This window comes from Vibrio scophthalmi LMG 19158 (assembly GCF_000222585.1).
GTDB classification, from domain to species: Bacteria; Pseudomonadota; Gammaproteobacteria; order Enterobacterales; family Vibrionaceae; genus Vibrio; species Vibrio scophthalmi.
On record NZ_AFWE01000218.1, the window covers coordinates 1 to 104,305 of the forward strand.

Sequence of the window (104,305 nt, forward strand, 5' to 3'; positions counted from 1 at the left end):
ATCACCAAACGTCGCAAGTTTAATCTGACCAATCAGTTCAGGGTGAACAAGTAATACATCCAAAACGCCTTCCAGCAAGGTATAAGACGTTGTAATAAGCGCTTGGGGCACATTCCCCTCATTTACCCACTGCTGAAATATTACTTGTGCCTGTTCACGATTAAAATGCTCGCCATAACCTAACTGTAATTCTATGCCTTGTTCTTTGGTGACAGAACGAATGCCGAGTTCACGTTCACGGGAAATATTGAGTTCTGGCAACGCACCAATCACTCCAATTTTAGTGACGCCGTCACTAAGTATTGACATAGCTAACTCATGTGCCGCACCAAAGTCTTCACTGATCACACAACAAAAATGCTCATCATCCAGTGGACGGTCAATGGCAACAACCGGTGTCCCCTTGCTCTGTAGTGTCAGGTAGAACTCGCTCGCATCAGTAATACAACTCGCAACAAATAACGCATCGACTTTGCGACTGACTAAAGCATCCACCACGCTCTTTTCTGTTTGTGGGTCATCATCAGAGCACGCTATCAGTATTTGGTAACCCGCTTTGCGCGAATTCTGTTCAAGTAATTTCGCTAATTTTGCATAACTGGTGTTTTCTAGATCTGGGATCACCAAACCAAACGAGCGACTGCTTCCAACTCGAAGTGAGCTTGCTGCAACATCAGGTCGATAATTATGTTGTTCGACTACCGCCATCACTTTTTGCTGTGTCTTCTCGCTGATTCGGTAAGTCTTAGCCTTACCATTGATCACATAACTGGCTGTCGTTTTCGATACGCCGGCCAATTTCGCTATTTCATCCAGTGTCATATTCTAATCTACGTTCTGTGGATTAGATCAAAGTTTATAAACAATGATCTCAACAATGTTTGCATTATACGCTGAATGGATTCAGCATTAAAGCTGAAAGGATTCAGCAAACAACCAATTTGTCGTGTATATCTCAAATATCATGATTATTACCTAGCGGTTTGCTGAATTTTTTTACCTAGTTGCTGAACCGATTCAGCGATATTGTAAGTACAACGAATAACACCCTACGAGGCCTCCATGCTAAAGCTTTCCACACAAGACGTATCACTCAATCAGGAGTTTGCGGACAAGCACGCTGCCATTCATTCTCTCGCTCAGCAACTGGTCGAAAAAGGCTTAGTAGAGCAAGGTTATCACCAAGGTATGGCGGCGCGTGAAGCGCAAAATTCGACCTATCTCGGCAACGGTATTGCTATCCCACACGGTACTGTCGACACTCGTGACTTAGTTAAACAGACTGGTGTCACTATCTCCCATTTTCCTCAAGGCATTGATTGGGGTGACGGCAACCTGGTTTACCTTGCCATCGGCATCGCGGCAAAAAGTGATGAACACTTAGGTATCTTAAAGCAGCTAACCAATGTTTTAGCTGATGACAACGTTGAAACCGCGCTGAAAACTGCCAACAACGCGGAACAAATCATTGCGCTGCTAAACGGTGAAACACAATTTAATATCGACTTTGATGCCAGCCACATCCAGCTTGGTTTTCCGGCCAGCGATATGATTCAGATGGCGGCAGTTTCAGCTGGCTTACTTAAAAACAGTGGCAGCGTTAACAACGAATTTGTCGCTGATGTGGTCGCAAAAGCCCCAACCCACCTTGGTGATGGCGTTTGGCTACTAGGTTCGAACAAAGGTGTTAATCAAACCGGTATGGCATTTGTTTCAACTGCCAATCAGTGCCACTACGAAGGCAAAAACGTCACATCACTGATCACTTTTTCCGCTTGTAATGGCGCGCATCAAGCTCAGCTTAATGTCATTCAGACGTTGATTGCTAACCACACCATTGGAAGTTTAAACGATAAGACCGCTGAAGAGCTGATCACACTATTTAATCCATTGGTCGATATTAGTGCCAACGAAGCTCAAACCGCTGATGGCAATAGTGCGGTTTTCCACATCCGCAACGCTCATGGGTTGCACGCCCGCCCGGGCGCGATGTTAGTTGCAAGTGCTAAAAAATTCGATGCCACTATTACTGTGCGTAACATTGATTCCGACAGCGCGTTTGTTAACGCAAAAAGCTTAATGAAGGTTATCGCGCTTGGTGTTAAACACGGCCACCAGTTGGAATTTGTTGCTCAGGGCGACGATGCAAAACAAGCGTTGGCAGCAATTGGACAAGCGATCGAATCTGGTCTAGGTGAGGCATAACCCGATGAATATCAAAGCTACAAACAAAATCAATAAAGTCGTGACCATTACCCTAAATCCAGCATTGGATCTAACGGGTAGTTTGCAGGCCTTAGTCCAAGGTGGTGTCAGCCTAGTTGAACGAAGTGATTTTCATGCGGCAGGTAAAGGTGTCAATGTCGCACGAGTGTTGAGCGACTTAGGTGCAGACGTCACCGTGACAGGGTTTCTTGGCCAAGATAATCAAGAGCTATTTTGTCAGTTATTTGAAGAGATGGGCGCCACGGATCGATTCATTCGCGTAGAGGGGTCAACAAGGATCAACGTCAAGCTAGTCGAAAGCAATGGCGCCGTTAGCGACATCAATTTTCCCGGCGTAACGGTTAACCAGCACGCGATTGACCTGTTTGAACAAACCCTCGATGAGCTTTGCTGCGACCATGACTTCTTCGTGCTTGCGGGTAGCTTACCCAACGGCGTGACACCAGAAATGTGTGCCAACTGGGTGCGTAAACTCAAAAATAAAGGCAAAAAGGTCCTGTTTGATTCGAGCCGCGCTGCGCTTGAAGCTGGTATCGAAGCTGCACCGTGGCTAATTAAACCCAATGACGAAGAGCTGGCTGATTTTGCCCAACAACCCGTTGCAAGCGAAAAAGACGTGATCGCTATCGCTGAACAACTCAGTACGAAAGGGATCGACAATATCGTCGTTTCACTTGGAGCAAAAGGCGTTATGTGGCTAAACCAAGACCAATGGCTAGCGGCAAAACCACCAAAAATGACGGTCGTTAGCACGGTGGGCGCCGGGGATACCCTTGTCGCCGGACTATGCTGGGGACACATGCAAAAAATGGAAAAACATCAATTACTCACCTTCGCCACAGCACTCTCTGCCCTTGCGGTTTCACAAGTGGGTGTTGGTGTCGCCGAGGTTGCAGAAGTTATCGCATTACAACAACAAGTAGAAATCAATCCAATTTCGTCTGAATTCAAATAACAAAAGGTCGATGTTATGAATCTAACTATTATTACCGCTTGTCCAAGCGGCGTTGCTAACAGCATTATTGCTGCGGGGCTTTTGGAAAAAGCGGCTCAAGCACTAAACTGGACAGCCAATATAGAATGCCAATCGAATGTGATCCCTTACACTGAGATTGGCGAAGCAACCATCGCCGCAAGTGATATTGTGATTATCGCTGCGAACCGTGAAGTTGATGACCGACGTTTTGTGGGTAAAAAAGTGTACCGTGTTGATGTTGAAGAAGTCATTCACAACGCACAACAGGTTTTGAAAGACGCCGACACTCAGGCAGTCTTACTTGAATCTGCTTCCCAATTTAAGCCGGTTTGTACTGATTCTCAGCAGCAAAAACGCATTGTTGCCATTACCGCATGTCCAACAGGCGTAGCACATACCTTTATGGCGGCGGAAGCGTTAGAGAAACAAGCGCAGGTGATGGGCCACCAGATCAAAGTGGAAACCCGTGGCTCTGTGGGCGCGAAAAACCAATTGAGTGCTCAAGAGATCGCTGATGCGGATTTGGTGATTATTGCCGCTGACATTGAAGTCCCTCTAGAGCGCTTTAATGGCAAGAAATTATATAAAACCAGTACGGGACTTGCTCTCAAGAAAACCGAGCAAGAAATCACAACCGCTTTTGCTAACGCGACCCCTTTCACTGCGAGCGCTGGCGCAACAAATTCAGCAACAGACGAAAAGAAAGGTGTCTATAAGCACCTAATGACTGGCGTATCTCATATGCTTCCAGTCGTTGTGGCGGGCGGCCTAATCATCGCCCTATCCTTTGTCTTTGGTATTAATGCATTTGAAAAAGAAGGCACACTGGCTGCCGCACTAATGACCATCGGTGGTGGCTCTGCATTTGCGCTGATGATCCCTGTCTTAGCGGGCTTTATTGCTTTCTCTATTGCAGATCGTCCGGGCCTTGCGCCAGGTTTGGTTGGTGGTATGTTAGCCAGTTCAACTGGTGCTGGCTTCCTAGGCGGTATTGCCGCAGGTTTCATCGCCGGTTACGCGGCTAAATTTATTGCCGACAAACTGCAGTTACCTCAATCGATGCAGGCGCTTAAGCCAATCCTGATTATTCCATTTGTTGCGACCTTATTTACCGGTTTAGTCATGATCTATATTGTCGGTGGCCCTGTTGCTGGCATTATGACTGCGCTGACGGATTTCCTTAACAATATGGGCTCAGACAGTGCGGTAATGCTTGGTATTGTCCTTGGCGCCATGATGTGTTTTGACCTTGGTGGTCCGGTGAACAAAGCGGCTTACGCTTTTGGTGTTGGCTTATTGGCCTCACAAACTTACGCGCCAATGGCAGCAATTATGGCAGCCGGTATGGTTCCAGCTCTCGGTATGGGGCTCGCGACGTTCCTTGCAAAAAGTAAATTTGAGCAAAGTGAACGCGAAGCGGGTAAAGCATCATTCGTTCTTGGTCTGTGTTTTATTTCTGAAGGTGCGATCCCATTTGCTGCAAAAGATCCTATTCGCGTTATCCCATCATGTATGGCGGGCGGCGCGTTAACGGGGGCACTTTCAATGTTGTTCGGAGCAAAACTGATGGCACCACATGGCGGCTTGTTTGTCCTGTTGATCCCAAATGCAGTTTCACCGGTGTTGATGTACTTAGTCGCAATTGCAGCAGGTACGGCAGTAACGGGCTTTACTTATGCATTCCTCAAGAGTCGTGATAAGAAAGTGGCCGTGACCGCTTAGTCGTTTTCATGCTTCACTCCTGAATCCCCCCCTTATGTAAGCGCCTTATTTTTATAAGGCGTTTTTATATACTCGCGACTCAACGCGACTTCCTTTATCTGGTTATTTTTCCAATCCCCAATGGAGTGCAAAGCAACACAACGTTGCACCCTAATGAGACGTAGTTCGCCAACTCAAACAGTAAATATTCAGAAAAACCAATACTTTGCATCATGGCCTATTTCTTGTACTAACCTCAATAAGGTAAGCAACTTATTTGTTTGCAGGCAACGTCAGAAACCGGAGAGTCACCATGCAAGACACATTAACCATCATCCTCGCTGGAGGTGTCGGTTCACGCTTAAGTCCGTTAACCGATGATCGGGCGAAACCCGCCGTTCCCTTTGGCGGAAAATACCGGATTATCGATTTTACATTAAGCAATTGCCTTCATTCAGGGCTACGACGAGTACTGGTGCTCACACAATACAAATCGCATTCGTTGCAGAAACATCTTCGTGATGGCTGGTCATTACTTAATCCAGAATTGGGGGAATTTATTTCTGTTGTTCCCCCACAAATGCGTGGCGGCGGTAAATGGTATGAAGGCACGGCAGATGCGATTTACCACAATCTATGGCTTTTAGAGCGCAGTGATGCCAAGTATGTGGTGGTCCTCTCGGGTGATCATATCTATCGTATGGACTATGCTGCGTTGATTGCCGAACATAAAAAGAATGGCGCAAAACTGACCATCGCTTGTATGGGCGTCAACAAGGAAGAAGCTCATCAATTTGGTGTAGTGAGAACCAGAGCCGACTCGGTTATTACCGAGTTTATTGAAAAACCGAGTGCTCCCCCTACTAACCCCTATGACCCCAATATTGCCGATGTTTCGATGGGTATTTACGTCTTCAATGCCGATGTGTTACGCGAACAACTTGAATTAGATGCCAAAAAAATCGATTCTAGCCATGATTTTGGTAACGACATCATTCCTAAGCTGATTGAAAGCCAACAAGTCTATGCCTATCAGTTTTGTAATCCTTTGGGCCGTGTGGCGATGGATTGTTATTGGCGTGATGTGGGCACGATTGACTCTTTTTTCCAAGCCAATATGGATTTGTTGGAGCCGATTCCACCCATGAATCTCTATCAGTACGATTGGCCAATTCGAACTTATGAAAGGCAATATCCACCAGCTCGCACCGTTTCTTCTGCTACTGGAAATGAAGGCATTTTCATTAACTCGATGATCTCAAATGGCGTCATTAATTCTGGCGGTTCCGTGCAAAACTCGATTGTTTCACCCAACGTACGTATCTTGGATGGCGCGACCGTTGTTGACAGTATTTTATTTGACGATGTCGAAGTTGGCGAAGGTTGCCAACTAGTAAATTGTATTATCGATAAACACGTCAAGATCCCACCAAGAACACAAATTGGCTTAAATCGTATTGATGATGCACGACGCTTTACTATTTCCCCCAACGGCGTCGTGGTTGTCCCAGAAAGCTACCGTTTTGAGGGCAATAATCTTGATAGCAATCAGTATGAGCACGAGCTGGTGAAAAACGGTCATGCCATCTAACTGTCGACGAGCTAAACGACGGGAGTAAGGTATTGACGGTAAAAAAAAACACCCTCTTGACTGAGGGTGTTTGAGAAGATTGACTAGATCTCCTATAGGGGAATTGAGTATCGCTTAAACACTGCCAGTAAAAAACAGCAAATTTGTAAATGATTCTTTCCCCGTTTTTGTTCGTATAATCAACAATGTGCTCAATTAATATGGCTTTACGTATTTTTGCTACGTGAAAGAGGTACGACACAACATTATCAAACAACAACTGATTAAAGCGCTATTCGCTCATTAACGAGATTCAACGATCATTGAGTTGCAATCGAGTTTGACAGTCCCCATTAAGTAATAAATAAATCAATAATATTGGTTCTACAAACCAATCCCTACGAGGTGTGCCATGTCTATGCAATTCACTTATCTAAATCCGACAAAAATATTCTTCGGCCAAGGACAAATTGCCGCTATCGCGAGTTCTATTCCTACTACAACTAAAGTACTTGTGGTTTATGGCGGTGGTTCAATTAAAGCTAACGGTGTGTATCAGCAAGTTGCAGCTGCACTGGAGAATCATCAATGGTGTGAGTTTTCGGGTGTTGAAGCGAATCCAACCAAAGAAACGCTCGATAAAGCGGTGGCGATTGTCAAAGAGCAGGCGATTGAGATGATCCTTGCCGTCGGTGGTGGTTCGGTTATTGATGGCTGTAAGTACATCGCTGCGGCATCTCATTACGATGGCGACGGCTGGGATATTTTAACAGGCCAACATCAAGTAAGTTCAGCAACACTTCTGGGTGCAGTTCTTACCCTGCCGGCAACGGGGTCTGAATCGAATTCTGGAGCGGTTATCACAAAAGCAGCAACGCAAGATAAACTGGCATTTCTTTCCCCTTTTGTTCAACCACAATTCGCGGTTATGGATCCGGATGTAATGAAATCCTTGCCTGAGCGTCAACTTATCAATGGCTTAGTCGACGCATGGGTTCATACTTGCGAGCAGTATCTGACCTACAATCACGGCCATATGGTACAAGATGGCTATGCTGAAGTGTTATTGCGTAATCTTTTAACGCTCGCTAGCCAATATGACCAACGTGATAATGACCAATGGCGAGAAAACCTAATGTGGACGGCAAACCAAGCGCTCAATGGCTTGATTGGTTCCGGCGTACCACACGATTGGGCGACTCATATGATTGGCCATGAATTAACGGCCCTTTGGCATGTTGATCACGCGCGATCTTTAGCGATCGTACAACCCTCTCTATTGCGTAATCAGATTGAACTTAAACGCGGCAAACTTGAACAGATGGGCCGTGAGGTGTTCCGTTTAGACTCCGGTGAGCAGCTTGCTGAGCGCACTATCGACGCGATTGAAGGCTTCTATCACAGCCTTAATGTACCGACTAAACTAACCGAACATAACGGCGATAAAGCAGCAGCAATCAATTTAGTTCTTGAGCAACTTGAAAAGCATGGCATGGTTGCGTTAGGTGAAACACAAGCAATTGATTTGACGCAAAGCCGCGTCATCCTAGAAAACGCGATTGCTTAACTTTCCGCTTTTAGTTCTAGGCTTAGCATGACAAGTGCTAAGCCTAAATCTCGTTATTAACGCCCTTGTCGATCGCGTTTCAAATCAACGAAGAAAGATTATTGGCTAGAATGTAATCCGATAATATTGCCTTCCGTATCGCTTACTAATGAGATCCGCCCATGCTCGCCGATCGACATTTTGGGCTGAATGACCTTACCTCCAGCTGCGACAACTTTCTGTTCTTCGTTTAAACAATCCTCGCAAGAAAAATAAACGATGACGCTATTCCCTCCAGCCGCCATACCCGGCATTCTAACAATTGTGCCCGTCGCACCATAAGATTCCATATCCGAACCAAAAGCCCACATTTCAATATTTGATCCATCCGGTGTTTCAATGCGTTCAAGAACAGCGTTAAAGACATCTTGATAAAATGCTTTCGCTCGTTCAACGTCATCTACATAGATTTCAAACCAACAAACAGGATTAATCATACCCTTGACCTCTGTACATATAGGTCTGATAAGAATAGTGGCTAGCAGACAAAATTGACCACTTTCACATTCAAATTGCTCTTTATGACTACCACATTCAATAAATCCAAACTTTTCCATTAGACGACGGGTAAAAGCTTAATAATTTTCAACATCATATAGAAATTTTGAGTAACAACCGCTAAGGTTACGGGGATCAATACAGATGGTTTATATCTAAAGGAAAAATATGTGGTTTGCTATTGTTTCACTTTGCTTAGTGCATATTTACACGATTAGCCATGGGCCGCGTTGGCTATTCTACCTTAGCAAGCCTCTCCCTGCGGTATTACTTGCGTTGCTGGTGGTTGGCAGTCCAAGTCACAACAACGACTACAATAATCTCATTGCTTTAGGGCTATCTTTGTCGGTATTAGGCGATGCACTTCTGATGTCGCCAAAGGATCATTTTCGCGCTGGTTTGTGGTGTTTTTTAACGGTACAGATCTGCTACGGATTCGCTTTCTCGCTCATTATTCCGAGTTACACGAATCTGTTGTTGCCTATCTTATTAGCGTTTATTGGCGTGGTGATCTTTCTCTTGTTGGCGCCAAATATGAAAAAGGTTCGCTGGCATGTAGGCTGTTATATAGCTGCTATTTTGTTTATGGCTTGGAATGCGATTCAAGCGTGGCAAACCTCTCCAGAACACATCGGTGTGTTAGCGGGTATTGGAGCGATCATTTTTATTATGTCGGATTTGGTTTTAGCCATTGACCGATTTAGAGCAAGTTCCGATTTTTCTCGCCATGTCGTAATGTTCACTTACTACACCGCACAATCGTTAATTGCCCTATCGGCCATTTGGATGATCTAATCTTGTTACTCTTTACTAATCCGTTATTGAACAACTAAAAGTTATCACTATTTTGCTGACTATATTTAGGCGACTATCGCTAATAATGCCAACTTGGACTCTTGTAAAACGTCGACCAGTTTAGTTTTCGAAATTTGGTAGGTCTGCCTCGGGTTGCTGGCACTCTCAATATCGGCACACACTTGGTGGAGAGCCATTAAGCCTAAACTTCCCGCTGAACCTTTCAATTTATGCGCCAACTGCTTCACTTGAACGTTGTCATTCGCCTGTTCTGCATCAGTCAGTAAGGCTAATATCTCATCACTGCCATTGAGGAACAATTCCACAATGTGCTGCATTTTTTCTTTACCAAGCACGTTGAGATCATCAAGGATCACCGCTTCATTAATGACGCTTAGGTGGTTGGTGCAAGGTTGAGGCAAATTAGCCTGATCGAGTAACAAAGTCTTTCCTTCCAGATGATTCTGAATAAGTTCACATAACGCTTCTTTATCTAGCGGCTTCGGTAAGTAACCATCAAAACCTGCCGCAAGATAACTCTCAACTTCTTCGTTATACACATGCGCTGATACGGCAACAAAAGGCGTTAGATCTGCCGCTGGTATTTGGGCATCTTGCTCCATTTGACGAAGCTGTTCCAACAGATCGCGGCCATCACAATCAGGTAGGTTAATATCCAACAAGGCAATATCGAACTTGTCTTCGGCAAACAATAGCTTAGCCTCTTCACCGGTTTCGGCAATCACGACTTGGTGGCCTAAATTTGTCAGGAATCCTTCTGCAACCAGGCAGTTAACTGGATTATCTTCCACCAACAACACCTTGGCACTCAGAACGCATTGATTCTGACTCTCCTTCTTCGCGACTTCTTGCCCCAATTCAAGTGGAACGGTAAACCAGAATCGGCTCCCCTGACCGACCTCGGATTCCACGTTTAGCGTACCGCCCATCGCCTCTACGATACGCTTACTGATCGCTAAACCAAGTCCAGTACCACCTTTAACACCTAACCCACCCGACGCTTGTGTAAAGGCATCAAACAGTGTTTCCATTTCTTGTGGCGAAATACCAATACCCGAATCTGATACTTCGAACATCACCTGATTTTCATCTTCTAATGAAACGTAGATATCAACATGTCCATCATCAGTAAACTTGATGGCGTTACCAACTAGGTTAGTCAGTACTTGGCTAATACGCGTAACATCGCCATACCAAAATGGCGCGATATCACTTTCGATGATGGTGTTCAGTTCAAGGTGTTTCTCTTTCGCTCGGCCGGTTAACAGTTGATGAACATCTTCAACCATATAGTGAAGATTGAAATCAACCGGGCGAATTTCTAAGTGACCCGCTTCAATTTTCGAGTAATCAAGCACATCGTTGAGGATCGCAAGCAAGGTTTTGCCACTGCGGTTAATGATGTCAACATAGTAAGTCTGTTGAGCATTTAGCCCGGCATCTTTAAGTAGACGAGCCGTACCTAACACACCATTCATTGGCGTACGAATTTCATGGCTCATGGTCGCAAGGAATGCAGACTTTGCACGGCTCGCCTGCTCTGCTTCTTGGCGAGCTAATGTATGGTTAACCACTTCAAGGTTAAGACGCTTGTTCGCTTCTTGTAACTGATGTGTACGCTCAGTGACCAACTCCTCTAATTGCCCTTTATGTTCTTCAAGCTCGCGCTTAGCGGTGCGTTCACTCTCCGCCACCACTTTCAGTGCATGTGCGGTATTTCGCGCAGTGATGATCGCTTGTCCCATATGCGCCAATTCATCGTTACCTTTTACCGTAATATCGACCTTCAATTGACCTTGAGCAATCGATAGCAACGCAGAAGAATACTCCGCTAATCGCTTTAATACCGACACGTAAACCACTTTCCATACGATGAGTACCACGATTATCATCCCTAACACGGTTATGATAGTAAGGGTCAATTGGGCAAAATTAAGGGTGGTTTTTAACTCGTCTACCGCTTCCGTTGTCGCTTGGTTGGAATCATCCACCAACTTATTAACGGTCGTATTCAGTGCTGTGAATTGATTGAGCGTATCGAGCATCAACTGATGTGATTCTTGTTCGTTATCGTGACGTTGTAACACAACGTCAAATACGACACCACGCTTATCAAGTTGGGTGAGAAGTTCAGACATTTGTACTGAGCGTGTCGGATCTTCCACTGCCGTTACGCGGCGCTTCATGATTGACAAGTTATTATTGAACTGCTCGCGAATACTGCTTAATCGCTTAGTATCGTTAATCGTGCGAATTTCTTCGATTTGATTTAGCATTTGGAACGCTAATAGGTGCAGTTCATGCAAGCGCTCAGAGAGATCCAAATCAACTTCGACTAGAGCATCGAGTGCTTGGTAGGCTTTCTCTGTTTGCTTTTTTGCCAGCAAATCATAAATGTGCGTGACGTTCGCCACCGCAATAGTGCTGGTATTTGCGACTTGCGTGCGAGTAAGTTGCTCCAATTCTTGGGCAAGAGTACGCATATCTTCCGTGCGTACAATTAAATCGTGCTCAAGAAACAGCTTCTTCTCGACGACGATGCCGAGCTTGCCCAACGTGTTGATGATCTGCTGTACATTCGTTTCAAGAGATTTAAGTAACTGAGAATCAAAAGAATCTGAGCCTAATTGTTTGATATGAGTCAGTAAGGCTTCCAATTGATCAAACAGCTCCTTACCCGATTGTTTACGTTGCGCTTCGGTTCGCGCATTGGTTAGGTTTTGCACCGACGAGATAATGCGTGAGCTAAGCTCTGCTACTTGACGAGCCTCTATCATCGAAGGGATCGCGGAATTAACTACATTTCGTTCGGTTTTCGCCACAAACGAAAAACCAAAAACGCCGATAACGGACGACATAAGAACCAACAGTGCCATCGCCAAAAAAGCAAACAACAACTTACGGCCAATGCTGGCTTTAGCAAGTAACATGGGAATTCATCACTTCTTAACTCTCTCAGAATGCGCTATATTCTGCAGTGTTTACACTATTTAATCCAACGAAAACCGTCATGCCATTTGTTTCTGTGCCCAATAGCTTTATCAAAATTTCACTTCTTCTTTCATGCTTATTGTTTAGCGTTCATTCTGTCGCCAAAGAGCCGTTACGAATTTGTGCCATTTACCCTCACCTCAAAGATTCCTACTGGTTATCTGTTAACTATGGCATGGTGGACGAAGCACGTAAAAACAACGTTCAACTACGAGTACTCGAAGCCGGTGGCTACCCAAACCACGAAAAACAAAAAGAACAGCTTGCGCTGTGTACAAACTGGAATGCCGACGCAATTATTCTAGGTACTGTAGCACCTGATATCTACTTCTCTGATCTGAAAAGCTATGTTGGTAATACCCCCATTTTCGCCACTGTGAATAAACTGATTGTCGATAAAGAGACAGAAAGCCTCCTCAAAGGTGAAGTAGGCGTTGATTGGTACTGGATGGGTTACTACACCGGCGAATACCTCAAGCGTAAACATCCACTAGGCAGTGGCATCACTAATGTCGCCTTGTTACCTGGACCAAAATCAAGCGGTGGAACGAAACCCGTTATTCACGGTCTACTAGCCGCTATTAAAGACAGCGATGTCCGCATCACGGAAACGTATTGGGCTGATAATGATAAAGAGCTACAACGCAATCTAGTGCAAAAGGCGATTGAAGGTGATCAAATCGACTACATCGTGGGTAGCGCTGTGGCAATTGAAGCGGCAATCAGTGAATTGCGTTCTGCAGGAAAAACTGGACAAATCGGTCTCATCTCCACTTACCTTAGTCATGGCGTGTATCGCGGTTTGCTACGAAATCGTGTCGAATTTGCCCCAACCGACAAAATGGTTAAGCAAGGACGTCTCTCGATTCAACAGGCGATTCATTACCTGAATGGGATGCAATATGAAAAAATTGAAGCTCCTATCATAGAAGCTTTGACACCGAATAGTCTCAACCCTAAAGTGATCGCCGAGTCTCTGTCTCCTTCAGAGTATCGCCCTACGTTTTATATCAATAATTAGGAATATTAGATGCAAAAAACAACGCGTACTATGCCAGCACATAAACATGTCGCGCTGGTCGCTCACGATAACTGCAAGCCAGAGCTGTTGCGTTGGGTAAAAGAGAACAAAGAGAAACTTCAACGACACTTTCTTTACGCAACGGGCACAACTGGCCATATGCTAAGTAAAGAAACTGGCCTTGCAATTAAGAGCATGATCAGTGGCCCGATGGGCGGCGACCAACAGTTAGGTGCGTTGATTTCTGAAGGTAAAATTGATGTGATGATTTTCTTCTGGGATCCCCTCAATGCCGTTCCACACGATCCAGATGTAAAAGCCCTTCTACGTATCGCGAGTGTATGGAACATTCCGGTTGCCACGAACCGTGCCACCGCTAAATTTCTCTTTAGCTCAGATCTTATCGAGCAAGAAGTAGACATCGAAATTCCAGATTACGACGCATACATTGCCGAGCGTATTTAATTCTTGCTATCAATGTTTAACGGCAAGTGCTGATTTCAGTCTGAGATAAGAAAAAACCGAAGCATTGGCTTCGGTTTTTTATACAACGTTTAACACTGACTTAATGCAAACTATGCTTGGTTCACTGGATAATCATCGTTAAGTAGCTCTTTGACAAAAGTAGAACCACTGCCTTTATACGCCACCCATACTTTTTTCTTCGCACGGGTTAATGCCACATAAAATAGACGTCGCTCTTCTGCATAAGCGAAATCATCGTTCGATTGCGTTAACGCACCATTGAGGTGAATCGCTTTCACTCGCGCAGGAAACTGGCCTTCATCGACATTGACAATCACTACGTAGTCCGCCTCTTTACCCTTACTACCGTGACAGGTCATGAACTCAATATCGAGTTGATTAAACTGTTTCTGCCAATCGGTAAACAACTCTGGCTTGTGGTAGTGATTGCGGCCTAAAATTAATACCGTTTGCTTTGTCTTCGCTTTACGATCTAATTGATCGAGTACCTTCTCAACATTCGCCATTGGCAACAAGGTAACTGCTTTGCCTTTTTGCTCTTTGTGGCTCTTGAGTTCTTTTTCCAACTGGTTAGGGTTTTGCTGAATAAAGGCATTGGCAACGTTACCCAATTGGTTATTAAAGCGATACGTCGTATCGAGATAGTGTAACGTAGAGTTAGGGAAACGTTCAGCAAAGCCAGTGGTCAAGTCGACATCTGCACCCGCAAACTGGTAGATTGACTGCCAATCATCCCCTACGGCAAATAGCACGCAGTCTTGGTGTTTGCTTTGGTTACACAGTGCTTCCACTAATGCCAATCGCTGCGGCGAAATATCTTGGTATTCATCAATCATGATGTATTTCCAAGGTGAGGTAAATTTACCTTTTTGCACGTAACTGGTTGCACGGCTTATCATGCTGTTAAAATCGATTTCATTTTGTTCTTTCAGCATTTCTAGCCACGCTTGATAACATGGCCACACTAGTGCTAACTCGCTGTTAAGCCGTGTATATTCACGATGTTCAACCAGCTGTTGCTGGATCTGCTTTTTGCTGCATTCCATCGCCGCTAGTTGGCTCAACTGAGTATCTAACCAAGCGATTAATTTCGGGTTTTCTACATGACTGCCTAACTCTTCGTCACCGGCAATATAGGCAATTGGCCATTGCGATAGATGTTTTTGCCAGCGTTTGTAGCTAGTGGGGGTCATCCAATGGCGTTTTAACCAATCAGTACACCAGGCTTGACGTAAATTGTCATTGGTCGCTACTTGAGAAATCGAAACTTGATCCCCTTCCACATGGCGCAAGATCTGCAAACCAAGCTGATGGAATGTGTTCACTTTCACCGGCTCAGAACCTGAACCAATCTTACTGCTTAGTCGCTGGCTCATTTCTTGGGCCGCTTCTCGACCAAACGCAAGCATTAATATTTCTGAGGCTTGCGCTAAATGGCTTTGCAACAAGTAGGCCACACGTGCGGTAAGCACACTGGTTTTACCTGAGCCAGCGCCGGCTAAGACAAGGTTATTGTTATCGTTTAGCAATACCGCTTTTTGCTGCGATAGATTGAGAGGTGACGATTCAATTTGCGAGAATAGTACTTTCCAATTGTCCAGTTCATTGAGCATCCAGTCATGGTTACGCTGTTCAAGCTGTTGCTCGGAATCGGTGATCCATGGGGCTATTTTGCTCATCCGCTTGGGAATACGCAACGCCGCATCTTCTAGCGACATCGACATGGCACTAAAATCTTGATTTACCGTATCAAGCCATTGTGAAACTTGAGCATGAGTGACAAAGCTTTGCGCACGATGAAATACACTGACCTGCTCTTCCCACTGCGGTAAATGTTCCACTAACTGACGACATTGCTCGTTATGCCAATGCTGATAATGATTGATTGCGTAGCGAGCAAATTGGCGGCATTTTTCCCACGGCAAACCTTGCACAAGCCAACTTTGTTGACGTTTATCTTGAGGATGTGCGAAGAACTGCAACCCGCCCCAGATTAACCCACGCTTGAGTTCAACGCGACCGTTCCAGATATTAAAGGGAATGCGCTCTTCACAGCTTTCTGAGCTCAATACGATAAAATCGTTATCGAGGCTAACATGATGATATTCGTTTTGGATGAAGAACTTTGCAGTCTTGTTTGCAGTTAGCTGCATTGTAATAAGCCTATGGATTCTGTTGCTTTTATCATATCGTATCCTTGTTCCGATTTGAAAAAGGAATTGAAAATTCGTTGTCAATAATCGCAACGCTTAATTTATCAACAACTAAACTTATTTCTTTATCTGTATCAGAAGTTTACCATAGAGACTCTGCTATGATTCGCTCTCAGTTACGGTAAAATTTGGAATTACAGTGCATTTTTTGAGTCAACTCCGCCTCTATTGGGCTAATAAGACGTTTAATTACAGTCTGTTAATACTGACCACCCTGCTAGGTGTTGTCATTCCAACTTGGTATTACCAACTTAACTCGTTGGTCATCCCGTTGATCCTTGGGGTGATCGCTGCTGCATTAGCCGAAAGTGAGGATAGCTTTACTGGTCGTCTCAAATCTCTCACGATCACTTTTATTTGCTTCGCTGTTGCCTCCGTTTCGATTGAAGTACTTTTCAAATATCCACCACTGTTCGCCATTGGTCTGTTTGTCTCTACCTTCGGTTTTATTATGCTGGGGGCAATTGGTCCTCGATATGCCAGTATTGCCTTTGGTTCGTTATTGATCGCTATCTATGCCATGTTAGGGGCTCACGAAAGCACCAACCTTTGGTTTCAGCCATTAATGTTACTCAGTGGTGCCGCTTGGTACTATTTGATGTCGATGATTTGGCATGCGTTTTGGCCAACCCAACCGGTACAGCAAAGTCTATCCAAAGTTTTTTATGAGCTAGGCAATTATCTCGATGCGAAAAGTGAACTCTTTCACCCTGTTGCCGACCTTCATCCCCAGCCTTATCGAATTAAAGAGGCAAACCTCAACGCATTGACCGTTACCGCGCTAAATCAATGTAAGGCCACATTACTGAGTCGCTCCAAGCGTGGCCATATCGATGGTGCCAGTGACCGTTTTCTCAATATCTATTTTATCGCCCAAGATATTCACGAACGTGCTAGTTCGAGCCATTATCGCTATCAAGAGCTTGCATCGCATTTTGATCGTTCTGACGTACTCTTTCGTTTTAAACACTTATTGCAAGTTCAGGCCAAAGCATGCCGAGAAATCGCGACGGCAATCCGTTTAGGTAAGGACTTTCAATATACCGACTCCATCTTGGCACTCGATGAATTACAGGCCTCTCTTACCTACTTGCAGCAGCAGAACAAACCCGAATGGCGTTCGTTACTCTCGCAACTCGGTTATCTGTTTAATAACCTAGCCACGGTCGATAGACAGCTGAGCAACGTTAACAACCCAGATGTCAGCCGTTTAGAAGAAGGGGTTCTTGACGATACTGATGCACACACGCCAAAGATCATGTGGCAGCGCATTCGTTCTAATCTCAACAAAGATTCGATGCTGTTTCGTCATGCGATTCGGATGTCGATCGCCTTAACCCTCGGTTATGGCATTATTCAGTTGTTTGATATTGAACGTGGCTACTGGATCTTGCTAACCACCCTATTCGTCTGCCAACCTAACTACAGTGCGACAAAACAAAAATTGGTGGCGCGAGTATTAGGCACTCTGGTGGGGTTACTTGTGGGAGCGCCACTGCTGGCTATATTCCCGTCCCAAGAGAGCCAATTGGTGTTTATCGTCATTTCTGGTGTGGCATTCTTTGCTTTTCGTATCGCCAATTATGGTTATGCGACCGGATTTATTACTCTGTTAGTGTTGTTCTGTTTTAATCAGCTTGGCGAAGGTTATGCTGTCGTGTTACCGCGATTAGCCGATACATTGATTGGCTGCGCGCTTGCCGTTGCGGCCGTCACCTTCATCTTGCCAGATTGGCAATCGAAGCGTTTACATAAAGTGATGGCTGAAGGTATTCGCTCCAATAAGGATTACCTCGCACAGATTATTGGCCAGTATCGTATTGGTAAAAATGATAGCCTCGCCTACCGTATCGCACGTCGTAATGCCCACAACCAAGATGCCAATTTAACGTCAGCGATCAGTGCGATGTTGGTGGAACCGGGTAAATATCTCTCAGCCGTGGATGAAAGTTTCCGTCTGTTAACGCTCAATCATGCCCTACTAAGCTATATTTCGGCCTTAGGCGCTCATCGAACGCGAATCGACAATGATTGTACTCATCAGCTTGTTTTGCAATCGCACCGTGTGATTCACCATCACCTTGAATCTCTCTACTGCCAATTAAACGATCAATCTGCAGAATGTACGACGTCAAATATTGATGATCCTGCGCTGGAAGCTCGCCTTGCAGAATGGCGCGATGAAGATGACAGTTCGGCAAGAATGGTGCTACAGCAGCTCTATTTGATTTATCGCATGCTGCCAGAACTGCACTCACTGGCGAGCAAATTCTCGGTACGAGTTAACCACTCGTCTGAAACAGAGCAAAGCACTCAGTAACAAGTGGTCTAGTGCAATAACAGCGCTATTTATCAATGCGTCACTGTGGGTAATTCTGAGTTATAGATTACACACAGTGGCTGCAGAAGTAGCCTAAAACGAATGTCAGTTTCACCGAGTTCTCGCCTTTAGCTGACACAATTCGGACATTATTTCCCCTCAGTTATCTATTCTAAATGCCTCTAAGCACGCACTGATGCGACGACCAAAATAAAACGATTACCATAAGGATGTGGCGCGGCTTAGTTTTGCTTTCAAAACAAGGGGATTCTAATGGCAACTGTCCACAACGCCAGAACAACGACCTATCTTCAGCGCTCATACCATGATTCAAAAAGACTTGAGTTACTCAAAGCGAGCTTGCATCAACTCACGCCAAGCCAGTTACGGGAGTTACGTGGTGTCATCAATACCAAATTGGATGATAGCGCCCGATTTAAAGTTACTGATGAAGAGCAACGCTTGATCAACAGCCTGTTTTAATGTTGTTTGTTGGTTATTAGACAATTTTCACATTCCGTTATTAGCGGTTGTCTATAATTACCACTATTAGCCCTGATATCAGGAACTTATAGTGAGTAAAGGCAAGTCGATAAAGTCGATAATAAACCAAGATTCCACGCTCGATGTCATCATTGTTGGCGGAGGCATTAACGGCGCGGGTATTGCTGCAGAAGCGACCAATCGTGGACTACGTGTCGGATTGTTCGAAGCAAAGGACTTTGCCTGTGCAACTTCTTCAGCCAGTTCAAAACTCGTCCACGGCGGATTACGCTATCTTGAATATGGCGAATTTCGTTTAGTCAAAGAAGCGCTTAATGAACGAGAGATTTTGCTCACTAAAGCCGCTCATCTCATTAAACCCTTGCGCTTTCGTCTGCCACACTTGTCCCATCTACGGCCAAAATGGCAAATCAAAGCCGGACTATTTTTATACGATCATCTTGCCAGGCGCTGCATTCTTAAGCCTTCCCGACAAATGAAAGTCGACCCAGCCGATGGTTTAGAAAAAAACATAACCACCGCGTTTGAGTATTCTGATTGCTGGATTGACGACGCCCGTTTGGTAATAGCTAACTTGCAGCAAGCCCGTTTAGCAGGCGCTGAAGTGCGTAATTATTGCCAAGTGATTAAGAGTGAATACGAGCGTGGGTTATGGAAGGTAACTATTTTTGATCAGCGAACAAATCTGAAATCCATTCGCTATAGCCGCGTATTAATTAACGCAACGGGCCCTTGGGCTGCTTCTTTCATCGAGCAATACACGCCAGAAACAAGCCCACATAGTATGCGTTTAGTGAAAGGATCGCACCTCATCGTGCCTAAGCTCTATCAAGGAGAACACGCCTACGTTTTGCAAAATAAGGATAAAAGAATCGTCTTTGTTATTCCTTACCTTGACCGTTTTTCAATGATTGGTACTACCGATATCCCATTTGAAGGTGATGCTTATAGCGCGACGACAAGTGAAGAGGAAACCGCCTATTTGCTTTCGCTCACTAACCAATTTTTCACCCGTCAACTTGATACGAGTGATGTCATTGATAACTTTAGCGGTGTTCGCCCTTTATTCGAGGACATGGCGAAGGATACTAGTAATAATGAGCAAAAGCCGGTGTCGGCGCAAGCGCTCAGCCGCGACTATGATCTGACAATACAGTCAGTGCATAATGCTCCACCTCTCCTCACAGTTTTCGGCGGTAAATTAACCACTTACCGTAAGCTTTCCGTAAAGGTTATCAAAGCGTTAGAACCTTTTCTTGCCTTATCACCGCCACATTCAGAACCGACAGCCCCCCTTCCCGGCTCTATTGGCCTGCAAAGAACGGTACTACTGAATCAAGTCACTACCGCACATCCCTCGCTTGCAGCAACAACCGTTGCAAGACTCGTGGCTCAGTATGGTACTGCTGTGTGGGATGTTGTGAAAAATGCCGAGACTCATAACGAAATCATCATTGCTGACTTACACCGCTTTGAATTAGATTATTTGGTCGAAAATGAGTGGGCCTTCACCGCGGATGACATTGTGAGACGTAGAACCAAGCTGCATTTTGATTGCGATGCACAAGAACTGCGACGGCTTGAAAATGAACTCTCCATCAGACGAAGATCCCAAAATGATCTTCACCTAAAGTGATACGGTTCAACTTATTGTTATTCAACGTTATAGTAGGCGATATGTATTCCACGTACGCTCATGACTATGCCGCAAAATAACGTTGATCAGCTCATCCCATTATTGACCGCTGGCCTCAAGCTATCGATCAATCTTGAGTTTGGCCCCAATGACACACACTCATACAATGCCGATTACATAGGGTGTAAGCTTGGCCAATATCTCATCGTTGAGTTGCCAAAAAAATCGCAAGAAATGTTGGTCATGCGCCAACTGAACAACGTTTCTGTTGTCGTTCGAGCGGTAACACAGTCGAAACTTGGCCATATCATTGCGTTCAAGAGCTCTGTACTCGCCTGCATCAGCGCACCAACTGGGTTATTGTTGATCCGTATGCCACAACATTTTGCATCGAAACCGATTCGCAATTATGAGCGCTACTCGATCAACATCCCAGCCCAAGTTACCGCCAACACCGTCACCTACGAAGCGACCATGACCGATTTTTCGATCACAGGCTGTGCTTTGTCTATTGCGGGTGAAAACAACTTAGAAAAAGAGCATGTACTAGAGATTGACTGTGAACTTTCAAATGCACTGCCGCAAGAATTAACTTATTTCGTCGTAAGCATTGAGAAAACCCAACACGGCCATAAAATCGGTGTCAAATTTGATCACACCATCGAGCTAACCCAGACACTAAAACAAACGCTGCTTGAAAAATCCTTCCAAGCCAAGCCACTCTAAAGCACTCTGGGTAAGCAGTCATCCCGACTCACTGAGCGTTACTTATCTACGTTGCTAACATGGCTAGTTTGGAAAAAAGTATCTCGATAATGAATCAGAGCTTTGTTAAGTGCGCTCTCTTTGATCGGTTTAACGATGACATAATTTGCTCCCGCATCGATAAAAGCACGTTTGGTATCATGCATACCATCCGCCGTACAAGCATAGACTGGCACCGATGAATGCAATTCTTGACGGATAATTTTGGTCGCTTCTATTCCACCCAAACTCGGCAACTGATTGTCCATTAAAACCAAATCGAGAGCCGGATTGTGTTTTAAATGCTCTATGGCGTTGTAGCCATCTTGCACCCAAGTCACTTTCATTCCATATTTTTCACAAAATGCACGGGCGATGTAGGCATTCGTGTGGTTATCTTCAACCAACAATACCTCTAATGGACGATCAAATAGTGTTTCGGGTTTCACGAGCAACTGGTTGTCTTCAGGGCATGCTTCATTGTCAAGCAATTGAATCGGCAGCGTAATATTGAAGCGTGTCCCCTCGCCAATGACGCTTTCAACCCAAATAGAACCTTCGAGTAATTCAACTAAACTATGAACAATCGCTAAACCTAGACCACTCCCCCCGTACTCACGGGTTGTTGTCGTTTCTGCCTGTACAAAAGGCTCAAAAATATGCTGAAGGCGTGAATTATCAATACCAATGCCCGAATCTTCCACTACAACATCTAGTGTCGTATCGCCGCCATAAGCCTTGAGGTTAAGACTGACATTAATTGAACCAAAATGAGTAAATTTAACCGCGTTACTGACCAAATTAAACATGATCTGATTTAAGCGAATTTGGTCGCTGCAAACCCATTGCCCTGCATCGATATTACTTTGCATCGTAAACTGTACATTGTTTTCATCACACAGCGGTCGATAAGTTTTCTCTATCGTATTGACGATCTCATACAATCTGAAATCTCGGCTTTGGATATGAAATTTACCCTGTTCAATTTTTGAAAAATCGAGAATATCGTTCAGTACCGCTAATAGATGTTCGCCACTATTGACCAAAACATCCATATGCTCGATGTCATTTTCTTTAGTCAAATTGGTTTTGAGCAACTGAGAAACACCCAAGATGCCATTTAGCGGTGTGCGCAATTCATGGCTCATTCTGGCCAAAAAGTCCGCTCGAATCCGCGCTAACTCTTCGGCTTCTTCACGCGCCATTTTACTTTGATGCTCTGCTTCGACAAAGCTAGTGACATCTTGTCCTTGCGCCATAATGTGTCGGGTTTGGTTATCTATAATGATGGGCGAGAAGTTCCAACGGTAGGTGTTATCGCTGATGGCAATATTAATTCCCGTCAATGACGCCCCATTTGCCGCCATTCGAATCTGTGGGATAAGCTTGTCTAATAATAATTGATAGAGTTCATCACTTTTACAGAATGTGCGTTCCGCTGCTGGATTCATTCGCAGTAATTGGCCTGATGTATCCCATAAGGTCATTGGCGACAGTGAGTAGTTAAACAAGTCGGTAAATTGCTTTTCTTGTTCGCGTAATCTTTTAAACGAACGCTGAAACGACTGGCCGATAGTATTAAATTCCGCGATTTCAGAGCCTTCAAACCGTTGTTCTTGCTTAGCTTCTATGCTCTGCTCGGTGTAGACCATTAAGTTATTCAACTCTTTCGACACTCTCAACCGGAGCCAAAACCGGCTGTACAACGCAATTAACACTATCACCAATAGTGCAGCACCAACCCAGAGGTAGTGACCTTGCATCAATAAAGCGATATGAGAGTTATCTTGAATGGTGTAAACCGTAATAAAAGTAGCGACATCGTTGATGGTTAAATCAACCCTCGAAACCATGAAATCATTGGCATTGAGCTCTGGCGAATACTCTTCAAGCCATCGAATGTGACGAGCATTCGTTTTAAGGCTACTCGCGATGATTTCACTGCCGACCGTCAACACAACCTCATCGACATTACTGCCATCCAGCAATGCACGAATAAGAGAAAAATTATTGTTTAGTACAATGCCCACATAAAGATCACCGACCACCTCACCATTACTCATTGCTATTAACGAGGTACGGCGAATCATCAGATAACGCATCCCCATAGCAGAAGGTGTTTGTGAGATATACCAATCACTGCCAGTGACAAGATCATGGCTAATGTGCATCAACTGCTGATCATCAATGCCATAAAAACGGTGATTTTCATCGTTCCACGTCATCTGCTCGCCTTTGGTGATAAAGCGAAAATCAGGCGAAAGATCGGGATCAATTTGGTCAATGCCATTGAAGAATAAGCTGATGTTTTCTTCACTGTCACCGCGTAAAGAATCGACCAGCGATAAGCTTCGACTGTAGCTATCTTGCTGGATTTCGATTGATTCGAGCCTGAATGTAAATATTTCTTGTATCAGACTCGATGTTTGTAGCTTTGAACGAGCAACTTCCTGTGTGACCACTTGGCGGTTTACTTGGTAGTTTTGTAGCACGACCACTAAGGTAAGCACACCAATTGTCACAAAGATTGAATGCGTTAATAGCGTTGCAAGTTGGTGTTTGCCCGTTCGCCTTTTCCACAGTTTCATTATTGGTCTGAGTACCTAAATGCACGACGCTTTAAGCGTTCGATTTTTTCACCGCTGTCGGCACTCGTTACCACTTCAAAGTCGCCCGAATAAACATGTGGAACTTGCTTACCTTCTAAGTCCCACTTAATGGCCTCAGCCATCGCTATGCCGGTGTCATCGTTCATACGCATCACCGTCACATCAATATCACCTTGTTCAATCGCCTCTAACTCAGCAGTGCCTCCCCCCCAGCCGTTAACCAAAATATCGCCACGTTTAAGCTGTTTTAGCGCATCGACGGCACCCAGTGCAACATCGGTTGAACAAGCATAAATAAATGAAATATCCGGATCCTTCTCCACCGCATTCATGGCTGCGTTGAAACCCGATTCTCTGGTCGCTTTGGTGTAGAATGAAGAACTTAACTTATAGCCGTCATGATGGCTCATCTCTTCAATGAAGGTATCTCCACGCGCATCACTAATGTAGCCTTCTGAAAAGTACAACACGGAATACTTACTGCCGGTTGCGGCTTTTTCTTTGTAGTAGTTTTCGATGTGCTGTGTGCCAAGCTGGTGGTCAAAACCAACATACATAAATGGCTGATGATCATCCCAAGCGCGCACTGGCGTGGTAATATTCTGCAAAATGAGTTTAGTGTCGGTCGAGCTAATCACGTGTTCGATGAATTTTCGATGGCGAGTGGTATCTAGTGTAAAAATGAGGTAATCAGAATTATTCTGAATTGCTTCAAGCAGTGACAAGCTTTGCTGTCGTACATCGACATTCGGTCGAGTAAACACCTGATTAATCTCATACTTAATACCTAACTTATCTAAGCGAGCTTCAAACGCTTTGATATTTCGAATCCAGTAGTCTGAGATTTGCTGTCCTGGATAGACCACCGAGATTGAGATTGGTCTATCTTGCACTTCATTGATAGCTGCAGGATGCTCTCTCACCGCTTGCGCGAGCTTACCCGTTAAGGCCTTTTGACTTGGATGAGACGACAAATATTCATCGTATTCCCAATAGCCGTTTAACACTTGAGTTGAATGCGCTAACGCGACGGACGAGAAGACAGACAGTAGCGTAGCTAGAGCCGTTTTATACATACAATTTCTCTTATTTACCTAGCAATTTTAGTAGTTCAGTACAATGCTGAACCATCAGAATTTTATTTGAATTTTTTGTGTTTTATTAAGCGTAATACATTTTTACTTAGCTGACCTATCTGCACATAATAATCTGCGCATAATCGCCACCATTAAGCACCGAACTAAGTTCTATTTCACCGCAGATCAAAGCCTCTTTCTGCGGCTTGCCGAGTTGTTTTAATTGATATTCCACTTTGGACGCAATACTACGGTTATCGCCAGCAGGATGATGCCAAGCCAATGTCAGTGGCCCTTGGCCTTTCAATGCCTTTGCCCCGGTACCAGCACAATGCATCTTAAAACGACGCTCAACATCGGTTGTGATACCACAGTAGAGTCGATTGGCGCGAGTACGAACAAAATACACGCGCCAATAAGTAACAATTTTGCTATCCATTCAAGTGTTCAATGGTCGCTCGTAATTCGAGTACTTCCGCTTTTAATGCCGTAACTTCCGCTTCCAACTCAACAATGCGAGCATTCGCCGATTGACCTGTTGATGACGGTGCTAAGGCTGCTAACGCTTCAATATCTACTTCGCCGCTAAACAGATGCTGGTAACGTGATTCTCGTTTACCCGCTTCACGTGGCAACTTAACGACGAGAGCGCCCGTTTCTGCATTGGCCATTTTTTCTAGTAACGCCTCGACTTCCTTTACGTCAGAAAATTCAGCAAGGCGATTGGTGCGAGTGCGAATTTCACCCGGCGTTTGAGCGCCACGAAGTAGCAAACAGCAAACAATACCTTTTTCCTGCTTACTCAGCTTCAGATCGCCAAATTCCGTGTTACAAAAACGATGCTGGAACTTGTTTGCACGGCTATTAAAGCTACTCTCATCACTGACTAAACGGCGGGAGAGCAAACTATCAACGGCGGCTTGCACATCAGAATCACTCAGTTGCAAAACAGGTTCGCGGTTACTTTTTTGGTTACAAGCGGCGGTTAAACTATTGAGCGTTAGGGGATAGTAATCAGGTGTTGTGACTTCTTTTTCGATAAGACAACCAATCACTCGTGCTTCAATCGGGGATAGCTCAATATTCATAATACTTCCTTATTATTTTAACTTTGATATGAATCAGTGTTCTGCCAAGAGTGGCACTCGCTTCAAGTTGCCATTTTCATCAATAATGACAATTTTAGCGCGGTTTAGCTCGACTTCGGTGATTTCTTGCTGTGTTCTCTCAAATATGTACGCTTTGACAAGTTTTTCACTGCGCGTTTCATCTGAGGACGCTTCAGGCTTTGGTAAGATAATGTCGGAACTTCGCATAATTCAACACGTTATCATTCAAGTGACTTTACAAAATAATATATCGTTCCAGCGATAGGCTCAATCTATCTTGAAACGAATTGCTGATAAAAGCACCAAGTTGGCGAAATGATTGATCTTAGTACTGTAAACCCCCGCTCTGTTATGATTTAATCATTGTCAGTTAACGTTAAAACTAGGAATGGAACCTATGAGTGGTGTATTTGAAATCGTATCTCAGGCGCGTCGTAAGAATAAGTTAAAACGTGAGCTTATCGATAACGAGAAAAAAGTTCGTGATAACCGTAAACGTGTAGACCTTTTAGAAAACTTGATGGATTACATCGTTGCAGACATGTCTCATGATGAAATCGTTGCAATCATCAAAAACATGAAAGCGGATTACGAAGACCGTGTTGATGACCACATCATCAAAAGCGCTGAAATCTCAAAAGAACGTCGTGACATCAGCCGTCGCATTCGTGAACTAACCGAAGCTGACAAACAAGTTCAAAAAGGCGTAAAGAAATAACTTATCGCCGTAAAAGCTGATTTTTCAGTCTGAATAGAGTTGAGCTCACATGCCTATATGTGGGCTTTTTTTTGCTTTTTAGTTAACACTTCGTTGCATAACCTTCCATTCCCCAACCGTTTGCGTAATCGCTAACCTTCAATCTTCTGCATTTCGAGGGTTTAATCACAGTTTTGTCGCTGCTATGCTTTTGTTAAACACAATAAGCATCTGTCAATGCAATGCTAAATATAACAACACATGCCATGCATTCAGAATGACTTTTGGTACAGACTTTGAGTTCAACGCAGCGTAATCAATTCCTATCTCCTAGAACTCATAGGGGAAGGACGCATACCAAGCTAACCGCTCCGCTAAAACACAAAGTAGTACCAATACATCGCAATAAAATGAGGGTTAACAATGGACTTTAACGGAGTCGAACTATTAGGCTACGCTGCATCCATCATGGTCGCACTATCACTGACTATGAAAGATATCATCAAGTTACGTATCATCAACTTTTTTGGCTGTGCGCTTTTTACCGCTTACGGCTTAATGATTGATTCCTGGCCAGTGGTTCTGACTAATGGTTTCATCGCGTGCGTTAATGTTTACTTCCTGGTCAAAATGCACCAAGACAAACACAAACAAGTCTAACGTTTTATTTCGATCGTCTAGGTAGTAGAAGAGTAAGCAGAGTAAGCCTGCTATGCAGCGCTTACTCAAAGTTTAACGAAGTAAACAAGCCTGAATCAGTTAAATAAGACAATTCAGTCTATCTATTACTCATCGTCTAATGTTGCCCATAACTGGGCGCACTTCACCGCGCGCTTCCAACCTTTATAGCGTTGAGCTTGTTTGTGGTTATCTTGGCAAGGCGTGAATATATCATTTATCGCGTTGGCACTGGCCGTTTGCTCACTATGAGGCCATGTTTTGCATCCCAACGCCGCCAGATAAGCTGCGCCAAGAGCGGTAAGCTCACCAACTTGAGGCCGAACAACGGGGGTTGCCAATACATCGGCTTGAAATTGCATTAGGAAGTTATTTTTAACCGCACCACCATCTACATTGAGATGTTCCAATGTCATGCCGGAATCGGCTTGCATGGCCGCCAATACGTCCTTTGATTGATACGCAATGCTTTCTAAGGTGGCTCTGACAATATGATTGGCATTAACACCTCGGGTTAACCCCACAATTGTACCTCTGGCATGCGCATCCCAATAAGGGGCGCCCAACCCTGTAAAAGCAGGAACCACATAAACACCATTGGTGGAGTTTACTTGTGTCGCCATCTCTTCCGATTGCTGAGCAGAGTTCAGTAATTTCAACTCATCACGTAGCCACTGAACGGATGCGCCGCCCATGAAAACAGAGCCTTCAAGGGCATAACACGGCTGACCTTGTGCATCACAAGCGAGTGTCGTTAATAGTCCATGAGTTGAATTAACACGTTGCTGCCCGGTATTCATCAATAAGAAACAGCCCGTACCATAGGTATTTTTGGCTTGACCTGCTTGGGTGCATTTTTGACCAAACAGCGCTGCTTGTTGATCGCCGGCGACACCGCAGATAGGAATGTTATGGCCTGCGATGTTTGCATCACCAAAATACGATGAAGAAGATTGCACCTGTGGCAACATCGATTTTGGAATCGTAAACAATTGCAGTAATTCATCATCCCACGCCTTATCGTCAATATTAAACAGCATGGTACGTGAAGCATTGGTGTAGTCTGTTGCGTGAACGTTTCCTTGCGTCATTTTCCAAATAAGCCAACTGTCCACCGTGCCAAATAACAATTCGCCCCGCTCGGCTTGTTCCCGAGCACCATCAACGTTGTCTAAGATCCATTGTATCTTGGTTGCCGAAAAGTATGGGTCAAGTACCAAGCCTGTTTTCGTCTTTATGCACGCTTCTAAACCACGTGCAACTAATTCATCACAGTTCGGCGTTGTACGACGACATTGCCATACAATTGCGTTGTGCACGGGCTTACCCGTTAATTTATTCCACACCACGGTGGTTTCACGTTGATTCGTAATCCCTATCGCTGCGATTTCGTCGCCACGAATCCCGGCCTTTGCTAAGGCTTCGGTTAACGTTGCACTTTGGCTTGCATAGATATCAAGCGGGTCATGCTCAACCCAGCCGGCTTGAGGATAAATCTGTTTGAATTCACGCTGCGCATTGGCGACCACACTGCCTTGATGATCAAACACGATCGTTCGGGAGCTTGTTGTGCCCTGATCCAGCGCAACGATATATTTGGGTTGTTCAGCCACGTAATTTTCCTATTGGCACGTCTTGAGAGTAATTATAGGCAGATACAAAAACGAGAATAGCGCCAGTGTCGCTATTCTCGTGCTAATTCGTCTAGATGGGTACGGTTTGCTTAATAATCCGCCGATAAGATGAACAGGACTTCTGCACGTCGATTACAGGCTTTACCTTTTGCAGTAGCATTATTACAAGCAGGCTCAGCTTCGCCATAGCCACGTGTAAATATTGAACGCTGATCAACGCTATTGTTGACTAAAGACTGCTTGACCGCGTCGGCACGTTTGACCGATAGCTTGTCATTGAACTTCGCGGCGCCAGTATTGTCAGCATGGCCATCAATCACTACATCAATACCTGGCTGGGACGCAACGTAGCGGGCGATAACGTCGAGCCAGTAAGCAGACTGACGAGACACTTGCGATGATCCCGTATTGAACTTGATCGTATCGACCAGTTTGACCATCTTGTAATCACCCGGTAGCACTTCATAATTTAAATTGTGCTTTGCTAGAAAACTTTCTAGTGAGTGTGGTTGGTACGCATTCTTTTCGCCATAGGGACCTTGCACGCCGGATTTTGGTTTCACTGTTGCTTTGCCCCAATCTGGGTGCATTACGTCTTGTTCACCTTGCGGCGCTATGGTCAACATGTTGTCGTTAAGGATATCATCCGGTAACGAACCACATCCCGGTAGGGCCAACAACATACTTAAGGCTATTAATGCTCTCATCTGACTACCATCTAAATCGATTGCTTACAGACGTTATATCGCCCTATTAGTCGATTTCTTTAGACCGATTGAACAAAAAGTTATTTGCTTGCTCATTTTTATCGCAAACACTCACGTTTCTCGTTCATAACTACAAACATATGACGATAAGTTGTTAGAAATTGCTACTCTGAAGTTATAACCGTTTGTTAAATCCTGACTTAACGGTAAAATCAAACCACTTTAAATGCGCCTTTGCCGCGCACGTAACGAGAAACTTTTATGAAAAAAATGATCACACTATTTTTGCTAGGTGCTTCGGCTTTATTAGCGGGTTGTTCTGACAACACCGTACCAGTTGAAGGTGAGCAATATTCAAAACTGCCCGCGAACCTATCTACCTTCCGTATTCCGCAAGTAACAGAAGTGTTTTCGTTGAACTGTGGTCACTGCGGCAAAATGGAAGCGGAAATTCCTAAACTGGAAAGTTTAATCGATCAAAGCATTGGTAAGATCCACGTGACCTTTAACGAAAGTGCACAAATTGGTGCGATGATTTACTACGCAGCAGAAATGCAACTTGGCCATAAACCTGATCACCAAATGATGCTTGAGCTTTTTTCTGCGGTACAAATGGGTGACGGTTCGACCATTGCACAACGTAAAGCGGCCATCGATAACGCATTTCAAAGCCGAAACCTGATCTCGCCATACAACCTAAACGAAGAACAGCAGGCTCAGCTATTCCAAGCAATACAACTGGCAGATGACATTACTACGCAAGGTCAGATCAGCTCAGTACCAACTTTCATTGTTAACGGTAAATACCAAGTGATTACTTCTGGTCACCAGAATGTCGATAGTATTGCTGACACCATTAACTACCTAATCAAAAAATAAATTAACGGAAAGGATTCATGTCTAAATTTGTATTTCCAATCATCATTTTTGTGCTTGCCGGTTTTTTCATTTACCGTACTTGGACTAACCACAAAGCAGCTGATGAAAACTTCCAACTTGGCCAAGCTTTCTTGCTAGAAAATGGGACTAAAGAAGGTGTGGTTACCACCGAAAGTGGTCTTCAGTATGAAGTTCTGACTAAAGGTGAAGGAAGCGTTTATCCAACAACGGCAAATCGCGTTAAAGTTCATTACCACGGTACGCTCATTGACGGTACAGTCTTTGATAGTTCGGTTGAGCGTGGAGAGCCAATTACATTTGGTCTTGGCCAAGTCATTAAAGGCTGGCAGGAAGGTTTAACTTACATGGTAGAAGGCGACAAGTTCCGTCTCTACATTCCAAGCACACTGGCTTATGGAAAAGGCGGTACAGGCCCTATTCCACCTGCAGCGACGCTTATTTTTGATGTAGAGCTTATTGAAATTCAATAACGCTAACTCAGAAATTTATAAAAAAACCGCTCATTGAGCGGTTTTTTGTTTTTCCCCGTAATTGGGATATGAAAAACAGGTTACTTATGCTTGTCTTGAATATACTTCTTACTCACATCGACTAAAGCCACATCTTTAAAGAAGCTTCGCCCCAGCAATACTGGAAAAGTAAGATGCGTTCTATCCGCTAGGGTAAACTCTGTTTTCTCTTTTAAATCACCAATCTGAATCCACGCTTGAACCACAGCCCTACGCTGAGTGCCTTCTGCACTCGATTGACGGATCTTAACCCATCGATCAACCGGAAGAGCGATTTCTTTACTCTTGATGCCATCGTGTTCAATTTTAAATTTAACCCAATCATTACCATCACGTTCAAATGATACGATGTCAACGGCACTGATTGATGATGTGGTCGCACCAGTATCAATACGCGCTTTAAACGACTGCTCTAAACCGGGAATATACACCCACTCTTTTTCGCCTAAAATCAAACGGCCATCAGCAGTTTGTTGCGCCTCAATGACTGGTGGTTTGGGCTTTTCGACAGGCTTGATTTCAGGCTCTGGCTTCGGTTTGACTTCCGGCTGTTGAGTGACTTTATCATCGGGCGTCACCGCGGGCTTAGTTTCTGGTGAGGTTTCCGGTTGTTCAACTTTTGGCGGTGTTTGAGGTTTGCTGTCCTTGTCGACGGCTTGCTCATTTGTATTCGCACAAGCAACTAAGCCACCGCACAATAATAATGGAACTAACGCCTTCCACGATTTTTTCATTCATTCCCCCAAATTTCATTTATTTCTTGAAGACTCCGAAGAGTCTTTTTACAACCGTCTTAAGAGACTTTAATTATTGCTTCGGCCACATATGGGATGTCTTTTTCAGTTAGACCAGCAATATTAATACGCCCGTCACCCACGCCATAAATGCCATATTCTTCACGCAGTTGCGACATTTGACTTTGGCTAAAGCCTAGCACAGTAAACATCCCTTTGTGAGATTCGATGAAATCAAATTGTGAAGTATTGTGGGCATTTCGCAACTCATCACATAAACTTTTGCGTAGGCTTAACAAACGCTGTTGCATTTCACTTAACTCTTGCTTCCAAACCTCAGTTAACTCTTGATTTTGAAGAATAGTTTTCACTAATGCTGCACCATGATCAGGTGGCATGGTATAAGTTGAACGCGCCAATGTTAGGAGTTTTCCTTTGGCATTGTTCGCATCAACCGTTGATTGACCAAGTACGATGGCTGCGCCGGTGCGCTCACGGTATAAACCAAAATTTTTCGAACATGAAGTCGTGATCAGCATTTCATCAACGTTGTCGGCCATATAGCGCAAACCTTTGGCATCCGCATCAAGCCCATCACCAAACCCTTGGTAAGCAACATCGACGAAAGGTGTGAAACCATTTTTCTGCGCAAGAGCCGTGATTTGCTGCCATGCATCAAAATCGATATCCGCACCCGTCGGGTTATGGCAGCAGCCATGCAAAAGCACCACATCATTTTTGCCCGCTTTCGCTAAGTCTTCCAACATCATTCCTTTGTCGACTTGTTTGGTTTGTGGGCTGAAATAGCGGTAGTAACTTACTTTTAATCCGGCCGCTTCCATGACGGGTTTGTGGTTAACGTAGCTTGGATTAGAAATCCACACTGTGGTATTAGGCTGAGCAACCTTTATTAAGTCGCCAAGCATACGCAGCGCACCGCTCGCACCCGGTGTTTGTACCGCACTCACTCGATCTAATACTGACGTGCCACCCAAAACTAGATTGACCATGGATTGGTTGAACTCTTCACAGCCCGCAAGGCCTACATAAGACTTTGTCTGTTGCGTGGCGACCACGATATCTTGAGCTTGGGAAATTGCGCGCATGATCGGTGTTTCACCGGCGCTGTTTTTATACACACCAATACCGAGATCGACTTTTTCACTGCGTGGATCATTTTTATAAGCAACGGAGAGCGAAAGAATGGGATCTAATTGAGGTGTCGGTAAATGAGTAAACATGAAAGTCACAACCCTTTGAAATTCAACGTTAGTAATATGAGTTTCAAGTTATCACTACTTTTTTTAAATTACGACTACTAAACCAAGCTCCAACTAAAATTTTTCCTCGATGTTGGTTGGTATTAGAAGCAGTCCAAGTTAATCACGCGCACAAAAAAGCGGGGCACTACCCCGCTTCGTCATTCTATATCTTCTCGTATCACGAGACCTCGTCGCTCATCGGATGCTTCATCCATACATTGGGTTCACGATAGATACCGCAATCATTCGCTTTATCGATTTCAAGTGTCGATAATGCTCCGGGCACAATGTACTGGCCTGAATGTGGGAAAATCATATCGGTCCATTGCGACCACTGGGCAATCGAACCTTTAACGGTCAACGTACAGTTGGCGATATGAATCGCTTTCGCTCCCAGTTTTTGGTGAACACGCAACCAAGGATCGTAATAAAGACCATCATCACGTAACCAACTAGCATAACTTTGGATCGATTGAATTGGGTATTTGGATTTATAAGTTGGGCGTACTGGAACCACTAAAGAGGTTAAACCCAGACGTTTTGCGAGCGCTTTCATTTCTAACAAGATGCTCGCGCTTAGTCCTTCTCCCTGAACACTTGGGTCAACTAAAGCGGCAATCGGGATCAACGTATTCGCTGGTAACTTGGAATTCTGTATAGCTAAACCACGTTCAAGAACATCATCGATCGTTTCAGGTAAGCTCGTTACGCCGCCACCCCACTTAATTGGGATCGTAAAACCCGCCCCAATCACTTGATCACTGGAAAGTAAAATTAACACGGTTTCACTAAAGGCCTCATACAGATGATGCCAATTGTCTGCATCACCGTGCTGTAAAAATACGGGCCATGAACGATTGTCTAGGTTCGCTACTTGGTCAATTAAATCCGGTCTTTCACTTAGCGTCGTTACTTCATAATCCATACAGCTCAATTCCATCTAATGACGAAAATTACTGCATCAACACGTTGATGACAGGTTCACGTCTTAACTCAATGCCAGTTAAAACTAGCACGCGTAAATGACTGATGAAATTGAATTTTCTAATAAATGCGACATTGCTAGATACAAAAAAGGCAGCGAATTCGCTGCCTTTTCTAAATTTTGAACCGATGTATCACTTGGTTTGAGCTGCCTCGCCATTCCAAGTTAAGATCTTTCTTCTCTTGCACGAACTTTCCATCCACCAGTACATCAAGAAGATCGACCACTGCTCGTTGCTCATCACTCAATTCCGCAAGCGTATAACCACTCCAAAGCCAGATGTCTTTCCCTGGACATTCGTTGCGTACACGTTTTACCAGTTTTAGTACCGAAGCTACATTAGCCGGATGAAGCGGATCACCTCCTGAAAGAGACAAACCTTTGCGCTTGATGCGCGTGTCATTCAAATCGGCAATGATTTGGTCTTCTAGCGCTTGGGTGAACTCATGACCACTATCAAGTCGCAATGTTGACTGGTTATAACACCCTTTGCATTGATGAACACAGCCCGAAACGAATAAAGTACAACGAGTGCCTGGACCGTTAATGACATCGATTGGATAGTATTGGTGATAATTCATAGTTCTTCTGCAAAAAAAACAGCTCGCCTAAACGAGCTGGTTACCATTCAGTGTGTTAGCAACGATTAAAGGTGCTTAACGCGACGTTTAACTTCTTCTTGTTTACCAAAGTTAAACGGGCGAGCATCTGGGCTACCAAGATAGCCACACACACGGCGGGTTACTGACACTTTGCTAGAGTCGTGGTTGCCGCAGCTCGGACAAGTAAAACCTTTACTCGTACACTCAAATTCACCGGTGTAGCCACACTCATAACACTCATCGATTGGTGTATTGGTACCGTAATACGGTACGCGGCTATAACTGTAATCCCACACGTTTTCTAACGCTTCAATATTGCGTTGCATGTTCGGGAATTCACCATAACAGATGAAGCCACCCGTTGAGATATGCGGGTAAGGCATTTCAAAATCGATCTTATCGTATGGGTTTACTTTCTTTTCTACATCTAAGTGGAAACTGTTTGTGTAATAACCTTTGTTCGTTACACCTTCTACCACACCAAATTCTTTGGTGTCGATACGACAGAAACGACTACACAAGTTTTCACTCGGTGTACCGTATAGGCTAAATGCATAACCCGTTTCTTCTGCCCACTGCTCAACGTTTTTCTTCAAGTAACTCACAAGATCCAACGCTTTTTGGCGCAATTCTTCACTGTCGTAAACGTGTGTCTCTGTACCAAATAGTGCATTAACCGTTTCATGGATACCGATGTAGCCAAGCGAGATAGATGCACGACCGTTTTTAAAGATATCGGCAATTGAATCATCCGCTTTCAAACGAACACCACATGCTCCTTCCATATACAGGATTGGCGCAACGCGTGCTTTGACGTTTTCCAAACGAGAAATACGCGTTTCAAGTGCGCGACGAGCGATATCTAATTTCTCATCAAGTAGCTGGTAGAACGTTTTTTCATCACCGTTTGAACGCAATGCGATACGTGGCAAGTTCAAGCTCACAACACCAAGGTTATTACGACCTTCGTGGATTAGTTCACCATTTTCTTCATATGGGTTTAAGAAGCTACGGCAACCCATTGGGGTTTTGAATGAGCCGGTCACTTCGACAATTTTGTCGTAGTTAAGGATATCTGGGTACATGCGTTTTGAAGCACACTCAAGCGCAAGCTGTTTGATATCGTAGCTTGGATCTTCAGCTTTATGGTTTAGGCCATCTTTGATTGCAAAAACCAATTTAGGGAATACCGCTGTTTTGCTGTTTTTGCCCAAACCTGCGATACGGTTCTTCAGAATCGATTGTTGGATCAGGCGTGATTCCCAGCTAGTGCCTAGACCAAAACCAAACGTTACAAACGGGGTTTGGCCATTGGCGGTATGTAGTGTGTTTACTTCATACTCCAATGATTGAAATGCGTCATAACATTCTTTTTCGGTACGTGAAATAGCAAACGCTTCCGGCGTGTGAATATCCCACTCTTTCGCTGTTAGTAGGTGTTTTTCGTAGCTGGCCGAGACATAAGGAGCCAATACTTCATCGATGCGGTTGATCGTGGTGCCACCGTAAATATGGCTCGCCACTTGCGCGATGATCTGCGCTGTCACTGCAGTCGCCGTTGAAATTGATTTTGGCGTATCAATCTCAGCATTACCCATTTTAAAACCATGCGTTAACATGCCCTTAAGATCGATAAGCATACAGTTAAACATTGGGAAAAACGGTGCGTAATCGAGATCGTGGTAGTGGATATCGCCTTCTTCATGCGCTTGTACAATATCGCGAGGCAAAATGTGGGTCTTTGCGTAGTGCTTCGCCACAATACCAGCAAGTAAATCACGTTGCGTTGGGATCACTTTACCATCTTTATTAGCGTTCTCGTTGATGAGATCAACGTTGCTTTCTTCGATTAAGCCTTCGATTTCACGCGTTAATGTGCTTTGCTTTTCACGTGCGATATCGCGGTCGTGGCGATATTCGATGTATGAACGAGCAAGAGACTTGAATGGTCCTTGCATCAATTCGTTTTCAACTAGGGTTTGGATTTCAGTGATATGAACTTCATCGTGATCTTTTAGCTGTAGCTCAACCGCTAATGCTACATTTAAAGCATGAATGGCGATTTCGTTGTCTACTTGATCAGCTGCAGCTTCCACTGCTGCTTGGATACGATCTCGGCTAAATGGCGCTCTTGAGCCATCGCGCTTGATTACGATTGGTTTCACTTTATCTCCTTACCCAGCATACTCACAGAGTTATCCACAAATACACTATATAGGGCTAATTATTGTTCGGCTGACACTATATGTTGTGCCGTATTAAACTCAAACCACGAGTCAAAAGTATTGATTTAGATCAATAAATATAAGTTAGAGAGCAATAACAAATCGATCTTAATGGCATAGATCTCAGATACAAAGAAAAGCGTGAAAATTGCATTTTTTTCGCTTTTAAACTTGATTTTTTGCGAGGGCTTGTCGGATATGGCTTGGCTAAAATTTTATGAGAAATCTTTAATGAATTGTGCTGTGAAATGTCACATTTTGCTATATGTAGTGGTTTTATACGCACAACCAACACTAGCGCAACAAGAGATTAAAATTTCGACATGGAACATGGAGTGGCTAGATATCAAGGGAAATAAGCGTTTCAAACCATCATTGCGATCAAACGCTGATTTTAGCAAAATGTCTTACTATTTCCGTCAGATCGACACTCCAATCCTTGCATTTCAAGAGGTTTCGAGTAAAGCAGCAATCCAGCGCGTCGTGGGAGAGAACTATACGATCTATTTGTCGGATCGAAGCGATGCTAAGAACCAGCACTTACAGTTTAACGATATCAACCAATACACTGGATTTGCGGTAAAGAATGGACTTTCGGTTTCCGATCCGAGTGACTTTTCTCTGTTGGGTGACAAGCGTCGAGATAAGCTTAGATTCGCCAGTTACATCGTTCTACACGATCGCTTCAAGCAACCCGTTCATCTGCTAAGTCTTCATCTAAAAGCACGGTGCAGCGGTCAGTATAAGTCAAACGACAACTGCAAGACGCTGAAACAACAGGGCGTAGAGTTAAACCGTTGGATTCTGCAACGTGAACAAAGAAAGCAGCCCTATATTATCAGTGGCGATTTCAACCATAATCTCGCCTACCCTAACGATTGGTTATGGAAAGAGATAGCTCGGTATTCCCAAGCACACCTTTCTACGCGCAACGTCAATGCAGATTGTATTGTTCGCAGTCGCAACAAGCCGAGTCGTACCCATCAATTCCGCTCGCTTATCGATCACATCGTGGTTAGCCACCACTTTGTCATTGATAGTGCTAAGCAGGATTTATTTGCTCGCGATGACATTTTGCGATATCAACTTAGCGATCATTGCCCATTATCAATAACATTGAGCGCAGTGAATAGTCACTAGGCTATTCACTGCGCTCAGCAGCAAGGGGTTAACCACTATGTGTAGATTTAACGAAATAACGTTTGGCTAACTGAGAACCAACGAACATCGATATCAAAAACAGTGGGATCGCAGCATTGCCGTAGAATAGACTGGCAACAGCAGGCCCAGGACAGATGCCGGCAATCCCCCAGCCAAGACCAAAAATCGCAGCGCCTGTAAGCAGTTTCCAATCAATATCTTTATTGACAGGTAAACAGTATAAGTCACCACTTAAACTTTCTTTTCGTGGTTTGATCAACAGAAAGTAACTCGGTAAAAACACCAAGAGAGCTCCACCCATAACAAAAGCTAAGCTTGGATCCCACTGACCAGTAATATCAAGGAATGCAATCACTTTTGCCGGGTCAATCATGCCAGACAATGCCATACCCAAACCAAAGAGTAAGCCACTTAACAATGGAGCGGTCATCGCAACTGATCTATTCATCATTACCTCATCACAATACATGCAGACGAACATAGACCGTCAAAGCCGCAACGATCATAAAAACGCTAGTAGCAACAATCGAACGCTTCGATAAACGGCCAATTCCACAAATACCGTGACCGCTGGTGCAACCATTTCCGACGAAGGTCCCAATACCAACCAACAAGCCCGCGATGGCATAAAGCCATAGTCCGGTATTTGCTAATGCGGGTCTAGCGACACCAAGCCAGTTCAGCGCAACAACTCCACCAATCATCATGCCGGCTAAGAAGAGGATACGCCATGCACGCTCTCCTGCATTTGGACTCACAACACCATTGAGAATGCCGCTAATACCCGCGACTTTGCCATTAATTAACAACAGCAACACTGCAGATATACCCAATAGCATGCCTCCGAATAACGATAACCAAGGTACTTCGTACATCACAGTCAATCCTTTGCTTAATTTTTAAACTGATACATTAGATAATACTTATATAAGATGTTAAGTCAAACCAAAATAAGCAATTGCTAATATAAATATACTACGGGGAGAACTGGCGATTTGTCATGTCTTTTCCGTAATGACTACCGTATCGTGACTGAAGCATAATGACCGCTATACAACTCACGTAACATAACTAACGGCACAGATATAAAGCACGATCAGGAAGAACGACAACGATGAACTGAGTGAAAATAAGATTAACACTTCTAATGAAGCGTATTTGACATGAATATAGAAGGCATACAAGACGAACCGAAGATAACGAATCTAACTAAGGCATCATGCTGCGTTTAAGCGTAAGATAAGCGTGAGAAACCAACGATTTTCCCTCCATACGAACAAATACATCCGGGGCTAATCCAGAGTTATCAATTGGCCCATACTGATACCACACTCGCTTCTGACTCGGGATCAAAACTTGATACCCGTCCCCCACTCCTATCGGATAAGTTACCGCCTCTCCATAATCAAGCGCACCTTTAGTATGAGTGCCCATCACTGTGACGTGAGAGTTTGAACGGGCGGCAATCACGAACTCTTCTGCGGCATTCGCCACTTCATCATCAATTAACAAATAGATGGTGTGTAAATTCGGTAGGATGAGGTCACTGTTTACCGTTGGCCATAAATACTCTATCCATGTATTTGGATATGCGTCCATTTGATTGAGCAGCTTAGTATACATCGCATTGACCTTAGGTAACTGCACGGAGTCTACTTGTTCTAAGCGTTGTTGATAATGTGTTTTGTTAGCAGGTGATGCCAAAACATGCCAGCGCGAGAGGTATTCTTCGGAACCAATTAACGCCAACCATTGACGCATCGCAATAAAACTCTCACCTTGATTACCACGAACATCAATGATCATCCCTTCCGCCGCGTGCAACTGCTGCCGATTTCGGTGGATAAATTCAGATAGGCTCTGCTGGGCGGAATCGTCAAACATCGGTAAACGGACATGTGCGACGTCAGAGGACAACCAATCAATACTCGCTTGAGCGGCCTTTATTTCTGTCATCGCGATTTTTTTGTCTCGGTGTTGCTCAGCAGATTCAATGGGTAGAATTTCTAAGTGTGGATCAGCAAAAATAGTCAGCCAATTGGACAGTTCAGCAAAACAATCTATCGCCGGGTTATATTGAATTCTTTCTCGTGTTCTTTCCTGTGCTAGCTCGACATCTTGACGAGCGACGTCGGCATAACCTGCATAATTCTCTTCAACTAATCGAGTTAACTCGCGGAACTCATGCTGACATGCAACTTGGGCCGAAATAGTATGACTAAAGGCCACACTAAGAGTGGATAATAACGTCAAGCCGAATATCTGCCGCATTGGTTCCTCATGACTTTCGTTGATTGGTAAAATACATCGGATAAAGAGCAGCTTGAGTCATGCATCTCATTCAATTGAATACGCTAGTATTCTATAGCTATGCTTTTACTGATTATGCTTTTATTGATTAAACACATAACTCATCAGCACTCTCCGGCCTGATGACTCCACTTATTGTGTTACTTATTGATCTTGTTTTACAAAAATTAACTCGTCTGTATCAAAGCCCAATGCGTGTGCTTTATGACGGAATTGATTCTTTAACTCTTCACTAACCGTTGGCGTTCGAGAGAGCAGCCAAAGATAGTCATAACTTGGGCCTGAAACAAACGCATACTGATAGCCATCTTTATCCAGTTCAAAAATGACGTAAGAGCTATAAAAAGGCCCAAAGAAGGAAACTTGTAAGTAGCCTTGATCATCTTGATTAACAAAAAATGCCTGACCGCTAGCTTCGACCCATTCGCGCTCATCAGGATCATAACCACGATTTCTTACCGATATTCCGCCATTGGGTAGCTTAAGATAGTCTGCTGAAACCTGCTCAAGCCCTTCTTCAAAGGAATGATCAAGACGTGCGATCTCATACCAAGTCCCTAAATAGCGATTGAGATCAAAGTCATCAACCGGCTTAACCGTATCTGGCATACCCAAACATCCATTAAGTAATGACAGACTGACCAGAGCAAGAATCCACTTTATTGATTTTTCACAGTAACTAAATAGCCTAGATGATACTTCATTAAACAAGACCAAGTGAAATAACTCCCTATACCACACTAAGTCGTCATCGTAATTGCGACGATGATGCCGACTAAACGATGAACTAAACAACTAACCGTCCTACACGTATTGGTTACTATCAAGCGTTAAGCAAATGAAAGCCATTGTTAAGTTTGGAATTTGCCGCCCAACAGCGCAAAATGAGAGATGGCTTAAATTATCGTCCACGACTATTGGTTATTTGGTGACTAATTTTGCTTCTAAGTCGATTTATTAAATATCGCTCTTCTCCTTCAAAAGAGAGTTAATTTGAAGTACAAGTTACCGAAAACGAAAGAATTCCAATAAGAAAAGGGGCACGAAGCCCCTTTAAGATCAAACATAGATGTTGACGATCGTTTATCAACAACCGTGCCGATTAGGCCATTTCTTCCTGCTCAATCGGCAACACTTGTTTTACATACTGGCCCGGGGCTTTTTCTATCGCCGGGAATTGTTCATTCCCTTGCGGATAAGGCTCTACCTGTTCGTCAGGATTAAAACCTAATAGCCATTCATGCCAATGATTCCACCAAGAACCTTCATGATGATCGGCATTAGCCAGCCACTCTTCTGCGTTCTCATCAAGGCTATCATTCGTCCAGTAACCATACTTGTTTTTGGCCGGATGGTTGACGATTCCTGCAATGTGTCCAGACTCACCAAGAACGAAAGTTTTGTTACCGCCCACATTGAGCGCACCACGGTATGTCCCTTGCCAAAGAGCAATATGATCTTCTTTTGCTGAAATAAAATAGCTTGGGATTTTGATCTTATCCAAATCAATCCACACACCACCAATCTTGACCCCTTTGTCTTGAACCAGCTTGTTTTCAAGATAAAGTTCACGCAACATAAAGTTGTGTGTTGGCGCGGCAACATTGGTGCTATCGCTATTCCAGTACAACAAATCAAAATCTACCGGACTGACCCCTTTTAGATAGTTGTCAACGTAGTAATTCCAGTACAGACTGTTCTCACGAAGTAAGCTGAACGTTACGCTCAATGAACGTCCATCCATATAGCCTTTCGCGTTATTCTGAACTTCAATTGCGTTAATTACTGACTCATTAATGTATGCGCCAACTTCTCCAGGCTGAGCAAAATCAAGTAACGTAGTAAAGAAGCTGGCACTCTTAATACGTTTTTTCATTCGCTTCGCGGCGTAGTAAGCAATGGTCGACGCGAGTACCGTGCCACCAATACAATAACCAGCTGCGTTAATTTGCGATTGCCCCGTAATATCCTCGATCGCTGATACGGCTTTAGCGACCCCTTCTGTTACGTAATCACCAAACTCAACTTTATGTTGTGCTTGCCCTGGGTTACGCCACGAGATCATAAATACACTATGCCCCTGCTCTAAGAGCCAACGAACCATTGAGTTCTTTTCACGGAGATCTAGGATGTAGTATTTATTCACGAAAGGAGGAACGATGAGGAGCGGTGTCGCATGCACTTGTTTAGTCAGTGGACGGTACTGGATTAGCTCAAAAAGATCATTTCGATAAACGACATCCCCTTGAGTGTTGGCTACATCATCACCAAGACGGAAAGCGTTATTGTTGGTCATACGGACCTTCAATATGTCTGCACTCGAGTCTAAGTCATGCTTAAATTGATCCAAGCCAGCAAGCAGATTTTCGCCGTTTTGTTCAATTGTCAGTTTAAGTAGGTCAGGATTGGTCGCGATGAAATTGCTCGGTGACATTGCATTGAGGGCTTGTCTGGAAAAGAACGTTAGACGTTCTTTGGCTTTTTCATCCACGCCTTCGACGCTATCGATGGTTTCTAAATATGTTTTGCTGAACAGTAGATATGACTGTTTAATGAAGTTGAAAACCAACTCATTTTGCCAACTTTCACTACTGAAGCGCTTGTCGCCTTTCTCTGCCGCCACGATAGATTCCGTGTTGCCAGTCAACGCCACACTTTGCCAGATTTCAAGCTGCTGCTTCCACCATTTCGCTTGAATTTCGAGCAAAACCGTCGGTTGATTTGCAGCATTTTCTAACAATTTTGCCGTGTCTTCGAAGTTAACTTCTTGCATGGCTTTATTAAGCGGCGTATTTGCGGACGCCCTGTTTAGTTCGAGATCTTTCCACCACTGTTGATTGGATTCCTGGAGCTTCACAAGGTAGTCCGAAAAGAAGTGTTGAAACATAATGCAACTCCTATGATCGGAAAAAGCCGCCTTAATCGATAAGGCGGCAAAGTCAGTGGTTATGCTGGAGTCACTGTCTTAAGGTTTTCCGAAGTGAGTTGCTCAACATCATCTTTAAACTCTTGAGCAATTGATTGAAGCTTAGTGCTGTCATTAGTCATTTGCTGAGAGAGCTTAGATAATACATTAAGCTGCTGGCTATTGAATGCCGTTAGAGACGTCACATCTCTTACTTCACCCGCTGCTTTCATCTGCGTTAGGCCCATTTCGCTGTAAGTGCGAATAGCATTCAGTTGAAGCTCCGTAAGAACTTCCACATTCTTAGTGACAAGCTTATTGAATTTTACGTACGGCTCTAGGGTTTTTTCAGTTTGATCGCTAAAGTTTTTGAAAAAGTCTGTATACATGACTAACACTCCTAAGTGATTGATATTAATTCCATTTGATTGATTTAACGATGACAGCGGTACCCATACCTCCGCCAACACATAGAGATGCAACGCCATACTGGCCGTTACTTCGATTTAATTCATGAATCAGTGATACTAAAATTCGATTGCCCGATGCCCCCAAAGGATGACCAAGCGCAATAGCGCCACCATTAGGATTTGCTTTGTCAAGGATGCTGTTGACCGGGACGTTATGCTCTTCGGCAAGGCGATGAATAACCCCCAACGCTTGCGCAGCAAAGGCTTCGTTCAATTCATAGCAATCAATGTCATCTGTCGCTAACTCTGCTTTGGTAAGAGCTTTTGTGACTGCCGGAACAGGGCCTAAGCCCATAATTTTCGGATCTAAGCCAGCTTGAGCATAGCTCACGACTTCTGCAAGAGGCTTTAGGTTGTGTTGCTTAACAGCACTTTCACTCGCAAGAATCACTGCACTCGCACCATCATTAAGACCCGACGCATTGCCTGCCGTAACCGAACCTTCTTTATCAAAAGCAGGTCTGAGTTTTTGTAAACTCTCTAGCGTCGCGTTTGCTTTCGGATATTCATCAGTATCGAATACTAGCGTCTCACGACGAACCTTGACTTCAACCGGTGCGATCTCTGCTTTAAAGTTCCCACCTTCAATCGCCGCAACCGCCTTCATCTGACTGGCCAAGGCATATTGATCTTGCTGCTCACGCGTAATACCGACTTCTTTGGCGACATTTTCTGCCGTCACACCCATATGGTATTGATTAAACACATCCGTGAGGCCATCGTTAATAAGCAAATCCGTCAGAGCCATATTTCCCATCTTATGACCATCTCGGATTTGGCTTGGCACGATGAATGGGATTTGAGACATCACTTCAACTCCAGCGGCGACGATGATGTCACCATCCCCAGAGCGAATATGGCTGATCGCATCCATCACGGTTTTCATGCCACTCCCACACACCATGTTTAGGGTGTATGCAGGTGTCGTTTCAGGAATGCCTGCAAACATAGCGGCTTGGCGACCAACACTCATGCCCTGGCCTGCACCAATAACGTTACCGACGATAACTTCATCGATGAATTCATTATTAATCTGGCTCTGTTCCAGTGCTGCTTTAATCGCTACTGCTGCAAGATTTCCCGCATCTGTGTTTTTTAGCGCCCCACCGAAAGAGCCAATTGCGGTACGTTTTGCCGCAACGATATAGACTTTTTCCATTATCAATACTCCTTGTTATTGCATATGCAAGCCGCCATTTACCGACAAGGTTTCCCCTGTGATATAGGCACCTGCGTCACTAACAAGGAAGCTAACGGCTTGAGCAATCTCCTCAGGCTCAGCCAAACGACTCATTGGGATTTGGTTCTTGATAAACTCCAGCGCCTCAGGCTTCATCATTTCAACCATAGGTGTCATCGTGTAACCAGGTGCGACAACATTAACCGTCACGCCACTACGAGCACCTTCGGCAGCAAGCGCTTTACTGAAACCGATCATGCCGGCCTTCGCTGCACTGTAGTTAGTTTGGCCGAACTGACCTTTGATTCCGTTAACCGAAGAGATATTCACAACACGCCCACCACCCTTTTCACACATTGCGGCAAACAGAGGTTGAGTAACATTGAAAACACTATTTAGGTTAGTCTCGATAACTTCTTTCCAAGCATCCGCGGTCATTTTTTTAAACACGCCATCGCGTGTAATGCCTGCGTTATTGATCACGACGTCAATCGTTCCCTCTTCAGTCAGCAACGTCGCAAGACGGTCGGCACACTCTGCAGTATTGGTCACGTCTAGTTCAAACAGACGTACCTGATCTTCTGTAAAGTGTTTTTCTGCAAACCATTTTTGCGCACATCCCAACTTGCCCGTGTAATAAGTCGCAATTACACGGTAGCCATCAGCGACCAGTTGTGAGGAAATAGCAGATCCAATTCCGCCTTTAGATCCTGTGATCAAAGCGATCTTTTTCATCAATAGACTCCATTCTTAACAGCAAGGTAAATAGACAAAACTATTTTCAAATATCAAACATTTAATTAGTTCAACAGGTGAATTTGTCATCCAGTCAATATCTATGCATCGACTTGTTCTATTAATTAAAACTAATCCGGAATTATGACACTTCAAATAAATCGCAATATTATTTACATAAAGTTGAGGAAGATCCCATAAGGAATGAAATGTTGTATTACTGTTAAATTGATTTATGCCATTGATTTACAATAACTATTTAAATGTCAGATTTGTAATTTGTTCTACAAGCACTTGAATAGCCAATGATTTATGATTTTCCATTTTGTTTTCATTAAATAATATCAATAACTTACAAAATGACCGCTATTTGATAGAAATATTAAATAAATAATATAAACAATAAAGCTCGATTTAGACTTTAGTCGCACCATTTAAATAACATTAATATCAACAAAAGCAGCAAATCCATATATTTAATGGATTTTTAATCGCAATATATCTATTCGACGAAAGTCGCAACCAAAAGAAATACCATAAAAATAAATGGCAGGGTGAAAGGTACAAAAAACCCAGCAACATGTGCTGGGTTGGCAAAAACAAATCAATTATTCCTTGGCAGTGGATTGATTCGAGTGGTAGTGACCTACGACGTAAACAATGATCAAACCCACATTTTATATGTAAGGCTCTCTTTGTTGCCTAGTCCACCTAGCCAAATAAACATTTCAAATCAGTAAGACACAAGCACAACATTCACTACCCGCCTCTTCTTAGACTAAGAATCGAACAAATATAGTGCCATTTTTACAGCTGAAGTCAGCTTGTTACTCATGGGGAACTCACCCTTACTACACAGTTGTGCAGTATATTTAATTTTATTTTGAGATCAACGTTTATTTTCCACGTGGTCAATAAACTAATCTTAATGAAATCTTAGAGAATTTCTGGTAAAAGTACGCGGTTAGTTAGGGTTGGTAATTACGAATGACCGAAAGAAAACAAGGGCGTCGAAGTGCACAAGACGCTGAGAACACCAAACGACAAATTATGATGGTTGCGGCCGATATGTTTTGTACACTCGGCTATGAAAGAGTGTCGCTGCGCAATATCAGTGAGCAAGCTGGCGTTTCACACAGTTTGATCCGCCACCACTTTGGCAGTAAAGAAAAAATTTGGCATGCCATTAGTGATGAACTGCATAAGTTTATGGGTAGTTATCTACATACCATCATCGATAACCTACCGAATCAAGCACCCGCTAATGAACGGCTTTATCTGTTTTCAGTTCGTTTACTCGCACATATGTTGATGTTTAAACAACCAATACAGCTCATCGCTGATGCCGTGCGTCAAGAAGATGCCTTATTTGACTACTTTATAGACCGTTCTGGCCAATTAGAAGCGCTGGTGAATAATATGGCCGAAGAATACAACCATTCGTTCCCGGAAACGCCGGTGAAAGTATGGGAAATAAAGTGGCAAATGATCATGTATGCGCATGGGGCTGCCAGCCTAACACCTTTTTTAAGTGAAACTTGGTCAGATGAAACTGATGACATCAATCAATGCCTACTCAATCACTGGCAGATGTTTAATCAAATCACCGCCACGCGCTTCCAAATCGCACCAGATAAGCGCTTAAACCCTGTAAGTGTCGCTGATTTGATTTACCCAACTGAATGCTTCGATCCTGCACAAGTGATCAAGGGTTGCGACAGGCAAGAGAACAGTACTGATAGCGGCGAAGAATAGCGTATTACTGACCCGATTATTGCCAAACGTCAAACGCCGCTACTCCTTAAAGGACAGCGGCGTTTCCATTTGCATGCATGTCGCAGTCGCTGCCCATTAATTGATGTAAGTCATCAAGTGATCGTCATATCACTCGATGACCTTATTTCAGTACAACGTTTTAGATAATTTAAACGACTTAAACAGTCGCTCGGTAAACGGATTGATATCCGCCTCCGAATTGAGTCGATAAATCATCTGCCCACCATCCACTGAGAATTTAAAGTCAACGGATGTTGCACTTGCGCCTACCACCTCCCCTTGCTCGAGTAGACGGAAAAATGCCCAAGGCCCGCGGATATTAATACTACGAGGTGAGATGTTGTTTTTGCTTGGCACCAATGTCACTTTAGACACCGCTGAGTCACGGAACGTATTAGGCCAAATGAACTCAACACTGTCCCTTGGCCCATGATTATAGGACAAGTATTGCCCATCAACATTGAGCACACTGCGACGTTTATCGCCACTGAGCAGTAATGGCTCAACAGAGAAACTGACATCGAGTACCCCTTTTCGATTGAAGAAAGCCTCTTGAATTCGTCTCGCCTGCTTTAGTTGATCAAGAACCTCTTTGCGTACAATTGATTTTCCGTTCGATCCTTCGTCGGTAAATACTGAGTTTTCTTCGACAAATACCTTCAACTGACTGTTATAAAAACTATCAAGCGTGCCATCGGGTGCAAAAAATGCTTCAAAATCGATAAATGAACTGTCTTTTTTCGATGCCGGATTAAATGGATAACGGCCCGCGAGTTTACGCTGATACTCTTTATAAACATCGTTGTGCCAACGAACTTCAAGGTGTTTGATCGCCTCTTGCTTCACCACATACCAACTTTCATCGGCCAGTTTTTCAAGCATCGTATTTAATGGCGCTGGTAATCCTGACGCAACTCGTTTGACGGTATATATTGGGTCAGCATTGACAAGTTTAACTCGTGCTTTACTCGCGTCTAAAGCAGCCATCCCGACATCTGGCGATTCTTTTATCGCTTTAACATAGCTGTGTAGTCCTTCTACCGCGGCAATCACTTCATTGATATAGGCCGGTTCATCGCCCACCGAACTCAACATGCTATTTAGTTCGGAGAACGGTGCATCAATTTGCGCGGCTACACGATATTTAGAGCTCTTTAACAACGCTTGTTGCGCCTCATCATCAGCGCCTACACGCGTGTACATTTGTGTATTGCTTTCCAATACACGTAACAATCGTTGAATCGGCTCTATGTTACCCGTTAGATTCTCCAGAACCGCACTCGCGTCATTGATATCATTGAAATAACGAATGTTTATCTCGTTAAGAGCAACACGCCATGTATTGGTGTAATCAGCAACATATAGGTTGCGCACTTTTTCACGTAACGCAACTTTATCGGCCTCGCTAAATTCAGCGGTCTTCGATAACCCAAGTACCCAACTATCAATCAATGCCAACTCAGAGATAGCCTCTGACTTTGGCATGAAGTACTCTTCAAATCCCTTTTTGGTCAACATTTGAGGAATATAAATGACACTGCTGTTGATGACTTGTTCTTCAAACACTACTCCAAACACGGGTCCAACAAGATTACGTAGGTTGATTGACGGTCCAAGTACCATCTGCGAATTTAACTTTAAGTTTTGGTAGACACGCTGATCATTAGGAATTGCACTTAGCTCAGTTTGCACTTTCGTAATAACATTGTCATAAGGGCGCAGAACGCGCTCTGCATCTTGGTTACCATTAATGCGATCAGCGGTCAAATCAGTATGCAACATTGCGTACTCTAGGTGTCCTTTTAAGGATGTCTGAATATCACGCTGGCCGGCAAACTCTTGCTGCCAATAATGGGTAAAGTAATCCAAAACATAGGTTTTATAACGGCCGCCTTTATCGACCATCATCCGATAGACTCGGAGTACCGCTAACTTATCTTCGTCCGTTTTAGCTCGATTGAGCTCAACAACAAGATCGGCCATCAGCAAAGGTAAAAATCGGTTTTCCAATAAATTCAAGTAAGTCTCTTCTACCATTGGCCCGATTGTATGGCCTTGATACAAACCAAAATCTGAAACGTATTTGGGCTTATCACGGAAGAAACCAAACTCTAATGTTGCTTCACGAATTTTATTGAGCGGTTCTAGCATTTCGAGTTGCGAGGTTGAATTAATATTGGCAGCCAACTCACCTTTATATTCATTTACTTTGGATAACACAGCGTCCGAATGTTCAATGTTATTCAAGTAGTAGCGATGCCAAGTACCCACCAGCAATACCGTCGCGATTGAGCAAGTCAGCACGGTTAAACCAATCACACGGCGATTATGCTTAGTCACCCGAACATTATCTGACGCCAAACCAGCTTCAGGATAAATCACGTTATTAAATAGCTTTTTGGTAAAGTAAACCGTTGAGTTTTTCGCTTGTTGCGCCTTATTTATTGCGTGCTCCAACCCATAGCGTCGTGAGGCCGCATCATCAAACGCGTTCGTCGGTACTCCTTGTTGATACACCGACGTAAAATAGACGCCACGAACCAACGCAGAAGTAGAAAACTGATCACTGGCAAGCGCCTCACTTAAGAACTTACAGAGGATTTCTTTTAGGCCAGAGATTTGGCGCGTAAAGCTATAGATCGCATTACGATCTTCTAATGTCATCGGCCCCGATACGGCATGAGGCAGAACATCATTGATACGCGTAATAAAGTCGCTATATTCAGCCGTAAACTCTTGCAACCAATTGTCCAGGTCATCGACTGAATCAAGTGAAAAGGTAAAACCCAACACCTCTTCACGTTGACTACGAGAATAGTGCTTAAAGAACGGTTCAAATCCTTGCAACAAGTCAAGCTTAGTCAATGTTATATAGACCGGAAGACGAGTTGACAATGTCTCCATTAATTCACGTAGACGAGCGCGCAATAGATTGGCATAAGCTTTTCGTTCGGTGGCGGTGGCGGTGGCTAAACGCGAAACATCGAGCGTTAGAACGATGCCATTTAGTGGTCTACGGTTACGTGTTCTCGCCAGCCATTGAACAAAGTGCAACCATAATCGGCGTTCCATCTCCCCATCATTATTTTCAGCATGATTTCCTTGAGTCAGTAATTCACCATCAGGATCAATCATTACCGATTCATCACCAATCCACCAATCGAACGAATATGGATTTTCGCTTTTCTGACCTGAAGCTCTCATCACCGATGAGAAAACATAATTCTGGCCGCTGCGGTTAATCAAACTGGTTTTACCCGCATTTTCGAGACCGAGAACAAGATACCAAGGCAAAGCGTACAAATAATCACGTTGTGGTAAACTTTCTTTCATGTTCACCATAACCTGATTAAGCTCTAACTCTTGTCGATCCTCATACGCTTTAATCGGATCTTGACGTAACCGTTCTTCATACTGTTTTTCAGCTTTAAAACCTTGCAAGTTTTTCCATTGCCAAATACCCCAAATCGCCAAAGCGCCCAGCGAGAATAAACAACTGGCTACCGCTCGTTCCATCACGGTGTCTAGTGGTAAATTCCCTTTAAATTCTAGCCACGGACCTGCCCACCAAATTGCTATATTCACAATAATGAATAGGCTAATCAGTAGAATAGGCATCGCTGCTGCGAGGCTTGGTTTAAGCATTCTCGCGATCCTAACTAAATATTTCCACATGGAGCTTTATCCTTCGTTTATTCTGACGTTGTATGCTTTTGTAATTGTTCGACCAATGAGGGTTCCCATTCATTGACGCTCATGGTGGCCACCTGTGAGTAAAGAGTTTGGTATTGCTCTTTTGCCATCGCATCAAGGTTATTGGCATTGAGTAAATTGGTTGATAGCAATCGCCAGTAGAATTTATCTCTTGGCTCTCGTGCCGCGATGAGTCCATCATTAAGCATGGAGAGTGCTACCGCTATACCCGCATCCTTCGCGAGCGTCATCGCCTCTTGCTCTTTTTCTTCCCAGTTACCAACTGTTGCTTGTTGACCACTCACATTTTGATGACTGAGCAGCCACTCTTTTGCCTTGTCGCTAACAAAAGGCTCACCACCTTTAAATTTCAATGAGAGTAAATCCGGCATACGCGAGACAAATTGCGCACATTCACTAAGAATTGCATCGCACCAAGTCGATTGACCTAGATTTTTAGCAATGTCGTAACTCATAAGCTGGCCTTCAAACCAGAATGGCGCCATCGTTAAGCTCTGTTCGACCTTCCGCCACAACTCAAGATCAGGTGCTCGCAGTTGATCGTGATACTCTTTAACGCGTTCTTGCATCATGCCACGCAACTGAGTTTCTCCATTGGCGTCATGCTCTGGTAATGACGCGATGCTTGACCAAACAGCGTATCGACGAACTCGAATTGCCAACGCAATACCGAACTCTTGCTCTGACAAAACATCTGCGACTTTCAGCAATGATTGTTTGGTCGCTTTGTCACTCGAACTGTCCACCGAAATAGCCTTTTGGCTAGACGCTATTGGTGCACTAACTACCTTCTCAGGTGCAGTTTGCTCGATACGTTCTCGTTCGACTGTTCGAGTCAATGCATTCGTAATTTTGGTTGCTAAGCTGGTGACAGAATCAGACATCAAATCAGCATTCTTGACAGATAAATGCCAAGACTCTAGCGCCTCTTTAAGTGTATTTCGCTCTTGTTTTTTAAACTGATCAAAATCCAATTTGTCGATGACCAGTGTAAATCGTTGTACTATTTGACTGAAAAATTTTCCTCTGGCGACACGCCCCTTTGGCCCGGGAGCCGGAAAACACTCTTCCCAATAAAGGAACATGAAGTCAGTCAGTAATTGCAATGACACCACAAAGCGTGACGGCGTCACCTTATTATGAAGGCATTGCAATAAAATAAGCAGTAACTTGAGATCTTTACTCTTCTCACTGAGCAGCGTGACCGTTGTTTGCTCGACTTCAGGCCATTGCACAGACGCATGTGACAGTGACCCTACTTTCATCATTTGATCTTCAACGAAATCAAATAACGGGTCATCACTCAATCGTTCACCTACGGGGCTATCTCCCTTGATTGGCTGGCTAATAGATTGGCGATAATCGGCTATTTCCATAATGTTTCCTTACCAACCACAGCGGGTACGTAGTGCTGTCAGTGAAGATGAAAGTTCATTTGCATCAAACCGCAAACCATCGACGATTCTTGAATTTGAGCGCAATACCAACCTTGGTTGCTTAGCCATCGCCTTCATCATGTTAATTGCCGGAATACCTCGTCCAGAGGAAAACAACAAGCCAGTATCATCACTTCGCCAGGATTGTGCCTGCATATCAAGTATTGAAATATTGACTTGAGAATCATCGATAGCACTTGGAAATGCCAGTTCAACGCGACTTAGGTTATCGATGCAACTCATCACCAAAATCGGTTTGGCATTGTCTGAAAAAGCCGTTTTGTCATTAAGGGCAACCAAGGTGACCCAAGCATTGCCACGCTCGGAAGTCCCCTCAGCTGTCAAATGACTCGAATCACCGGATTGATACTGACTAAAGCTGTCGAATGCTCGCTGCCAAGAATCAGGGACATCCGGTCTTGATACTTGGGTTAGAACATCCGGTGTCGGCGTTTGAAATAATGTGTCAAAACAGGCAAGTCGTTCTAGTCTTGCGCTGATTGTGCCGCATTGTTCAGCTTGAGCGAGTCGCACATCAGATGCATTCGCAATGCCAAATGAACACAAATAGAAAATCACGATAGAAAACCAAAGTCGTATCATGGTGTTTTTATCTCCAACTTTTGGCATTTGTAAGCCAAAGTACGCTTAGGAATACCCAAGCTTTCCGCTGTTTTTGCGCGATCTCCTGAAAATTGCTTGAGTCGGTCTCGGATAATATGCAGCTCAAATTCGTTAACGGTTTGCTTTAAGTTATTAACGTGATCAGGATTGAAATGGATACCCTGTACTTCGGAAGTTTTCTCGCCAATTTCCGTTTTAACAACAGGGTTAAATTGTGAGGTTACTGGTGATACTCCGTTCGACAGTCGATGCTCGAAGCAACTGGCTTCAATCTGTGTTCCATCTGGAGTTTGCGCACAAGCAAATTCAATCAAATGTTTAAGCTCTCGAACATTGCCAGGGAAATCATATTGGCATAAGCGGTCAACGGCTTTGTAATCAAGCCCGCGAATGTGAGTATTATGTTGACGGTTAAACAAATCGACAAAATGTTGGCTCAGCAGTTCTATATCGCCCAACTTCATCGCAAGGCGAGGCAAAGTAACGGGGTATTGCAGTAACCGATAATAGAGATCTTGACGAAACTCACGTTGACGCACCTGTTGTAAGAGATTTACGTGTGTCGCTGAGACAAGACGAAAATCTGACGTCTGTTCTTGTTTCCCACCCACAGGACGGAACAAACGTGACTCAAGCACGCGCAGTAGCTTAGATTGAAGATTCAAAGGCATATCGCCAATTTCATCGAGAAATAATGTGCCGCCATCCGCTTGAGCGATCAAACCTAACTTATCTTTTTCCGCTCCGGAAAAGGCCCCTTTGCTGTAACCAAATAACTCACTTTCAAGTAAGTTTTCGGGTATAGCCGCACAATTGATCGCCACAAAAGGCCCCTTTCTGCGCGAAGAGTGTTCATGCACAGCTTGAGCAACGAGCTCTTTACCCGTCCCTGTTTCACCTTGAATCATCACCGATAACTGAGACGATGCCGCGTTGATGATTTGCTCGCGTAGCTTTATCATCGGCTCACTATCACCAATCAAGGTGGTCGACAACCGAGTTATGACACTGCGTCTTACATCATCTTGCTGTGCATCTGATAACGATTCAGACAGCACTTTTCGCCCCTGATTTTCACGCTGAATTTCGTTAAGCAATGACCATTGATGAGTAAAAACTTCAAGATATTTTACAAACTCAACCTGGTGGAATATTCCATCAACGATACGACTTTCACCAATCATAAGCAAAACAGATTGAACTTGTTCAACACCAACCGGTAGAGGATGAATGGCGACCTTATCCATCAAGCCGACCTGACGTGTTAATTCACTAAAATGGCGATTGGATCGCCAAAACGCCAGTTCATCAGATCCCAAACAAATCGGTTTTGCCGATTGTAAAACATGAGCAAAGGGACAATCAAAATCGGTCACAGACCAATTTAGTAGTGAGTTGCCCTCATGTGGCGTCAGCATGCGGCCATCAGAACTAGGGACGAGTAACATACAGACATCAAGCCCTAGCTCATTACGAATCGTTTCAATAAATCGACTCGCTAATTGATTTGGCTGCCGAGCCACAACGAGCTCCGTTGCATACACTAACCATTGAGTCATGACTACTCGACCTCTCCGATAAACTCTCCTTCATTAGCCGCTAAATAAATACGATTCACCGGTTGCCTATCGGCAAGTTTATTAAGAAGTGATAAGGAAATCGGCGGCAGCAATTGCCCTTCAATAATAGCTTCCAGCATACGCGCGCCGTTCTCTGAACGATTTGCTCTATTCAGGATTTCTTCAATCAAGCTATCTTCGATGACCACTTGAGCGTCATAACGCTGCTGGAACACTTTCTCAAGGTTAGCCAGCTTTCCACGGACAATTTTTTCCAGTACATCGCGTGCCAAAGGTAGATAAAATACCGTTTCCATTCGCGCTAATAGTGCTGGTTTGAAAAATCCAGCCAACTCTTCGTAAAGCGCTTCATCAAGACACTCCGGATCGTGAGCATTGTCAACAATCGTTTGGTATCCCAAGTTAGACGTCAAGAAGAAAACGATATTTTGACAATCGATCAATCGGCCTTCGCCATCCGACAGTTCACCTTTATCAAAGGCTTGATAGAAAATGTTCAATACTTCAGGGTGCGCTTTTTCAACTTCATCTAATAGCACAACTGAATATGGCATCTTACGAATAGCCTCAGTCAATATCCCACCTTCACCATAGCCAACGTAACCAGGAGGAGATCCAATTAAGCGAGACACCGTATGTTTTTCTTGGTACTCCGACATATTAATCGTGGTCAGAAATTGTTTTCCGCCATAAAGCTGCTGTGCCAGCTGGACCACCGTTTCAGTTTTACCAACCCCGCTTGGTCCGACTAATAGGAAAGCGCCTTTAGGACGCCCAGGTCTACGCAGATCTGCTCGAGCAGTCAACAAATGGCGATGAATACGCTCTATTGCGGGATCTTGTCCTTTGATACTTTCGCCAAGCAAGCTCGTAAGATGAGTAATTTTATACAGTTCATCACTGTTCATTTGATCAACGGGTACCCCAGTCCAATCCGCAATAACTTCAGCAATTTGTTGTGCATCCACTTGTGGGTGCATCAATAGGTCCGTATGAGGAATATCGGCCAACGCCTGATATTGCGCTTTAAGTTGTACCAACAACTCACCACGGCTTGGTTGCTCATCGACATCATTTAACGCGTCGTTAAACTCTGTATTGACAGACGAATTAGATAACAGTTGCTCTCGTAGCGAAATGATCGTTTCAATAATGGCTTTTTGCTGTTGCCATTTTTCGGTTAACGCGGCTTTCTCTTCCTCATCGGCGACTTCTTCACTACATAGCCGATCTAAACGGTGAGCATCGACTTCTTGTCCCAAATACTGAGCCCGCTCTAACATGTCAATTTCGAGTTGACGCTGATGGCATAAGGTCTCAAGTTGCGCTAGCCGTTTAGGGGGGGTGGTGATATTAATCGCAATACGCGCACAAGCAGTATCCAGAACATCTATCGCCTTATCTGGCAATTGTCGACCTGATATATAACGAGCCGACAATTCAGCGGCAGCTTTTAATGCATCGTCAGTGATCAGAACATTATGCGCTTTCTCGTAAGCAGTGTTTAACCCGCGTAAAATATCAACCGCCTGTTCAATGCTCGGCTCTTCAAGCTTTACCAGCTGGAAGCGGCGCGTTAATGCCGGATCCTTTTCAAAATACTTTTTATATTCCTTCCACGTCGTCGCGGCTACCGTACTGAGTTCACCACGGGCAAGCGCAGGTTTAAGTAGATTTGCCGCATCGCTGCCACCCTCTTGGTTCCCAGAACCAATCAACGTATGCGCTTCATCGATAAACAGTATAATTGGCTTAGATGCGGTTTTTATCGCATCAATCACGCCTTTCAACCGTTTTTCAAATTCACCTTTAACGGAGGCTCCAGCTTGAAGAAGACCGAGATCGAGCGAGCAAAGATCGACATTTTTAAGCTGCTCAGGAACATTACCCGCCACAACGCGCAATGCTAACCCTTCAATCATCGCACTTTTACCTACACCTGCATCCCCCACGACAATAGGGTTGTTTTTTCGACGGCGGCATAAAATGTCGATCATCAGGTTAAGTTCATTTTCACGACAGAGCACAGGATCGAGTTCTCCGTTGCGCGCTTGCTCTGTCACGTTAGTACAAAACTTTTCTAGTGGTGACGAATCAGACGACTTTAGTGCCGAGTGTTTAGCATCAAGTTTTTTTGTGTTCTCTTGGTCTGACTCAGAAGAATCTTGGAGCAAGAGATCAAAATTTTTATTTAAGCTCTCTTTGTTGATATTCTCGAATACTTGGATAAGGTTTAACGGCAAATAACGATCAGCCCGAATCAAAGCGGCAAGAAAAATCGCACCTGAACGAAGTTGATTATGATTGAGCTCTGTTGTAGAAAGTAACCAAGCTTCTTGTAGCAACTCAACCAACAATGGCGAGAACGCAGGATAGGTATCGAGTACCTGCTCCCGCATGAAGTTGGTGCCGACGGCCTGTTTGAGCGAATCAACCTCTAAATTTGCTTGTTTACAGATAATCCGCATATCGGATAACGGATTATCCAACAACACATAGAGCAGATGCTCATAAGTCACTTCAGGATGCTGACGTTCAATACATAATGACGCAGCCTGTTCAAGCGCTAACTTACTCTGTTCATTAAGTTTTGAAATCAACTTTGATAATTCAATACGGATCACAACGGTCACCTAGCCTTTTATAATTAGAGTATTTGATTTAATTGATTGATTACATCTGCAGATTTGACGTGCAGTAAGTTGGAATAGCCAAGGAACACGCCCAGCCAAATAACAATAAATCCAACTAAAATTGACCAAACTGGTAATTGTCGACTCAAGTGGTACTTGGTTTTTGCTACAAGCGCACTCGATGAAGTGAGATCTTGCAACTCTCGCTCATTTAGACCGGCGATAGTGCTATGTAAACGCGTGATCACTTTTTGACGTTCGTTGTACCCGCCTTCCATCACACGATATTTACCTTCAAACCCGAGAACCAAGCATTGATAGATGAACTCCAATAACGTGTGATAACGTTTTGGCTCTCCTTCCAAACGACTTAAGATAGTAAAGACTTTCTCTCCGCCCCACGTTTCGTTATGAAAACGCGAAAGCATGGAGTATTCGGCCCATACGCTAGATGCCCCCCAACTTGTTCCCATCACCGCTTCATCTAGGAACGCACAGAGGATATAGCGATAAGCCATCAAAATGGCATGTTCGTAACCTTGTTCGGTCAACTCAATTTCTATCGCTTTAATTTCTTCGACCGTTTGATTATAGATTTGCTCTATATTGTCGCAGTCAGTCAGACTTCTTACTCTCAGTGACAAACCAAACAGTGGTGTCGCCGCATCAATCAAAAGGTTACGGTTTTCCCCTCTCAACTGGAACCAGTAATCTTGGTCGTGATTAATTTGTTCTACATTTTCAAACAGTAAACTACTGTATTGACTATTTTTTTTATCGATATCCATAATCAACTCCTAATCGCCCAGAATTGAAGATCAAGATCTTCAAATGCCCCAGCCACATGGAAGGCAAACCCACTTGAGTGACCGAGTGTCGACCAAGCAGGGCTCGTTTTATCAAGCTGGTAATAAGCGTAACCTGCGTGATAAGGCAACTGTCTTGGCGCAACGGGTAGCAAGTTCAGTGGGATACCCGGTAACTGTAACGAAATCAGCTCACGTATTTTTTCAACGGTCGATACTTTGGTTTGTTGAACAAAGAGATGACGTAACTCATCAAGCGGCATACGGGCTTTTACCGCAATAATGAATTCAGCACTTTCGATCAATTGAGGATCTTGGATTGGTGCTACCATCAAGCCATATTTACGCTTATCCAACTGGATCGAAACGGCGCGCGGTTCCAGTACAATACTCAAGCTCTGCCTTAGATTTCGAATAAGCGGCAGAAATGCGCTACTCGGCATATCATGGTTGTAATGAGGCAATGTCGGCGGTAGGCGGCTCTCATCCGTGAATGTCGCTAACTCTCCACATACACATGCTAGGCATTCAAATAAACGCTCTGGATGCAAATTGCGCAACTGAGCTAAGTGTTGAATCTGAGGTTGAATTCGGTTTAACGCCTGCAACAACATAAAATCCGACACATCTGCGACAGCCCCTTGAGACGGCGAAGCAATACGTTGAGAGATATTCTTAGCTCGCTCGCCCATTAACCCCGAAATTTCGCTAATAAATCGGTGTAAAGACGCATTGCTTGATACATTCAGGTGGCAAGGAATAAAATCAGGATCCAAGACCACGCTACCATCCGGACGTTTTTCTAAAATACGAGCAATCGCTATCGATGCATAAGCACTGCGATCTTCTTTTTCTAGCATTAATTGCATACGCACAGGTGACACATCTAACGTCGTACTGTCGCCGCCAACGGTATGCACATCGCGAACTTCAATACGACTGCTAGCATAGCGCCCTGTTCCCCGCTCTTCCGGCCAATCAATCTCCATCAGTGAATCGCTGCGCAGCGGCACCGCAAGATACACTATCTGATACGCAAGCGATGAATCTTCTACTTCGAGCGCATCGGGCAGTACATCCTCTTGTGGTATACGAAAAACCGTCCCATCAGGCATGACCCCTACTGCTCTTTCGATCGATATACGACCAAACGAAAGGTATTCAGGGTTAAGTGTTAACTCAGAAACACCATAGAGATAGCGGTTAACCGAGCCCATACGTTCATCAAGCACATGTTCAAAGTAACGCTGTTGCTGCTGAAAGTGCTGGGGCTTGATAAACAAGCCTTCATTCCAAATTACACGATTACGCGTAAACATCTTGTTATTCCACCCTTTCTAATTTCACATCGTAGTCTTTGAAATACATCAACAAATGGTACTCCCTACCTTTGTTCAACACTTTTACGGCCTTTTTCCATTCACTTAGATCCGGCTCCGAAAAGTGTGCCATGATGCCGATATAGTTGGTTTCTTCATCAACCTCTATCTCATTGACAAACTTGAACTGCCCTGGCGTAAGGACATAATCGTAATTTTTGACAAAGTTACTGCGTAGCGCGCCTTCATAGTCGTCTTTCATCTGATCATAATCAGCAGACATAAACATTGAGTCATCGACCAACTCAAAGACCTGAACCGCGATTGGCGCCGCTTCTCCCCAAATGTTTGGGTTGGTACCTTCATCACTGACTAAGCTAAACGTTACTTTCGTTGGTTGCTCAGGTGGAGCGATGGGTTCTGATGAACTACATGCTGTTAACGCTGTCAGTAGCATCAGTAGAGCAAAAGAGCGTATATTCACCGTTATAACTCCAACTGTTTTTCACGTACTTTTTTGTCGTATGATTGCTCGAAGATTTCCCAGAACAATTTTTCAAAGCCTTTTTGACGGTCAGAAGTAAGCTCTTGATAATAATGGCAATACATTTCCCACGCCCACGACTCAGGACTTTGATTATCAAGGTCTCCGTTTCGCTTATAGTGTTGAAAACGGCGCAGTAATACTTGAGGAGAGAAAGCATTGAGAATTTGACTTAGTGCTTCACCCGTTGCATGTTGCATTGCTTCATTGTGGTCGCGGACATTCTTCAAACTCTCCGAGATAGCCGCGGGCGCTGATAAATGCACCAAACTCTTGTCGGTGTCATATAACGTACGAATTGTTTCTTCGTATGAAAGACCTAAGCGCAATGGATTATCTTCAATCGGTTGTAGATTGCGATTCATTACACCAAATCGACCTTCGCATACTTGTTGATTCAGTTGTAAAAGACCTTTCACGCAAGCTTGAAGCGATTGACCAAGCTCCTCAGACAACATATGCATCTTGTCCATATCATGGCTGTTGCCAACATCGACACCTAATCCATTAAGCATCGGTCCTGTCAGTAAATGATTGGCTCTTGCTGACGAACGATTCTGCTCATCGCCCGTAGGAGGAAAACTTTTCGCGACTTCCTCTTCCAATAAATCTAATACCTTATCGTTCATCCCTAAGCCCTCTGGTACGTTTAAAGTGTCATTATTTGTGTGTGGTGCAGTCGACGATACATTGGTAGCCGATTCGGTCTGCGCTAACGTCGGCGATTGCCCATCTGATTTATTTCGGTGTAACCCTAGAATTTTCTTCAACCTGATTGATGATGTCATTTCGTAATCACTATCTGCTTGTGGAGTAATCTGAGCTTGGCCACGTTGAATATCATTTTCTGGCACAATGGTTTGTTGCTCATCCGTTGCTAACTGCGTTTCTTGAAGCAGTGACTGCTCTTGTTTAAAGTCATTAAATAATTCATCTAGCGCCGCAATCGGATCACTTGATTGATGGTTTTCTGTCTCATACTCATCACTAACCGAATCGAGCTCATCTTCGCGCAATAAGTCAAATCTATCTGTTTCAAAAAGCTGCTCAATTGATTGACCCTCTTGGACTGATTCATCTTCATTTTTCGCAAGAGTCACTCGTAGACGATATGGACCAATCACCACTTCGTTGTTATGCTCAAGTCTTGCAAATGCGCCCCGCCCCAATGGCATATGCGAACCGTTCACATAAGTCGCTCCACAAAGATCTTCGATACAAAACTCACCATCAATGACCGCCACTTCGCAATGCTGCGCTTGCACGGAACTGTATGCATCGCTCAACCGCCATTTCGCTGCAGGTGACGATCCAATCACCCCCCCTTCATGCGTAAAAATACGCTGTGCAGATAAGCCTGACTGTAGTTGTTGAGCATTCACAACTAACATGGAGAGTCTTTGTTCGATTTGCATATTCTATTGCCTTACTTGTATAAGCACGTTTTTGTCTGATAGTTCGCCACCCAAAAATGACGTCCAACCTAGGGCGACACTGTTCTTTCGACAGAGCGTCATTTCGGGCACTTCACTTTCATGCATGGTGAGTTGCAGGTCATACGCCATCTGTTCTCGTAAAATAAACTCAACCAATTTACATAATGGTTGGTACTCTTTTCCCGAAGGTAAGAAATCGGCAAATTTTTCGCGCGTTAGCCCACCAATGCAGATGGTAAATTTGCCGTTACAATCCATCACCGACTCACCCAACAAGGTATCCACGCCCAACTCGCCATTTTGTCGACCTAAACTCAACTGTTGATAGGGTTGAATGGCGACTTTGCGCCTTACCCACTGAGTAATCGTGACTTCCTTTAAATCAAAACAATGGGCAATAATGCCTGACACAACTTGTGGTGAGCGGCTGCGTCCCGCCAACAGCCCTGAATACGCAAGCATCTTGCACCAGTTAATCGGCGTTTCTCCACGTAAGTCCGCATCACCTAGCCCGACCAAAGCAAACAGCTGAGAAGAGAGCTGATCTTGTGCATCGGGCTGAAAACGAACGTAGTAACGATATTTACGCCAAATGCGATAAACCAAGTTGATCAGACGATTGTTAAAAAAATCTAAGAATGGGCGCTTAAAACCACCTCGGTCTTCTTCTACCAACTGCTGTAAAATAAAACCCGGCAGTGGCGACTGTGCCCCCGTCAAACCAAAAAAATTCGTTTGTAAAATCAAACGTTCGTCATCACGCTTTTCTAGATCAATCACATCCGCAGGCGCAAAACCTAAACTTGGATTCGCACTAAATACCAACTGACATGCTCGTTCCCAATCTTCCGATTCAGGATTGAACGCATGAATCTTCTGTAACAACTCAACCAACTGATAAAAGTTGTAGTTTCGTACATCATCTGGCAACGCTAGCAGGGATTCCTGAAGCTCTGACATTTCTAGATCAACGGCTGCATTCCTGCCTGGGTTCCCCATGTGTACTTCTCTTGGTTGGACGCATTAATCACCACCAATTCATGAAATGAATTGATGCTGGCATAAAGTGCAAAGAAATGACTTAAAACGGTGCCGAACAGATATAATTCACCTTCCGAGCCAAAACAGTTTTGGTCGATATATATCGTCGATTTAAGGCCTCTTACTGGTAAACCGCGTAAAATTTTATCCACTGGCTGTGATTCGATTTTCTGAATACCTTCAAGTCGTAACTGAGCAACTCTTTCAGCTTGTCTGTCAACCAGAGCTCTAAAGTCGTAAGCCCTTAGCACACTGCTTAAGGCGTCTTTAGAGAGTAAAGATAGATAATTAAGCGACAGGTTAGAAATCAACATCCACAGTAAGCTACCATCCAAAACTGGGCGTAACGATTGTGATGGCACCGTAATATTACTAAAGGTGGCAAACGGCGGTGAGGTATCTGTCGGTTCGCAAATATCACCAACACCCAGCTCCAATGGTAACAATCTATTTGTACACGTTAACTTGAGAGAGACCGCTTCATCGACTTGCATCGACTGTGTTTCATCTCCGCGAATAAAGGCAATAAAATTGTCAAAACCATCTCCTCGAATACTATTCTTAACTCGAGTACGGTAATACAAAGCTTCTCGATTTCTTGCTCGCTCAACTTCATGCTGAAAACTTTCAAACGCAGAATAAACTCGTTTCTCGCCACGAATACGTTGGCTCGCTTGGGTTTTATCTTGCCAACCAAAGACGCCATCAACACTGAACACTTCATAGTGAGCAGGATAACGACTTGAAGGAACAACACGATACTCAGAACGCCTTCCTGTCAGATCAATAGGATCTGCATCATGATCAAACAAGTTGATTACCGGTGTACAATAAAGTTGGAAATTGTCTTTTCTAACTCTGACATCCGTCGGTAAAGTCTTGGTAAAGCTGATTTTTAACTTAAAATCGTTGGTTACTGATTTAGGTAACGCCGATTTGAGTTGCGTAATATCAAAAAAATGAAATGCTTCTGGGAACGACAAATATTCTTGTAGTACACGATAACCTTCGTAGACATTATTTGGATAAGGCAATAGCGCTTGCTCGCTATCGAAACCGACCGTTTTAAGTGCGTTTTTCGGTAGTGAAAAAGGCGTTCCATCCACCTCAATCCAAACCTTATCCAAATAGTGATTCAGCCATAGGTAAAGCATCTGTGAGCTGTATTTATCGCCGCCTAAGTAAAAACGGAGATCATCAAGATGAATGTCACCAACGCTATTCTCACCCAATAAGCTAAGTGAGATATCAATCAAGCTCGCTTCTCTTGTATGGTGAGAAGTTACGTCGATACATTCAATCGGATAGATGTTGACATCCCGACAGGTTCTGAAATGACATTTCGTGCCGAATACTGGCTTACTATCGAGTTGCGTACCTCGACCTATTTGATGCTTGTCACTCACACTCTTATCTGGACTAAACGCAACAATACTCATGCTCGGTACCGGGCGAAGATAATTGGGCCACAACATATTAATTATTGAGTGTGTCAACTCAGGAAATTCGTCCTCCACTTTTTCACGCAGGCGAGCTGTCAAAAATGCAAATCCTTCGAGTAAGCGCTCCACATCAGGATCAGTTGTTCGTCCATGCAAAAAGCGCGACAACTGAGGATGAATCTCGGTAAACTGCTTACCCTGCTCTTTAAGAAAGGCAAGTTCTTCTCTGAAGTACTTATCTTGGTTCATAATCTTCTAATACACTTGGTACTTGCGGTTCTGGTCCAGCAACAAACTTAGCTGTACACGGTCATGCAACGCTTCACTATTTATTTCGGCAACAATATTGAAGCGCAGCATAAGTGGACTGTAAGGATCAGATTCAGAGCGAATTTCAATATTGCGTAATCTCGGCTCATAACTCACCAAGCAGTTTTGAATTGCAAACTTTATGCGCAATGACAAATCCAACGTTTCCAATGTTGCATCATTAAAATCGACTAAACCCAACATCGGGGCGCTTTGCGCTTCGCCAAGACGTGTATTTAGTATATTTGAAACGTTACGCTTTATTGATTGAAGTACGTCCATGGCATCTGGTCCTTGCGTTAAGGACATCGGCTTGGTGCCAGTTTCTAAACGTTCTAGAAATCCGACACCAAATGCGCTCTCTTCTGGGGCGATATAAGTCATCGTTATGCTTGATCTAATCGACCAACTAACGACAATTCAAAGTTTGCACCCATGTACTTAAAGTGAGGGCGAACAGATAAGGAGACTTGGTACCAACCTGGCTCACCCTCGACATCCATTACTTCAATTTTTGCAGCGCGAAGTGGACGACGGCTACGTACGTCTGCTGGTGGATTTTCTTGATCAGCAACATATTGTTTGATCCAACCATTGAGCTCTCGCTCCAGATCTTGACGCTCCTTCCACGAACCAATCTGTTCGCGTTGCAGGACTTTAACGTAGTGTGCAAGGCGGTTGATGATCATCATATAGGGTAATTGCGTTCCCAATTTATAGTTAGTTTCCGCTTCTTTACCTTCTTTGGTATTCGGAAATACTTGTGGCTTTTGAATCGAATTTGCTGAGAAAAACGCAGCATTATCACTGCCTTTACGCATCGTCAACGCAATGAAACCTTCTTCCGCTAACTCAAATTCTTTACGATCAGTGACAAGCACTTCTGTTGGAATTTTACTTTGCAAAGCCCCCATGGATTCGAACACGTGAACAGGAAGATCATCCACTGCACCACCGCTCTGAGGACCAATGATATTGGGACACCAACGATATTTAGCAAAGCTATCAGTTAAACGAGTGGCGAAAGCAAATGCAGTGTTACCCCACAGATAATGCTCATGGGAAGCGCTAACATTTTCTTGATAATTAAAAGACTTAATCGGGTTTTCTATTGGATCATAAGGTACGCGTAGTAAAAATCTAGGTGCTGTTAAACCAAGATAACGCGCATCTTCAGACTCACGTAAAGAACGCCATTTTGTGTACTTAGGCCCTTCAAAGGTTGATTTCAAATCCTTGATATTAGGCAGCTCTTCAAATGACTCAATACCAAAGAACTCAGGTCCAACACTCGAAATAAACGGTGCATGAGCCATTGCACCAAGCGCTCCCATAAATTGAAGTAACTTCATATCAGGAGTGGAAGGCGTAAAGGCAAAGTTACCAATAATCGCACCAGTGGGTTCACCACCAAATTGACCATAGCCCGAAGAGTAAACATGTTTATATAGACCAGACTGCGTTGTTTCTGGTGCAAATTCGAAATCTTCCAATAACTCAGCTTTGGTCGCGTGCAACAAATCTACTTTGTTATTTTCACGAAAATCCGTGCGGTCGATAAACAATTTCAAACCGCGCCATGATGACTCCATCTGCTGGTAGCTTTCTTGGTGGAGTATTTCATCCATTTGCGCACTAATTTTCTTATCAAGTTCAACAAGCATCTGATCAACAAGTGATTTGTTAATTTGATCATCGACTTGATTAGAACCAATGAGATTTTCAACAAATGCGGCGATCCCTTTTTTGGCGACGTGATAACCTTCGTCACTTGGCGCTATGCGTGTCTGAGCCATGATTTCATCGAGTAAGCTCCCTTGCTGGGCAGCTTGTACTTCTGGGATGGCTTCTGTAGTGGTAGACATCAATTTCATTCCTAAATCTGATTAAATAACAAAGAGCTTAATTACGCCTTGGGCTCTTCTTTGTCGCTAACTAAGCTGAGCTCGGACAACAATTTTTCACGCGATTCTTCTGAATTGAGTAACGTTTGTAGGCGCTCTCTAAATGCAGGAATGTTGCCTAGTGGACCTTTCAAAGCCACTAGAGCTTCACGCAACTCAACCAATTTATTTAGTTCAGGAACTTGAGCAGCGACAGCATCTGGTGAAAAATCCGCTAACGATTTAAAGCTTAGCTCTATCGGTAGCTCTGCATTTTCTTCATCGCTTAGTTTATTGGGAACTGTTGCCGAAATTTTTAAATCACTCTCGCGCATCACTGCTTCAAAATTGTTTTTATCAACGGATACCGCCTCTCTTTCTTCAAGAGGAGTTTCTTCTGCATGCCCTTTAAAATCACCAACGACAAGCGTTTTCAACGGTAATTCTATTTCCGCCTGAGAGTCCCCTGTTGATGGGATATATTTGATATTAACTCGCTCTTTCGGAGCGACACTTCCTTCTTTAGACATTTCAAGCCTCCAATTCCATACCAACTCTGTGTTCTTAAGGTTTATTTACAAAAAACAACATAAACTGAAATTGCTTTAGTTATGTAAATTCAACGTCAAAATTATGAATATTATTTATAATGATAAAACTAGCAATTAAAAACAACCATCACCAACTACATAAATTAAAGTTCAACCCCAGACCCATTAAATATTTACAAATCAATCAACGAGTCAAAATAAAACTAACCGCACACTATATTTATTTGCATACATAATAAACACCAAATTTAATAAAACACGATCTCAATCTAGAAATGCAGAGAACCATAAAGTAAATCTAACCACTATTGGATATCCCAAAATTTATCATGATTATAAAAATTTACGGTTTTCTTAAATTTAAGATATATATTTAAGGCTTGTTCTTTTTCTTCGGCGTTAATCGTTAATGAAAGCAATTCTTCATCATTTGAAATCACAGAGTAAAGCGATGTCATCCGCTCTCTTCCTGCAGAAGAGAGATACAAATCCATATAAGCTTTTGCGGTAACCTTATCGGAAGGAACAAAAGAATAGTTCGAACTTTGTCCAATCAATATCTTCGCCATCACAGCTAGCGATGTAATATCACCATTTTGTAATGCTCTTTCACGCCATTGATAAGCATCTTCATAACGACCAGTACTTTCCAAAACCTCGATGTAACGCTTCATCGCCGGTATATATTCTGTCTCTGCAGCTAAAAGATATAATGATTCAGCTTTATCAGAGATCTCTCCTGAAAGAACAGCACTTCCGTCTCGATCCACCAGACTGTCCGCTCTTTCCATCAAAGCTAACGGATGTTTGAATTCAATCGCTTTATCTAGATAATAGGACGATAGCTCTTCATCGTAGTCACGATGAAAACGCGCCAGTTCGTACATCGCCTGTGCGGGCTTGTCTCGTCCTAACAAAATCACACTGGTGTAGTATTGTGAACGCCAAAAATTAACATCGACCTTTCGTAGCCAATCGGTATGTCTATAAAGTTGGTACATTGCACGGCGGTTACCTAATTCGCCAGCTTTGAGCAGATATTGTCTTGTGTCTAACGGTGTTCTCTCGTTTGTTTTGTAATTATTCAGCTCCATTGCGTACAAAAATGAACCCGCTGCGCTATCTTTATCTGCCGCTTGCTTAAGATATACCCTAGATTCCAAATTTTTATATTGTGCCCGCATTAATCGGCCTTTTTCTAAAGCTTGTTCCGCAGACATTGCACTTACTTCATATTCATCTTGGCTAGCTGAAGCATGAGGAACAACAAGTGAAAACAACACAAAAGTTGTACATACTTTGAGACCCATATTAAAGACTTTCATTATATAACCAATTCAATCCCTTCTTTAAATAATCACGCTTACTTAATTAACCATATAAACCATTCACCAAAACAATAAGATGAAACATATATCAGACAAACAACAACCACCGTTAACATAGCTGCTTTAATCACAAAATAGTCATTAAGAATACAATCAACATTAGATTGCTAATCAAACGATATACTTACAAAAACCTGGCTAAAGATCACATAGCAATGTAATTGACAATTCTAAAATAAGTTGTTTAGACTGGTATTTTATATCATTCAACTTTCAAGATGACATACTAAAAGAAAGTAGAGTAAACAAAATACAATTCCTCGTAAAAATAACAAAAACGTTAATTCGCTTCATTTATACAAGCAACAAATGAAAACTATTTCAAATATCGTAAAACGCTTTTCAACCGTCTACGTTAGTACACCCATTGATTTAATCGCAGTGAAAAGTCAATCATTGCAGATGAATTGATATAAGTAAAAACAGTGGCTATTAATATTGGAATGCTATTCAAAGCTACACCGCAACGCGTCAACAGAATACCAAGCACAGATCCAGCTTTGATAGCAACTTTTTGGTCACGATTTTATCTAACACGATGGCATTTTAAAGTATGACACTCTATATAGATAATGCAGCTATATTTGGATTTGACATTGCAGATATCAAGGGACTTATTGGCTAGTGATAAGTTGGAAACAGGAGTGAGTTTCTTTTCATTGATCGCGGATATTTCACGACCAAGCTAGGCTCATTTCTTATTCAAACACAAAAAAACGGCCTCGTATTGACGAGGCCGTTTGGTTTATCTCATGACTACCTAGTTTAACGCTTCTAGCGACGTTTACCGCGCCCAGAATGAATATTCATCTTTGCCTTCATTCGACGCTTTTCTGATGAACGGCTATTACGGCGTGATGGATGCTCTGGTTCAAGATCTTCAATTAAGCTAGGCTCATAGCCCTCAAGCCACTCTTGCGGTAATTTTTTGTCTAACAGGCGTTCAATTGCCTCTAGCAAGTACTCTTCATCTCGGCTCATCAGTGATACAGCCAAACCTTTCTTACCCGCACGCCCGGTGCGACCAATACGATGGATGTAATCTTCCGCTTTGAACGGCATATCGAAGTTGATCACTTGTTCAAGTTGATTGATGTCCAAACCTCGTGCCGCGACATCTGTCGCGATTAACGCGCGCACTTTACCAGCTTTAAAATCATCAAGTGCTTTTTGGCGCGCGCCTTGGCTCTTATCACCATTGATAGAAGCGGCTTTAATACCATCAAGCTTAAGCTCTTTGGCAAGCGCATCACTGCCCTGTTTTGTTTTGGTAAACACAAGTACTTGTTGCCAATTACGCGAACCAATCAAGTAGGCCAACAATTCTGTCTTACGCTTTTTATCAACAGGGTGAACCATTTGCTCTACCGTGTCGGCAGTACTGTTCTGCGCTGCGATCTGCACTTCTACGGGACTGTTTAGCATTTTATAGGCAAGATCTTTGATTTTTTTATCGAATGTCGCCGAGAAAAACAACGTTTGACGGTCGGAGCTCATCTTGCCCAAGATACGCTTCAAGTCAGGCCAAAAACCCATATCAAGCATGCGGTCTGCTTCATCTAGGACTAATGTTTGTGTACGCTGCAATGAAACATTTTTACAGTGCATGTGATCAAGTAGACGACCTGGGGTGGCGATAAGAATGTCACAGCCTTGATGTAGGTTTCTTGTTTGCACATTCATACTGGTACCGCCGTACGCTGTCACTATTTTTAGCGACGTGTTAACAGCGTATGCCGTAAGATTATCGAAGACTTGTTGAGCAAGCTCTCGAGTTGGTACCAACACTAACGCAGAGACATCATTGCGTTGTGGATCACGTGAATAATCTTGATTGCTTAAGCGCTGAATGATCGGCAAACCGAACGCCGCTGTTTTGCCCGTACCGGTTTGCGCCCCCGCTAAGACATCTTTGCCTTCGAGAACTGGAGGGATCGCGTGAAGCTGAACTTCCGTAGGAGAGTTAAAGCCTAATTGGCTGACGGTTTCAACAAGAGTTGGCTCAAGGCCCAAATTCGCAAATGGTTGTGACATATTTCTGCTACTCAATCAATTAACGGCAGCGATTCTATACTCAAGCGCCCTACTGTGACTAGTTTTCAGCTGAGAAATCTTGGCTAGCAAGCAATAGTTTGGGATAAAACTCAGCAAACAGTTGCTGCAGATCGTCGTAGTGCCGCTGCAAATAGGGATAGCATTGCGTCAATGGCGCCATTGTTGATCTTCTTTCCGACATCCGCTTCAGAGCAAATTCAATATTCTCCAAATCTCGGTAGGACTCTAACCATCGTCCACGCCACATGTTCTCACTTACCAATGCGAAACGCTCTGGTAGGTGTGTCACGCTCGTTTCTTTTACGATCGTTTCTGATCGCTGACAAAACAGGTCTAAGGGCTGAGCATGATAACGAGCCCAATGGGTCGCTAAGCAATGATCCCAAAAGACATCCAATGCAATACCGGAATATCGTCGTGGCCCTTGCGGGAAAAACTGTTTCGCTCGCTGCATAATCACCGCACTGTCGGTATAACTATCAACAAATCGATGCAGTCGTATACCAGCGGCAATCTCAGGCGTGTAATCTCGGCTCGGATCCCCTTTGACAAAATCACCTAATAGATTGCCGAGTAAACTCGAACGACAGTGATGCGCAATATGGAGATGAGCAAGAAAATTCATAACTATTCGCTTTTTTTTCAGGACATATTGATAAAAGCACAAAGCCAGCGCATTTGCACTGGCTTATCGGGGAGAATCACGTCACTCAAAGCGTCGGATTTGTATGGGGTCGTTACTAAAGTAACTCGTCCGCTGTTTGTTCGAAGTCTTGCTCGTAATTTGATAAATCAATACCAATTTCAATTGCGTCGAGCAGCTCTAAGCTTTCTTCGTTAAATGTTTGGTCACTCATGTCGACCTCCTTCTTTAATTATTAGCTTAAGTACACTGGGCACTCAGCCGTTCCTTTGTAACGACTTTATATGACAGACGCATGAAAGGCAAAAGCGCTTTGAGTGATAACTTTGCACCATCGCACAGGCAAACGTTTAAATTCGCTACAATCCACATCTGTAAATTAATATGTACAACAATGGAATTATATCTGTACAACCCACTTGACGTTTAGCTAAATAGCCTACAAAATGCCAATTAGTAGGGTGAATAAGTCTATAGAACTGTTCCTCACTGGGTAGTTTACTACTCAAGCAACCACTAACGTAAAGAATATTATACAGATGAGTAAATCAAAGGTTTTAGGTAGTACTTTGATTATTGCCGGTACTACAATTGGCGCAGGGATGCTAGCTCTGCCACTCGCCTCGGCAGGCATAGGGTTTTCAACTTCACTGACCATCATGGCTGCATTGTGGGCTCTAATGGCGTACACCGCGTTGATCATGGTTGAGCTCCACCAGCACGCAAGCAGCGATGCAACACTGCATACACTCGCAAAACAGATCTTAGGTAAAAAAGGCAAATACCTTGCCAGTTTTGCCATGCTATTCTTATTTTATTCTTTGTGTGCTGCCTATATTGCTGGTGGCGGATCACAATTCAATCAACGTTTAGATCAGTGGTTTGACCTAAAATTATCAGCAGCCAGTGGCACGGTGATCTTCACCTTACTCGTCGCCTCAATTGTGGTTATCGGTACTGCGACCGTCGATAAAGTAAACCGAGTGCTGTTCACTCTGAAACTTGTCGCCATGGCAACCGTTTTGCTATTCCTTGCCCCGAATGTCACTCAATCTTATCTGCTCAGCATGCCGATTCAGCAAGGTTTAATTGTCGCAGCGATTCCCGTTATTTTTACCTCATTCGGCTTTCATGGCAGTATTCCGGCGATCGTTCGTTACCTCGATGGTGATACTCCCGCACTGAAAAAAGCCATTGTGATTGGCTCTGCGATCCCGCTTGTGATCTACATTTTTTGGCAGCTAGTGACCCTTGGCGTCGTCAGTCAGTCAGAATTAGTCGACAACCAAGGTTTAGCCGCACTTATTTCAACGTTGTCTGCAACCGTTCAGCAAAATAACATTGCCAACATCATCGGTCTGTTTGCTGATCTCGCGCTGCTGACTTCATTTTTAGGTGTCAGCTTAGGTCTATTTGAATTTCTTGGCGACAGCATCAACAAACAGAAAAACTCTCGAGTGCTTACCGGATTAGTCACTTTTACACCACCAATGTGTTTTGCACTTTTCTATCCGCAAGGGTTCATTATGGCACTTGGTTATGCGGCAATCGCCTTAGCAATATTAGCGATATTCCTGCCGGTTGTGATGATTCATAAAGTTCGCCGTACTGAACACAATGCGCCCTACCAAGTCGGTGGTGGTAATCTTGGCTTGATGGTCTGTACTGGCGTGGGTGTGATGATTGTGTCAGCCCAAATTCTGATCACCATCGGAATCCTGCCCGCACTAGGTTGATTCTCCAATGAATCACACCAACTTATTGAACCGCTTGTAGCACTAACTGCCTATGCTACCTGGTCGCTCAATAAGCACTTAAAATAAAAGGCTTAGTGATACGCTAAGCCTTTTATTTAATGCCATCGCGTAGCCAAATTTGATACAACTATTCCCTGCTTCAGCTCCTCTCATGCTCCTCGCTATTTTATTTAGTCCCTTTGTCCAAAGATCTGTTTAAGGCCACATCCATGCCTTTCTCGGCACAATCAGTAAGAATCATGTACCATTTAACTATCATATATTGAATACCATGGGTTGCTCGATGGAAGCAGAACTTTTAGAAATCAAACATTTCTTAGCGCAACACCCTCCGTTTGACGAACTCGAAGATGACGTTTTAAGTTACATCTGTCGCCACGTTGAAATTGCTTATTATCGCGAAGATACACCGATCATTCATTTCGGTGATCATATACATGACCTTTATATGGTGCGCAGCGGTATTGTTGAGGTCTATCGTCGTAAAGGTGAGTTATATAATCGGCTAGATGAAGGGGCGTTATTTGGCCAAATGGGGCTATTAACCAATAATAAAGTCCGCTTTCCTGCCAAAGCGATTAAAGACACTCTGATTTACTGCATTCCAGAGGCAGTCTTTCAAGAGCTCTATGATCACCATGAAAGCTTTGCTGACTTTGTCGAAGTTGAGCATAACACCCGCTTAAGGCAAGCCGTTTCCTCGTCTCATAACGACAACGATCTCACGACATCTAAAGTACGCACATTGCTTACAGCGGCCCCACCTTTTGTACACACAAGCGAAAGCATTCAAAACGCCGCGATAAAAATGGCAGAAGAGAATGTTTCTTCTTTGTTGATTATCGATCCGGACATTGCGCAAAATGATGACGACGATGGTTCTGGCCTAGTCGGTATTATTACCGATCGGGATCTTTGTACCCGCGTATTGGCACAAGGCCTAAACCCTCACGACGCAGTCGCCTCAGTGATGACCACCGAAGTTATTTCACTAGACCACAATGCGTATGTCTATGAAGCGATGCTCACCATGTTGCGTTACAATGTGCATCATCTCCCTGTGCTTAAAGATCGCCAACCAATCGGTATTATCGAAACCACCGATATCGTCCGCTATGAATCGCAGAACTCACTGTTACTCGTTAGCAGCATTTTTCAACAACAAAGCATTGACGATCTCGCGGTACTATCGGAACAAGTCAAAGACAGTTTTGTTCGCTTGGTCAATGAAGATGCCAATTCACATATGGTTGGCAGTGCAATGTCGGTCATTGGCCGCAGCTTCAAACAGCGTATTGTCGAATTAGCCGAAGAGCAACTTGGGTTAGCCCCCATCCCTTATTGCTTCCTTGCGCTTGGCTCTATGGGACGTGACGAACAACTTTTGGTAACCGACCAAGATAATGCGATCATCCTTGATAATAGCTATAACCCCGCCGAACATGGTGACTACTTCGCCAACATGGCAACCTTAGTGTGTGATGGCCTAGCAAAATGCGGCTATACCTATTGCACTGGCGATATTATGGCAACCAATCCAGAGTGGCGCATGACGCGGAGCGAATGGGAAGAGTGCTTTGCCGATTGGATTGACAATCCAAATCCAAAAGCCTTACTCAATGCATCGATTTTTTTCGATCTAGATGGTGTCTACGGCCGGCTGAAATGGGCTGAACAACTCAATGGTTTTATTGTTAGAAGAGCACGTAAAAACAACCGTTTTCTCGCTTGTTTAGCCCGAAATGCACTGAATCGAACGCCACCATTAGGATTTTTCAAAGATTTTGTTGTGGAAAAAGATGGCCAGCATAAAAACTCCATTAACCTAAAAAGACGTGGCACCGCACCACTGGCTGATCTGGTTCGCGTCCATGCGCTCGCCGTTGGCTCACGGTCGCAAAATTCTTTTGAACGTTTAGACGACATCCACGATGCGGCCATTTTACCCAAAGGAAAGGCACATGCGATACGCGATGCTCTCGAATTTATTTCTATGGTACGTATCCGCCACCAAGCGTTTGACGTGGAAAACAACATTGAGCCAGATAACAACATTGAGCCCGAAAATCTGTCTGAATTTGAGCGCCGTAATTTGAAAGATGCATTCCAAGTCTTAAGCAACGCGCAAAATTTCTTAAAATTCCGCTATCAAGGCAATAGCGCTTTAAAGTGAGGACATTATGCTAAAAAAACTCACTCAGGCGCCGATGATCAATTGGCAGCAAAAATACGCGCACAAAGCAGAGCTATGCCAAAATGAAATACTCCAGCGCTTCTATCAACAAGCGTTACCGCCGGCCAACACACCAATAGAGCAAGTTAAGTTCCTCGCAATGGACTTTGAAACGACAGGTTTGAACCCTGATAGCGACGACATTATCACTATTGGAACCGTGCCATTTGATCTAAATCGAATCTATCTTAACCAAGCCAAACATTGGACGATTAAGCCACGTAAGCAACTTGAGGAAGAGTCAATTGTGATTCATGGGATCACTCACAGTGATCTCATTGACGCTCCAGACTTAAGTGATGTTTTCGAGGAAGTACTTGAGCAGATGGCAACGAAGGTGATGGTCGTGCATTACAAACGAATTGAGCGAGCGTTTTTTGATCGCGCTTTACGTGATCGAATTACAGAAGGAATTGAATTTCCACTCATTGATACGATGGCAATCGAAGCCAATGTGCAGCGTCGACAAAATGGAGGGTTGTGGAACAAGTTACGCGGCATCACGCCACAATCTGTTCGTTTAGGTCGCTCGCGGACTCGCTATAATTTGCCGCCGTATTCTCCACACCACGCACTCACAGACGCGGTAGCAACGGCAGAGCTACTGCAAGCGCAACTCGCCTACCATTATTCACCCTCAACATTTGTCGGCCAATTGTGGGAGTAATCGACCAACTTGCATTAAATTAAAATCAACAACACAGTGATAATGGTAAAGTTGCATCTACAAAAAGCAGCGCAGTAAAAAGGGACGCAAGCAAGCGTCCCTTTTTACTTAAAGATTTGCGACCAGTTGGTCTTAATCTTAGTATTTCTCGGTGCGCATACCCATCACCAAGCTGACGCACATCATCAATAAGACGAAGGTAAACGGCAAGGCCGTTGAAATCGCACCGGCTTGTAAGGCTTGTATCGCCTCGGTACCACCAATCCATAACAAGGCTACGGCGATTGCACCTTCCATAAACGCCCAAAACACACGTTGTAGCACTGGCGCATCTACCTTACCACCGGCGGTAATACTATCGATAACCAGCGAGCCAGAATCTGATGACGTGATAAAGAAAACCAGCACTAAGACGATGGCTATCACTGACAATATGCGGCTATACGGCAATACATCAAACATTTCGAACATCGCTAATGAGATATCTGTCAGCCCTTTGGTGCCAAGAATGCCCACTTGGTTGGCAACTTGATCGATCGCCAGACCACCAAATACGGACATCCACAACATCGTCACTGCTGTCGGCACTAATAAAACCGCAGTAATGAACTCGCGCACTGTTCGGCCACGTGATACGCGTGCGATAAACATACCGACAAATGGTGACCAAGAGATCCACCATGCCCAGTAGAACACAGTCCAACCTTGGAACCATGCCTCATCTTGTCGACCATGGGGATTACTCAACGGGATAAGATTTTCAACATAAGACATAAAGGTGGTAGGAATATTACCGATCGCGACAGCCCAACCAACAAGTGCTACCAAAATGAGCAGAACAAAAGCAACGATCATATTGATATTACTGATCACCTTCACGCCACCATCGATACCACGGATGACCGAAACAACTGCAAGCAACGTTACCACCGTGATAACGACAATTTGCAGCCCTAATCCCGCCGGTATACCAAAGACATGATGGATACCGCTCGCCGCTTGCTGCGCGCCTAAACCCAGAGAGGTCGCAAGACCAAACAGTGTCGCGAGTACCGCCAATATATCAACAACATGACCGGCCCAGCCCCATGCGCGATCGCCTAAAATCGGATAAAAAATAGAACGAATTGAAAGCGGTAACCCCTTGTTATAAGCAAAAAAGGCCAACGACAGCGCCACCACTCCATAGATAGCCCAAGGGTGTAATCCCCAGTGATACATGGTCGCGCCCATCGCCAAGCGAGCTGCTTCAGGTGTATTAGCTTCGACGCCCAGCGGTGTTTCATACCACCCCGTATAATACGCGACAGGTTCTGCAACACTCCAAAACATCAAACCTATACCCATACCCGCCGCAAAGAGCATTGAGAGCCAGGATAGGTACGAATAGTCGGCACTGGCATCAATACCTCCTAAGCGAATACGACCGAATGGACTCACAATCAATACCAAACAGAAGACGACAAAAATATTGCCCGACCAAATGAATAGCCAATCAAAACTGCCGATAATTTTCCACTTCAACCCGTCGAGTGCCGTTTTAGCCGTCTCAGCATCCATCACCAAAGCGGCAACTAAAAACAGCGCAATGAAACCCGCACTAAACCCAAACACTGGGTTGTGAACATCAAAACCCCACTTTTGCACATTATCCTGACCAACTGTGTAATCAGTACTATCTATGCTGTACTTATCGATTCCTTTTGTCATAGTTTCTCTCTAAGTTTTCATTCTATACATCGACATCAACAATCACTTAGAGTTAAAAGGATTATTGGAACGATGAATTTTGATTAATCTCTCAATAGTGTACGCACATTAGTGTGATACGCCAATAACGGCTGGCAAATTAGGCATTATTAATTAAAATAGTAGCCTAAACGATGAATAGTCACTTCGTCTTTTGATCATGACGTAAATTATTCGACCTCAAATCAATTTGTCCTCTAATGTTTATTGAGTAGGGTGATGTTTTCGCTTTCACTTCTATTTACCGCTCTTTTAGGGTATGTTCATCAGCGTAAAAGACTAGGTTTTAAGGGTTTATCTTGGAAAAGCACGAAGAAGTTCTTGTGTCGTTAAGACAAATTATCCGCGCGATTGATTTACACTCAAAAAAGCTGAGTAAAGAGTCAGGTTTGACCGCCCCACAGTTGATTTTGATGCGTTCAATACGAGATCTCGGGGAAGTCACGATCAAGCAGCTTTCTAACCACACCAACATGAGCCAGGCCACTGCAACCATTATTCTTGATCGCTTGCAACGCAACGGCCTAATCGAACGTAAACGCAGTGAAACCGATAAGCGTAAAGTGCATGCTGTATTGACCGAGCAAGGTAAAGAGCGTTTAGAGCAAGCCCCAATGCCTTTACAACAGAGCTTCATCAACAAATACCAACAGCTCGAAGAGTGGGAACAAACATTGTTGCTTTCTTCAGTACAACGGTTATCAATGATGATGAATGCGGAAGATATCGATGTCGCCCCCGTTCTGGAGCTCGGTAGCATCACGAAAACCGATTGATCCCACTTCTTCGCAAATGGAGCTCACGCCCTCGAGGTAAGCTCCATTTGTTAGCAACTCGCTTGTTATCTATATTGTCCCCTTTAGGAAACTCGGAGCACAGAGTGAAAAGCCCTTGTATTGCAGCTTGTAAGAACAACGCAGGAATTTGTAGTGGTTGCCATCGCACGATGGAAGAAATCAGCCAATGGCGCCATTTCGACGAAACACAGCAGCAAGTGATCATGGATCGTTTAAGCGGCAGCCAAACAACACACGATTGCCCAACGTGCGCCAAGCCCACCCATTGCGATATTGCCGCTGGAAAAACGGATTGTTGGTGCTTTACGATTGAAAAGCGCGACCTGTCAAACACAGTAAAGCAGTCTCAATGCCTGTGTCGTCAGTGCTTATCGGAACACCCCGTTGCTTAGCTGAATTTGCATTAGTTTTTTTAATCCAAATCATAGATTTTTATCTTGCTGAAAATCATACATTTCCATTGATAACAAGTCAGACAAACACTAATATCTCGCCGCTGTTAATTCCCTTATACATTTTTTAATTAGCTGAGCTATCGCTCCGTTAAGGGTTGTTGTACTTTTTTTAAGGTAACTTGCGGATGTCTGCTACTTCACCAATCTTCAAATTCACGTTTCTTGTTGCGATCTTGACCGCTGTCGGTCAAATGACGCAAACAATGTACGTTCCATCTATTGGTCAGATGGCGAATGAATTTTTGGTTTCCCCGGCGAGTCTTCAAGCTGTCATGGCTTGTTATTTGATTCCTTACGGATTATCTCAGTTTGTCTATGGTCCACTGTCTGATCGTATCGGCCGTAAGCCTATTATCTTAGGCGGTTTGGCGATCTACATTGTGGGAACATTGGTGGCGCTATTTGCTCACAACTTCGAACTGTTTCTCGCTGGAAGCTTTATTCAAGGCTTGGGTATCGGTTGTGGTGGTGCAATGTCTCGCACATTAACCCGCGACTGTTATTCCGGTGCAGAACTTCATCGAGTTAACAGCCTGATCAGCATGTGCGTGATTTTTTCACCACTGATGGCACCGGTACTTGGCGGCGTATTAACAGAAATGTTTGGCTGGCGTTCAAGCTATTTGTTCTTAGCTCTATTTGGCATCGCGGTTGTCATTACAATGGCCACCAGCTTCACTGAAACATTACCTCAAGAGAAGCGTCGTTATGAAAAAGTCTCCAATAGCTATAAGTACGTGTTATCAAACAAACGTTTTCAAGGTTATTTGATCTGCCTTGTCGCCACGTTCTCTGGTGTCGCTATTTTTGAAGCGGCTGCAGGTGTGTTATTGGCCGGTGTGCTGAAACTGCCAGCCACCACTGTTAGCTTGCTATTTGTGTTACCTATTCCGGGTTACTTGGTGGGTGCAGGCTTGTCTAGCCTCATTGCAGCGCGTCGTTCAGAGCGTGCGGCACTTAATTTTGGTTTATTCGCGATCACCGTCGGTTCAATTATCGTATTGGTTCCCGGCTTATTTGGCCAAACCACCGCATTAACACTGATTGGTGGTGCGACGATCTACTTCCTTGGTTCTGGTATTTTATTTCCAGCGGCGACCACTGGCGCACTGTCACCGCTCCCTTATCACGCGGGTACAGGTGGTGCGGTACTTGGTGGGATGCAAAACCTTGGTGCGGGCCTAGCGACGTTATGCGCCTCTTTGATCCCAGCGCCGAACCAATTACCTTTAGGGGTATTGATGCTTGCGATGTCTTTATTGGCGATGATTGGCCTTGCTCGCGTCAACAAACGCCAAGATCCGTCTAACGAAATGCCACTGGCGGTTTAATTCTCGTCGAGCCTCTTTCGTTTTTCAAAGTGATACGCATAAAAAAGGAGCCTGAGGCTCCTTTTTTATCAAAACTGGGATTTTATTATGCTAATCATGGGCAATCTTAGCTTAATGCGACACCTTCAAATTTAATTCCAGACCAACCGTGGGCAATGAAATTACGGATATTTTGGTGATCTTCCCCATCAGGATTACCCAAAACATCATTGCGGTAATAACCCCCAAAGAGTGCCAACGTTTGTTGCTCGGTGAGTTGGTGTTTCTGCGCAAATGCAAAAATTTTACACGAGCCATTATTTTCACCAGCGGGGTTACGCGCAGTACCATTACTAAACGAAGTTGGAGTAAATTGGTATTGGCTATCGATCACGGCCATAGTTTGCTCAAATTCAATCGTGTTTGGGGTTGCTTTAAGCAACTCTAAAAAGTTATTCAATTCCATATGTTCACATCTAATCGTCGTGTTTATTTGAAAGCCAAGTTTACGGCAATCTTTGCGCTCAAGCTATCTCTACGCAGATCACAACAAAGACTCTCCACGATTTCTGCGATACTGTCTCGGAGTTTGATGACTCCACACTTTAAACCTTGCACTGAAATTAGATAGAATCGGATACCCCACCAGCTCACCGATATGTTGCACCGCCCAGTCTGTCGACAATAACAAACGTGACGCATATTCCATGCGCCTTCTCATCAAATGATTCATCGGGCTATGGCCAAAGTGCTGTTTACATAAGCGGTGAAAATGAGGTGGTGAACAGGGAAAAAGAGCGGCTAGCTGCTCAACATCCCACTCTTTGTGCAGTTGTCGCTGCGCTTCATCAAAGACGCGTTTCAAGCGAAGTTGCTTACTGCTCATTTCATGATCCAGTGACGCTTTCACTAAAATTGCCAATTGAGCACTGGTCGCTTCGACGATGTCGCCACTGATTGCTATTAGTGTCATTCTCGCACGCAACAGTAATAATATCGCCGCATAAATCGCCTCTGTGACAGAGCTCAAATGGCACTCAACTTGTTGATGAACTAAATCTTGCCAACTTTTATTGGGTTCAAGAAACACCCAAGCGATCCGCCATTCCTCCTCTTCAATACCAAACGTATTTGGTATTCCCGCTGGAACGATGGTTAAAGACCCTGGTTCTAATTGATACCTCTGCTCATGACTTTCAAGCCACCCTTTGCCTTTTACAGTGTAAAGCAGCATATGTTTATGCATATTTGTGCGAGTGATAGTGAATAATTCCCAGCAATGCGCAATTCCACATTGGATAAATCCGTATCGTTCAAGTTCAAGCACATGATGATAGTCAATGAACTCATGCTCTGTTTTCGCAGAAATCGATGCGCACTCTTGCATATTATTCATGTTGATAGTTCCGCATAACAAATGGATACTTAAAGAAAATACGTAATTCATCGTAGCAGATAAACTAAATCTCTCAGTTAGTCGAGGGTAATGCGATGATAGCCACAACTCCAGATAGAACCTTCTTTCAAAACCTAATTAAAATCGGATTACCTGTCTCTTTGCAGTCAATGCTCTTTTCATTATTGGGTGTCACTGACATTCTGATGGTAAGCCAGTTGGGAGAAGCAGCAACCGCAGCAGTTGGCGTTGGTAACCGGATCTTCTTCTTCAATTTGATCGTGGTCTGCGGCGTGAGTGGAGCGGTAAGTGTGCTAGCCTCACAATATTTTGGTGCGAAGAACATGGATGGCGTAAGAATCACGCTGTTCCAATCTATCTTTGTCGCCATTTTGGTTACTGCGCCTTTTTCGCTTTGGTATATCTTCGATTCAGAACAAGTGGTCTCGATCGTATCAGATAATAGCGACTACATATTTCTTGCTAGTGACTATCTATGGATAACGGCCAGTACGTTGATCTGTACCGCTATTTGCGTTCCACTCGAAGGCGCTTTAAGAGCAATTGGTCAAGCAAAACTCCCCACTCAGGTCAGTATCTATGCCATCTTGCTCAATTTAATACTCAACACATTGCTTATCTTTGGTTTGTTTGGATTCCCAGAACTTGGTGTCGTGGGGGCGGCGATCGGTACCAGTGTTTCACGCTTGTTCCAAACATTGTTGCTCAGTTATATCGTCGTTAAGCGCTTTCCATGTCTTATCGCCTCAAAAGAGAACATGTTACAGGCAAAAACGTCGACTCATCGCCGTCGTTATCTGAAAATTGGCCTACCGATGATCATTCATGACAGTGCTTGGGCGGGAGGAATTCTGTTCTACAATGTATTGATTGGCCAACTCGGTGTCACAGAACTTGCGATATTTTCACTATTGGCGCCCATTGAAAGTGTAATATTTTCAGCCTTCTTAGGTTTTGCTGTTGCGGCCTCAGTGATCCTCGCCAATGAAATTGGCGCCAATCAATATCAACGCGTTGAACAAACGGCCTGGTGGTATGTATTTATCAGCACATTAGCCGCATTTTCAATTGCTCTGGTATGTTTTGCAGCGAAACCGCTATTGCTCAGTGCTATCTCACTAACGCCGATTTCTGACCCTATTATGGCAACCAACACCTTCATCATCATGCTGTTTGGTATGGGCTTTCGGGTCTTTAATATGGTGGCGATTGGTGGTGTGCTAAAAAGTGGCGGTGATATTAACTACTCCATATTCATCGATCTGTTTGGACAATGGGCAATCGGAATTCCCCTTGCCTACTTTACCGGGATCGTCTTGGGCTGGTCATTAGAATGGGTGATTGCGATTGTCATGCTGGAAGAAATTGCCAAGATTTTCTTATCAACCCAACGTATACGATCTAAAAAATGGATCAATAACTTGGTGCAGGATGAGCCAAACATAATCACCAAATCAATAGCATAAAAAAGCCCCGCATGTTCTGCGGGGCTTTGACTATCTGCTTAGAACTACGGGGTTATTCGTCGTCCAAATCCACCAGCTTAGTACTGCCGCCGTGAACCTTTTCACGCTGACGTTGCACCATGGCATAGAAGCCAGGGATAAGTAACGTACCAGCAAGCAGTACGCACAACAGACCGCCAATCAGTGAAACACCCAGAGAGTTTTGGCTGATGTGTCCAGCGCCAGAGGCGAAGATCAGAGGGAAAATCCCCAAGATAAACGACCATGATGTCATGTTAACAGCGCGGAAACGCAGCGTACCGCCCTTCACTGCTGCATCATCAATTGACGCTTCGTTATCTTCACGTTCCATCTTGGCAAACTCGACGATCAAGATGGCATTCTTTGCGGCAAGCGCTATCAAGAGAACCAAACCAATCTGCGCGTACAAGTTAAGCGGTGTTCCAGTTAAATTAAGCGCAAGGAATGAGCCAAATGTCGCCACAGGGACCACTAATATGATCGCTAAAGGAATACTCCAACTCTCATATTGAGCAACCATGAACAGATAGATAAAGATCAGCGCAAGTGCAAAGGCAAAGATCGCTTGGTTGCCGGCCAGAACTTCTTGGTACGCCATCCCGGTCCATTCATATTGGTAGCCTTGCGGGAGCATTTCAGCGGCTACACGTTCCATCGCTGCAATCGCATCGCCACTTGAGTAACCCGGCGCTGGCTGGCCTTGAATAACCGCACTACGGTACATGTTGTAACGCCATGCGACGTCAGGCTCAAAGATTTGCTCATAGCTGACGAGAGTACTTAGCGGCACCATTTGACCCGATGACGAACGCACATGGAAACGCTCAAGATCTTCCATACCGCTACGATGCTCGGCATCGGCCTGCATGGTTACGCGGAAGTTCTTACCAAACATCGTAAAGTCATTAACGTACAATGACCCTAAGTTACCCTGTAGCGTTTGGAAAATACTCGATAATGGCACACCAAGCTGCTGAGATTTTTCACGGTCAATATCCACATAGTAGTGTGGAACATTGGCGCGGAAGGTCGAGAAGGCAAAGCCAATTTCTGGCTGCTTTTTCGCTTCTTCAATCAACTGGTTCATCAAGATTGATAAATCAGTACGGCTTCGGCCAAGTGAGTCCTCTAATACAAACTCAAAACCAGATGCTGCGCCCATACCCGGTACCGCTGGTGGTCCCATCGCAAACACCACCGCCTGTGGCAACTGCATTGCAGCGCGGCCATTAATACGTTGTGCAATCGCGTTAGATGAATGATCACCATCCAAACCATTACGGGTTTCCCAGTCATGCAATTTGATAAACAGCGAAGCACCGTTAGAGGCAGCAGCGCCGGTCATAAACGCAAAACCGTTGGCTACCGTCACACCATCAACACCTGGCTCTTGCTCAACCATACCAATCAACTCTTCGGTCACTTCTTCGGTACGAGAAAGCGACGCTGAGTCAGGTAATTGCACGTTAACCAGTAATATACCTTTGTCTTCTTGTGGTACAAAAGCCGTAGAGGTGGTCTTAGCGAAGAAGCCTACCGCCGCAAGAGCAACAAAAAAGAAGCCAACGAGCAGAACCGTTTTCTTAACTAAGAATCCAGCAATTTTGCCATAACGAGTGGTGATCGCTTCAAGACCATTGTTGAATGCTTGGAACCAACGAGCTGTATTGCCTCCGCCTTGCTTTAAGACCAATGAACAGATTGCTGGCGATAATGTCAGCGCGTTGATTGATGAGATAACCACGGAGATACAGATTGTCAGCGCGAACTGTCGGTACATGATGCCCGTAATACCAGGTAGCATCGCCACTGGTAAGAACACCGCTAGTAGAACCAGCGTTGAAGTGATGATCGGGCCAGTTACCTCTTTCATCGCAAGTAATGTCGCTTTACGAGGTGAAATCGTCGGATCTTTTGCCATGGTGGTATCGACGTTTTCGATAACCAAGATCGCATCATCCACCACGATACCGATGGCCAAAATCAAACCAAATAGCGTCACAGTGTTGATCGTGAACCCCGTCATCTGCATCACTGCAAATGTCCCCACCAGTGAAACAGGAATCGCTACAACGGGAATCAAAGTCGCACGCGCACTGCCTAAGAATAGGTAGGTTACCGCAATAACCAGCAAGATCGCTTCAACTAGGGTTTTGACCACGCCTTTAATTGATTCCGCAACAAACACGGTTGTGTCATAACTGGTTTCGTAGGCCATTCCCTCAGGGAAATTCACACTGAGTTTATCCAGTAATGCCATCACCGCCTGTCCACTCTCTAACGCATTCGCGTCGGATTGCAGAGAAAGCGCCACAATAGAGGCATCTTGACCACGGAATTTACCGCTACCATCGTAAAATTTCTTACCGAGTTCAACACGGGCGACATCTTGTAGATAAACCGTCGAACCATCATTGTTGGCTCGAAGCACCACATGTTGAAACTCTTCTACTGATTCTAAACGCCCTTTCGTTACAAGGTTAAATTGTACTTCTTGTGCATTGTTGTAGGGTGCAGCACCGACACGGCCTGCCGCCACTTGCACGTTTTGCTCTTTAAGCGCGGTATGTACGTCAGTAGTGGTGATCTTTAAGTTGGCCATTTTTTCAGGATCAAGCCAAACACGCATGGCATATTCGCCGCCACCGATCACGTTTACTTCACTGATGCCCGTCACACGCGCCAATTGATCTTTTACATTTAAATTAATGTAGTTAATCAAGAATTGGTCATCATAGTGACCTCGAGGATCATAAAAGTTCAGTACCATTAGGAGGTCGGGTGAACGCTTTTTCACCGTAATACCGGCCATACGAACTTCTTGCGGCAACTTAGATTCAATCTGCGCCACACGGTTTTGTACGTTAACCTGCGCCATATCAGGATCAGTGCCTACATCAAACGTGACGTTAAGGCTATAGGAACCATCGTTAGCACTTTTAGAAGACATATAAATCATATCTTCTACGCCGTTTACAGCAGATTCCAACGGATCGGCAATCGCTTGTTCAACAACTTCCGCACTTGCCCCCGTGTAATAGGCTGAAACGCTCACTGACGGTGGACTGATTTTCGGATACTCAGCAATAGGTAGCACAGCAAGCGCGATCGCCCCAGCTAAGGTGAGTATGATAGAAATGACCAGCGCAAACTTAGGGCGCTGGATAAAGAAACGACTTAGCATCTAGCCCCCGATTACTGTTCAGCAGGTGATTCGATACGCACCGGCACACCGTTACGAATACGCTGTAGCCCCTGAGTGATCACCACTTCCTCGCCATTGAGACCGTTTTTGATCACGATGCCTTGCTCTAATTGGCGACCCAACTCAACATTGCGACGTTCCGCGACATTACCCTCAGCAACCAACATAACGAAGTGACCTTCTAAGTCCGTTTGAACCGCACGGCGCGGTACTACTAAAACGTCCGTCGGCACTTTTTCACGCAATTCGACGCGGACATGCTGTCCTGGGAGTAAGCGATAATCTGGATTTGGTACGATAGCACGCATCGCTAACGTCCCGGTTGCAAGATCAATTCGGTTACCAAGAAAATCAAGCGAACCTAGATGACCAAACGGCTGTCCATTTTCTAGAATGACCTGCACTTCAACCGCATCGGCATTTTCACTACCATCCCCTTTGACGCTATCCATACCCATCTCTAAGCGCTCACGCTCACTAACACTAAACATGGTATGCACAGGATCAAGACTGACTAACGTGGTTAAGATGCCAGATTGAGGTGAGACAAGATCACCAGTACTTACTTTGCTAGAGCTAATTCGCCCAGCGAAAGGCGCTTTAATTTGAGTATAAGAAAGGGTGACTTCTGCTAATTTTAATTGTGCTTGCGACGATTCCACTAAGGCTTCTGCGCCAAGCAATTGCGCGGTCAAGTTATCAAATTCAGATTGAGAAATACTGCCTTTAGGCAAAAGGTTTTTACCACGATTAAAATCTAACTGTGCCTTCTTAAGGTTAGCATTGGCTTGAGCAACACTGGCTTTGGCAGCAGCCAACTGTGCTTCAAATGAAGAAGGTTCAATAGAATAAAGTAGCTGTCCAGTTTCAACCATTTGCCCTTCATCGAAATGACGTTCTTTTAGATAACCTGAAACTTGGGCGGTAATATTGGTGTCTTCAACCGCTTGAACACGGCCAATATAAGACTTACTTTGTTGATGAGAGGTACTAAGAACGGGCTCAGCTGCGACTAAAGAGGACGGTGGTTGTTTTGAGGCGTTGCCGGACTCACCACAACCCACTAATACCAGTGAGCTCAGGATAACCGAGGCCAAAATTGTTTTTTTCATGGTCAATACCGTTAGATAAGTGGCTATAATTACAGTAACTTACCCAACGGTACATGGTTTAATGTCCGAACAACATCAAGACAGCGCTTTGAATTTGTTTCAATCTGTTTCTGCGGTAGAGATCAAACTATTTGATAGAATGTTCAATAGCTGTTTTGGCGAAGACCAAGTGTAGACCAATTCAGGTACTTGGTTGCCGCAAGGCGCGTCCCACAACCTCTCTAGTGAATTCTCGCCACCAAGATGTTCATAGAAATCGACCGCTTGGCCATTTTTAGCCATCACTTCTAGATAGACGCCAGTATCAGCAAAGTGTTGATCAATCCATTTAGCCGTTTCGGCGATTAACTTCGCCCCTAAACCTTGGCCACGATAGCGACCATCAATATGCAATGCATCGATAATCGTCCCTTTGTCATAGTCATGATTACCGAAAGCACAGATAAATCCACACAATTGGCCATCATCCTCTGCAATCAACACATGCTGATTAAAAGGTGGGTTTATAAGACGAGTTTGCCAGATAACCAGACGGTCATCGATAACGTCATGATCGAGGTAGTTTGCCCCTAATATCCCTTGATAATAGGTCTGCCAACTTTGCGCGTGCAAATGCGCAATACGTTCGTAGTCTTTATATTCAGCTACTTTAATTTCCATTGCTAGTTCCTTATTACTTCCTGTAAGGATTCCGTTCCTTATCCATACTATGCATTAACAGACGAAAAGCAAAACATTCTAAAACAATTTACCATCACAATTTGAAACAACAGTGATTTGACTTACACGTGTACGCTGATAATCTAGCGCACAACTGTTCGCTAAAAGGATATTTTAATGCGTCACTCTGTCAAACCACCCATAATCTGGCTTAATGTATTGTTATTCCTCATTACATTTATCGCCGCAATTATTGCCGTACCTTGGTATGGTATGGCGCAGGGTTATCAAGCTGAGCACTGGTTATGGTTACTGGTTGCATTTTCGTTCTGCAATCTTTCAATTACTGCTGGCTATCACCGTTTGTGGTCACACAAAACTTATCAAGCCCACCCTGCTTTACGGATGATTTTTGCTATCGGTGGTGCTTTCGCACTGCAAAACAGCGCTTTACATTGGAGCTCTGACCATCGAATTCATCACAAGCACGTCGACAAGAACGACGTAGATCCATACTCTGCCAAACGTGGTCTGTGGTTTTCTCATATTGGCTGGATGCTGAGACACTACAACAAAGAGAGCTACCACGATTACGGTAACTGCCGTGATTTGCAAAAAGACTGGGTCGTAATGTGGCAACACAAATATTACTTATTACTCGCCATCGCGACCAATATAGGCATTCCACTGGCGCTTGGCCTTGTCTATCATGATATTGCGGGCATGTTATTGATTGTTGGCGTATTACGTTTAGTCCTAAGTCACCATACAACCTTTTTTATCAACTCATTGGCACACGTATGGGGATCTCAACCTTATACTGACAAAAACACGGCACGTGACAACGGAATTCTCGCAGTGCTGACCTTTGGTGAGGGCTACCATAACTTCCATCACATCTTTGAAAATGATTATCGTAATGGTATTTATTGGTGGCAGTATGATCCGACTAAATGGTTCATTAAGAGCTCACAATGGTTAGGACTTGCCGATAAATTACGTACTACTCCCAAACTAAAAATTGAACAAGCTAAAGCGAAACAAGCATTGAAGAAAGCACTTGAAAAAATTGAAGATCGCCCTGACATGCAACACCTTAAGCAAGCGCTAAACGACGAGTTTGAATTGTTAGTTGGTAAAATAAAAGACTATTACGAGCTGAAACGACAGCTGGTGGAACATAAACGCAGCGGACTGGTGGCTAAATATGAGCACTCTTTGCTTTTGATTCGCTATCGTCAAATTAAAGCTGAGCGCAAAGCGCTGCAGAAGAACTGGCAACTGATGTTAACCCATTGCTACTAGCCAACCAGTGCGTTTTAAAACACGATACAATTTCATTGATGAGACTCGTTAATGAATAAACACGAGGGAGCGATTTTCGCTCCCTCGTGTTTTCAGTGAGCATCATCACACTGATAAGCTGAGAACTCATTGCTATTTTCGTGTCATTAATAGCAATTTTGGAAATAGTGAACATCATTTATCGTCATAAACACAAAGCTAAATTCGATTAACTCTCTGAAAAATAATGAATCCTTCCTCTCCTAGTAAAAGCACGTCCTCTCTTTGATCCTATGCTGAGAACATCTCGCTAGCTCATCCCCACAATTGTTATTACACTGTGAAGCGGAACAAAGTTGATCATTGTATATTTACAGCGAGACAAGGAAGTCTATGAATAACCAAGCGTTAATTGAAAAATTTATTCGTATTGTTGGCACAGAAAACGTATTGACTCACGAAAAGAAAACAGAATATTACCGCTCTGGCTTTCGCTCTGGTCAGGGCAAGGCACTGGCTGTATTGTTCCCTAGTTCACTAGTTGAGCAATGGCAGCTACTGCAAACTGCGGTGGCTGCCAACTGCATCATTATTATGCAGGCAGCAAAAACCGGTTTAACCGAAGGCTCTGCCCCCAGTGGCGATGATTACGATCGCGAAGTGGTGGTCATCAATATTACTCGTATTAAAACGCTGCATTTAATTAATGATGGCGCACAAATTATCAGCCTACCTGGTGTCAGTCTTCACCAGTTGGATAAGCGTTTAAAATCGGTCAATCGAGCTCCCCACTCTGTGATCGGGTCTTCGACGATTGGCGCGACAGTCGTTGGCGGTATTGCCAATAATTCAGGCGGCGCCCTAGTGAAAAGAGGCCCCGCCTACACGGAACTAGCGCTTTTCGCCCGCGTCACTAAAGAAGGTCAATTAGAGCTCGTTAATCACCTTGGCATCAACGATCTTGGTGAAACACCGGAGCAAATCCTCGCGAATGTTGAACAGGGAAATTTTGCCGCAAGCTCAATCGAAAACGGGGATGCCATGGCTTCTGATCATGAATATGAACAACGCGTTCGTGATATTAATGCCGAAACCCCATCACGCTTTAATGCTGACTCACGTAGGCTTTTTGAGTCCAGTGGTTGTGCTGGCAAACTGGCGGTGTTTGCTGTCCGAGTTGATACCTATCCGATACCCAGCAAAGAACAACTTTTTTATATCGGCTGTAACGATGCAGACAAACTGACCACACTGCGCCGCGATATGCTGAGTCAATTCGAAAACCTGCCTGAGATGGGTGAATACATGCATCGTGATATTTTCAATTTGGCGGAAAAATACGGTAAAGATGTATTCTTGTCTATTCACCATTTAGGCACTGACAATTTACCTAAGTTCTTTTCACTCAAGGCGAAAGTCGAGTCCATACTAAAACGGGTTCCATTTGTCTCTAACGACCTGCCTGATCTTGCGCTCTATTGGCTCAGTAAATTATTCCCCCAGCATTTGCCAGCCAGAATGTTGCAATTCAGAGACCAATACCAGCACCATTTGATTTTAAAAATGAGTGATGATGGTATTCGAGAAGCGAAACAGTACCTTGAGAATGTGTGGTCAGAGCAAGAAGAATGCGATTATTTTGAATGTACCGCCGATGAGGGCAAAAAAGCCTTACTACATCGCTTTGCCGCGGCAGGAGCTGCAATTCGATATGAAGCCGTACATTCTAATGAAGTGGAAGATATATTAGCACTGGATATTGCCTTACGACGTAACGACATTGATTGGGTCGAACAACTGCCAGAAGAGATCACCAATGAATTGGTGGTCGGACTCTATTATGGCCACTTTATGTGTCATGTCTTCCATCAAGACTACATTTTCAAAAAAGGCACTAATACAAAGAAAATGAAAGCACTGATGTTAAAACTGCTCACCGAAAAAGGGGCAAAATACCCCGCGGAGCATAATGTCGGGCATCTCTATGAAGCAGAACAGCAACTACAAGAATTTTATCACTCGCTCGACCCAACCAACACCTTCAACCCGGGTATCGGCAAGATGAGCAAATTCAAACGTAACTGTAATTGCTGTTAACTATACAGGGTTCATTTAGTAGATATTATCCACCAAATGAACAGCGAGCTAGTTAGAACAAGGAGTTATCGCCTAGTGCATTCCGTACCGGGCTTACTCGCGTGCTTAAAATCGAAAACCCGCCCCGACAAAGAAATTGCTGTTATCGCTAAACTCTTCATCTGCTTTTTTGTAGCCTGCTTTTAGATGAAAAAACGGTAGAAGATATCGAACTTCGCCACCATAGACGATACCAGAGCCTATCTGTTGAGTGAACTTATGCAAACCAACAATTGGTGACACATACACTGACCGCCCTAGATGAAAAGAAGGTTTGATATTTACACCATATGAATAAGTATCATCATTATAACGGCTGTATTCCAGTTCATAGCCAAAATCTAACACATTGTCTGCCTTGAACTGAAAGCCATATAGAATCGACCCCTTTGTTTCATTTAGAAAAGAGTCAACATCTAGATAAAGGTAATCACTTGCTATTGCTGGCGTGCTCATGCCCAAGAAGCTGATTAAGAGCCATTTTTTCATTACTTCATAAATCCATATTTTCGTAGCTCTTCCATCGACATGTAATGCATGTCGTTTGCACACGCAGCCTCAAGAGTAAACCAATAGAAATCGCGGTTGACACCAATATCGGTGTAATAATCGAGATAGCGATTGTGTTCTTGATGATCTCTAGGTAAATCTTTACCTTCTAAATCCACGCCCGCAGACCAGCTATGCACACCGATTTTTGCCCCCGGCTCGACGGTACGGTTCACACCAGCCAAAAATAGGTCAGTACCACCTGATGCAATGTGACCAGTTTTGGCAATATAGCTGTCTAATCCGTACTCTCTTATCCTATAAGCCAGATCGATGTTAGTCTCATCATCGGCTGAACCATCAATACTCTCGAAAACAAGCATCTGAATGTGTGGATGCTGCGATATCATGTTTTCAAAAGCATCAAGCGATCCGTCACATACAACACCTGAAAGATAAGCAGTGTCATTTTTAATTTTAAATGTTAGAGCTTCATCGCCATCAAGGCTAAACGAGCATTGTGACTGATAAACAGAATCATACTGAGGCGCTGCACAGCCAAAGAGTACTAAGAGAGCACCGCTAATTAGAGCGCTTTTCATCATAATTAAAGCCCTAACCAACCTTTGATGGTATCGCCGTCAACTACGATGACATCTTTATCCGCGCTAACTTCACTCTGGTCCGTGGTTTTCACATTTGCTTTATTGAAAGCTTTTTCACGGTCACGCCAATTAGGATCGTGAATGATCATAGGGACAGGAGTGTTAGATGCATCGCGTCGAGTTCGTTCATCACGAGCCTTGTATTGACACGTTGCAGATTCCCAATCTTTTCCGCGCATCTGCATTTCCGTGCGAGCGTCTAGTTTAGACATTTCATCCACACCGTTGTACGCGATATCACACAGTTCAAATTCATTCGCTTCGACTAATTTCACATTGTGGTATTTGAGACTGCCACAACCAGCAAGTATTACGACTGACGCTGTAAGTAAAAATAGTTTTTCCATTATAAGAACACCTCATTGATTCAAACGCTTATGGTAACTTGATAGGATTAACTTGCCGACTTCGAGCAAGAAGGCATACCCTCGCAAAATAACGTGAACGAAAGTCTAAGATGAATCGAACGACCGAAATGGTAATTCACATTCAAGTGATCGTGTGCACGTTTTGATGAAAGTTAACATAAAACAACATCTTATTTATGAGACGCACGTAACAACCAATAACCCAAGAAAAACCATGACTGCATAGATATGCAATTTAAGAAACTATGCCGTTAAGATTTAATCGTCTAAATGGGATTCATTTTCTGACTTGATTGGATACGTTACCAATCATAGGGTTAGCGATTGTTTATTGAGATAGAATATAGATAGACAAAACATGCATAAGCATCATAACGAGAAAATGACTAAATTACGTTTTGTTGCAATGCTAGATTACAGTTAGGGAAGTGTTCGAAAGCAGATAAACGAAAGGCTCCCCCAATGACACAAAAACGACATTGAATAGAGCCTTCATAAATGACACATCCAATTAAGTGACGTGTTTAAGGTACCGAAGAGGATTACTTCATGATGCGCGCTTTAAACGCTTTACCTTTGATCTTGCCGTTTTGCAGCTGCTTCAAGGCACGATTTGCGACTGATTTTTCCACCGCAACGTAAGAAACCATCGCTAGAATATTAATCTTACCGATGCATTTACCATCGATACCCGCTTCTTTGGTCAAAGAACCAAGGATATCACCTGCGCGTACTTTCAGTTTTTTACCACCAAGAATTTGAATCGTTGTCATTGCCGCATCAAACGGTTCACCCGCTGGGCGGTGAGGTAACGCTTCAGGCGCAATTTCAATGTCCATGTACTCTTCAATCAAAGCCGTACGGTAGCCATCTTTGTCGCTGTAGAAGCTAAATGCTTGACCTTTTGAACCTGCGCGGCCAGTACGACCAATGCGGTGCACGTGTACTTCAGGATCGCGTGACAATTCAAAGTTAAATACCGCATCAAGGTTATCAACATCCAGACCGCGCGCAGCAACATCGGTCGCAACAAGAATGGAGATACTCTTGTTTGCAAACATGGTTAATGCTTGATCGCGTTCACGCTGCTCTAAATCACCGTGAAGTTCTGTAACACTAAAGCCACGATTGTGTAGTTCGTCAGCAACCGCCATTACTTCTTTCTTGGTGTTACAGAAGATCACTGATGATTCTGGGCGGTGCGCCATCAGCAACGTTTCTAATGCTTCGTCACGATCTTCCGTTGCATTGATTTTGTAGAAGTGCTGTTCAATGGTCGAAGTTTGGTGAGTTGATTCCACTTTAACCAGTTGTGGCGCCTTCATGATGCGAGAAGCGATCGCCTCGATCTCTTTCGGGAAAGTCGCACTAAACAGAAGAGTTTGGCGCTGAGTAGGCGTTTGATCGATAATCGCATCAAGCGCATCTTGGAAGCCCATGTCTAACATGCGATCTGCTTCATCCAGCACCAAAGTATTTAACTCTGACAAGTCAATACGATCGCGGCTAAGGTGATCAAGAATACGACCCGGAGTACCAACTAAAATATGCGCGCCATGTTCCAGAGAACCAATTTGCGGCCCCATTGGCATACCACCACACAACGTCAGCACTTTAATGTTATGAATACCACGCGCTAGAGTACGGATCTCTTTCGCTACTTGGTCAGCCAATTCGCGAGTTGGACACAGAACTAAAGATTGCACACGAAAACGTTTCACCTTTAGGTTTGAAAGCAAACCCAGCGCAAACGTCGCCGTTTTACCTGAACCTGTTTTACCTTGACCAATCACATCTTTACCTTCAAGAACGATAGGCAAGCTTTGTGCTTGGATTGGGGTCATTTGAGTGTAGCCCAATGAATCAAGGGTCGTTAGCAGCTCAGGCTGTAGTGGCAAAGATTTAAATGAATCGGTCAAAACTTATACTCGTCGTTTGTGTCTCTATGCACAGAGCATAGATGGAAAATAGCAAAATAAAAAAACCGCCTCTCTAGAAGCGGTTTTTACAAAAAAGTCGTCTACCCTAAGGTTAACGTAATCCGTGCAAAAACTCGGCGCGCGTCGCTGGGATAGATTTGAATATCCCGCCAAGTGCCGTAGTGGTCGTTTGGCTAGTCGCATCCATAACACCGCGCGATTTCACGCAGTAGTGCGTTGCATCAATGGTTACCGCCACATCATCAGACTCAAGCAAGGTTTGCAGCGCAACCAGAATCTGTTGAGTCAAACGCTCTTGCACTTGTGGGCGCTGAGCAAAGAAACGCACGATACGGTTTATTTTTGACAAACCAATGATTTTTCCGCGTGGAATATAAGCCACTGCGGCCTTACCATCGATCGTCACTAGGTGATGTTCACAAGTGCTGGTTAAGGTGATGTCTTTAACACGAACCATTTCGCTGACATTCATCTTATTTTCAATCACGGTAATTTTTGGAAAGTTTTGGTAGTCAAGACCAGAAAAAATCTCATCCACATACATTTTTGCAATGCGGTGCGGCGTTTCTTCTAAACTGTCGTCCGTAAGGTCAAGATCAAGCAGAGAAAGAATTTCTCTCATATGATGTTGAATCTTTTCCTTTTTTTCTTCACGACTAAATTGGCTAGGCACCATTGGTGTCTCTAATCCACGGCTTTCAAGTGCATCTTTTACTAACAATGCAGACTCGCTAAGACCTGACATTCCACTTCCTCATATTACTCCTTGCGGATGGCTGACAAGGATACTCGGATTTTTTAATAATTACACCCATATTTTAACTAGGGGGACTATTCTGCGAACGATTCAACGCCACGGCACGCTTAGTGTCACGGCGAATTTGTGGTAGAGTTAGCCAAAACTATAACGAGATTAGGAATGACACCATGGGTTGCTGTGACGCTCCTGGCTTGATGCCAATTGAAGACGCGATGGAAAAAATGCTATCACGCATTGAACCACTGCAAAATACTTTAGAATTACCGCTTGCAGACGCACTGGGTTTTGTTCTAGCAGAAGATATTCTTTCTCCGATTTTTGTGCCTCCATTCGACAATTCAGCGATGGATGGCTATGCGGTACGTATAGCAGACTTAGCGCACACAAACACGCTACCGATGGTAGGTAAATCTTTTGCTGGTCAACCTTTTGTTGGTGAATGGCCGCAAAGAACTTGTATTCGTATTATGACCGGAGCGCAGATCCCTACCGGCTGTGATGCGGTGATCATGCAAGAAAACACGCAAGTGACCGACGCCGGTATCGTTTTTGCTGAAGAAAATGTCAAACCACAAAACAATATCCGCCCAACTGGTGATGATATTAAGCAAGGTGATGTGGTTTTGGCCAAAGGCGCTCGTTTATCCCCGCGTGATATTCCAATGATTGCTTCACTGGGTATTAGCCACATCAGCGTTATTCGCAAGCCGAAAGTCGCGTTCTTCTCGACCGGCGATGAGTTAAAGCCGCTCGGTGAGCCGCTTGAAGCTGGCCAAATTTACGATAGTAACCGCTACGGAATAAAACCATTAATTGAGAATTTTGGTTGTGAAGCGATTGATCTGGGGATCATTCCTGACTGCCCACAAACATTGAAAGAGACCTTTGAAAAAGCGCAATCACTGGCCGATGTTGTAGTGACGTCTGGTGGCGTGAGCGTTGGCGAAGCTGACTACACTAAAGACATTCTTGAAGAACTTGGAGAAATTGGTTTTTGGAAACTGGCTATCAAACCGGGTAAACCCTTTGCGTTTGGTGCTCTTTCTTCTGCGTGGTTCTGTGGCTTGCCTGGTAATCCTGTTTCTGCCGTGTTAACCATGTATGTATTGGTTCAACCAATGCTGGCAAAACTGGCTGGTCATAGTGAATGGCAAGCCCCTCAATCCATTCCAGCCATCACAAAAACAGGTTTCAAGAAAGCCCCGGGCCGTACCGATTATCAACGTGGCATTTATTCACTTGAGAATGGGCAGTTTGTGGTGGAAACCACTGGTAACCAAAGCTCTGGCGCATTCCGCTCTATGAGCCTGGCCAACTGCTTTGTTGTGCTTGAACGCGAGCGCGGCCGCGTTGAAGCGGGCGAGACAGTACAAATTCAACTGTTTAACTCAACTTTATACTAGAGGTTGCTGTGGAGATCTTATCTGATCAAGAGATGCTACGTTACAATCGCCAAATCGTGTTAAATCAATTTGATTTTGACGGTCAAGAAGCACTCAAGCAAGCGTCCATTTTGATTCTCGGTGCCGGTGGTTTAGGTTGTGCGTCAAGCCAATACCTTGCCACGGCAGGCGTGGGAAAGTTAACTCTGATTGACGATGACGTGGTCGAACTGTCAAATCTACAACGACAGGTTCTGCACCATGATGCCGATATCGGCAAAAAGAAAGTGGCATCAGCAGCGCAATCTTTGGCGTTGCTGAATCCGCACATCGAGATAGCGACCATAGATAAACGCTTGAGTGATGATGAGCTATCGATACTTATCCAAAGCCATAGCTTAGTTTTGGACGCATCCGATAACGTCGACACACGTAATCAGCTTAATCGCTTGTGTTATCAACATAAAACACCGTTGATTTCTGGCGCAGCAATCCGAATGGAAGGCCAGATCAGCGTCTTTACTTATCAAGATGAACAAGCTCCTTGTTATCAGTGTTTAAGTAGTTTGTTTGGTGGTGGTGCTCTAAGTTGCGTTGAAGCCGGCGTGATGGCACCAGTAGTGGGCATTATTGGTGCAATGCAGGCTATGGAAGCGATTAAGGTAATTGCTAACTATGGCACGCCGAAACAAGGCAAAGTATTAATTCTTGATGCTATGACGATGTCTTGGCGCGATATGAATTTGATGAAAATGCCTACGTGCTCAGTGTGCGGTCCTAAATAAGGCTGTTGTAAGATAATAAGGAGATGTCGGTTATGGATAACCCTAAATATTTTCTTGCCGCCCTACTCGCAGCATTAGTACTGTTACTTGCGCTATTGTGGTTCAATTCTGACAGCAATAGCCAAGTAACCACCGTCCCAATAATCGAATCGACACTGACTCAATCTCTCGATGGCCAAAGGCGATTCTTAACACTTGATTTGGGTGAAGGTAATACTCACGTTATATCTGCACCAATAAGCGTACAATGCAACCTGCAAGAGCTCGCTCAAATTGAGATTGCAACAGACCGACTTGGCCATGTCAGTTACCACTTTATCTCTTGCCACTAGGAGGCAACGTGACGTCACTTGTATCCACTCCCCTTGTATCTGCGAAATGGCTTTATCAGCATAGCAGCGATCCAAACTTGGTTATCTTAGATGCCAGTATCGATTTTCAAATTCCATCTGAAACTGAAAAAGACAAAGAGAACCTGATCCCACAGTCAATTCGTTTCGACTACGATAAGTGTTTTTGTGATCCTGACGTGGCACTTCCTCACATGATGCCAAGCGAAGCACGCTTTAATCAGCTTGCGCGACAAATCGGTCTAAACAACGAATCGACAATTGTTGTCTACGACAACAGCGGTACCTTCGCTTCTCCACGCGCGTGGTGGATGCTAAAAGCCATGGGACATCAAAACGTATTTGTACTTAATGGCGGTCTTACGGAATGGAAGCGATGTGGTTACCCAACGACAACTTGCTACCGTGAAACACCCGTCGGCAATTTCAATGGCAAATTGGATCCTAATTACTTTGTCGCGGCGCAATACGTTGAGCAACAAATTGGTAATAACAGTAGCTTAACGGTTGATGCTCGTGGCAAGGCGCGTTTTCTTGGTCAAACGCCTGAACCACGTGCAGGTGTTCGCAGCGGTCGCATTCCAAATTCTGTTTGCCAGCCCTTTGCCGAGCTGATCGATGGCCACAAACTCAAAACCGCTGAGCAGCTAATCCCACTGATGGAAAACACGCTTGTGGCGGGAAAGGAAGAGTACCTTTTTAGTTGCGGATCGGGGGTCACTGCATGCATTGTTTTACTGGCAGCCACACTCACTGGCTATGAAACTAAACAGCTTCGAGTGTACGACGGGTCATGGACTGAATGGGGCAGCAATTCTCGCTTTCCGATTGAATAAGTCTTGCTTACAAACAAAACATTAAAAAGAAAATCCCCGCATGCGGGGATTTTTTTCATCATCTATTTAAGGCCTTCATTCATAGCGTCAACGAGCTCCCCTGTTGGATCCCCCGATAACTCCCATGTAAAGATCCCACCGAGGTTCGCGCTCTTAGCCCACGCCGCTTTAGCTTTGATTGAACGTTCGTCTTCAAATGAGATAAAGACTTTTTTGTCCGGGTTCCATAAATATGGAGCTTGAGCTTCCTCGTCGTATTTATACACGTAGCCTTGCTTCTCACCATAGTTTTTTATGAGATCCCAAAACATAAAGTAGCCATTTTCACCCGTACCAAATGGCGCACCGCCGGCAGACTGCAATTCACCCGTTGGTAATTCACCATCATAATCTTTAGTACCTTCCCAGCCACGACCGTAAAATGCAGCACCAATTACCAATTTTTCCGGAGGAATACCTTGCTCAATCATCTGATTAATAAAAACATCTGACCCCATACCCCACCAGCTACGAGCTGTTGCGTGTAGGTTCGTGGTATGGCCCGTTTGCACGCCCCAACCACCTAAGTAGTCATAAGTCATCGCAAACATATTGGTAAGGTATTGGCTAGCTGAATTCCAATCGATTTGAGCCGCCTTCGCCCCAACACCGACTGCTGTAGACAATTCGTACTCGCGCCCTGTTTTAGCTTCAAGTTTATCGAGATCGCTGCGCATTACTTTAACCAAATAGGTAAAGGCCGCACGTTCGCTAAGCATCTCTTCATCACTTAACTTCGTATCTGGATTCCAAGGAGAGGTCGTTAAGCCACCACCACCTGGATATTCCCAATCTAAATCAATACCGTCAAAGAACTCATATTTTGCTATCAATTCTGCTGCAGTTTTCGAGAACTGATCCATCGCTTTTGAATCCTTAGCCATTGCATGGAAAGGTTCCGACATTGTCCAACCGCCAAAAGAAGGAAGAATTTTGATTTTCGGGTGGTCAGCTTTTAATTGTGCTAGCTGCGCGAAATGACCTTTATAAGGGACGTCAACTTTTACTGGGCCAAAATCCATTTCCAACCCGGATTTATAATCAACCACAATTGCGGTGTAAGGGTCTTTTCCTTCACATTGGGTTGCGACTAATTCTTGGATTTCAGCAGAAGCGCCGGTATGAGGGCCACACATGCTTAAAAAGGCGTAGATGATATGAGTCAGATTTTCCGCCGGAATATCTTTAACTGCATAAGGATTTTGTGGATTATCGTATTGCCAATCGGCAAAATAACCCGCAACAACTTTGTCACTAGCATTAGCTGCAAACGCAAGTGAACTCGCGATAGCTGCCACGATCAAGGAACGTTTCATTATTATTCTCCGTGGGTAAGGTGGCTAATTTTTAACCCACAAAGTATAAATTTGATTTAAAAAGTAAATCAGGATGCGAGTTATGAGCAAACTTACGCATCCCAGTTACACACGTTGCAGCAATTTTTTGATCGAATAGTTTTAAACTAAAGAACTAAATACTCCAAGCGACCCACAATTGCAGATTCCTAACCTTGGCTAATTTGTTCATCGAGGTTCAATACCGTCAGGGCATTACTAACACTTGTCGCAATCACATCAATCGCGCCAGTGCGCAACGCACCAAGTAACGAGAGAGGTTTACTGTTTTCTGCTGCGATAGCAATCACTTCTGAAATGGCTTTAAACTCGTCAATACCGAGCCCTATCACCCGGTCGCTCATCACGGTTTTCGCGGAAGCACCATGAATATCGAAAAAGTCATAGCCGGCAAAATCACCAACAACACCTTGGTGTAAACGTGCCTGCACCACTTCATCGGCACTAAACCACCCGAGATCAACCATGTAGCTGTTCTCACTCATGTCACCAATGCCTATTAGAGCCACATCTGCTTTACGCGCTAAATCAAGGGTTTGCTTGACTGTCGCATTTTGCATAAACGCCAATTTCTGTTCGCGGTTTTCTGCATAAGCTGGAGCATAGAGCGTTTCTGAACTGCCACCATAACTCTTAGCAAACTGTCGGCAAATGTGGTCAGCGTTAAACATGCCGCCTCTTGGGTGAATACCACCGATGCCACAGACAAATTTGACCTCTTTTTGTGGGATAACACCAATATGATGCGCCACCGCAGAAACATTGCGCCCTTGTCCTACTGTTACGACAGTGCCATTTTGCAATGTGCCCGCCATGTACTTCGACACCAAGCCTGCCACTTGCAGACGCTGTGCCTCTTCGCTCGGTTGATCCAAGGCGACCAAAGCACGTTTCACACCAAAGCGCTCAATCAGACGCTGCTCAATTTTGGCACTGAAAACCGGGTGATACTTGACTGTAATTTCAACAATGCCTTCATCGCGCGCCTGCTTAAGTAGGCGACCTACTTTAGCGCGTGATATCGCGAATTTTTTCGATATCTCTTCTTGCGTCGCGCCATCTTGGTAATAGGCCACTGAAATCTCAGTTAATACATCGGTACTGTTTATTGGTTTATCGGGTGTCGTGGTCACTATGTCATCCGTCTGGCAATTAAATTTTTAGCAAAAGCACCCTTTCAAGGGTGCACATATGCTCAATGCACTAGCATTTGTCACCACCCACTTTACCCCAAACAAATGATCACCACCAACACAAATGTTCACAGCAAAATCTAATTAGGTGAGTCACACCAGAAAACCTTGCCATAGCAAGCAAACGTTTAGCTGCAACAGGATGCGATGACAGTCGAAATTAATGGTGATTAAGCTCACCTAATTCATTACTACTCGATTGACTTTGGCGGCCAATAAGATAAATATGAACCCATCATTTACTCATCGTTAGAACAAATGCTCAACGCAATTTAACTAACGAACAAAAGTTTTCTGTTAATGAGTGGAAACGGTCTAAATTTAGCCATGAACTATTCGTTAACTCGCTTGCAAATGTCTATGTCATTTCTCGTATCGACGTAGACAGAAAATAGGATGATCAATTATGAGCAACAAATTAGAGCAACTTCGTAAACTAACTACCGTTGTAGCAGACACTGGTGAAATTGAAGCAATCAAGAAATACCAACCAGAAGACGCAACGACTAACCCTTCTCTAATTCTTAAAGCGGCTCAAATTGAAGAGTACGCACCACTGATTGACCAAGCGATTGAATACGCAAAAGCGCAAAGCAACGATAAAGCACAACAAGTACAAGACACTTGCGACATGCTTGCGGTTAACATCGGTAAAGAAATCCTAACCACTATCCCTGGCCGAATTTCAACCGAAGTTGATGCTCGTCTTTCTTACGATATGGAAGGCAGTGTATCGAAAGCGCGCCAGCTAGTTAAAATGTATAACGATGCAGGCATTACGAACGATCGCATTCTTATTAAGCTCGCTTCAACTTGGGAAGGCATCCGTGCTGCTGAAATCCTAGAAAAAGAAGGCATCAACTGTAACCTAACGCTGCTATTCTCATTCGCTCAAGCTCGTGCTTGTGCTGAAGCTGGCGTATTCCTGATTTCTCCTTTCGTTGGCCGTATTATGGACTGGTACAAGGCAAAAGAAGGTCGTGATTTTGAAGCTTCAGAAGATCCAGGTGTTATCTCTGTTTCAGATATCTACAACTACTACAAAGATCACGGTTACAAGACTGTTGTGATGGGCGCAAGCTTCCGTAACATCGGAGAGATCCTTGAACTGGCTGGTTGCGACCGTCTAACTATCGCTCCTCAACTTCTCGCAGATCTAGAAGCCGCAGAAGGTGAAGTAGTAGAGAAGCTTATCGACTCTAAAGGAACTCAAGCTCGCCCAGCAGCAATGACCCACGCTGAATTCCTATGGGATCATAACCAAGACGCAATGGCAGTAGAAAAACTTGCAGAAGGCATCCGTAACTTCGCTGTTGACCAAGGCAAGCTTGAAGAGATGATCGCAGCGAAACTGTAATCCAAAACTATTTAAAAGAGGGAACGAAAACGTTCCCTCTTCTACATCTATTTACCCGTGTCTCATAAGACAGAAACAATATTCGGAAATAATTATGGATCGTAAAATTTTAGCCAATGCAATCCGTGCGCTAAGCATGGACGCAGTTCAACAAGCTAACTCGGGCCACCCTGGCGCACCAATGGGTATGGCAGATATCGCTGAAGTACTTTGGCGTTCACACTTAAACCACAACCCGTCAAACCCAGAGTGGGCTGACCGCGACCGTTTCGTGCTATCAAATGGCCACGGTTCTATGCTGATCTACTCACTACTACACCTAAGTGGTTACGAGCTAGCTATTGATGATCTAAAAAACTTCCGTCAACTGCACTCTAAAACTCCGGGTCACCCAGAGTACGGCTACGCACCAGGCATCGAAACCACGACTGGCCCTCTAGGTCAAGGTATCACCAACGCGGTTGGTATGGCAATGGCTGAGAAAGCGCTAGCGGCTCAGTTCAATAAAGAAGGCCACGACATCGTTGACCACCACACTTATGTTTTCATGGGTGATGGTTGTTTGATGGAAGGTATCTCGCATGAAGCTTGTTCTCTTGCGGGCACATTAGGTCTTGGTAAGCTAATCGCGTTTTGGGATGACAACGGCATCTCTATCGATGGCCACGTAGAAGGTTGGTTCTCTGACGATACGCCTAAGCGTTTTGAAGCGTACGGCTGGCATGTTATCCCTGCGGTTGACGGTCACAATGCTGACGCCATCAATGCAGCGATTGAAGCGGCAAAAGCAGATCCACGCCCTACTCTTATTTGTACTAAAACCATCATCGGTTTTGGTTCGCCAAATAAATCAGGCTCTCATGACTGCCACGGTGCACCACTAGGCGCGGAAGAAATCGCAGCAGCACGTGAATTCCTTGGTTGGGAACACCCAGCATTTGAAATTCCAGCAGATGTCTACTCAGAGTGGGATGCAAAAGCGGCTGGCGCAGACAAAGAAGCGGCATGGGATAATAAATTCGCAGCTTACGCAGCGGCTTACCCAGCAGAAGCGGCTGAATTTAAGCGTCGTGTAAACGGTGACTTGCCAGCAGAATGGGAAGCGAAAGCCAACCAAATCATCGCTGATCTACAAGCAAACCCTGCTAACATCGCATCACGTAAAGCATCGCAAAACGCGCTAGAAGCGTTTGGCGTAATGCTACCTGAGTTTATGGGCGGCTCTGCTGACCTAGCACCTTCAAACCTGACTATGTGGTCTGGTTCTAAATCGCTAACAGCAGATGACTTCTCTGGTAACTACATTCACTACGGTGTACGTGAATTTGGTATGACTGCGATCATGAACGGTATCGCACTGCACGGTGGTTTTGTTCCTTACGGTGCAACATTCCTAATGTTCATGGAATACGCACGTAACGCAATGCGTATGGCTGCTCTGATGAAAGTGCAGAACATCCAAGTTTACACCCACGACTCTATCGGTCTGGGCGAAGATGGCCCAACTCACCAACCGGTTGAGCAAATCGCGTCACTACGCC

The 104,305-nt window shown here is 44.2% G+C and carries 87 protein-coding genes; 33 read left to right on the top strand and 54 right to left on the bottom strand.

Going from position 1 to position 104,305, the window contains the following annotated elements:
• Positions 1-822 (bottom strand): catabolite repressor/activator (gene cra, locus RH88_RS19735; protein ID WP_005599370.1); only part of this gene is annotated, 822 nt, incomplete at its 3' end.
• Between the two features lie 240 nt (positions 823-1,062).
• Here cra and fruB point away from each other — a divergent pair.
• The 5 genes from fruB (at position 1,063) to RH88_RS19760 (ending at position 8,040) form a co-directional block, all read left to right on the top strand.
• Positions 1,063-2,205: a fused PTS fructose transporter subunit IIA/HPr protein gene (gene fruB / locus RH88_RS19740; RefSeq protein WP_005599375.1), complete on the top strand. Its 1,143-nt coding sequence runs from the start codon at positions 1,063-1,065 to the stop codon at positions 2,203-2,205.
• A gap of 4 nt (positions 2,206-2,209) precedes the next feature.
• Positions 2,210-3,181, top strand: coding sequence for a 1-phosphofructokinase (pfkB, locus tag RH88_RS19745; RefSeq protein ID WP_005599376.1), 972 nt, complete (start codon positions 2,210-2,212; stop codon positions 3,179-3,181).
• Between the two features lie 15 nt (positions 3,182-3,196).
• Positions 3,197-4,924, top strand: coding sequence for a PTS fructose transporter subunit IIBC (gene fruA, locus RH88_RS19750; protein WP_005599377.1), 1,728 nt, complete (start codon positions 3,197-3,199; stop codon positions 4,922-4,924).
• A gap of 256 nt (positions 4,925-5,180) precedes the next feature.
• A complete protein-coding gene (glgC, locus tag RH88_RS19755) occupies positions 5,181-6,494 on the top strand; it encodes a glucose-1-phosphate adenylyltransferase (protein ID WP_277422387.1) in 1,314 nt (437 codons plus the stop codon).
• Positions 6,495-6,891: 397 nt separating this feature from the next.
• A complete protein-coding gene (locus tag RH88_RS19760; protein ID WP_005599380.1) occupies positions 6,892-8,040 on the top strand; it encodes an iron-containing alcohol dehydrogenase in 1,149 nt (382 codons plus the stop codon).
• 98 nt (positions 8,041-8,138) lie between these two features.
• On the opposite strand, the gene RH88_RS19765 is transcribed toward RH88_RS19760, so the two are convergent.
• Positions 8,139-8,516 carry a VOC family protein gene (locus RH88_RS19765; RefSeq protein ID WP_040758045.1) on the bottom strand — a complete coding sequence of 126 codons (378 nt, stop codon included), beginning with the start codon at positions 8,514-8,516 and terminating at the stop codon, positions 8,139-8,141.
• Between the two features lie 229 nt (positions 8,517-8,745).
• On the opposite strand from RH88_RS19765, the gene RH88_RS19770 reads away from it, so the two are divergent.
• Positions 8,746-9,372 carry a lysoplasmalogenase gene (locus RH88_RS19770; protein ID WP_005599382.1) on the top strand — a complete coding sequence of 209 codons (627 nt, stop codon included), beginning with the start codon at positions 8,746-8,748 and terminating at the stop codon, positions 9,370-9,372.
• Between the two features lie 65 nt (positions 9,373-9,437).
• Here the strand turns inward: RH88_RS19770 and torS are convergent, their stop codons facing one another.
• Positions 9,438-12,323: a TMAO reductase system sensor histidine kinase/response regulator TorS gene (gene torS, locus RH88_RS19775; protein ID WP_005599383.1), complete on the bottom strand. Its 2,886-nt coding sequence runs from the start codon at positions 12,321-12,323 to the stop codon at positions 9,438-9,440.
• A gap of 80 nt (positions 12,324-12,403) precedes the next feature.
• Here torS and torT point away from each other — a divergent pair, with 80 nt between their 5' ends.
• Together torT and RH88_RS19785 are read left to right on the top strand one after the other, a co-directional pair.
• Complete coding sequence (torT, locus tag RH88_RS19780) at positions 12,404-13,405, top strand: TMAO reductase system periplasmic protein TorT (RefSeq protein ID WP_005599384.1); 1,002 nt, start codon at positions 12,404-12,406, stop codon at positions 13,403-13,405.
• 9 nt (positions 13,406-13,414) lie between these two features.
• Positions 13,415-13,870 (top strand): methylglyoxal synthase, encoded by a 456-nt coding sequence (locus RH88_RS19785; protein WP_005599385.1) that lies wholly within the window; start codon positions 13,415-13,417, stop codon positions 13,868-13,870.
• 110 nt (positions 13,871-13,980) lie between these two features.
• Here the strand turns inward: RH88_RS19785 and helD are convergent, their stop codons facing one another.
• Entirely contained in the window at positions 13,981-16,044 is a 2,064-nt protein-coding gene (helD, locus tag RH88_RS19790) for a DNA helicase IV (RefSeq protein ID WP_005599388.1), read from the bottom strand.
• A gap of 199 nt (positions 16,045-16,243) precedes the next feature.
• Between helD and yccS the strand changes: the two genes are divergently transcribed.
• The 4 genes from yccS to RH88_RS19810 all read left to right on the top strand — a co-directional run bounded on the left by yccS (position 16,244) and on the right by RH88_RS19810 (position 21,290).
• Positions 16,244-18,424 (top strand): YccS family putative transporter, encoded by a 2,181-nt coding sequence (yccS, locus tag RH88_RS19795; RefSeq protein ID WP_005599389.1) that lies wholly within the window; start codon positions 16,244-16,246, stop codon positions 18,422-18,424.
• Between the two features lie 273 nt (positions 18,425-18,697).
• Positions 18,698-18,907: a hypothetical protein gene (locus RH88_RS19800; RefSeq protein ID WP_005599390.1), complete on the top strand. Its 210-nt coding sequence runs from the start codon at positions 18,698-18,700 to the stop codon at positions 18,905-18,907.
• Positions 18,908-18,998: 91 nt separating this feature from the next.
• Entirely contained in the window at positions 18,999-20,564 is a 1,566-nt protein-coding gene (glpD, locus tag RH88_RS19805; RefSeq protein WP_005599393.1) for a glycerol-3-phosphate dehydrogenase, read from the top strand.
• Positions 20,565-20,624: 60 nt separating this feature from the next.
• Complete coding sequence (locus RH88_RS19810; protein ID WP_005599395.1) at positions 20,625-21,290, top strand: PilZ domain-containing protein; 666 nt, start codon at positions 20,625-20,627, stop codon at positions 21,288-21,290.
• A gap of 38 nt (positions 21,291-21,328) precedes the next feature.
• On the opposite strand, the gene luxQ is transcribed toward RH88_RS19810, so the two are convergent.
• The 5 genes from luxQ to RH88_RS19835 all read right to left on the bottom strand — a co-directional run bounded on the left by luxQ (position 21,329) and on the right by RH88_RS19835 (position 26,309).
• Positions 21,329-23,896 (bottom strand): quorum-sensing autoinducer 2 sensor kinase/phosphatase LuxQ, encoded by a 2,568-nt coding sequence (luxQ, locus tag RH88_RS19815; RefSeq protein WP_005599397.1) that lies wholly within the window; start codon positions 23,894-23,896, stop codon positions 21,329-21,331.
• A complete protein-coding gene (locus RH88_RS19820; protein WP_005599399.1) occupies positions 23,896-24,993 on the bottom strand; it encodes an autoinducer 2-binding periplasmic protein LuxP in 1,098 nt (365 codons plus the stop codon). Before RH88_RS19820 ends, luxQ begins: the two co-directional genes overlap by 1 nt.
• 115 nt (positions 24,994-25,108) lie before the next feature.
• The gene (locus tag RH88_RS19825) at positions 25,109-25,432 is read right to left on the bottom strand and encodes a GIY-YIG nuclease family protein (protein ID WP_005599401.1); all 324 of its coding nucleotides are present in this window, start codon (positions 25,430-25,432) and stop codon (positions 25,109-25,111) included.
• Positions 25,425-26,081 carry a YceH family protein gene (locus RH88_RS19830; protein ID WP_005599402.1) on the bottom strand — a complete coding sequence of 219 codons (657 nt, stop codon included), beginning with the start codon at positions 26,079-26,081 and terminating at the stop codon, positions 25,425-25,427. The genes RH88_RS19825 and RH88_RS19830 overlap by 8 nt, the downstream gene beginning before the upstream one ends.
• Positions 26,082-26,114: 33 nt before the next feature.
• The gene (locus RH88_RS19835) at positions 26,115-26,309 is read right to left on the bottom strand and encodes a hypothetical protein (protein ID WP_005599403.1); all 195 of its coding nucleotides are present in this window, start codon (positions 26,307-26,309) and stop codon (positions 26,115-26,117) included.
• Between the two features lie 190 nt (positions 26,310-26,499).
• On the opposite strand from RH88_RS19835, the gene RH88_RS19840 reads away from it, so the two are divergent.
• Both RH88_RS19840 and RH88_RS19845 read left to right on the top strand, forming a co-directional pair.
• Complete coding sequence (locus tag RH88_RS19840; protein ID WP_005599404.1) at positions 26,500-26,820, top strand: DUF496 family protein; 321 nt, start codon at positions 26,500-26,502, stop codon at positions 26,818-26,820.
• 402 nt (positions 26,821-27,222) lie between these two features.
• The gene (locus RH88_RS19845) at positions 27,223-27,459 is read left to right on the top strand and encodes a YgjV family protein (protein ID WP_005599405.1); all 237 of its coding nucleotides are present in this window, start codon (positions 27,223-27,225) and stop codon (positions 27,457-27,459) included.
• A gap of 125 nt (positions 27,460-27,584) precedes the next feature.
• Here RH88_RS19845 and glpK read toward each other — a convergent pair whose 3' ends face one another.
• Both glpK and RH88_RS19855 read right to left on the bottom strand, forming a co-directional pair.
• Positions 27,585-29,090, bottom strand: a complete 1,506-nt coding sequence (gene glpK / locus RH88_RS19850; RefSeq protein WP_005599406.1) for a glycerol kinase GlpK — start codon at positions 29,088-29,090, stop codon at positions 27,585-27,587.
• Between the two features lie 110 nt (positions 29,091-29,200).
• Positions 29,201-29,794 (bottom strand): OmpA family protein, encoded by a 594-nt coding sequence (locus RH88_RS19855; RefSeq protein WP_005599407.1) that lies wholly within the window; start codon positions 29,792-29,794, stop codon positions 29,201-29,203.
• 285 nt (positions 29,795-30,079) lie between these two features.
• Here RH88_RS19855 and RH88_RS19860 point away from each other — a divergent pair, with 285 nt between their 5' ends.
• Both RH88_RS19860 and RH88_RS19865 read left to right on the top strand, forming a co-directional pair.
• The gene (locus RH88_RS19860; RefSeq protein ID WP_005599408.1) at positions 30,080-30,697 is read left to right on the top strand and encodes a thiol:disulfide interchange protein DsbA/DsbL; all 618 of its coding nucleotides are present in this window, start codon (positions 30,080-30,082) and stop codon (positions 30,695-30,697) included.
• 17 nt (positions 30,698-30,714) lie between these two features.
• Positions 30,715-31,188, top strand: a complete 474-nt coding sequence (locus RH88_RS19865; RefSeq protein WP_005599409.1) for a BamJ family beta-barrel-assembly machinery protein — start codon at positions 30,715-30,717, stop codon at positions 31,186-31,188.
• Between the two features lie 80 nt (positions 31,189-31,268).
• Here RH88_RS19865 and RH88_RS19870 read toward each other — a convergent pair whose 3' ends face one another.
• The 5 genes from RH88_RS19870 to nrdD form a co-directional block, all read right to left on the bottom strand.
• The gene (locus tag RH88_RS19870; RefSeq protein ID WP_005599410.1) at positions 31,269-31,961 is read right to left on the bottom strand and encodes a putative ATP-dependent zinc protease; all 693 of its coding nucleotides are present in this window, start codon (positions 31,959-31,961) and stop codon (positions 31,269-31,271) included.
• A gap of 59 nt (positions 31,962-32,020) precedes the next feature.
• Positions 32,021-33,202 carry an amino acid aminotransferase gene (locus RH88_RS19875; protein ID WP_005599411.1) on the bottom strand — a complete coding sequence of 394 codons (1,182 nt, stop codon included), beginning with the start codon at positions 33,200-33,202 and terminating at the stop codon, positions 32,021-32,023.
• 199 nt (positions 33,203-33,401) lie between these two features.
• Positions 33,402-34,148 (bottom strand): hypothetical protein, encoded by a 747-nt coding sequence (locus RH88_RS19880; protein ID WP_005599412.1) that lies wholly within the window; start codon positions 34,146-34,148, stop codon positions 33,402-33,404.
• Between the two features lie 173 nt (positions 34,149-34,321).
• Positions 34,322-34,789 (bottom strand): anaerobic ribonucleoside-triphosphate reductase-activating protein, encoded by a 468-nt coding sequence (nrdG, locus tag RH88_RS19885; protein ID WP_005599413.1) that lies wholly within the window; start codon positions 34,787-34,789, stop codon positions 34,322-34,324.
• Between the two features lie 65 nt (positions 34,790-34,854).
• On the bottom strand, positions 34,855-36,975 hold the full coding sequence (gene nrdD, locus RH88_RS19890) for an anaerobic ribonucleoside-triphosphate reductase (RefSeq protein WP_005599414.1): 2,121 nt from the start codon (positions 36,973-36,975) through the stop codon (positions 34,855-34,857).
• A gap of 201 nt (positions 36,976-37,176) precedes the next feature.
• On the opposite strand from nrdD, the gene RH88_RS19895 reads away from it, so the two are divergent.
• Positions 37,177-38,175, top strand: a complete 999-nt coding sequence (locus tag RH88_RS19895) for an endonuclease/exonuclease/phosphatase family protein (RefSeq protein WP_005599415.1) — start codon at positions 37,177-37,179, stop codon at positions 38,173-38,175.
• A gap of 28 nt (positions 38,176-38,203) precedes the next feature.
• Here RH88_RS19895 and RH88_RS19900 read toward each other — a convergent pair whose 3' ends face one another.
• The 8 genes from RH88_RS19900 to RH88_RS19935 form a co-directional block, all read right to left on the bottom strand.
• Entirely contained in the window at positions 38,204-38,644 is a 441-nt protein-coding gene (locus RH88_RS19900) for a YeeE/YedE family protein (RefSeq protein ID WP_005599416.1), read from the bottom strand.
• A gap of 10 nt (positions 38,645-38,654) precedes the next feature.
• A complete protein-coding gene (locus RH88_RS19905) occupies positions 38,655-39,071 on the bottom strand; it encodes a YeeE/YedE family protein (protein ID WP_005599417.1) in 417 nt (138 codons plus the stop codon).
• A 334-nt stretch (positions 39,072-39,405) separates the two neighbouring features.
• Positions 39,406-40,467, bottom strand: coding sequence for a S41 family peptidase (locus RH88_RS19910; protein ID WP_005599418.1), 1,062 nt, complete (start codon positions 40,465-40,467; stop codon positions 39,406-39,408).
• A 183-nt stretch (positions 40,468-40,650) separates the two neighbouring features.
• Positions 40,651-41,169, bottom strand: coding sequence for a lipocalin family protein (locus RH88_RS19915; RefSeq protein WP_174269674.1), 519 nt, complete (start codon positions 41,167-41,169; stop codon positions 40,651-40,653).
• Positions 41,170-41,608: 439 nt separating this feature from the next.
• Entirely contained in the window at positions 41,609-43,393 is a 1,785-nt protein-coding gene (phaC, locus tag RH88_RS19920) for a class I poly(R)-hydroxyalkanoic acid synthase (protein WP_005599423.1), read from the bottom strand.
• Between the two features lie 59 nt (positions 43,394-43,452).
• Positions 43,453-43,800 (bottom strand): phasin family protein, encoded by a 348-nt coding sequence (locus RH88_RS19925; RefSeq protein ID WP_005599424.1) that lies wholly within the window; start codon positions 43,798-43,800, stop codon positions 43,453-43,455.
• A gap of 25 nt (positions 43,801-43,825) precedes the next feature.
• A complete protein-coding gene (locus tag RH88_RS19930) occupies positions 43,826-45,040 on the bottom strand; it encodes an acetyl-CoA C-acetyltransferase (RefSeq protein WP_005599426.1) in 1,215 nt (404 codons plus the stop codon).
• 15 nt (positions 45,041-45,055) lie between these two features.
• Positions 45,056-45,796, bottom strand: a complete 741-nt coding sequence (locus RH88_RS19935) for an SDR family oxidoreductase (RefSeq protein ID WP_005599427.1) — start codon at positions 45,794-45,796, stop codon at positions 45,056-45,058.
• A 987-nt stretch (positions 45,797-46,783) separates the two neighbouring features.
• Here RH88_RS19935 and RH88_RS19940 point away from each other — a divergent pair.
• A complete protein-coding gene (locus tag RH88_RS19940; protein ID WP_005599428.1) occupies positions 46,784-47,551 on the top strand; it encodes a TetR/AcrR family transcriptional regulator in 768 nt (255 codons plus the stop codon).
• 147 nt (positions 47,552-47,698) lie between these two features.
• On the opposite strand, the gene tssM is transcribed toward RH88_RS19940, so the two are convergent.
• From tssM to RH88_RS20025, 17 genes are all read right to left on the bottom strand, one after another.
• Entirely contained in the window at positions 47,699-51,247 is a 3,549-nt protein-coding gene (gene tssM, locus RH88_RS19945; RefSeq protein WP_040758044.1) for a type VI secretion system membrane subunit TssM, read from the bottom strand.
• A gap of 17 nt (positions 51,248-51,264) precedes the next feature.
• The gene (gene tssA, locus RH88_RS19950) at positions 51,265-52,662 is read right to left on the bottom strand and encodes a type VI secretion system protein TssA (protein WP_005599430.1); all 1,398 of its coding nucleotides are present in this window, start codon (positions 52,660-52,662) and stop codon (positions 51,265-51,267) included.
• A 9-nt stretch (positions 52,663-52,671) separates the two neighbouring features.
• Positions 52,672-53,325 (bottom strand): type VI secretion system-associated protein VasI, encoded by a 654-nt coding sequence (vasI, locus tag RH88_RS19955; protein ID WP_005599434.1) that lies wholly within the window; start codon positions 53,323-53,325, stop codon positions 52,672-52,674.
• Complete coding sequence (locus RH88_RS19960) at positions 53,322-54,905, bottom strand: sigma-54 interaction domain-containing protein (protein ID WP_005599435.1); 1,584 nt, start codon at positions 54,903-54,905, stop codon at positions 53,322-53,324. Before RH88_RS19960 ends, vasI begins: the two co-directional genes overlap by 4 nt.
• A gap of 2 nt (positions 54,906-54,907) precedes the next feature.
• Entirely contained in the window at positions 54,908-57,550 is a 2,643-nt protein-coding gene (gene tssH, locus RH88_RS19965) for a type VI secretion system ATPase TssH (protein WP_005599436.1), read from the bottom strand.
• A 23-nt stretch (positions 57,551-57,573) separates the two neighbouring features.
• The gene (gene icmH / locus RH88_RS19970) at positions 57,574-58,347 is read right to left on the bottom strand and encodes a type IVB secretion system protein IcmH/DotU (RefSeq protein ID WP_005599437.1); all 774 of its coding nucleotides are present in this window, start codon (positions 58,345-58,347) and stop codon (positions 57,574-57,576) included.
• A 2-nt stretch (positions 58,348-58,349) separates the two neighbouring features.
• Positions 58,350-59,684, bottom strand: coding sequence for a type VI secretion system baseplate subunit TssK (gene tssK, locus RH88_RS19975; RefSeq protein ID WP_005599438.1), 1,335 nt, complete (start codon positions 59,682-59,684; stop codon positions 58,350-58,352).
• A gap of 4 nt (positions 59,685-59,688) precedes the next feature.
• Positions 59,689-60,168 (bottom strand): type VI secretion system lipoprotein TssJ, encoded by a 480-nt coding sequence (tssJ, locus tag RH88_RS19980; RefSeq protein WP_005599439.1) that lies wholly within the window; start codon positions 60,166-60,168, stop codon positions 59,689-59,691.
• Positions 60,169-60,170: 2 nt separating this feature from the next.
• Positions 60,171-61,643: a type VI secretion system-associated FHA domain protein TagH gene (gene tagH, locus RH88_RS19985; protein WP_005599440.1), complete on the bottom strand. Its 1,473-nt coding sequence runs from the start codon at positions 61,641-61,643 to the stop codon at positions 60,171-60,173.
• Between the two features lie 3 nt (positions 61,644-61,646).
• The gene (gene tssG, locus RH88_RS19990) at positions 61,647-62,663 is read right to left on the bottom strand and encodes a type VI secretion system baseplate subunit TssG (RefSeq protein ID WP_174269673.1); all 1,017 of its coding nucleotides are present in this window, start codon (positions 62,661-62,663) and stop codon (positions 61,647-61,649) included.
• Complete coding sequence (tssF, locus tag RH88_RS19995; RefSeq protein ID WP_005599443.1) at positions 62,627-64,396, bottom strand: type VI secretion system baseplate subunit TssF; 1,770 nt, start codon at positions 64,394-64,396, stop codon at positions 62,627-62,629. Before tssF ends, tssG begins: the two co-directional genes overlap by 37 nt.
• A gap of 6 nt (positions 64,397-64,402) precedes the next feature.
• On the bottom strand, positions 64,403-64,840 hold the full coding sequence (gene tssE, locus RH88_RS20000; RefSeq protein WP_005599446.1) for a type VI secretion system baseplate subunit TssE: 438 nt from the start codon (positions 64,838-64,840) through the stop codon (positions 64,403-64,405).
• A gap of 2 nt (positions 64,841-64,842) precedes the next feature.
• A complete protein-coding gene (gene tssC, locus RH88_RS20005; RefSeq protein WP_005599449.1) occupies positions 64,843-66,321 on the bottom strand; it encodes a type VI secretion system contractile sheath large subunit in 1,479 nt (492 codons plus the stop codon).
• 41 nt (positions 66,322-66,362) lie between these two features.
• The gene (tssB, locus tag RH88_RS20010; RefSeq protein ID WP_005599452.1) at positions 66,363-66,869 is read right to left on the bottom strand and encodes a type VI secretion system contractile sheath small subunit; all 507 of its coding nucleotides are present in this window, start codon (positions 66,867-66,869) and stop codon (positions 66,363-66,365) included.
• 326 nt (positions 66,870-67,195) lie between these two features.
• On the bottom strand, positions 67,196-68,215 hold the full coding sequence (locus RH88_RS20015) for an SEL1-like repeat protein (RefSeq protein ID WP_138944311.1): 1,020 nt from the start codon (positions 68,213-68,215) through the stop codon (positions 67,196-67,198).
• A gap of 837 nt (positions 68,216-69,052) precedes the next feature.
• A complete protein-coding gene (locus RH88_RS20020; RefSeq protein WP_005599456.1) occupies positions 69,053-70,312 on the bottom strand; it encodes a DEAD/DEAH box helicase in 1,260 nt (419 codons plus the stop codon).
• A gap of 58 nt (positions 70,313-70,370) precedes the next feature.
• Positions 70,371-70,958, bottom strand: coding sequence for an acyl carrier protein phosphodiesterase (locus tag RH88_RS20025; RefSeq protein WP_005599458.1), 588 nt, complete (start codon positions 70,956-70,958; stop codon positions 70,371-70,373).
• Between the two features lie 557 nt (positions 70,959-71,515).
• On the opposite strand from RH88_RS20025, the gene RH88_RS20030 reads away from it, so the two are divergent.
• From RH88_RS20030 to RH88_RS20040, 3 genes are all read left to right on the top strand, one after another.
• Complete coding sequence (locus RH88_RS20030) at positions 71,516-72,712, top strand: aromatic amino acid transport family protein (protein WP_005599462.1); 1,197 nt, start codon at positions 71,516-71,518, stop codon at positions 72,710-72,712.
• Positions 72,713-73,016: 304 nt separating this feature from the next.
• Entirely contained in the window at positions 73,017-74,906 is a 1,890-nt protein-coding gene (locus RH88_RS20035) for a DUF294 nucleotidyltransferase-like domain-containing protein (protein WP_005599464.1), read from the top strand.
• Between the two features lie 7 nt (positions 74,907-74,913).
• On the top strand, positions 74,914-75,633 hold the full coding sequence (locus RH88_RS20040) for a 3'-5' exonuclease (RefSeq protein ID WP_005599466.1): 720 nt from the start codon (positions 74,914-74,916) through the stop codon (positions 75,631-75,633).
• A gap of 138 nt (positions 75,634-75,771) precedes the next feature.
• Here RH88_RS20040 and RH88_RS20045 read toward each other — a convergent pair whose 3' ends face one another.
• Positions 75,772-77,343, bottom strand: a complete 1,572-nt coding sequence (locus RH88_RS20045) for a BCCT family transporter (protein ID WP_005599469.1) — start codon at positions 77,341-77,343, stop codon at positions 75,772-75,774.
• A 338-nt stretch (positions 77,344-77,681) separates the two neighbouring features.
• Here RH88_RS20045 and RH88_RS20050 point away from each other — a divergent pair, with 338 nt between their 5' ends.
• The 3 genes from RH88_RS20050 (at position 77,682) to emrD (ending at position 79,965) form a co-directional block, all read left to right on the top strand.
• Positions 77,682-78,158, top strand: coding sequence for a MarR family winged helix-turn-helix transcriptional regulator (locus RH88_RS20050; protein WP_005599470.1), 477 nt, complete (start codon positions 77,682-77,684; stop codon positions 78,156-78,158).
• A gap of 104 nt (positions 78,159-78,262) precedes the next feature.
• A complete protein-coding gene (locus tag RH88_RS20055; RefSeq protein ID WP_005599471.1) occupies positions 78,263-78,571 on the top strand; it encodes a cysteine-rich CWC family protein in 309 nt (102 codons plus the stop codon).
• 188 nt (positions 78,572-78,759) lie between these two features.
• Positions 78,760-79,965 (top strand): multidrug efflux MFS transporter EmrD, encoded by a 1,206-nt coding sequence (emrD, locus tag RH88_RS20060; protein ID WP_005599472.1) that lies wholly within the window; start codon positions 78,760-78,762, stop codon positions 79,963-79,965.
• A gap of 106 nt (positions 79,966-80,071) precedes the next feature.
• Here the strand turns inward: emrD and RH88_RS20065 are convergent, their stop codons facing one another.
• Together RH88_RS20065 and RH88_RS20070 are read right to left on the bottom strand one after the other, a co-directional pair.
• On the bottom strand, positions 80,072-80,410 hold the full coding sequence (locus RH88_RS20065; RefSeq protein WP_005599473.1) for a HopJ type III effector protein: 339 nt from the start codon (positions 80,408-80,410) through the stop codon (positions 80,072-80,074).
• 78 nt (positions 80,411-80,488) lie between these two features.
• The gene (locus tag RH88_RS20070) at positions 80,489-81,340 is read right to left on the bottom strand and encodes an AraC family transcriptional regulator (protein WP_005599475.1); all 852 of its coding nucleotides are present in this window, start codon (positions 81,338-81,340) and stop codon (positions 80,489-80,491) included.
• A gap of 95 nt (positions 81,341-81,435) precedes the next feature.
• Here RH88_RS20070 and RH88_RS20075 point away from each other — a divergent pair, with 95 nt between their 5' ends.
• Positions 81,436-82,827 (top strand): MATE family efflux transporter, encoded by a 1,392-nt coding sequence (locus RH88_RS20075; protein ID WP_005599478.1) that lies wholly within the window; start codon positions 81,436-81,438, stop codon positions 82,825-82,827.
• 52 nt (positions 82,828-82,879) lie between these two features.
• Here RH88_RS20075 and RH88_RS20080 read toward each other — a convergent pair whose 3' ends face one another.
• The 3 genes from RH88_RS20080 to RH88_RS20090 form a co-directional block, all read right to left on the bottom strand.
• A complete protein-coding gene (locus tag RH88_RS20080) occupies positions 82,880-86,032 on the bottom strand; it encodes an efflux RND transporter permease subunit (RefSeq protein ID WP_005599480.1) in 3,153 nt (1,050 codons plus the stop codon).
• An 11-nt stretch (positions 86,033-86,043) separates the two neighbouring features.
• On the bottom strand, positions 86,044-87,165 hold the full coding sequence (locus tag RH88_RS20085) for an efflux RND transporter periplasmic adaptor subunit (protein ID WP_005599482.1): 1,122 nt from the start codon (positions 87,163-87,165) through the stop codon (positions 86,044-86,046).
• Positions 87,166-87,264: 99 nt separating this feature from the next.
• Positions 87,265-87,825 (bottom strand): GNAT family N-acetyltransferase, encoded by a 561-nt coding sequence (locus tag RH88_RS20090; protein ID WP_005599484.1) that lies wholly within the window; start codon positions 87,823-87,825, stop codon positions 87,265-87,267.
• Positions 87,826-88,002: 177 nt separating this feature from the next.
• Between RH88_RS20090 and RH88_RS20095 the strand changes: the two genes are divergently transcribed.
• Both RH88_RS20095 and dld read left to right on the top strand, forming a co-directional pair.
• Positions 88,003-89,130, top strand: a complete 1,128-nt coding sequence (locus RH88_RS20095) for an acyl-CoA desaturase (RefSeq protein WP_005599486.1) — start codon at positions 88,003-88,005, stop codon at positions 89,128-89,130.
• A 372-nt stretch (positions 89,131-89,502) separates the two neighbouring features.
• Positions 89,503-91,206 (top strand): D-lactate dehydrogenase, encoded by a 1,704-nt coding sequence (gene dld, locus RH88_RS20100; RefSeq protein WP_005599490.1) that lies wholly within the window; start codon positions 89,503-89,505, stop codon positions 91,204-91,206.
• A gap of 105 nt (positions 91,207-91,311) precedes the next feature.
• On the opposite strand, the gene RH88_RS20105 is transcribed toward dld, so the two are convergent.
• From RH88_RS20105 to folE, 5 genes are all read right to left on the bottom strand, one after another.
• The gene (locus RH88_RS20105; protein WP_005599491.1) at positions 91,312-91,734 is read right to left on the bottom strand and encodes a hypothetical protein; all 423 of its coding nucleotides are present in this window, start codon (positions 91,732-91,734) and stop codon (positions 91,312-91,314) included.
• Positions 91,734-92,339, bottom strand: a complete 606-nt coding sequence (locus tag RH88_RS20110) for a COG3904 family protein (protein WP_005599492.1) — start codon at positions 92,337-92,339, stop codon at positions 91,734-91,736. Before RH88_RS20110 ends, RH88_RS20105 begins: the two co-directional genes overlap by 1 nt.
• 2 nt (positions 92,340-92,341) lie before the next feature.
• A complete protein-coding gene (locus RH88_RS20115; RefSeq protein WP_005599493.1) occupies positions 92,342-92,746 on the bottom strand; it encodes a hypothetical protein in 405 nt (134 codons plus the stop codon).
• Positions 92,747-93,309: 563 nt separating this feature from the next.
• Positions 93,310-94,686 (bottom strand): ATP-dependent RNA helicase DbpA, encoded by a 1,377-nt coding sequence (gene dbpA / locus RH88_RS20120; RefSeq protein WP_005599494.1) that lies wholly within the window; start codon positions 94,684-94,686, stop codon positions 93,310-93,312.
• 112 nt (positions 94,687-94,798) lie between these two features.
• Positions 94,799-95,452, bottom strand: a complete 654-nt coding sequence (folE, locus tag RH88_RS20125; protein WP_005599495.1) for a GTP cyclohydrolase I FolE — start codon at positions 95,450-95,452, stop codon at positions 94,799-94,801.
• Positions 95,453-95,634: 182 nt separating this feature from the next.
• On the opposite strand from folE, the gene moeA reads away from it, so the two are divergent.
• Genes moeA through RH88_RS20145 form a run of 4 tightly spaced genes read left to right on the top strand, consistent with a single transcriptional unit; the run spans position 95,635 to position 98,820 of the window.
• On the top strand, positions 95,635-96,870 hold the full coding sequence (gene moeA / locus RH88_RS20130) for a molybdopterin molybdotransferase MoeA (protein ID WP_005599496.1): 1,236 nt from the start codon (positions 95,635-95,637) through the stop codon (positions 96,868-96,870).
• Positions 96,871-96,878: 8 nt separating this feature from the next.
• Entirely contained in the window at positions 96,879-97,634 is a 756-nt protein-coding gene (gene moeB, locus RH88_RS20135; protein WP_005599498.1) for a molybdopterin-synthase adenylyltransferase MoeB, read from the top strand.
• Positions 97,635-97,666: 32 nt separating this feature from the next.
• The gene (locus RH88_RS20140; RefSeq protein WP_005599500.1) at positions 97,667-97,966 is read left to right on the top strand and encodes a hypothetical protein; all 300 of its coding nucleotides are present in this window, start codon (positions 97,667-97,669) and stop codon (positions 97,964-97,966) included.
• An 8-nt stretch (positions 97,967-97,974) separates the two neighbouring features.
• The gene (locus RH88_RS20145) at positions 97,975-98,820 is read left to right on the top strand and encodes a sulfurtransferase (protein ID WP_005599501.1); all 846 of its coding nucleotides are present in this window, start codon (positions 97,975-97,977) and stop codon (positions 98,818-98,820) included.
• A 62-nt stretch (positions 98,821-98,882) separates the two neighbouring features.
• Here the strand turns inward: RH88_RS20145 and RH88_RS20150 are convergent, their stop codons facing one another.
• A complete protein-coding gene (locus tag RH88_RS20150) occupies positions 98,883-100,175 on the bottom strand; it encodes a glycoside hydrolase family 18 protein (RefSeq protein WP_005599503.1) in 1,293 nt (430 codons plus the stop codon).
• A gap of 188 nt (positions 100,176-100,363) precedes the next feature.
• On the bottom strand, positions 100,364-101,347 hold the full coding sequence (locus RH88_RS20155) for a sugar-binding transcriptional regulator (protein WP_005599505.1): 984 nt from the start codon (positions 101,345-101,347) through the stop codon (positions 100,364-100,366).
• A gap of 466 nt (positions 101,348-101,813) precedes the next feature.
• Between RH88_RS20155 and tal the strand changes: the two genes are divergently transcribed.
• Both tal and tkt read left to right on the top strand, forming a co-directional pair.
• On the top strand, positions 101,814-102,764 hold the full coding sequence (gene tal / locus RH88_RS20160) for a transaldolase (protein WP_005599507.1): 951 nt from the start codon (positions 101,814-101,816) through the stop codon (positions 102,762-102,764).
• Between the two features lie 94 nt (positions 102,765-102,858).
• Positions 102,859-104,305, top strand: a 1,447-nt coding sequence (tkt, locus tag RH88_RS20165) for a transketolase (RefSeq protein WP_005599509.1), incomplete at its 3' end; no start/stop codon positions are given.

Excerpts from the sequence above, each read along its gene's own strand:
- fruB (WP_005599375.1), top strand. The coding sequence starts at position 1,063 with ATGCTAAAGCTTTCCACACAAGACGTATCACTCAATCAGGAGTTTGCG.
- pfkB (WP_005599376.1), top strand. The coding sequence starts at position 2,210 with ATGAATATCAAAGCTACAAACAAAATCAATAAAGTCGTGACCATTACC.
- fruA (WP_005599377.1), top strand. The coding sequence starts at position 3,197 with ATGAATCTAACTATTATTACCGCTTGTCCAAGCGGCGTTGCTAACAGC.
- RH88_RS19760 (WP_005599380.1), top strand. The coding sequence starts at position 6,892 with ATGCAATTCACTTATCTAAATCCGACAAAAATATTCTTCGGCCAAGGA.
- RH88_RS19765 (WP_040758045.1), bottom strand. The coding sequence starts at position 8,516 with ATGATTAATCCTGTTTGTTGGTTTGAAATCTATGTAGATGACGTTGAA.
- RH88_RS19770 (WP_005599382.1), top strand. The coding sequence starts at position 8,746 with ATGTGGTTTGCTATTGTTTCACTTTGCTTAGTGCATATTTACACGATT.
- torS (WP_005599383.1), bottom strand. The coding sequence starts at position 12,323 with ATGTTACTTGCTAAAGCCAGCATTGGCCGTAAGTTGTTGTTTGCTTTT.
- torT (WP_005599384.1), top strand. The coding sequence starts at position 12,404 with ATGCCATTTGTTTCTGTGCCCAATAGCTTTATCAAAATTTCACTTCTT.
- RH88_RS19785 (WP_005599385.1), top strand. The coding sequence starts at position 13,415 with ATGCAAAAAACAACGCGTACTATGCCAGCACATAAACATGTCGCGCTG.
- helD (WP_005599388.1), bottom strand. The coding sequence starts at position 16,044 with ATGCAGCTAACTGCAAACAAGACTGCAAAGTTCTTCATCCAAAACGAA.
- RH88_RS19800 (WP_005599390.1), top strand. The coding sequence starts at position 18,698 with ATGGCAACTGTCCACAACGCCAGAACAACGACCTATCTTCAGCGCTCA.
- RH88_RS19810 (WP_005599395.1), top strand. The coding sequence starts at position 20,625 with ATGACTATGCCGCAAAATAACGTTGATCAGCTCATCCCATTATTGACC.
- luxQ (WP_005599397.1), bottom strand. The coding sequence starts at position 23,896 with ATGAAACTGTGGAAAAGGCGAACGGGCAAACACCAACTTGCAACGCTA.
- RH88_RS19820 (WP_005599399.1), bottom strand. The coding sequence starts at position 24,993 with ATGTATAAAACGGCTCTAGCTACGCTACTGTCTGTCTTCTCGTCCGTC.
- RH88_RS19825 (WP_005599401.1), bottom strand. The coding sequence starts at position 25,432 with ATGGATAGCAAAATTGTTACTTATTGGCGCGTGTATTTTGTTCGTACT.
- RH88_RS19830 (WP_005599402.1), bottom strand. The coding sequence starts at position 26,081 with ATGAATATTGAGCTATCCCCGATTGAAGCACGAGTGATTGGTTGTCTT.
- RH88_RS19835 (WP_005599403.1), bottom strand. The coding sequence starts at position 26,309 with ATGCGAAGTTCCGACATTATCTTACCAAAGCCTGAAGCGTCCTCAGAT.
- RH88_RS19840 (WP_005599404.1), top strand. The coding sequence starts at position 26,500 with ATGAGTGGTGTATTTGAAATCGTATCTCAGGCGCGTCGTAAGAATAAG.
- RH88_RS19845 (WP_005599405.1), top strand. The coding sequence starts at position 27,223 with ATGGACTTTAACGGAGTCGAACTATTAGGCTACGCTGCATCCATCATG.
- RH88_RS19855 (WP_005599407.1), bottom strand. The coding sequence starts at position 29,794 with ATGTTGTTGGCCCTACCGGGATGTGGTTCGTTACCGGATGATATCCTT.
- RH88_RS19860 (WP_005599408.1), top strand. The coding sequence starts at position 30,080 with ATGAAAAAAATGATCACACTATTTTTGCTAGGTGCTTCGGCTTTATTA.
- RH88_RS19865 (WP_005599409.1), top strand. The coding sequence starts at position 30,715 with ATGTCTAAATTTGTATTTCCAATCATCATTTTTGTGCTTGCCGGTTTT.
- RH88_RS19870 (WP_005599410.1), bottom strand. The coding sequence starts at position 31,961 with ATGAAAAAATCGTGGAAGGCGTTAGTTCCATTATTATTGTGCGGTGGC.
- RH88_RS19875 (WP_005599411.1), bottom strand. The coding sequence starts at position 33,202 with ATGTTTACTCATTTACCGACACCTCAATTAGATCCCATTCTTTCGCTC.
- RH88_RS19880 (WP_005599412.1), bottom strand. The coding sequence starts at position 34,148 with ATGGATTATGAAGTAACGACGCTAAGTGAAAGACCGGATTTAATTGAC.
- nrdG (WP_005599413.1), bottom strand. The coding sequence starts at position 34,789 with ATGAATTATCACCAATACTATCCAATCGATGTCATTAACGGTCCAGGC.
- RH88_RS19900 (WP_005599416.1), bottom strand. The coding sequence starts at position 38,644 with ATGAATAGATCAGTTGCGATGACCGCTCCATTGTTAAGTGGCTTACTC.
- RH88_RS19905 (WP_005599417.1), bottom strand. The coding sequence starts at position 39,071 with ATGTACGAAGTACCTTGGTTATCGTTATTCGGAGGCATGCTATTGGGT.
- RH88_RS19910 (WP_005599418.1), bottom strand. The coding sequence starts at position 40,467 with ATGCGGCAGATATTCGGCTTGACGTTATTATCCACTCTTAGTGTGGCC.
- phaC (WP_005599423.1), bottom strand. The coding sequence starts at position 43,393 with ATGTTTCAACACTTCTTTTCGGACTACCTTGTGAAGCTCCAGGAATCC.
- RH88_RS19925 (WP_005599424.1), bottom strand. The coding sequence starts at position 43,800 with ATGTATACAGACTTTTTCAAAAACTTTAGCGATCAAACTGAAAAAACC.
- RH88_RS19930 (WP_005599426.1), bottom strand. The coding sequence starts at position 45,040 with ATGGAAAAAGTCTATATCGTTGCGGCAAAACGTACCGCAATTGGCTCT.
- RH88_RS19935 (WP_005599427.1), bottom strand. The coding sequence starts at position 45,796 with ATGAAAAAGATCGCTTTGATCACAGGATCTAAAGGCGGAATTGGATCT.
- RH88_RS19940 (WP_005599428.1), top strand. The coding sequence starts at position 46,784 with ATGACCGAAAGAAAACAAGGGCGTCGAAGTGCACAAGACGCTGAGAAC.
- tssM (WP_040758044.1), bottom strand. The coding sequence starts at position 51,247 with ATGTGGAAATATTTAGTTAGGATCGCGAGAATGCTTAAACCAAGCCTC.
- tssA (WP_005599430.1), bottom strand. The coding sequence starts at position 52,662 with ATGGAAATAGCCGATTATCGCCAATCTATTAGCCAGCCAATCAAGGGA.
- vasI (WP_005599434.1), bottom strand. The coding sequence starts at position 53,325 with ATGATACGACTTTGGTTTTCTATCGTGATTTTCTATTTGTGTTCATTT.
- RH88_RS19960 (WP_005599435.1), bottom strand. The coding sequence starts at position 54,905 with ATGACTCAATGGTTAGTGTATGCAACGGAGCTCGTTGTGGCTCGGCAG.
- icmH (WP_005599437.1), bottom strand. The coding sequence starts at position 58,347 with ATGGATATCGATAAAAAAAATAGTCAATACAGTAGTTTACTGTTTGAA.
- tssK (WP_005599438.1), bottom strand. The coding sequence starts at position 59,684 with ATGTTTACGCGTAATCGTGTAATTTGGAATGAAGGCTTGTTTATCAAG.
- tagH (WP_005599440.1), bottom strand. The coding sequence starts at position 61,643 with ATGCAAATCGAACAAAGACTCTCCATGTTAGTTGTGAATGCTCAACAA.
- tssG (WP_174269673.1), bottom strand. The coding sequence starts at position 62,663 with ATGGGGAACCCAGGCAGGAATGCAGCCGTTGATCTAGAAATGTCAGAG.
- tssF (WP_005599443.1), bottom strand. The coding sequence starts at position 64,396 with ATGAACCAAGATAAGTACTTCAGAGAAGAACTTGCCTTTCTTAAAGAG.
- tssE (WP_005599446.1), bottom strand. The coding sequence starts at position 64,840 with ATGACTTATATCGCCCCAGAAGAGAGCGCATTTGGTGTCGGATTTCTA.
- tssC (WP_005599449.1), bottom strand. The coding sequence starts at position 66,321 with ATGTCTACCACTACAGAAGCCATCCCAGAAGTACAAGCTGCCCAGCAA.
- tssB (WP_005599452.1), bottom strand. The coding sequence starts at position 66,869 with ATGTCTAAAGAAGGAAGTGTCGCTCCGAAAGAGCGAGTTAATATCAAA.
- RH88_RS20015 (WP_138944311.1), bottom strand. The coding sequence starts at position 68,215 with ATGAAAGTCTTTAATATGGGTCTCAAAGTATGTACAACTTTTGTGTTG.
- RH88_RS20020 (WP_005599456.1), bottom strand. The coding sequence starts at position 70,312 with ATGTCACAACCATTTGCGAATTTGGGCCTTGAGCCAACTCTTGTTGAA.
- RH88_RS20025 (WP_005599458.1), bottom strand. The coding sequence starts at position 70,958 with ATGAATTTTCTTGCTCATCTCCATATTGCGCATCACTGTCGTTCGAGT.
- RH88_RS20030 (WP_005599462.1), top strand. The coding sequence starts at position 71,516 with ATGAGTAAATCAAAGGTTTTAGGTAGTACTTTGATTATTGCCGGTACT.
- RH88_RS20035 (WP_005599464.1), top strand. The coding sequence starts at position 73,017 with ATGGAAGCAGAACTTTTAGAAATCAAACATTTCTTAGCGCAACACCCT.
- RH88_RS20040 (WP_005599466.1), top strand. The coding sequence starts at position 74,914 with ATGCTAAAAAAACTCACTCAGGCGCCGATGATCAATTGGCAGCAAAAA.
- RH88_RS20045 (WP_005599469.1), bottom strand. The coding sequence starts at position 77,343 with ATGACAAAAGGAATCGATAAGTACAGCATAGATAGTACTGATTACACA.
- emrD (WP_005599472.1), top strand. The coding sequence starts at position 78,760 with ATGTCTGCTACTTCACCAATCTTCAAATTCACGTTTCTTGTTGCGATC.
- RH88_RS20065 (WP_005599473.1), bottom strand. The coding sequence starts at position 80,410 with ATGGAATTGAATAACTTTTTAGAGTTGCTTAAAGCAACCCCAAACACG.
- RH88_RS20070 (WP_005599475.1), bottom strand. The coding sequence starts at position 81,340 with ATGAATAATATGCAAGAGTGCGCATCGATTTCTGCGAAAACAGAGCAT.
- RH88_RS20075 (WP_005599478.1), top strand. The coding sequence starts at position 81,436 with ATGATAGCCACAACTCCAGATAGAACCTTCTTTCAAAACCTAATTAAA.
- RH88_RS20080 (WP_005599480.1), bottom strand. The coding sequence starts at position 86,032 with ATGCTAAGTCGTTTCTTTATCCAGCGCCCTAAGTTTGCGCTGGTCATT.
- RH88_RS20085 (WP_005599482.1), bottom strand. The coding sequence starts at position 87,165 with ATGAAAAAAACAATTTTGGCCTCGGTTATCCTGAGCTCACTGGTATTA.
- RH88_RS20090 (WP_005599484.1), bottom strand. The coding sequence starts at position 87,825 with ATGGAAATTAAAGTAGCTGAATATAAAGACTACGAACGTATTGCGCAT.
- RH88_RS20095 (WP_005599486.1), top strand. The coding sequence starts at position 88,003 with ATGCGTCACTCTGTCAAACCACCCATAATCTGGCTTAATGTATTGTTA.
- dld (WP_005599490.1), top strand. The coding sequence starts at position 89,503 with ATGAATAACCAAGCGTTAATTGAAAAATTTATTCGTATTGTTGGCACA.
- RH88_RS20105 (WP_005599491.1), bottom strand. The coding sequence starts at position 91,734 with ATGAAAAAATGGCTCTTAATCAGCTTCTTGGGCATGAGCACGCCAGCA.
- RH88_RS20110 (WP_005599492.1), bottom strand. The coding sequence starts at position 92,339 with ATGATGAAAAGCGCTCTAATTAGCGGTGCTCTCTTAGTACTCTTTGGC.
- RH88_RS20115 (WP_005599493.1), bottom strand. The coding sequence starts at position 92,746 with ATGGAAAAACTATTTTTACTTACAGCGTCAGTCGTAATACTTGCTGGT.
- folE (WP_005599495.1), bottom strand. The coding sequence starts at position 95,452 with ATGTCAGGTCTTAGCGAGTCTGCATTGTTAGTAAAAGATGCACTTGAA.
- moeA (WP_005599496.1), top strand. The coding sequence starts at position 95,635 with ATGGGTTGCTGTGACGCTCCTGGCTTGATGCCAATTGAAGACGCGATG.
- RH88_RS20140 (WP_005599500.1), top strand. The coding sequence starts at position 97,667 with ATGGATAACCCTAAATATTTTCTTGCCGCCCTACTCGCAGCATTAGTA.
- RH88_RS20150 (WP_005599503.1), bottom strand. The coding sequence starts at position 100,175 with ATGAAACGTTCCTTGATCGTGGCAGCTATCGCGAGTTCACTTGCGTTT.
- tal (WP_005599507.1), top strand. The coding sequence starts at position 101,814 with ATGAGCAACAAATTAGAGCAACTTCGTAAACTAACTACCGTTGTAGCA.